General features: G+C 72.1%; 80 protein-coding genes and 3 pseudogenes (1 of these 83 cut by a window edge). 39 read left to right on the top strand and 44 right to left on the bottom strand.

The annotated features are described in order from the left end of the window. The first annotated feature begins 300 nt into the window (after window positions 1–300). From ACZ60Q_RS22635 to ACZ60Q_RS22615, 5 genes and pseudogenes are all read left to right on the top strand, one after another. Window positions 301–1,062, top strand: coding sequence for a DeoR/GlpR family DNA-binding transcription regulator (locus ACZ60Q_RS22635; RefSeq protein ID WP_469637603.1), 762 nt, complete (start codon window positions 301–303; stop codon window positions 1,060–1,062). Next, window positions 1,059–2,006 carry a 1-phosphofructokinase gene (gene pfkB, locus ACZ60Q_RS22630; protein ID WP_469637415.1) on the top strand — a complete coding sequence of 316 codons (948 nt, stop codon included), beginning with the start codon at window positions 1,059–1,061 and terminating at the stop codon, window positions 2,004–2,006. Before ACZ60Q_RS22635 ends, pfkB begins: the two co-directional genes overlap by 4 nt. A gap of 111 nt (window positions 2,007–2,117) precedes the next feature. Further along, window positions 2,118–4,157 (top strand): PTS fructose transporter subunit IIABC, encoded by a 2,040-nt coding sequence (locus ACZ60Q_RS22625; protein ID WP_469637412.1) that lies wholly within the window; start codon window positions 2,118–2,120, stop codon window positions 4,155–4,157. A 68-nt stretch (window positions 4,158–4,225) separates the two neighbouring features. After that, window positions 4,226–4,363: pseudogene (locus ACZ60Q_RS22620) on the top strand (HPr family phosphocarrier protein); the annotation flags it as partial. Window positions 4,364–4,420: 57 nt separating this feature from the next. Then, window positions 4,421–4,849 carry a protein-tyrosine phosphatase family protein gene (locus tag ACZ60Q_RS22615; RefSeq protein WP_469637409.1) on the top strand — a complete coding sequence of 143 codons (429 nt, stop codon included), beginning with the start codon at window positions 4,421–4,423 and terminating at the stop codon, window positions 4,847–4,849. Between the two features lie 230 nt (window positions 4,850–5,079). On the opposite strand, the gene ACZ60Q_RS22610 is transcribed toward ACZ60Q_RS22615, so the two are convergent. Together ACZ60Q_RS22610 and ACZ60Q_RS22605 are read right to left on the bottom strand one after the other, a co-directional pair. Then, the gene (locus ACZ60Q_RS22610) at window positions 5,080–5,370 is read right to left on the bottom strand and encodes a hypothetical protein (RefSeq protein WP_469637407.1); all 291 of its coding nucleotides are present in this window, start codon (window positions 5,368–5,370) and stop codon (window positions 5,080–5,082) included. Window positions 5,371–5,481: 111 nt separating this feature from the next. Next, on the bottom strand, window positions 5,482–5,991 hold the full coding sequence (locus ACZ60Q_RS22605; RefSeq protein ID WP_469637404.1) for a mycothiol transferase: 510 nt from the start codon (window positions 5,989–5,991) through the stop codon (window positions 5,482–5,484). Window positions 5,992–6,073: 82 nt separating this feature from the next. Here ACZ60Q_RS22605 and ACZ60Q_RS22600 point away from each other — a divergent pair, with 82 nt between their 5' ends. Next, window positions 6,074–6,439, top strand: a complete 366-nt coding sequence (locus ACZ60Q_RS22600; protein ID WP_469637401.1) for a DUF1801 domain-containing protein — start codon at window positions 6,074–6,076, stop codon at window positions 6,437–6,439. Between the two features lie 29 nt (window positions 6,440–6,468). Here ACZ60Q_RS22600 and ACZ60Q_RS22595 read toward each other — a convergent pair whose 3' ends face one another. The 7 genes from ACZ60Q_RS22595 to ACZ60Q_RS22565 form a co-directional block, all read right to left on the bottom strand. Further along, window positions 6,469–7,497, bottom strand: a complete 1,029-nt coding sequence (locus tag ACZ60Q_RS22595; protein ID WP_469637398.1) for an alpha/beta fold hydrolase — start codon at window positions 7,495–7,497, stop codon at window positions 6,469–6,471. A gap of 158 nt (window positions 7,498–7,655) precedes the next feature. Beyond that, on the bottom strand, window positions 7,656–7,889 hold the full coding sequence (locus tag ACZ60Q_RS22590; protein WP_469637395.1) for a hypothetical protein: 234 nt from the start codon (window positions 7,887–7,889) through the stop codon (window positions 7,656–7,658). Window positions 7,890–7,895: 6 nt separating this feature from the next. Further along, complete coding sequence (locus tag ACZ60Q_RS22585) at window positions 7,896–8,570, bottom strand: TNT domain-containing protein (protein ID WP_469637392.1); 675 nt, start codon at window positions 8,568–8,570, stop codon at window positions 7,896–7,898. 184 nt (window positions 8,571–8,754) lie between these two features. After that, window positions 8,755–9,270 (bottom strand): lytic polysaccharide monooxygenase auxiliary activity family 9 protein, encoded by a 516-nt coding sequence (locus tag ACZ60Q_RS22580; RefSeq protein WP_469637389.1) that lies wholly within the window; start codon window positions 9,268–9,270, stop codon window positions 8,755–8,757. A gap of 275 nt (window positions 9,271–9,545) precedes the next feature. Then, window positions 9,546–10,250 carry a DUF4230 domain-containing protein gene (locus ACZ60Q_RS22575; RefSeq protein WP_469637386.1) on the bottom strand — a complete coding sequence of 235 codons (705 nt, stop codon included), beginning with the start codon at window positions 10,248–10,250 and terminating at the stop codon, window positions 9,546–9,548. Window positions 10,251–10,383: 133 nt separating this feature from the next. Further along, window positions 10,384–11,484 carry a winged helix DNA-binding domain-containing protein gene (locus tag ACZ60Q_RS22570; RefSeq protein ID WP_469637384.1) on the bottom strand — a complete coding sequence of 367 codons (1,101 nt, stop codon included), beginning with the start codon at window positions 11,482–11,484 and terminating at the stop codon, window positions 10,384–10,386. Between the two features lie 68 nt (window positions 11,485–11,552). Then, the gene (locus tag ACZ60Q_RS22565; protein WP_469637381.1) at window positions 11,553–12,122 is read right to left on the bottom strand and encodes a DinB family protein; all 570 of its coding nucleotides are present in this window, start codon (window positions 12,120–12,122) and stop codon (window positions 11,553–11,555) included. A 100-nt stretch (window positions 12,123–12,222) separates the two neighbouring features. On the opposite strand from ACZ60Q_RS22565, the gene ACZ60Q_RS22560 reads away from it, so the two are divergent. Beyond that, entirely contained in the window at window positions 12,223–13,221 is a 999-nt protein-coding gene (locus tag ACZ60Q_RS22560) for a helix-turn-helix transcriptional regulator (RefSeq protein ID WP_469637378.1), read from the top strand. Here the strand turns inward: ACZ60Q_RS22560 and ACZ60Q_RS22555 are convergent. Both ACZ60Q_RS22555 and ACZ60Q_RS22550 read right to left on the bottom strand, forming a co-directional pair. Next, window positions 13,218–14,006: a DUF4389 domain-containing protein gene (locus tag ACZ60Q_RS22555; protein WP_469637375.1), complete on the bottom strand. Its 789-nt coding sequence runs from the start codon at window positions 14,004–14,006 to the stop codon at window positions 13,218–13,220. The two genes, ACZ60Q_RS22560 and ACZ60Q_RS22555, sit on opposite strands and share 4 nt — an antisense overlap. Window positions 14,007–14,117: 111 nt before the next feature. Then, window positions 14,118–14,867, bottom strand: coding sequence for a VanZ family protein (locus ACZ60Q_RS22550; RefSeq protein ID WP_469637372.1), 750 nt, complete (start codon window positions 14,865–14,867; stop codon window positions 14,118–14,120). Between the two features lie 147 nt (window positions 14,868–15,014). On the opposite strand from ACZ60Q_RS22550, the gene ACZ60Q_RS22545 reads away from it, so the two are divergent. Beyond that, entirely contained in the window at window positions 15,015–15,512 is a 498-nt protein-coding gene (locus ACZ60Q_RS22545) for a tetratricopeptide repeat protein (RefSeq protein ID WP_469637369.1), read from the top strand. Window positions 15,513–15,681: 169 nt separating this feature from the next. Next, window positions 15,682–16,371 carry a YoaK family protein gene (locus tag ACZ60Q_RS22540; RefSeq protein ID WP_469637600.1) on the top strand — a complete coding sequence of 230 codons (690 nt, stop codon included), beginning with the start codon at window positions 15,682–15,684 and terminating at the stop codon, window positions 16,369–16,371. Between the two features lie 236 nt (window positions 16,372–16,607). Here the strand turns inward: ACZ60Q_RS22540 and ACZ60Q_RS22535 are convergent, their stop codons facing one another. Next, window positions 16,608–16,868, bottom strand: coding sequence for a type B 50S ribosomal protein L31 (locus ACZ60Q_RS22535; protein WP_469637366.1), 261 nt, complete (start codon window positions 16,866–16,868; stop codon window positions 16,608–16,610). Window positions 16,869–16,942: 74 nt separating this feature from the next. After that, complete coding sequence (gene rpmG / locus ACZ60Q_RS22530; protein WP_469637363.1) at window positions 16,943–17,107, bottom strand: 50S ribosomal protein L33; 165 nt, start codon at window positions 17,105–17,107, stop codon at window positions 16,943–16,945. Window positions 17,108–17,416: 309 nt separating this feature from the next. Here rpmG and ACZ60Q_RS22525 point away from each other — a divergent pair, with 309 nt between their 5' ends. Further along, a complete protein-coding gene (locus tag ACZ60Q_RS22525) occupies window positions 17,417–18,844 on the top strand; it encodes a PP2C family protein-serine/threonine phosphatase (protein WP_469637360.1) in 1,428 nt (475 codons plus the stop codon). A 51-nt stretch (window positions 18,845–18,895) separates the two neighbouring features. Here the strand turns inward: ACZ60Q_RS22525 and ACZ60Q_RS22520 are convergent, their stop codons facing one another. Further along, window positions 18,896–20,392, bottom strand: coding sequence for a DNA-binding protein NsdB (locus tag ACZ60Q_RS22520; protein ID WP_469637358.1), 1,497 nt, complete (start codon window positions 20,390–20,392; stop codon window positions 18,896–18,898). A 231-nt stretch (window positions 20,393–20,623) separates the two neighbouring features. On the opposite strand from ACZ60Q_RS22520, the gene ACZ60Q_RS22515 reads away from it, so the two are divergent. The 3 genes from ACZ60Q_RS22515 (at window position 20,624) to ACZ60Q_RS22505 (ending at window position 25,380) form a co-directional block, all read left to right on the top strand. Continuing rightward, on the top strand, window positions 20,624–21,754 hold the full coding sequence (locus ACZ60Q_RS22515) for an aminoglycoside phosphotransferase family protein (protein ID WP_469637355.1): 1,131 nt from the start codon (window positions 20,624–20,626) through the stop codon (window positions 21,752–21,754). A 574-nt stretch (window positions 21,755–22,328) separates the two neighbouring features. After that, complete coding sequence (locus ACZ60Q_RS22510; RefSeq protein ID WP_469637352.1) at window positions 22,329–23,003, top strand: transglycosylase SLT domain-containing protein; 675 nt, start codon at window positions 22,329–22,331, stop codon at window positions 23,001–23,003. A 163-nt stretch (window positions 23,004–23,166) separates the two neighbouring features. Then, the gene (locus ACZ60Q_RS22505) at window positions 23,167–25,380 is read left to right on the top strand and encodes a terpene synthase family protein (RefSeq protein WP_469637349.1); all 2,214 of its coding nucleotides are present in this window, start codon (window positions 23,167–23,169) and stop codon (window positions 25,378–25,380) included. 237 nt (window positions 25,381–25,617) lie between these two features. On the opposite strand, the gene ACZ60Q_RS22500 is transcribed toward ACZ60Q_RS22505, so the two are convergent. The 5 genes from ACZ60Q_RS22500 to ACZ60Q_RS22480 all read right to left on the bottom strand — a co-directional run bounded on the left by ACZ60Q_RS22500 (window position 25,618) and on the right by ACZ60Q_RS22480 (window position 30,219). Next, window positions 25,618–26,118, bottom strand: a complete 501-nt coding sequence (locus ACZ60Q_RS22500; RefSeq protein ID WP_469637347.1) for a hypothetical protein — start codon at window positions 26,116–26,118, stop codon at window positions 25,618–25,620. A gap of 76 nt (window positions 26,119–26,194) precedes the next feature. Then, window positions 26,195–27,361: a thiolase domain-containing protein gene (locus ACZ60Q_RS22495; RefSeq protein ID WP_469637344.1), complete on the bottom strand. Its 1,167-nt coding sequence runs from the start codon at window positions 27,359–27,361 to the stop codon at window positions 26,195–26,197. Beyond that, complete coding sequence (locus ACZ60Q_RS22490; RefSeq protein WP_469637341.1) at window positions 27,354–28,406, bottom strand: thiolase domain-containing protein; 1,053 nt, start codon at window positions 28,404–28,406, stop codon at window positions 27,354–27,356. Before ACZ60Q_RS22490 ends, ACZ60Q_RS22495 begins: the two co-directional genes overlap by 8 nt. Next, window positions 28,407–29,363: a Zn-ribbon domain-containing OB-fold protein gene (locus ACZ60Q_RS22485; protein WP_469637338.1), complete on the bottom strand. Its 957-nt coding sequence runs from the start codon at window positions 29,361–29,363 to the stop codon at window positions 28,407–28,409. It lies immediately after the preceding gene. A 55-nt stretch (window positions 29,364–29,418) separates the two neighbouring features. Continuing rightward, the gene (locus tag ACZ60Q_RS22480; protein ID WP_469637335.1) at window positions 29,419–30,219 is read right to left on the bottom strand and encodes a crotonase/enoyl-CoA hydratase family protein; all 801 of its coding nucleotides are present in this window, start codon (window positions 30,217–30,219) and stop codon (window positions 29,419–29,421) included. 167 nt (window positions 30,220–30,386) lie between these two features. Between ACZ60Q_RS22480 and ACZ60Q_RS22475 the strand changes: the two genes are divergently transcribed. Then, the gene (locus ACZ60Q_RS22475; protein WP_469637332.1) at window positions 30,387–32,021 is read left to right on the top strand and encodes an acyl-CoA synthetase; all 1,635 of its coding nucleotides are present in this window, start codon (window positions 30,387–30,389) and stop codon (window positions 32,019–32,021) included. A 458-nt stretch (window positions 32,022–32,479) separates the two neighbouring features. Here ACZ60Q_RS22475 and ACZ60Q_RS22470 read toward each other — a convergent pair whose 3' ends face one another. Then, entirely contained in the window at window positions 32,480–33,475 is a 996-nt protein-coding gene (locus ACZ60Q_RS22470; RefSeq protein WP_469637329.1) for a helix-turn-helix domain-containing protein, read from the bottom strand. Between the two features lie 154 nt (window positions 33,476–33,629). Next, a complete protein-coding gene (locus tag ACZ60Q_RS22465) occupies window positions 33,630–35,153 on the bottom strand; it encodes an alpha/beta fold hydrolase (protein ID WP_469637326.1) in 1,524 nt (507 codons plus the stop codon). Between the two features lie 200 nt (window positions 35,154–35,353). On the opposite strand from ACZ60Q_RS22465, the gene paaK reads away from it, so the two are divergent. From paaK to ACZ60Q_RS22445, 4 genes are all read left to right on the top strand, one after another. Then, window positions 35,354–36,649, top strand: coding sequence for a phenylacetate--CoA ligase PaaK (gene paaK, locus ACZ60Q_RS22460; protein ID WP_469637323.1), 1,296 nt, complete (start codon window positions 35,354–35,356; stop codon window positions 36,647–36,649). A gap of 110 nt (window positions 36,650–36,759) precedes the next feature. Next, complete coding sequence (locus ACZ60Q_RS22455; RefSeq protein WP_469637320.1) at window positions 36,760–37,638, top strand: ABC transporter substrate-binding protein; 879 nt, start codon at window positions 36,760–36,762, stop codon at window positions 37,636–37,638. After that, a complete protein-coding gene (locus ACZ60Q_RS22450; protein WP_469637317.1) occupies window positions 37,635–38,516 on the top strand; it encodes an amino acid ABC transporter permease in 882 nt (293 codons plus the stop codon). The genes ACZ60Q_RS22455 and ACZ60Q_RS22450 overlap by 4 nt, the downstream gene beginning before the upstream one ends. Continuing rightward, a complete protein-coding gene (locus ACZ60Q_RS22445) occupies window positions 38,513–39,286 on the top strand; it encodes an amino acid ABC transporter ATP-binding protein (RefSeq protein WP_469637314.1) in 774 nt (257 codons plus the stop codon). The genes ACZ60Q_RS22450 and ACZ60Q_RS22445 overlap by 4 nt, the downstream gene beginning before the upstream one ends. Window positions 39,287–39,382: 96 nt before the next feature. Here the strand turns inward: ACZ60Q_RS22445 and ACZ60Q_RS22440 are convergent, their stop codons facing one another. Further along, window positions 39,383–40,882, bottom strand: coding sequence for an acyl-CoA synthetase (locus ACZ60Q_RS22440; protein WP_469637311.1), 1,500 nt, complete (start codon window positions 40,880–40,882; stop codon window positions 39,383–39,385). Window positions 40,883–41,036: 154 nt separating this feature from the next. Between ACZ60Q_RS22440 and ACZ60Q_RS22435 the strand changes: the two genes are divergently transcribed. After that, window positions 41,037–43,451 carry an acylase gene (locus ACZ60Q_RS22435; RefSeq protein WP_469637308.1) on the top strand — a complete coding sequence of 805 codons (2,415 nt, stop codon included), beginning with the start codon at window positions 41,037–41,039 and terminating at the stop codon, window positions 43,449–43,451. A gap of 106 nt (window positions 43,452–43,557) precedes the next feature. On the opposite strand, the gene ACZ60Q_RS22430 is transcribed toward ACZ60Q_RS22435, so the two are convergent. Both ACZ60Q_RS22430 and ACZ60Q_RS22425 read right to left on the bottom strand, forming a co-directional pair. Beyond that, the gene (locus ACZ60Q_RS22430) at window positions 43,558–45,108 is read right to left on the bottom strand and encodes an acyl-CoA synthetase (RefSeq protein WP_469637305.1); all 1,551 of its coding nucleotides are present in this window, start codon (window positions 45,106–45,108) and stop codon (window positions 43,558–43,560) included. Then, window positions 45,105–46,214, bottom strand: a complete 1,110-nt coding sequence (locus ACZ60Q_RS22425; RefSeq protein WP_469637302.1) for an NAD(P)H-dependent flavin oxidoreductase — start codon at window positions 46,212–46,214, stop codon at window positions 45,105–45,107. The genes ACZ60Q_RS22430 and ACZ60Q_RS22425 overlap by 4 nt, the downstream gene beginning before the upstream one ends. Before the next feature lie 223 nt (window positions 46,215–46,437). Here ACZ60Q_RS22425 and ACZ60Q_RS22420 point away from each other — a divergent pair, with 223 nt between their 5' ends. Next, on the top strand, window positions 46,438–48,360 hold the full coding sequence (locus tag ACZ60Q_RS22420) for a serine hydrolase domain-containing protein (protein ID WP_469637299.1): 1,923 nt from the start codon (window positions 46,438–46,440) through the stop codon (window positions 48,358–48,360). Between the two features lie 216 nt (window positions 48,361–48,576). Here ACZ60Q_RS22420 and ACZ60Q_RS22415 read toward each other — a convergent pair whose 3' ends face one another. Further along, window positions 48,577–49,662, bottom strand: coding sequence for a LacI family DNA-binding transcriptional regulator (locus ACZ60Q_RS22415; protein WP_469637296.1), 1,086 nt, complete (start codon window positions 49,660–49,662; stop codon window positions 48,577–48,579). A gap of 226 nt (window positions 49,663–49,888) precedes the next feature. Here ACZ60Q_RS22415 and ACZ60Q_RS22410 point away from each other — a divergent pair, with 226 nt between their 5' ends. The 11 genes from ACZ60Q_RS22410 to ACZ60Q_RS22360 all read left to right on the top strand — a co-directional run bounded on the left by ACZ60Q_RS22410 (window position 49,889) and on the right by ACZ60Q_RS22360 (window position 63,965). Then, window positions 49,889–51,154 (top strand): ABC transporter substrate-binding protein, encoded by a 1,266-nt coding sequence (locus ACZ60Q_RS22410; RefSeq protein WP_469637294.1) that lies wholly within the window; start codon window positions 49,889–49,891, stop codon window positions 51,152–51,154. Between the two features lie 135 nt (window positions 51,155–51,289). Next, entirely contained in the window at window positions 51,290–52,132 is an 843-nt protein-coding gene (locus ACZ60Q_RS22405) for a carbohydrate ABC transporter permease (RefSeq protein ID WP_469637291.1), read from the top strand. Between the two features lie 13 nt (window positions 52,133–52,145). After that, the gene (locus ACZ60Q_RS22400; RefSeq protein ID WP_469637288.1) at window positions 52,146–53,048 is read left to right on the top strand and encodes a carbohydrate ABC transporter permease; all 903 of its coding nucleotides are present in this window, start codon (window positions 52,146–52,148) and stop codon (window positions 53,046–53,048) included. A 71-nt stretch (window positions 53,049–53,119) separates the two neighbouring features. After that, entirely contained in the window at window positions 53,120–53,884 is a 765-nt protein-coding gene (locus ACZ60Q_RS22395; protein WP_469637286.1) for an SDR family NAD(P)-dependent oxidoreductase, read from the top strand. Beyond that, window positions 53,872–55,665 (top strand): heparinase II/III domain-containing protein, encoded by a 1,794-nt coding sequence (locus tag ACZ60Q_RS22390; RefSeq protein WP_469637283.1) that lies wholly within the window; start codon window positions 53,872–53,874, stop codon window positions 55,663–55,665. The genes ACZ60Q_RS22395 and ACZ60Q_RS22390 overlap by 13 nt, the downstream gene beginning before the upstream one ends. Window positions 55,666–55,668: 3 nt before the next feature. Continuing rightward, a complete protein-coding gene (locus tag ACZ60Q_RS22385) occupies window positions 55,669–57,654 on the top strand; it encodes a hypothetical protein (RefSeq protein ID WP_469637281.1) in 1,986 nt (661 codons plus the stop codon). Between the two features lie 3 nt (window positions 57,655–57,657). After that, the gene (locus ACZ60Q_RS22380) at window positions 57,658–58,299 is read left to right on the top strand and encodes a hypothetical protein (protein WP_469637278.1); all 642 of its coding nucleotides are present in this window, start codon (window positions 57,658–57,660) and stop codon (window positions 58,297–58,299) included. Then, window positions 58,296–59,378 (top strand): DUF1565 domain-containing protein, encoded by a 1,083-nt coding sequence (locus ACZ60Q_RS22375; RefSeq protein WP_469637275.1) that lies wholly within the window; start codon window positions 58,296–58,298, stop codon window positions 59,376–59,378. Before ACZ60Q_RS22380 ends, ACZ60Q_RS22375 begins: the two co-directional genes overlap by 4 nt. Next, window positions 59,375–60,526 (top strand): SGNH/GDSL hydrolase family protein, encoded by a 1,152-nt coding sequence (locus ACZ60Q_RS22370; RefSeq protein WP_469637273.1) that lies wholly within the window; start codon window positions 59,375–59,377, stop codon window positions 60,524–60,526. Before ACZ60Q_RS22375 ends, ACZ60Q_RS22370 begins: the two co-directional genes overlap by 4 nt. A 42-nt stretch (window positions 60,527–60,568) precedes the next feature. Continuing rightward, entirely contained in the window at window positions 60,569–62,986 is a 2,418-nt protein-coding gene (locus ACZ60Q_RS22365; protein WP_469637270.1) for a polysaccharide lyase 8 family protein, read from the top strand. Between the two features lie 4 nt (window positions 62,987–62,990). Continuing rightward, window positions 62,991–63,965 carry an acetylxylan esterase gene (locus tag ACZ60Q_RS22360; RefSeq protein WP_469637267.1) on the top strand — a complete coding sequence of 325 codons (975 nt, stop codon included), beginning with the start codon at window positions 62,991–62,993 and terminating at the stop codon, window positions 63,963–63,965. 9 nt (window positions 63,966–63,974) lie between these two features. On the opposite strand, the gene ACZ60Q_RS22355 is transcribed toward ACZ60Q_RS22360, so the two are convergent. From ACZ60Q_RS22355 to ACZ60Q_RS22345, 3 genes and pseudogenes are all read right to left on the bottom strand, one after another. Then, complete coding sequence (locus ACZ60Q_RS22355) at window positions 63,975–65,519, bottom strand: phytoene desaturase family protein (protein ID WP_469637264.1); 1,545 nt, start codon at window positions 65,517–65,519, stop codon at window positions 63,975–63,977. A gap of 174 nt (window positions 65,520–65,693) precedes the next feature. After that, entirely contained in the window at window positions 65,694–67,898 is a 2,205-nt protein-coding gene (locus tag ACZ60Q_RS22350) for a serine/threonine-protein kinase (RefSeq protein ID WP_469637261.1), read from the bottom strand. Between the two features lie 30 nt (window positions 67,899–67,928). Next, a pseudogene (locus tag ACZ60Q_RS22345) lies at window positions 67,929–68,248 on the bottom strand (oxygenase MpaB family protein); the annotation flags it as partial. Window positions 68,249–68,696: 448 nt separating this feature from the next. On the opposite strand from ACZ60Q_RS22345, the gene ACZ60Q_RS22340 reads away from it, so the two are divergent. Together ACZ60Q_RS22340 and ACZ60Q_RS22335 are read left to right on the top strand one after the other, a co-directional pair. Then, window positions 68,697–69,971 carry an MFS transporter gene (locus ACZ60Q_RS22340; protein WP_469637258.1) on the top strand — a complete coding sequence of 425 codons (1,275 nt, stop codon included), beginning with the start codon at window positions 68,697–68,699 and terminating at the stop codon, window positions 69,969–69,971. Between the two features lie 152 nt (window positions 69,972–70,123). After that, window positions 70,124–71,557 (top strand): MFS transporter, encoded by a 1,434-nt coding sequence (locus tag ACZ60Q_RS22335; RefSeq protein ID WP_469637255.1) that lies wholly within the window; start codon window positions 70,124–70,126, stop codon window positions 71,555–71,557. Window positions 71,558–71,638: 81 nt separating this feature from the next. On the opposite strand, the gene ACZ60Q_RS22330 is transcribed toward ACZ60Q_RS22335, so the two are convergent. From ACZ60Q_RS22330 to ACZ60Q_RS22315, 4 genes are all read right to left on the bottom strand, one after another. Continuing rightward, on the bottom strand, window positions 71,639–72,394 hold the full coding sequence (locus ACZ60Q_RS22330) for an alpha/beta fold hydrolase (RefSeq protein WP_469637252.1): 756 nt from the start codon (window positions 72,392–72,394) through the stop codon (window positions 71,639–71,641). Between the two features lie 303 nt (window positions 72,395–72,697). Continuing rightward, window positions 72,698–73,876, bottom strand: a complete 1,179-nt coding sequence (locus ACZ60Q_RS22325; protein WP_469637249.1) for an acyl-CoA dehydrogenase family protein — start codon at window positions 73,874–73,876, stop codon at window positions 72,698–72,700. A 145-nt stretch (window positions 73,877–74,021) separates the two neighbouring features. Continuing rightward, window positions 74,022–75,176 (bottom strand): methyltransferase, encoded by a 1,155-nt coding sequence (locus tag ACZ60Q_RS22320; RefSeq protein WP_469637246.1) that lies wholly within the window; start codon window positions 75,174–75,176, stop codon window positions 74,022–74,024. Window positions 75,177–75,305: 129 nt separating this feature from the next. Continuing rightward, window positions 75,306–75,518 carry a hypothetical protein gene (locus ACZ60Q_RS22315; protein WP_469637243.1) on the bottom strand — a complete coding sequence of 71 codons (213 nt, stop codon included), beginning with the start codon at window positions 75,516–75,518 and terminating at the stop codon, window positions 75,306–75,308. 159 nt (window positions 75,519–75,677) lie between these two features. Between ACZ60Q_RS22315 and ACZ60Q_RS22310 the strand changes: the two genes are divergently transcribed. Both ACZ60Q_RS22310 and ACZ60Q_RS22305 read left to right on the top strand, forming a co-directional pair. Continuing rightward, window positions 75,678–76,232 carry a GH25 family lysozyme gene (locus ACZ60Q_RS22310; RefSeq protein WP_469637597.1) on the top strand — a complete coding sequence of 185 codons (555 nt, stop codon included), beginning with the start codon at window positions 75,678–75,680 and terminating at the stop codon, window positions 76,230–76,232. A gap of 238 nt (window positions 76,233–76,470) precedes the next feature. Continuing rightward, a complete protein-coding gene (locus ACZ60Q_RS22305; protein WP_469637241.1) occupies window positions 76,471–77,289 on the top strand; it encodes an endonuclease I family protein in 819 nt (272 codons plus the stop codon). A 25-nt stretch (window positions 77,290–77,314) separates the two neighbouring features. On the opposite strand, the gene glsA is transcribed toward ACZ60Q_RS22305, so the two are convergent. Both glsA and ACZ60Q_RS22295 read right to left on the bottom strand, forming a co-directional pair. Continuing rightward, window positions 77,315–78,664 carry a glutaminase A gene (gene glsA, locus ACZ60Q_RS22300; RefSeq protein ID WP_469637239.1) on the bottom strand — a complete coding sequence of 450 codons (1,350 nt, stop codon included), beginning with the start codon at window positions 78,662–78,664 and terminating at the stop codon, window positions 77,315–77,317. A gap of 13 nt (window positions 78,665–78,677) precedes the next feature. Continuing rightward, window positions 78,678–78,932: a DUF1269 domain-containing protein gene (locus tag ACZ60Q_RS22295; RefSeq protein ID WP_469637236.1), complete on the bottom strand. Its 255-nt coding sequence runs from the start codon at window positions 78,930–78,932 to the stop codon at window positions 78,678–78,680. A gap of 117 nt (window positions 78,933–79,049) precedes the next feature. On the opposite strand from ACZ60Q_RS22295, the gene ACZ60Q_RS22290 reads away from it, so the two are divergent. Continuing rightward, on the top strand, window positions 79,050–80,165 hold the full coding sequence (locus ACZ60Q_RS22290) for a baeRF3 domain-containing protein (RefSeq protein ID WP_469637233.1): 1,116 nt from the start codon (window positions 79,050–79,052) through the stop codon (window positions 80,163–80,165). A 27-nt stretch (window positions 80,166–80,192) separates the two neighbouring features. Here the strand turns inward: ACZ60Q_RS22290 and ACZ60Q_RS22285 are convergent, their stop codons facing one another. The 8 genes and pseudogenes from ACZ60Q_RS22285 to ACZ60Q_RS22250 all read right to left on the bottom strand — a co-directional run bounded on the left by ACZ60Q_RS22285 (window position 80,193) and on the right by ACZ60Q_RS22250 (window position 87,960). Then, complete coding sequence (locus ACZ60Q_RS22285; RefSeq protein WP_469637594.1) at window positions 80,193–81,152, bottom strand: D-2-hydroxyacid dehydrogenase family protein; 960 nt, start codon at window positions 81,150–81,152, stop codon at window positions 80,193–80,195. Window positions 81,153–81,261: 109 nt separating this feature from the next. Further along, a pseudogene (locus ACZ60Q_RS22280) lies at window positions 81,262–81,497 on the bottom strand (phosphoketolase family protein); the annotation flags it as partial. Window positions 81,498–81,507: 10 nt separating this feature from the next. Then, a complete protein-coding gene (locus ACZ60Q_RS22275) occupies window positions 81,508–82,920 on the bottom strand; it encodes an NADP-dependent succinic semialdehyde dehydrogenase (protein WP_469637230.1) in 1,413 nt (470 codons plus the stop codon). A gap of 160 nt (window positions 82,921–83,080) precedes the next feature. Continuing rightward, complete coding sequence (locus ACZ60Q_RS22270) at window positions 83,081–83,539, bottom strand: ATP-binding protein (protein WP_469637228.1); 459 nt, start codon at window positions 83,537–83,539, stop codon at window positions 83,081–83,083. 183 nt (window positions 83,540–83,722) lie between these two features. Further along, the gene (locus tag ACZ60Q_RS22265) at window positions 83,723–85,822 is read right to left on the bottom strand and encodes a xanthine dehydrogenase family protein molybdopterin-binding subunit (protein WP_469637225.1); all 2,100 of its coding nucleotides are present in this window, start codon (window positions 85,820–85,822) and stop codon (window positions 83,723–83,725) included. Window positions 85,823–85,928: 106 nt separating this feature from the next. Next, entirely contained in the window at window positions 85,929–86,930 is a 1,002-nt protein-coding gene (locus ACZ60Q_RS22260; RefSeq protein ID WP_469637222.1) for an FAD binding domain-containing protein, read from the bottom strand. After that, entirely contained in the window at window positions 86,927–87,511 is a 585-nt protein-coding gene (locus ACZ60Q_RS22255) for a 2Fe-2S iron-sulfur cluster-binding protein (protein WP_469637220.1), read from the bottom strand. Before ACZ60Q_RS22255 ends, ACZ60Q_RS22260 begins: the two co-directional genes overlap by 4 nt. Window positions 87,512–87,570: 59 nt before the next feature. Next, a complete protein-coding gene (locus ACZ60Q_RS22250) occupies window positions 87,571–87,960 on the bottom strand; it encodes a hypothetical protein (protein ID WP_469637218.1) in 390 nt (129 codons plus the stop codon). A 226-nt stretch (window positions 87,961–88,186) separates the two neighbouring features. Here ACZ60Q_RS22250 and ACZ60Q_RS22245 point away from each other — a divergent pair, with 226 nt between their 5' ends. From ACZ60Q_RS22245 to ACZ60Q_RS22235, 3 genes are all read left to right on the top strand, one after another. Beyond that, entirely contained in the window at window positions 88,187–88,528 is a 342-nt protein-coding gene (locus tag ACZ60Q_RS22245; protein ID WP_469637215.1) for a DUF6479 family protein, read from the top strand. A gap of 186 nt (window positions 88,529–88,714) precedes the next feature. After that, window positions 88,715–89,524 carry a VOC family protein gene (locus tag ACZ60Q_RS22240; RefSeq protein WP_469637212.1) on the top strand — a complete coding sequence of 270 codons (810 nt, stop codon included), beginning with the start codon at window positions 88,715–88,717 and terminating at the stop codon, window positions 89,522–89,524. A gap of 271 nt (window positions 89,525–89,795) precedes the next feature. Beyond that, window positions 89,796–90,176 carry a VOC family protein gene (locus ACZ60Q_RS22235; RefSeq protein ID WP_469637209.1) on the top strand — a complete coding sequence of 127 codons (381 nt, stop codon included), beginning with the start codon at window positions 89,796–89,798 and terminating at the stop codon, window positions 90,174–90,176. Between the two features lie 78 nt (window positions 90,177–90,254). Here the strand turns inward: ACZ60Q_RS22235 and ACZ60Q_RS22230 are convergent, their stop codons facing one another. Both ACZ60Q_RS22230 and ACZ60Q_RS22225 read right to left on the bottom strand, forming a co-directional pair. Further along, window positions 90,255–90,752 carry a GNAT family N-acetyltransferase gene (locus ACZ60Q_RS22230; RefSeq protein WP_469637206.1) on the bottom strand — a complete coding sequence of 166 codons (498 nt, stop codon included), beginning with the start codon at window positions 90,750–90,752 and terminating at the stop codon, window positions 90,255–90,257. A gap of 254 nt (window positions 90,753–91,006) precedes the next feature. Further along, window positions 91,007–91,595, bottom strand: the 3' portion of a protein-coding gene (locus tag ACZ60Q_RS22225) for a tyrosine-protein phosphatase (protein ID WP_469637204.1). Its footprint extends 209 nt past the window's final position; the window shows 589 of its 798 coding nt (coding positions 210–798); its start codon lies beyond the right edge, outside the window; the stop codon is at window positions 91,007–91,009.

The following is a 91,595-nucleotide window of genomic DNA, read 5'->3' as shown; positions in this document are numbered from 1 at the left end:
GCGCCGCGGCCGCCCCCCCCGGGGGGGGGGGGGGCCCCGGCGCCCCCCCCCCCGCGCCCCCCCCCCCCCCCCCCCCGGCGGGGCCCCCCGGGGGGGGGGGGGCCCCCCCGCCCCGGGCCCCCCCCGCCCCGCTGTGCACGCCCGTCCGGGCGCGAGCCTGCCTTTCCGCCTTTCCGTCCCCCGTCTCTCCGTCCCTCCGTTCATGCCCAGCCTTCGCCCGATTGTGTTTACATTCCCGCATCCCGGACGTAATCTCTGCACCAAACCACAGACTCGGGCATGAAACGGAAACGAAACCATATGTACGCACCGGAGCGTCAGCAGAAGATCCTCCGCCTCGCCCAAGAGAGCGGCCGGGTCGACGTGCTGTCCCTGGCCGAGGAGTTCCAGGTGACGGCCGAGACCGTCCGGCGCGATCTCAAGGCCCTGGACCGGGCGGGGCTGCTGCGCCGGGTGCACGGTGGGGCGATCCCCGTCGGCCGGCTCGGCTTCGAGCCCGACCTCGCCGAACGCGACGCCGTCGCCGCCGACGAGAAGGACCGTATCGCGCGGGCCGCCCTCGCCGAGCTGCCCGCCGACGGCAATGTGATCGTGGACGCCGGGACGACGACCGCGCGGCTCGCCGCCGCCGTACCGGTCGAGGCGACGCTGACCGTGGTGACGCACGCACTGCCGGTGGCCGCCCGTCTCGCCGACCACCCCGGCATCGCGCTGCACCTGGTGGGTGGCCGGGTCCGGCACCGCACCCGCGCGGCGGTCGACGCCTGGGCACTGGGTTCGTACGCCGAGATCAACGCCGACGTGGTCTTCCTCGCCACCAACGGCTTCTCCCCCGACAGCGGCCTGACCACGCCCGACCTCGCCGAGGCCGCGGTGAAGCGGGCCGTGATCAAGGCGGCCCGCCGGGTCGTCCTGCTCGCCGACTCCGGCAAGTTCGGGCAGGAGCACTTCGCCCGCTTCGGCGATCTCACCGATGTGGACCTGCTCATCACCGACACGGGCCTCAGCCCCGACGACGCCCGCTCCATCGAGAGCCGGGGCACGGAAGTAGTACGCGCATGATCCTTACCGTCACCCCCAACCCCAGCCTGGACCGCACCTACGAGCTGCCCGGTCTGACCCGCGGCAGCGTGCTGCGTGCCACGGCGGACCGCGTCGATCCGGGCGGCAAGGGTGTCAATGTCTCCCGCGCGGTCGCGTCGGCTGGACACCGCACCGTCGCCGTCGCCCCGATGGGCGGCCCGGAGGGCGCCCTGCTCACCCGGCTGCTCGGCGACCTGGGCATCGAGGCCGCCGGCGTGCCGATCGCCGGGAACACCCGGATCAACGTCACGCTCGTCGAGCCCGACGGCACCCTCACCAAGGTCAACGCCGCGGGCCCCGAGCTGAGTCCGGCCGAGGCGGAGGACGTCCTGGAAGCGGTACGGGTCCACTCGGCCGCCGCCGACTGGATCGCCTGCTGTGGGAGCCTGCCGCGCGGACTGCCGCCGCGGTGGTACGCGGAACTGGTCGAGCGGAGCCACCGGGCCGGAGTACGGATCGCGCTGGATACCTCCGGAGCGGCGCTGACCAGCGCCCTGGACCGGGGGCCCGACGTGATCAAGCCCAATGCCCAGGAGCTCGCCGAGGCCGTCGGCCGGCCGCTCGCCACGGTGGGCGACGCGCTGAAAGCCGCCGAGGAACTGCGTGAGCGCGGCGCCCGGTCGGTGCTGGCGAGTCTGGGCGGCGACGGGCAGTTGCTGGTCGAGGCGTCGGGCGCGTACTTCGCCACCGCACCGGTGGCTGTCCTGCGCAGCAACGTCGGCGCCGGGGACGCCTCCCTCGCCGGCTTCCTGGCGGCGGGCGGGCAGGGCCCGGAAGCACTCACCTCGGCCGTCGCCCACGGTGCCGCGGCCGTGCAGCTGGCCGGAAGCCTCATGCCCACCCCCGCCCACCTCGATCTGCCGTCGGTCGTGACGACCTCCGACGTGCCGCTGGACCGCGCGCTGACGGAGCCCGCCCCATGACACCCCGACCGCCGCCACCTCCGCACCTCCCGTACGGACCCCACCCGTACAAGCCCGCCGCCCCGTCCCCCCGAGCCGCCGCACGGCGGTCCCCGAGCAAGGAGCACCGCGATGAGTGAACTGATCACCGCGGAACTGGTCGACCTCGATCTGTCCGCCACTACGAAGGACGCCGCCGCGAGGTCGCTCGCCGAGCGGATGGTGGCCGCGCACCGCGTCACCGACATCGACGGCTTCCTCGCCGACGTCGCCGCCCGCGAGGCGCAGATGCCGACCGGCCTCGACGGCGGCATCGGCATACCGCACTGTCGCAGCGAGCATGTGAGTGCCCCGACACTGGCCTTCGGGCGCAGCGGGGCGGGCATCGACTTCGGGGCGGCCGACGGTCCGGCCGACCTGATCTTCCTCATCGCGGCCCCGGCCGGGGCCGACGACGACCACCTCACCATCCTGTCGGGCCTGGCCCGCAGGCTGATGGACCCGGAGTTCACCGCCGCCCTGCGCGCCGGAACGGATCCGCGGACAGTGGCCGCGCTGATCCGGAGCGAGGAGCAGGTGGAGGCGGAGAACCAGGAGCAGGAGCAGGAACAGGCGAGAACGGAGACGGAGGTCGCTGGAGCCACCGAGGCCGCCGTGAGCGCCCCCTTCCGGATCGTCGCCGTCACCTCCTGCCCCACCGGCATCGCCCACACCTACATGGCGGCCGAGTCCCTGGCCGCGGCGGGCCGCGCCGAGGGGGTCGAGGTGACCGTGGAGACCCAGGGTTCGGCCGGCTTCAAGAAGCTGGACCCCGCTGTCGTCGCGGCGGCGGACGCCGTGATCTGGGCCCACGACGTGGAGGTCCGGGAGAAGTCCCGCTTCCAGGGCAAGCCGCTGGTCGACGTCGGAGTGAAGGCGGGCGTCAACCGGCCCGCCGAGCTGATCGCCGAGGCCCGCCGCAAGGCGGAACGCGGGGAGATGGCCGCCGCACCCGAACCCGACGGGACAGCCGGCTCCGGGGCCGGGCACCTGGACGGGAACGGATCCGGTGCGGACCACGCGCACTTCGGCGTCCGGCTCCGCACGTACCTGATGTCCGGCGTGAGTTACATGGTGCCGTTCGTCGCAGCGGGCGGCCTCCTGATCGCCCTGTCGTTCGCCATCGGCGGCTACGAGACAGCGAGCGCGAAATCGGTCGCCGACCACTTCGTCTGGGGCGAGGCGGACAGCTGGGCCGCGCTGCTCAACCAGATCGGCTCGGCGGCCTTCGGGTTCCTGGTCCCGGTGCTGGCCGGGTACATCGCCTACGGGATGGCGGACCGGCCTGCGCTGGTGCCCGGTTTCGTCGGTGGGGCCATCGCGCTCACGGTGAACGCCGGGTTCCTCGGAGGTCTGGTCGCCGGACTGCTGGCCGGTGCGGTGGTGATGGCCATCCAGCGGGTCCCGGTCCACGCGACCCTGCGCGGCATCATGCCGGTCCTGGTCATCCCCCTGGTCGCGTCGGCGGTCGTGGGGGTGTTGATGTTCATCGTGGTCGGCAAGCCCATCGCCTCGCTGCAGGGCGCGCTCACGGACTGGCTGAACGGTCTGTCGGGCTCCAACGCGGTGATCCTCGGCGTCGTCCTCGGGCTGATGATGTGCTTCGACATGGGCGGCCCGCTGAACAAGGTGGCGTACGCCTTCGCGGTAGGCGGTCTCGCCGACCCGACACCGGGCAGCCTCAAGGTGATGGCCGCGGTCATGGCGGCCGGGATGGTGCCGCCACTGGCGATGGCGCTGGCCACCACCGTACGCAAGAAGCTGTTCACGAAGGCTGAGCGTGAGAACGGCCGCGCGGCCTGGGTGCTGGGCGCCTCGTTCATCACGGAGGGCGCGATCCCGTTCGCCGCCGCCGATCCACTGCGGGTGATCCCGTCGGTGATGGCGGGCGGCGCGGTCACCGGCGCCCTGTCGATGGCCTTCGGCGCGACCCTGCGCGCTCCGCACGGCGGCGTCTTCGTCGTCCCGCTCATCGGCGAGCCGTTCCCCTACCTGCTCGCCATCGCCGCCGGGACGCTGGTGGCGACCGCGCTCGTCGTCCTGCTCAAGGGTGCGCACAGGACGGCGCCGGAGGCGGCCGGGGACGCGGGGACCACGGGCCCCGAAAACTCCCGGGTCACCATCGCCGCCTGATCTGCGCACCCACCGCCGCCTCCCGCACATCGTGTGCCGGGGAGTGATCCACGCACCAGCAGACCGTCGCCATAGCCTCCCGCAGCGGGCTCCACGCCCGTCCGGCGTCACTGTTCGACAAGGCCGCCGTCCGCCAGTCGGTCAAGATGACCATCGCCCGTAAGGGCCGCGACCCGGTCGACGCGCGCAGCATGCTCGCTGTGCCGGCCCTGGCCGCTCCGATACGTACTCCCGGCGACTGCCGGGGCGTTAGGTTGGGGCATGTGACCGAGACGTGGAACGCCGCTGACCCGGCCGTCCTGGCCCTCCCCTCCGGACGGCTCGTGCGCGGCCGGGGTCTGCGCAAGCCCTTGCCGGAAGGTCCCGAGCCGGGCTTCGCCGTATACCTCCTCGGGCGCACCCCTCCCCCGGTCGCCTGGGAGTCGCGGTGGCTGCGGTGGCCGGACTTCCGACTCCCGGCGGACCGGGCGGCGGCGCGGGACCTTCTCCAAGAGGTGTGGGACCGGGCCGCCGGGACGCGGGCCGAGGTGGCCTGCGGCGGTGGGATGGGCCGCACCGGGACGGCGCTGGCCTGCCTTGCCGTCCTGGATGGGGTCCCCGCCGACGAGGCGGTGGCGTTCGTGCGTGACGGCTACCACCCGCGGGCGGTGGAGACGCCCTGGCAGCGCCGCTACGTACGGAACTTCGCGTAGCGCCTGGGGCGGCGCGGCCCAGCACCTGGCGGGCACGGCTCATCAAGACGTTCCTGGTGCCGGCTCTGCTCATCAGGACGTTCCTGGTGCAGGCCTTCTCCATCCCCTCCGGTTCCACGCGGAACAGCTGTGTGCCCACACGCCGCACCGCTCCTTGACCCGTGCACCGCCCGTCCTGAGGGAACGGAGACGATGATCCACTTCAGGGGCGCGGCGAGTGGTGAGGGACGTCAGACGGGTCCCGCGCCGACCGGAGGGACGGTCGCGCCCTCACCGGCGCGGACGGCTTCGACCACGCTCTGGTGGAAGGTGCGGCTCTCCTCCTCTGAGGGGCACGGCACGGGGCTGCCGGTGAGGGTGAACCAGTCCGACGACCCGCTGTACTGCACGGCCACCGACGCCTGCCCGTCGGACCAGGTCGTATGCACTGTGAGGTCGCCCCTCAGGATGCCCGCTTCTTCGGTGCGTACTCCGCCGGTTCCCGCGAAGACACCGCTGGTCGTCCAGGATGCCCAGCCCATGACGGTCACCTTTCGGACGATGGCAAGCCTGTCCAGCTGACTACCTCCGAGTATGGCACCGCCGGTATGACTGCGCACAGGTGTGCGCGGGCCCGGTCCTGCCACCGCTCCTCAGGCGCGTTCCAGCATCCCTCGGACGAAGGCGGCCTGACCCGCGTGCTGGAGATCCTCGGCGATGACGCTGATCAGCCGGACCCCGAGCGTCACCGGGGGCGACCAGCCCTCGTCGACGATCCGGTCGAGGGCGTGGCCCTCCAGGCCCGCGACGAAGTCGAGGGTCCGCTCGTGCACGGCGTCGAAGTAGCCGAGAAGGGGGTCGGCGGAGTCCACACGGACGGCGGCGACCTCGTCGGCGCTGTGCCCGTAGCCGGTCGCCGTCTCATCGAACGGCAGCCCGAAGGTGTCAGCCCAGCCTTCGGTGAGCCAGATCTGTCCGGTTCCGGACGCGTCGGCGATGTGGTCGTCCTGGACGCGGGTGAGATGCCAGACGAGCCAGGCGATGGAGTTCGCCCCCGCGCCGACGCGTGCGTTGAGGTCGTCGGGCGTGAGCCCTTCGACCGCCGCGTGGACCGCTTCCCCGACCCGGTCGAACGCTTCGGCCAGCATGCCTGCGGTATTCATCCATCCACCTTCGCCCGGGAGGCCCCGGCTCCCCGGAGCGACACACCGCCGGGTCTGCGGTGTGTCGCCGTACGATCTACTCATGGTGCGAAGCAGCGCGCAGAACGTCGATCAGTACCTCGCCGAGGCCCCGGAGGCCCGCCGGGCGGCGCTCACAGCGCTGCGCGCCCTGTGCCGGGAGGAGCTGACGGGGTTCCGCGAGGTGATGGCATACGGCATGCCCGCCTATGAGAGGAACGGGACGGGCGAGATCGCCTTCGCCGACCAGAAGCAGTACATCTCGCTCTACCTGATGCGCACGGACGTGCGCGACGTGTTCACGGACCGGCTGGCCTCCCACGACATGGGCAAGGGCTGCCTGCGCTTCCGCGACCCGCGGAAGATCGACTTCACGCTGGTCCGCGAACTGCTGCGGGCGACGGCGGCGACTCGCGGCACCCCCTGCTGACGTGGGACTTCGCGGGGTCCGGTCCTCCCTCAGCGTAGGCCGGACAGCCAGGCGGTCAGCAGGCGGTTGACCGCGTCGGGGCGTTCCTGCTGGACCCAGTGGCCGCAGCCTTCGAGGATGTGGGCGGCGGACAGGCCGGGAAGGGTCTTCGGGTAGGCGTCGATGGCGTCGGACATCCAGGTGGTGGAGGCGTCCAGGGCACCGCCGATGAAGATCGAGGGCTGGGTGATGGGTGTTCCGTCCCAGGCGGCGAGGTCCTCCCAGTCCCGGTCGACGTTGCGGTAGCGGTTGAGCGCGCCGGTCAGTCCGGTGCGTTCGAACTCCTCGGCGTAGACGTCGAGGTCCCGTTCGTCGAGCCAGCCGGGGAGCCGGCCGGCGGGGAACCGGTCGGCCATGCGCGCACCCGGGGGTACGAAGAAGAGGCCGGGGTGGTCCGTGGGGGCGGGGGTGTCGCCGGAGAGTCCCGTATAGAAGCCGGCCAGCCAGCCGCGTACGTCCGGTTCGATCTCCGCCTCGGCGCGGCCGGGGGCCTGGAAGTAGCTGACGTAGAACTCCTCCTCACCTCCGATGCTCGCGAAGCCGTCGGTGGGTCGGGGGCCTCCGCGGGGCGTGTACGGGACGCTCAGCAGCGCGACCGCCGTGAAGACGTCCGGCCGGAGCAGGGCGCTGTTCGCGGCGATGGGCGAGCCCCAGTCGTGTCCGACGACCGTGGCGGTCTCCGCGCCGAGGGCGTGGACGACGGCGATGTTGTCGGCGACGTGGGCGAGCATACGGTAGGCATCGGTGGCGGCGGGTGCGGAGGAACGCCCGTAGCCGCGTACGTCGATGGCGACCGCCCGGTGCCCTGCGGCGGCCAGAGCGGGGAGTTGGTGGCGCCAGGAGTACCAGGACTCGGGGAAGCCGTGGACGAGGAGCACGAGGGGGCCCTCGCCCTGTTCGACACAGTGGATCCGGCCGCCGGGAACGTCGACCGTCCGGTGCGTGGCGCCGGGCAGGAGGGCAAAGGGGCGGGCGGCAGGGTCCCCGGACGGCGAGGGTAGGGGGGTGGGCTCGGGCATGGCTCCTCCTCGGGCGCCCCGTTCGGGCGGGGCGGTCGTGACGCTTCGGCGGGTGGCCGGGCCGGGGGCCCTGCCACCCGGTCACGATCATTCAGCCGGTGCGACCGCCCGGACAAGATTATGTGCCGATCCGGCAGAACAACGGAGCGGGAAGGGCTTCAGGCGAGCAGGCTCAGCAGATGCGCGCAGGCGGCGGCCTCATCCGAGTGGCGGGCGACGACTTCGTATGCTCCGCGCTCGAAGGCCCCGGTCTCCCAGCCTCCGTTCCCACCCCGCCGGACGAAGAGGAAGTCCGGCGGGGTGGGAACGGGCTCGTGGACGCCCTCGATCCGGTAGTAGCCGCCGGGGATTCCCGCCTCGATGAGTGCGGCGTGCAAGGTCCGGCGGTCCATGGCGGGTTACACGCCCGAGGGTGTCAGGTAGGCGTTGTCCAGCAGCCACTTCACATTGAGCCGCTGCCCCTGGCCCGGGTCGAGGAACACGGCGTCGAGCTTGATCTGCCGGCCGCCGCCGGGCTGCTCGAACCACGGGGCGATGCCGCCCTGCCAGACCCAGAAGGGCTTGGCGACCTTGTAGACCCGGTAGTCGCAAGGGACGGTCGCGTCACGGGTGTTCAGGTTCTGCGGGGGCAGGGCACGCTCGGCGTAGGCGTCGCCAGCCGGGGCGAGGTAGCCGCCGTACTCCGAGCCGAAGCGGTCCAGGCGCTGGCCGGTGCGGAGCTTCACGGGCTCCTTGTCGATCTCGCCGTTCACCTCGGCGAAGCCGTCGTTGGGCGGGTACTTCCAGCTGCCGGTGTCCGAGGGCCCTTCCCAGTACTTCTTCAGGAAGTCCTTCGGCGTGAGGTCGCCGGTGCGCTGCCAGCCCCTCAGGAGCGGGCCGACCGGGGCGAGCCGCTTGTTCGGCAGCCACTTGGGGCCGAGGCGGGCGTCGCCGCGGAACTCTCCGGTGCAGGGCTCGTGTCGCTCAGCGGCGGGTGCGGGCCGGGCGGGCCCCTGTGCGGCGCTCGCCGCCGGGGCGGAGATCAGTCCGGCGGTGATGCCGAGCGCGGCGAGTACGGTACGCATGCGGTTCATTCAGGGGACCCCTCGAGCACTGAAGATCAATCAGGATATCTGGCGTAGGGTAACCGCTCGACTACCTGAGGCTTCCGCGCTATGCCGTTTTCCGGCCATCGCGAACAGCACCACGCCCCGGCCACGACGATGCGCGACCGGGGCGTGGTGGACGGAGGGGCGCAACGCCCGACCGGTGGGGCGCCTAGCCGACCTTGACGTCGATGCAGGCGTAGAAGGCGTTCGGGGTGTCCGCGATGTTCCAGACGGCGAGCACCTCCTGCCGGCCGGTCTTGTTGCCGAAGTCGACCTGGTGGCTCACGGTCGCGCCGGGCCGCGCGCCGCCGTCGTCGAACTCGGCGATCTTCTCGCCGCCCACGAAGTACTGCCAGGTACTGGTCGAGTGGCGCGCGGTGAGCTTCCACTCGAACTGCTGGGAACGGTTCACCGGAGTGACCGACCAGCCCTTGGAGTCGTCGTCCAGCTCGGCGAAGCCGCCGTTTCCGCCGCTGCAGCTGGCGAGCCCCTTGGGGCCCTCGACGCTCTGCGGTTCGTACGTGATCGCACCACAGCTGACCGTACCGGCCGCGCACTGCGCCTGCCTGCTCGGCGGGTTGGAGATGTAGCCGTGGGCACTGGCGGAGCTCACCGGAAGGCTCAGGGCGAGGACCGGGGCGAGCATGGCGCCGACGGCGAGTGCGGTCTTCCTTTTAGCGTGCATGTCTCTCCTTCACAGGAGGCCGCACCGCGCGGTGGCGGACCGTGGGGGGCCCGGCTTCGGCGGCGAGACCTCGCGAGTGTGGGGCCAAGAGGCGCGAAGGGCTACAAGTCCCTTGCCGGACAAGCCTGATGACAGATGTCCGGAAAGGCCTTGCACTTGGACTAGACCATACCCACCGACGCGTTCACGTCAAGGGCGGTGGGTGCGGTGGGCGGCCCGCCCCCGCGAGCCGCTCGGACGGCCGCGCATCCCGCGCGGCCACCCGTCCGACGCGATCACCCCTGGTCGTCGCCGTAGCGGACCGTGACGCGCTCGAAGCCGACGGAGCCGAGCAGACCCTTCAGCATGTCTGCGGTGTTCTTCTCCGCGCGGGCGGTCAGTTCGCTCTCCTTCGCCGCTTCCGAGATGTGGCGGGCTGCGAGCCTGTTGACCGCCTGTTCACTGCCGGGATTGTCGGAGAAGAGGTCACCCAGCCGGTCGAGCAGACCGCGCTGTTTGGACACCGCGTAGGAGCGGTCGGGATCGAGGGCCGGTCTACCCAGCACCGCGTGCGGCAGTCGGATGTCGGCGGTGGTGCGGTCCTCGTTCACCACGACGCCGCTCCCGGTGACCTTGCCCAGGTCGACGGAGGCGCCGACCGTGCCCGCCCCGACGAACAGGGTGCGGGTGCCGCGCAGGGCGTCGGGGACGAACTTCGCGTCCTTCTCCAGATCGACGACGACCTGGAAGTTGCCCGAGGCGGCCTCGTATGCGCTCATGTCCTGGATCGACTTGAGCACGGCGGGGCCCGACCGGTCGCGGGTCTTCTCGCCGAAGAGGTCGTCGAGTCCCGGCAGCAGGCTGAGCCGGCTACCCGCGAACAGCAGGACAAGCACGGCCGCGACGACGCCGAGGACCTTCTGCCACCCCCGGGAGGGTCGGGCGTCACGCTTTCCGTCGCCGTGCGGCGCGGGCTCTGTGGTTACGTCACTGGACGTCATGTACAGCGTGTGACCCGCATCCGGTGCCTTCAGTCCGGCTCCCCTCACATACTCAACGAACTACCATAGAAAATAGGCCTGTTCCGGTATGACCGGGCAGACGCGAGGGCGCCTGCCCGATGGCCGGGTCCGCTCAGCGCGGCCCGGCGCCCAGCCGCACGCGATCGCTCTCGCCGGCGGTCAGGAACGACGCCAGCTCCCTCCCCTGGTCGGCCACGGCGTCGCGGTCGGCCCGGGAGAAGGCGCGCAAGGGTTCCACCGTGACGGCCTCGTCGGTGACGCGCCAGGTGGCCGCCACTCGGCCGTCGACCAGCACGACACGCTCGCCGGCGACCGAGAGGCCGCGGTGGGCGTCGTCGATGATCCGGCCACGGTCCTGATAACCGAGGATCGCGTTGTCGAACGCCGGCAGGAACCGCACCGGGGCGGGAGTATCCGGGTCCGGGCGCGGCGCGTCGGGCAGGTCGAGCAGCTCCCGTCCCCGTTCGTCGCGGAAGCTGACCAACTCCTCCCGTACGGCGGCCACCGCGCCGGGCAGACCGGCCAGGCCGGACCAGGCGCGCAGGTCGGCCGTCGCGGCGGGTCCGTGGGCGGCCAGATAGCGCCGGACCAGCACCTGGCCGACCGGGTCGGCGCCGTCGGGTGCGGGCGGGTCGACCGGGCGGCCCAGCCAGGAGGAGAGGGCGACATTGCGCACCCCGCCCTTCGCCCGCCACACCCCCCGGGGCGGCGCCTGCGCCATCGGGACGAGAGCGGCGACCACCATCTCGCCCAGGGGGCGGGGCCCCGGGCCGGGCCAGCGCCCGGCGAGCGCCCGCACGATCTCGGCCGCTGTACGCGGTTCACCGTCGGACATCAGCTCCCGGGCATCCGCGGCGAGCGCGTCGAGGTCGACCCCTTTCAGCTCGTCGCGGTAGACCCCGAGCACCCGTTGGCGCAGCATCGCGTCGTGGCGGGCCCGCCAGGCGAGGACGTCGTCGGCGGTGACGAGATGGACCGTGCGTCGCATCAAATGGGTGCGCACCACGCTCCGCCGGGTCAGCAGGTCCGAGAGGACGGCCGGGTCGAAGGCGGTCAGCCGGGACCAGAGCCCGACGAAGGGCTCCTGCGGCTCCTGCGCCTGGAGGCCGCAGAGGCGGGCCACCGCCTCCACGACCGGCAGATCGGCCCGGTCCAGCAGCAGCTGACGCCCCAGCATGGCGCGGTTGAGCGCCCGGTTGTCGAGGACGGTCACCGTGTGGTCTCTCCTTCTCGGTCGCCTGCTGTGGTTCTTCCGCGCGTCCCCGCGCGGTGCGCCGGTGGTCAGGTCGCCTGCCGCCCGTCGAGCGTCTCGCGCAGGATATCCGCGTGCCCGGCGTGCTGGGCGGTCTCGGCGACGACGTGGGTCAGCACCCGCCGTATGCTCCACTCGACGCCGGGTTCACTCCAGGGCGCCTCGGGGAGCGGGTGCACCGCCGAGAGGTCGGGGACCGCGAGGATGATCTTCTCGCTGCGGGCGGCGACCTGCTCGTAGGCGCGGAGGACCCCTGCCGTCGTCTCGCCGGGCAGCATCCGGAACTCCTTCTCCCGCTCGATCGCCCACTTCGGGAACTCAGCGGCGGTGCCCGCCACCAGGTCGTCCCAGGTGACTCCTTCGGGCAGGGCGTACTCCATCTCCGACGACCCCTCGGTCACGAAGTTCAGCCAGCCCTCCTCCATGGCGGTGACGTGCTTGACAAGGCCGCCCGGGCAGAGCGCGCTGATGGTCGGGCGCGCACCGGCCTGCTCGTCGTCGAGACCCTCGACCGAGCGGATCAGGGCGGCCCGCGCGGTGGCGAGGGCGGCGAGCAGGTCGGTGCGCTCGGCGTCGGGGGAGGTGGAGGCCGTGGTCATGGTGATCGGGTTCCTTCCGGTGTTCCTGTCGTGCCGTACGGGTCAACCCTCGCAAGGGAAGAGGACAGGGAGTGTCCTCTTCTCGGGCCATACTGGCGTCATGCCGAAGACTTCAGCGCGACTGCTGGCGCTGCTCTCCCTGCTCCAGGCGCGCCGGGACTGGCCGGGACCGTTGCTGGCCGAACGGCTGGAGGTCAGCCCGCGCACGGTGCGGCGTGATGTCGACCGGCTGCGGGAGCTGGGGTATCCCATCGCGGCGTTCAAGGGGCCCGACGGCGGATACCGGCTGGACGCGGGCACGCGGTTGCCGCCGTTGCTGTTCGACGACGACCAGGCCGTCGCGCTCGCCGTCGCGCTGCGGACCGCCGCCGCGACCGGCGCCGGGATCGGTGAGGCCGCGGCCCGCGCGCTCACCACCGTCCGGCAGGTCATGCCCGCCCGGCTGCGTCACCGCGTCGACGCCCTACGGGTCACCGCCGTCGAACGCACGGGAGGCCTGCCGCGGCCACAGGCCGATCCGCGTGTGCTCGTGGCCTTGAGTGCGGCGGTGCACGACCGTGAGGTGCTGCGCTTCGACCACTCCCCCGCGTACGCGCCGGCCACCGCCGACGCCCCGCCCGCGGTGCGGCGGGTGGAGCCGCACCGCGTGGTCACCTGGGGTGGGCGCTGGTATCTCGTCGCCTGGGACCTGGACCGCGAGGACTGGCGGACCTTCCGCGCGGACCGGATCACCCCGCGCACGCCCACGGGTCCCCGGTTCACATCGCGCGAGGTGCCCGGAGGCGATGTGGCCGCCTTCGTCGCCGCCCGGTTCCAGGGCTCCGGCGCCCCGGGCGGGTGGGCCTGCCGCGGCGAGGTGATCCTCGACGCGCCGGCCTCCGCGGTGGCCGGTCACGTCCGCGACGGGATCGTCGAGGAGTACGGCCCGGACCGCTGCCGCGTGGTCATGGGCGCCTGGTCGTGGCCGGGCCTCGCCGCCGAACTCGGCAGGTTCGACGTGGACATCGAGGTCGTCGGGCCCGACGGGCTCAGGGACGCCTTCGCCCACCTGGCCCGCCGCTACGCCGACGCGGCGGGGGCGGGGCCGGGCGGGACCTAACGTCCGACGAGACGGGTGTCGGAGGTGTCTTCGGTCGTCGAGGCGGTCACGGACGAGGTGATGTGCCCCGCCAGACCCAGCACCAGGAACAGCACCACGAGCCATTTCGCGGCGCTGCTCAGGACCAGCGGACGGGTGGCGGAGCGCGAGCGCTCCGGGGCCATCGCGAGGTCGTCGTCGCCGAACAGGCCCTTGGGGTAGGCGGGGGTGAGCATCATGACGTACGCGGAGAACCGCATGCGGTAGCGCAGGGTGGCCGCCGTCGCCTCGAACAGCGGCCGGGGCATACGGCCGAGACACAGCGTGATCAGCCACCAGACGAAGGCCAGCACCCACCACCCGTACACGGCGAGGCTCTGCACGATCGCCGCCGGGATCATCAGGAGGACACGGAACAGCACCGCGAGCCGGTTGAGTGGGGTGGGTCGCACCTCGATCCGCACCGGATAGTCGGCCGGCGGCGTCAGGGCGAACGGCGGGTAGCGGTCGATGAGCAGCATGCCGTCGGCCGAGACGCGCATGTCGTAGCCGAGGACGCCGGTCAGGAAGCGGAAGACGGGGTCGGGCAGCCGCCCCAGTACCAGGGCCGCGAACCAGCCCACGATGACGGTGAAGAACGCCGCGATGTGCAGGGCGAACAGCACGATGAAGTGCGGGACGAGCAGCAGGAGTCGCAGGAACACGGTGAGCCGCCGCTGGCGTGCCGGTTCGACGATGTCCAGGACGGGCCGGAACTCGTCCGCGTCCGTCTCTTTGCGGCCCGGGCTCCACTGGCCTTCGGCCATGTCGCTCCTCCTCGGCAGGGGATCCGTACGGCATCGGCGCGCAGGACGTGTCCCCACCGTGGGCCCGCCCAGGACCGCCCGCAATCGGCCCGGGGCGAACGGGTGCCCGGCTCAGCGCCCGCGGAGCCGGTCGAGCAGGGAGCGGACGGCGCCGGGCCCGGTGGTGCTCCGGCCGCCGGTCGCGGGGCTGTCGGACTTCCCGGTCCGCGAGCCACGCTTCTTCGCCGGGGCCGTGGCCACCGGTTTCGGCCGGGCCCGTTGTCCGGCCTTGTTGCGGGTGGCCTTCGTGGCAGCGGTCTCCGTACGGCCCGCCTTCGTGGCAGCGGTCCTCGTGCGGCTCGCCTTGGTGCGCGCGGCGGGGCCCGGTGCGCGCTCCGGCTGGGTCTCGGGCTTCTCCGCCGACGGGCCGGGGGAGCCCGGGTCGTCGGTGTAGGTGTAGTAGCGGTGGCTGATCCGGCGGCCCAGCACGAAGTACCCGAGCAGCGCGCCCGCCGTGTTGAGGATGACGTCGTCGATGTCGAAGGCGCGCCCCTCCACGAGGGCTCCCTGGATCAGTTCGACGACGGCCATGGCGAGGGCGGTCAGCAGCGCCGTCCGGATCATGCGCAGGCGGCGTGGCACGAAGAACGGCAGCAGGAGCCCGAACGGCACGCCGAGCAGCAGGTTTCCGCCCGCCTGTTTGCACGCGGCCAGGAAGGTGTAGTCCTCGGCGTACTGGCGCAGCGAGCGCCCGGGGCGGAGATTCGAGGTGACGAGGTCCTCGGAGGCCGGTGAGGGCGTGAGCGTCACCTTGGCCAGCAGGACGGAGAACGCCACCAGCCCCAGCAGCACCACCGTCAGGACCGTTCCGCGCACCAGCACACGTGCCCATGTCCCCTGGCGTGCAGGGGGATTCGCCTCTGCTGTCATGGCCGACGGGTGCCCCCACCCGGCCGGAACACACGCCTGGACGGCCCCGTGGAGCGAAATCTCACCCGGCCGTCCGCGCCCGCCTGCGACGATATGCGCATGAGCACACGTATGAGGGAACTGCTGGACGAGGCCGACCGGTTGCGTACGGAAGGCCGGCCCGAGGAGGCGCGCGAACGGCTCCTCGCCCTGACCGCCGAGTACCCCGACGGCGCGGAGGTGGCCTACCGGACAGCGTGGATCCATGACGTGCTGGGCCTGGAGTCGGAGGCGGTGCCGTACTACGAGCGCGCTCTGGCCAATCCGCTACTGGCTTCGGAGGACCGGCGCGGGGCGCTCCTGGGGCTGGGCAGCACGTACCGGATCCTCGGCCGGTACGGGCAGGCGGTGGAGACGCTGCGCCGGGGCGTCGAGGAGTTCGGGGACGACGGCGCTCTCCGGGCGTTCCTGGCGATGGCCCTGTACAACACCGACGAGCACCACGAGGCGATGCGGCTGTTGCTGGAGCTGACTGCCACGACCAGCCAGGACCCGTACGTCCAGCGCTACCGGCGGGCGGTCGAACACTACGCGAAGGACCTCGACGAGACCATGTGACCCGTGCGGGGCGGGGACGGTCGTCCACGGCGCGCCGCGTCGCGGGAGACGCGCCGGTCCGGAAGCCGCGGGTGCCGAGAATGCTCGGGTGCCCACTGCTCCCCCGCCGTCCCCGCCCTCCTCCTCCTCCTCCTCCTCCTCCTCCTCCGGTGTGCCCCGGGCCGGTGATGTGCCGCGCCGCAGCGAGGGGGCGCTGCTCCTCCTGTCCGCGGCCTCCGGTGCGGCGGACGCGTTCGTCTTCCTGTGCGTGGGGCAGGTATTCGCCGGGGTGATGACGGGGAACCTGGTGCTGCTCGGGGCTTCGGCCGCCGGTGCGGGCGAGGACGGCGTGGCGCTGAAGGTGGCCGTCGCTCTGGGGGCGTACGTGTGCGGGGTGGCGGCGGGCGCGCTGTTGACCGGGCGGCGGGGGCCCCGGGTCCGGGTGCTGCTGGGGGCGGAGGTCGTTCTGCTGGGGGCGGCGGCAGCGCTGTGGGGGATGGAGCTGGTCACGTCGTACGGTGACCGGCTCGGGGTGCTGGCGCTGGTGGCGGTCGCGATGGGCGTCCAGGGGCGCGTACGGGTGACGCCGACGAACTATTTCACCGGGACGCTGACCTCGCTCGCGGGTCGTGTGGCGTCGCGGGAGCTGCGCGGCGGGGACGGCTGGGTGCTGGGGCGGCTGGCCGCGGTGGTGGCCGGGGCCGCGCTCGCGGCGCTGGCCGAGCGGTGGTGGAGTCCGGGAGCCGCGTTGGGCGCGGTGGTGATGGCCTCGGGCGCCCTGGTACGGGAGACGGTCCCGCGCCGGGGCGGGCGGCCTCGGGCGCGGCCGGGCAAGGGGAAGCCCCGGCCGGATCGGGGGAATCCGGCCGGGGCGGCTTGAGTGCGGGCGTGAAGGGCGGTCGCCTCTGGGCGGAGGGCTCCACGGGGCTTCGGCGGTGCGATCTTCCCCACGGGCTACAGGCACGGGCTACAGATGAGGCCCGGGGACGCTGTCCCCCTCACTCCCACTTATAGATGAACGATAAACCATCCTGGGCCGTTCCCGGGAATCCGCCCCCGCGGATGTGATCCACGGCACGGAATTCCGGGCATTCTCCCTGGCCAGGGCTGGTTGGGTCAGCTCCCGGACGTCTCGCCGGCGCCGTAGCGGCGCCGGAACTGTTCGACACGGCCCGCCGTGTCGAGCACCTGGCTGCCACCGGTGTAGAACGGGTGGCTCGCCGAAGAGGTCTCCACGTCGATGACGGGGTAGGTGTTGCCGTCCTCCCACGCCACGCGCTCGCGGGAGTCGGCGGTCGAGCGGATCAGGAAGGCGACCTCGGCCGCGCGGTCGCGGAAGACCACGGGGCGGGACACGGGGTGGATACGGGACTTCATCGATGCGTTCCTTCCTCACCGCGACCGCACCTGCGGACAGCGGTGACGTATGGGGGACAGGCCCTTCCGGACGGTCAGCGGACCTCGCGGAACAGGGCGTGCCGGCCGGCGGCGGAGTCGAACTTGCGGAGCTCCAACCGGTCGGGGTTGTTGCGGCGGCTCTTACGTGTCACATAGCTCCGGCCCGTTCCCACGGTGGACCGGAGGGTGACGACCGGCCTGGTCTCACTGCGCGCCATGGGCGCCTCCCGAATCTCTGCCGACCCCACCCCCCAATCAGGAATGGGATTCGTTTTCGTTCTGGTGAGAGAACGTGAGCCGCCCGCCCGGCATTCCCGTCCCGTCGCACGCCCCGAACCCCTTGACCAACTCGCCCTAAAGGCATGTCTGTTCGGGTAGCTCTCACTCCGGAGAGCCGCTGGCATATGCCAGAAGCAAGAACGCGTCGAGTGTTGCCAAAACTCTTACGGCCCGCCGCGGCCTGTGCGACAGTCGGTAACGATCCACCCTTCAGAACCGGCTAGGCCGCGCCTGTATCGGAGTACGAGATGCCGTCCCCCCACTTCGCGGACCGCCCCGCACCACAGCTTCCCGCGCATGACGCCGTCGACGCCCTGATCCACCGGACGCGTCGGCTGCGCGGGGACGTGGACGCCGTGCGGCAGGACGCCGTCGTGTTCGACGAGGACGACCCCCAGTTGCGCTGGCAGCGCGCCCTGTGCGAGCTTGCCGTGCAGCACCTGGACAACCTCGACGAGCACCTGGGCCAGCTCCGGGCGGGGCTGCCGGACCGGTTCACCGACGACACCCCCCGGACTGCCGGGACCCTGGATGACCCGAAGGCCGGTTCCCTGCTGAACCGGGTGGGCAGCGCCGAGTGGAACCTCCTCACCGACGAGTCCTGCTGGTCCGAGGAGCTGTACGAGATCTTCGGCAGGCCGCCCGGGTCCACGCCCCTGTCTCTCGACGACCTCCCGTCCGTGCTGCTGCCCGAGGACCAACCGGTGCTGACCGCCATGGTGACGGGCTGCCTCGTCGACGGCCGGCCGATGGACGGCGAGTTCCGCATCGTGCGACCCGACGGCCGCACGCGCACCCTGCACATGACGGGCGAACCGGTCCTGGACGCCGAGGGCTGCACCGCCTCCATGTGGGCGGTCCTGCGGGACGTCAGCGAGCTGCGGCGCAGCGAGCAGGCCGTGAGCAGAAACCGCCCGTCGGTGCGGCACGAGGAGCACATCGAGCGCGCCGAGCACCGCATGGCCGTGGAGCTTCAGGAGGCCGTCCTTCCCCCGTGGCGCGGAGCGCCGCGGCTCCCGCCCCAGGGCCCCGGCGCCCTGGACATCGCCGCGCACTACCTCCCTTCCGGATCGAGCGGCCGCATCGGCGGCGACTGGTACGACGCCATGGAGCTGCCGGACGGGCGCACCCTGCTCACCGTCGGCGACCTCACCGGGCACGGCATCCCCGCCACCTCGGCGATGGCGATGATGCTGGGCGCGCTGCGCGGCATGGCCGTCGCCGGCATCGAGCCGGGCGTGCTGATGGGGCACCTCAACCAGGTGCTCGAAACGTCGATACAGCCCGCGCTGGGCAGCGCACTGTGCTGCCGCTTCGACCCCGACACCTCCACTCTGTCCTGGGCACAGGCCGGACACCCCGCACCGCTGCTCTTCCGTAACGGTTCGGGGCGGCTCCTGCCCCCACCGGACGGGATACTGCTCGGGGCCGCGTCCAACACCGTCTTCGAGCAGGACGAGGTGCGGCTGCACCCCGGTGACGTGCTCGTTCTGCACACGGACGGCCTGACTCGGCGCGGCGACCGGGGTGCGGGCCCAGACGCGCTGCTCGCCCTCGCCCCCCGATTCGCAGACGCCCGTACGGCACAGGAGTGCGTACGGAGCGTCGTCGAGGAGTTCGGCGGGACCGAGCGCCCGGACGACGCGTGCGTGCTGGTCGCCCGCATCGGGGCATGAGGAAGCGCGGACGTATCAGGGCGTGAGCGAGCGCGAAGTGGCGCGGTCGGGTCAGACCCGCGTGCCCTTGGCGGCCTTCTTCTGGCTCGGCGGCATCGAGAGCTCGATCTCCTCGCGCAGATCCTGGATCCCCGCGTATCCGGCGAACTGCCCGGTGAGCCGGTACATTTCGCGGAGCCGGTCCCAGGTTCGGTGCGAGGAGGTCTCCCCCATCGACACCAGCGCGAGCCGGGCGTACCGGTCGGCCTGCTCGGGGTCGTTGGCGATGAAGCAGGCCGAGGCCAGCGAGATGTAGTCGAAGATCCTGGACCGCTGTCGCCCGTCGACCCGCAGCTCCAGCGCCTGCTTGGCATGGCGCTGGGCGATGATCGCGGCCCCCTGGTCGTGCTCGGCCAGGGTACGGAAGGCCAGTGCCTGCATCCCGTGCATATCGGCCTCGTCGAACATCTGCATCCAACTGGGCGGCGGCACATCGCTCTTGTCCGATACGAAGAGCTCCTCTGCTTCGCCGAGGGTGCGCCGCATGGCCTGCCCGTGGCCCATCGACGCCTGTGCCCAGGCCTCGATGGTGCGCAGCATCGCCTGCGTACGGGGCAGGGTCTCGTCGCCGGAGCCGGACTTGGCGAGCTTCATCAGGTCCAGTGCGTCGTCGGGTCGGCCCAGGTGCACCATCTGGCGTGCCGCCCGGGAGAGCGCCTCTCCGGCGCGCGGCCGGTCGCCGCCCTCGCGGGCCGCGTGGGCGGCGATGACGAAATACTTCTGGGCGGTGGGTTCGAGGCCGACGTCGTGGGACATCCAGCCCGCCAGGACGGCGAGGTTGGCGGCGACGCCCCACAGGCGGCGCTGGAGATGGTCGGGGTGGCGGTAGGCGAGCATGCCGCCCACCTCGTTGAGCTGGCCCACGACCGCCTTGCGCTGGAGTCCGCCGCCCCGGGACGCGTCCCAGGCACGGAACACCTCGACCGAATGTTCCAGGGCCTCGATCTCCTCGGAGCCGACCGGTGCGGCCTCGTACCGGTCGAGACCGGCGGGATCGGCGTGCAGGGGATCGTGGGTACGTGGAGCGTCGGCCGCCGGGGCGGGGTCGCTGTGCAGCCAGTCGTACATGGGGCCGGCGATGGTTGAGCCGGCGGCGAGCGCGGCGCCCGCACCCACCACCAAGCCGCGTCGGTTGAGCATGAGGTCCATTCCCGTGAATTCGGTGAGGACCGCTGCCGTCCGTTCGGGCGCCCACGGCAGTTGATCGGGATCGTGTTCCGTCCCGGAGTCACGCCGCTTCCCCACACGCCCGCGTCGGCCGAACCCGAGGTCCTCGATGGTCACGACACGGCCGAGCCGCTCGGTGAACAGAGCCGCCAGCACTTCGGGCACGGGATCACGGGGGGACTCCCCCATGTCGATCCAGCGCCTGACACGCGAGGTGTCGGTGGCCAGTTGCGGGTGGCCCATGGCCGCCGCCTGCCGGTTCACCGCTCTCGCCAGTTCGCCCTTGGACCAGCCGGCCAGGCCGAACAGGTCGGAAAGACGGGTGTTGGGTTCTCCGGTCACTTCAAGCCCCCAGGTTCTCGGCTGACTTGACACTAACCCCCTGTCAGATGCGCTGTGACTATTCGCCAGGGTTCGCCAGGGTCCGCCAGATGGTCTGCCACCCACGCTCCGGTGTCAGGTAGGAAGGCGCCACCCCGCCCGGCAGCCCTAGGTACTCCCCAGGGTGCCGAACGGCCGTCGGCCGGGTTGGCGCACGTACCTTGTCGGCGCACGAAGGGATCTGTCTCGCCCATGTACACAGCATCGTCCTCCGTGTCCGCCCCGCCCCGCCCGCTCCGCCCGATGGGCGCGGGCGGCGGGCCCTATCTCGCTCCACACGCCGGCGCGCAGGGTCCGGTCCGGGCCCGACGGGCGCCCGGACCGGGCGCCGGGCCACTCAGTGGAAGGATCGACCTGTCCGGGCCCCAGGGTGCGCAGGTGCGGATGGCCATCGCCTCCGTGCAGCGCATCTGCCCCGAGTTCAACCCGGTCCAGGTACTGCGCCGCAGCGGCCGTTCGGTCCTGATCGTCGGAACGACCGGGCGGGCCACCGCCGTCGCGAAGTGCTTACTGGACCACTCGTCGGCGTGGACCGAACGGTTCCGGCACGAAATAGCGGCATACCGCGCGTTCGTCCGGCACCGCCCCCCGGTTCGGGTGCCCCGGCTGATCGCGGCGGATCCGGAGAACTGCACGCTGGTGATCGAGCGCATGCCCGGCCGGGTCGCCGCCCTCACCCGGCACCCGGCGGAGGCTCCGCCACGGGCCGACATCCGGGCCGCGCTGGGCGCTGTCGCCCGGGTGAACGCCTGGCGTCCGCCGCCCGGACTGTTCGAGGCACCGCTCGACTACGCGTCGCGGATCGCGCGCTATCACGAGCTCGGTCTGTTCACCGACCGTGATCTCGGCGACCTGCAGAAGCTGCTGCACGGTCTGGCCCACGCGGGCGGCAAGCAGGGCATGGGGCAGTTCTGCCACGGGGACGCCCTGCTCTCCAACATCCTCTTGTCGCCGACCGGGCCGGTGCTCGTCGACTGGGAGCACGCGGGCTGGTATCTCCCGGGGTACGACCTGGCGACGCTGTGGGCGGTACTGGGCGATGCCCCGGCGGCGCGACGCCAGATCAGTCAGCTGGCCCAGGCCAGGGGCCCGGCCGCTCGGGACGCGTTCCTGGTCAACCTGATGCTGGTGCTGACCCGCGAGATCCGCACCTACGAGACGGCGGTCCAGCGCACCATGCGCGAGGCGCCCGCGGCGGGGGCGGGGGCCGACCGGCCCGGCGCGCTCTCCTCGGGCGAGGAGCAGCGGCTGCTGCTGCGGCGGCTGCACGACGACTGCGCCATGGCGCGGAGGGCCGTGCGGGCCGCGGTCGGCACCCGCTGAGAGCGGACGACGGAGCGGGGATACGGCGGCCCGCCTGTCGAGCACCACAGTGAGCAGACCGCTGTGAGAGAGAAGCGCGCTGCGGGACCGGTGCCGACACACCGGTCCCGCAGCGCGCTGTTGTGCGTTCCGGGGCCTGTCCGCCGCTTTCCGGCAGAGCTGACGCCGACGCCCCCCGGACCCGAAGTCGTCCGATGCCCGTACGGCGGCCAAGAGAGCCCCTTCCGAGCCGCATCTCCCCGTAACCGGGCGTTGACCCTGTGCTGCCCCGGGGTCCCCGATGAGTGAGGCCCGCCACGAGACCCACGTCACCTACGGCCTCCGGTAGTAGGTGCGAACCCTCCCGCACGGCGCAACGAACCACCTATATGACTCATAAATTGGCATCTCACGATGAAGAGTAGTAAAGGCGGTCATTGCTTCCTATGTCGGTGCCCGCTAACCATGGATCTCGGCAAGCACCGAGTACGAGCCAGCGTCGATCGCCCACCGGCGACCGCGGCCCGGACACCCCGGTTCCTGCCGACGCGGCGCGAAGGCCGCGAAGCCCGTCCCCCATAGGAAGAGCTCACGCATGCCCCGCATCTCCACCCTGCGCATCACCCGCTCGCACAAGATCGCCACCGCCGTGCTCGTCGCGGCCGGTTCCGTCAGCGCCATAGCCGCCACCGGCGCCTCGGGCGAAGCACAGACCACGGCGACCCGGTCCTCCATCTCCGTGGAGCCGGTCGCCGCCGCAGGCATCCCCACGGCGAAGGACGCGGCGGCCGAGAAGGCCGCTCAGGAGACCGCCGCCAAGGAAGCCGCCGCGAAGAAGGACGCAGCCGCCGGCAAGGCGACCGCGAAGAAGGACGCCGCAGAGGACCGCTCCGAGAAGCAGGCCGCCAACCGCTCCACCGAGCGCAAGGCCATCACGCCCAAGAAGTTCACGAACAACCTCGACGGCTGGATCCGCGAGTCGCTCCACATCATGGACAAGAAGAACATCCCCGGCTCCTACGAGGGGCTGCACCGCAACATCATGCGCGAGTCCAGCGGCAACCCGAACGCCGTCAACGACTGGGACATCAACGCGCGGAACGGCATCCCTTCCAAGGGGCTCCTCCAGGTGATCCAGCCCACCTTCGACGCGTACCACGTCAAGGGCACCCCGAAGAAGCTCACCGACCCGGTCGCCAACATCACCGCCGCCGCCAACTACGCCGCGGACCGGTACGGCTCGATCGACAACGTCGACTCCGCCTACTGAGCGACCGACTTCCGAACGACCGCCTTCCGAGCAGGCACCAACGCCGCGATCATGTGACTAATCGCCGTCGTGCTTGCTCCGTATGGCTGAAGGGTAGTGCTGCGCGGACATCACCGGTCCGCGTGTTTCCCCGCGCGGAGGCTTCTGGAAAGGCCTGACGCACATGGCACAGCCCTTCTCACTGCCGGACTTCTATGTTCCGTATCCAGCGCGGCTCAACCCCCATGTGGAGGCGGCACGCACGCACACCCGGGCGTGGGCCCGCTCCATAGGGATGCTGGAAGGATCCGGTATCTGGGAGGAGAGGGACCTGGAGGCGCACGACTACGCCCTCCTGTGCGCCTACACCCACCCCGACTGCTCGGCCGAGGCTCTCTCGCTGGTCACCGACTGGTACGTGTGGGTCTTCTTCTTCGACGACCACTTCCTGGAACTGTTCAAGCGCAGGCCCGACCGGGAGGGCGGCAAGCGGTATCTGGACCGCCTGCCCGCTTTCATGCCGATGGAGCGGGGCGCTCCGATGCCGGAGCCCTCGAGCCCGGTCGAGGCGGGGCTCGCCGATCTGTGGACGCGCACGGTTCCCTCGATGTCGGACGCCTGGCGGGCCCGGTTCGCCGAGGCGACGGAGAACCTCCTCAACGAGTCCCTGTGGGAGCTCGCCAACATCCACGAGGGCCGCATCGCGAACCCCGTCGAGTACATCGAGATGCGCCGCAAAGTGGGCGGCGCGCCCTGGTCCGCGGGTCTGGTGGAGTACGCGGCCAACGCCGAGGTGCCCGCTTCGGTCGCCGACGCCCGTCCGCTGCGCGTGCTGCGGGACGCGTTCTCCGACGGGGTGCACCTGCGCAACGACCTCTTCTCCTACCAGCGTGAGGTGGAGGACGAGGGGGAGAACAGCAACGGCGTGCTGGTACTGGAGAAGTTCCTCGGCTGCTCCACGCAGGAGGCCGCCGAGGCGGTCAACGACCTGCTGACCTCGCGGCTCCAGCAGTTCGAGAACACCGCACTTACCGAACTCGGCCCGCTCTGTGCCGAGAAGGGCCTGGACCCGGCAGGGACCGCCGCCGTGCTGGCGTACGTCAAGGGGCTCCAGGACTGGCAGTCCGGCGGCCACGAGTGGCACCTGCGCTCCAGCCGCTATATGAACGGCGGGGGCGCGGGCAAGGCCGTGGCCGGCTTCGGCATGTCCGCCGCCTCCATCAGGTTCACACTCCGCTCCGAGACCGCGCGGGCCCGCAGCCGGAGCCATGTGCCGTACCAGCACGTGGGCCCCTCGCTGCTGCCGGACTTCGACCTGCCGTTCGGGACGACGCTGAGCCCGCATCTGGAGGGGGCCCGGGTCCGGATCGTCGACTGGGCGCGGCGGATGGGCATCCTGGAGGCCCAGCCGGGCGTGCCGGGTTCGCACATCTGGGACGAGCGGCGGATCATCGCGATCGACCTGCCGCTGTGCGCCGCGGGCCTGGATCCGGACGCCACCCCGGACGAACTGGACCTGTCCTCGGAGTGGCTGGCCTGGGGCACGTACGGTGACGACTGGTTCCCGGTCGTGCACGGGCGGGCCCGGGACCTGGCGGGGGCGCGGCGGGCCAACGAGCGGCTGTCGCTGTTCATGCCGCTGGACGGCGGGGGGACGCCGGAGCCGGTGAACGCCCTGGAGCGGAGCCTGGACGACCTGTGGCGCAGGACGGCCGCTCCGATGGACCTGAGCGGGCGGCACACCTTCCGGACGGCGATCGAGTCGATGACCGAGAGCTGGCTGTGGGAGCTGGCGAACCAGGCGCAGAACCGTATCCCCGATCCGGTGGACTACGTGGAGATGCGGCGGGCGACGTTCGGTTCGGAACTGACGATGAGCCTGTGCCGGCTCGGACACGGCAGGACGGTTCCGGAGGAGGTCTACCGCAGTGGTCCGATGCGTTCCCTGGAGAACGCGGCGGCGGATTACGCGTGCCTGATGAACGACCTCTTCTCGTACCAGAAGGAGATCGAGTACGAGGGTGAGGTGCACAACGGCGTCCTGGTCGTGCAGAACTTCTTCGGCGTGGACTATCCGACGGGCGTGGGCATCGTGCACGACCTGATGAACTCGCGGCTGCGGCAGTTCCTGCATGCCGCCGAGGTCGAGCTCCCGATGCTGTACGACGACTTCGGTCTGGACGCCGAGGCACGGGAAACCCTGGCGGGCTATGTGGGGGAGCTCAAGCACTGGATCGCGGGGATCCTGATCTGGCACCGGGGCTGCCGCCGCTACCGCGAGGAGGACCTGCGGCGCGGTCACGGCACCCCGTGGCACATCAGCGGTCCCACGGGGCTCGGCACATCGGCGGCGCGGGTGACCCGGATGATGGCCCGGCCCGCGGGCAACACGGTGTAGCGCTGTGCGGCCGGTCGGAGCCCTTGGGTGCGTGGGTCCAGCGGGCACGCGCCATCCGCCATGCCGGGCATCGCGCCGACCACCGCCGCGCCGCAACGTGAACAGTCGTTTCGTTCTCTGCCCTGGCCCCTCCGCCCGGGCTGCCGCCGACCCAGACGCGGTGAACGGCCGGGTACCCTCCCCGGACAACGGAAAAGGCCGCCCGGACGAATCCGGGCGGCCTTGCGCAGGGACGTTTCAGCCCTGCTGGAACAGCTCTGCGGGCAGGGGCTTGAGCAGGGTGTAGAGGTCGTCGGTGATCGGCCGGTCCCAGCTCGCGATGGTCACGAGGACACCGTCGCTGCGATCGAACTGGACGCAGGCGATACGGCTCTCGGAGAGCTTGACGCGGCGGACGATCAGCAGGTTGTCGCCCTGCATGACGGGGACGTCCTCGGAGCTGACCACCTCGATCGGCTCGTCGTTCTCCAGGGCGAGGAGCAGTTGGGCCACCTCGAAGGGGACCTCGCCCTCCTCCGTCTCGCGGGCGGGCGAGCCTTCCGGGAGATTCCCGATGATCATCGCAGGGCCCCGGCCGCCGTACAGGTCGTAACGGAGGAAGACGCCCTGACAGCTGCCGTCGGGGGCGGGGAGCAGACCGGCGCCGAGGTTGCCGGGCCAGTCCCCGGGGTCCATGGCCAGGACGTCGAAGTCCGGGCCCGCGGGTGTTGCGGCGCTACGGCGGCGGAGGAAGGACATGCTGCCATGTTACGTGTCCCGGCCCACGTTGCGGAGCCGGGCCCGGGCCCCGCGGGACCGGGCCCACCGCGCTCCCTCAGCCGGGCGGGGGCGCCGCTCCGACGAGCCACATGGCGAAGAACTGCGCCCCGCCGCCGTAGGCGTGGCCGAGCGCCCGGGCGGCCCCGTCGATCTGGTGCTCCCCGGCCCTCCCCCGCACCTGGAGGGCCGCCTCGGCGAAGCGGATCATGCCGGACGCGCCGATGGGGTTGGTGGAGAGCACACCGCCCGAGGGGTTGACCGGAAGGTCGCCGTCGAGTTCGGTGACACCCGCCTCGGTGAGCTTCCAGCCCTCGCCCTCGTCGGCGAAGCCGAGGTTCTCCAGCCACATCGGCTCGTACCAGGAGAACGGCACGTACATCTCGACGGCGTCGATCTCCCGGCGCGGGTCGGTGATCCGGGCCTGCCGGTAGACGTCGGCGGCGCAGTCCTTGCCTGCCTGCGGGGAGACGAAGTCCTTGCCCGCGAAGAGGGTCGGCTCGCTCCGCATCGCCCCGCCGTGCACCCAGGCGGGCGGGTGGGGCGAGCGGGCCGCGCCGTCCCGGTCGGCGAGGATCATCGCGCAGGCCCCGTCGGAGGAGGGGCAGGTCTCGGAGTAGCGGATGGGGTCCCAGAGCATGGGGGCGGCCCGGACCTTCTCCAGGGTGATGTCGTGGTCGTGGAGGTGTGCGTAGGGGTTCTTCAGCGCGTTGCGGCGGTCCTTGTACGCGACGAGCGATCCGACCTCGTCGGGCGCTCCGGTACGCCGCATATAGGCCCGCACGTGCGGGGCGAAGAAGCCTCCCGCGCCGGCCAGCAGCGGCTGCTGGAAGGGGACGGGCAGGGAGAGGCCCCACATGGCGTTGGACTCGGACTGCTTCTCGAAGGCGAGGGCGAGAACGGTGCGGTGCACGCGGGCGGCGACGAGGTTGGCGGCGACCAGCGCGGTGGAGCCGCCGACCGAGCCCGCCGTGTGGACGCGGAGCATGGGTTTGCCGACGGCGCCGAGCGCGTCGGCGAGGTAGAGCTCCGGCATCATGACGCCCTCGAAGAAGTCGGGCGCCTTGCCGATCACGACGGCGTCGATGTCGCTCCAGGTCAGCCCGGCGTCCTCCAGTGCCCGGACGGCGGCCTCGCGGACCAGTCCGGCGATGGACACGTCGTGCCGGGCGGCGACGTGTTTGGTCTGGCCGATGCCGACGACGGCGACGGGCTCCTCAGACATGGGCACTCTCTCCTTCCAGGACGGCGACCAGGTTCTGTTGCAGGCAGGGGCCGGAGGTGGCGTGCGCGAGGGCCCGGTCGGACTCGCCCCGGTGGATGCGGGCAGCGGCCTCGCCGAGCCGGATCAGCCCGGCGGCCATCACGGGGTTCGCGGCGAGCGCGCCGCCGGAGGGGTTGACGCGAACCTCGTCGCCGAGGCCGAGCGCCTTGCGCAGGACGACCTCCTGCGAGGTGAACGGGGCGTGCAACTCGGCTGTGTCGACGGGTCGTTCGAAGGCTCCGGCGTGCTGGGCGGCGAGCCGCGCGGAAGGGCTGTCGGTCAGGTCGCGGACGCCGAGGCCGTGCGCCTCGATGCGGTGGTCGATGCCCCGGATCCAGGCGGGCCGCGCGCACAGGGTGCGGGCGGTGTCCCCGGCGGCGAGGACCACGGCGGCGGCGCCGTCGCCGATGGGCGGGCAGTCGCCGGTGCGCAGCGGCCGCACGAGGTAGTCGCCGGCGGGGACGTCGCCGGTGAGCTGGGCGTGCGGGTTGTCGGCGGCGGCGGTGCGGTTGCGGGCGGCGACCGCGGCGAGGGCGGTTTCGTCGGTGGTGCCCGCGTCGATGAGGGCCTGCGCCTGGAGGGCGGCGAGCGCGACGGAGTCCGGCCAGAGCGGGGCGAGGTAGTAGGGGTCGAGCTGGCGGGTGAGGACGTCGCGGACCCGGCCGGGCGAGGACTTGCCGTAGGAGTAGACGAGTGCGGTGTCCGCCTCGCCGGTCTGGATCTTCACCCAGGCCTCGTACAGCGCCCAGGCCCCGTCCATCTCGACATGGGACTCGGAGATGGGCGGGTGGGCGCCGACGCCGTCGAGCGCCATGGTGAAGGAGAAGGCCCGCCCCGCGAGGTAGTCGGCGGAGCCGGAGCAGGTGAACCCGATCTCGTTCGCCTTGAGGCCGGTCGCGTCGAGCACCTCGTGGAGGACGGGCATCAGCAGCTCGACCTCGGAGAGTTCGTCGGTGCGCCGCCGGTGTGCGGTCTGGGCGAAGGCGACGATGGCCACGTCCCGCATCTACACCAGCTCCTTGTAGGTGTCGTAGTCGGCGTCGGGCTCCCCGGTGGGCCGGTAGTGGTCCGGGTGGCGGGACCCCTCACCAGCACCGGCCCAGACGGGCTCGACGCGCAGCCCCATGCGCACCTGGTCGTACGGGATTCCCGCGATACGTCCGTGCAGGGCGAGGTCGGCGCCGTCGAGGGCTATGTGGGCGTATACGTAAGGGACTTCGATGTCGAGGTTCTTCGCCTTGATGTTGACGATGCAGAACGTGGTGACCGTGCCGCGCGGGCCGACCTCGACCTGTTCGACGGTGGCGATCCCGCAGGTGGGACAGGCTCCGCGCGGCGGGACATAGACCTTGCGGCAGGCGGGGCAGCGTTCGCCGACGGTGCGGCGGCCTTCGAGGGCGGTGAGGTAGGCGCTCTGGGCGCGGCCCGGCGTGTGGAGGTAGTCGAGGCGGGCCGGAGTGACGATACCGGTGACGGGTTCGGCGAACTCTCCGGTGTGCGGCGTGGGTTCGGGGCTGCCGGGCTCGCCGTCGTACGGTTCGAAGCAGGCGATGTCGGTGATGGCTCCGGTGCGCGTCGCGGCCCAGCGGATGCGGACGCGCATCCCGGTGCGCACGGTGTCCGGGCCGGGTGCGTCCAGAACGTGCAGGAGCCCGGTGCCGGCCCCGTCGAGGCGGACGAGCACCCAGGCGAAGGGGGTGCCGAGCGGCTGGTCGCGGCGTGGGGCCGGGTTCCAGGCCCAGGTGGTGACGGTGCCGGTGGGGGCGACCTCGACGAGGTCGCGGATCTCGTTCGCGGTGACGGGGTCGTACTCCACGGGCGGCACGAGCACCGTGCCGTCCTCCGTGCGGACGCCGAGGACGGTGCGTTCGCGCAGTCCGGTGAGGAAGGCGCTCTGGACCGGCCCGAGCGAGCGGGTGAAGGGGAATTCGACCACCAGCGGGGCGCTGAGGACGTCGGACATGGCTACTGCCTCCTTGCTGAGAGGGCCGAGGGCGGGGAGCCGAGTGCTCAAGCGTTCAGGCGCGCCGGTAGACGGGCGTCCGCTTCTCGGCGAACGCACGCGCGCCTTCCTTGGCGTCCTCGGTGGCGAACACGGGCCAGCCGCGCTTGAGTTCGGCGGCCAGCGCCTCGGTCTCGGTCAGCTCCGCGCCTTCGTAGACCGAGGCCTTGACGGCCTCGACGGCGAGCGGCCCGCAGGCGTTGACCCGCTCGGCGACGGCGAGGGCCTCCTCCAGCGCCGTTCCGTCGGGCACGACCCTGCCGATGAGCCCGATGGCGGCGGCCTCTTCGGCGGTGTACGCCCGGCCGGTGAGGAGCATTTCGAGGGCGTGGGTGCGGGGGATCTGGCGGGGCAGCCGGACCGTGGAGCCGCCGATCGGGAAGAGGCCCCGGCGGACCTCGAAGAGCCCGAAGGTGGCTCCCGCTCCGGCGATGCGGATGTCGGTGCCCTGGAGGATCTCGGTGCCGCCCGCGACACAGGGGCCCTCCACGGCGGCGATCACCGGTTTCCGCGGGCGGTGGTGGCGCAGCATCGCCTTCCAGTGGAGGTCCGGGTCGGCCGCCATCCGCTCCCGGTACGCCTCCCCCTCCATTCCGCCGCCCGCCAGGGCCTTGAGGTCCATTCCTGCGCAGAACGCGCCGCCCGCACCCGTCAGGACGACGGAGCGGACCGTGTCGTCCGCGTCGGCCGCGAGCCAGCCGTCGTACAGGCCGACCAGCATCGGCAGCGAGAGCGCGTTCTTGGCCTGTGGTCTGTTCAAGGTGAGCACCAGCGTGGCACCTTCGCGCCGCACGGTGAGGTGTTCCGTACCGCCCATGACCGACTCCTGTTCTCCAGACCTGGAACAGGTTGCAGGAGGAGAGGACGCAGTTCAATAGATTTCTGACAGCTCGTCAGATTGTTTCGACGCCACCCCTTCCCAGTTGTGCCGCCCGGCGCTCTAATGACGGCCCAGTCGCCAGTCACCCGGGGTCAGGAGGAACGGTGGAGTACAACCTTGCCGACCTGTTCGAATCGGTCGTCGACGCGGTGCCCGACCGCGAGGCACTCCTGTACGTCGACCATCCCGGCACGGGCGCGGAACGGCGGCTCACGTACGCGGAGCTGGACGCCGCCGCCAACCGGATCGCCCACCACCTGATCGACGCGGGGATCCGGCCGGGCGAGCACCTGGGGCTGCACCTCTACAACGGGGTCGAATACCTCCAGACGGTACTGGGCGCCCTCAAGGCGCGGATCGTGCCGGTGAACGTCAACTACCGTTACGTCGAGGAGGAGTTGGTCTACCTCTATCGGGATGCCGACCTGGCGGCGCTGGTCTTCGACGCCGAGTTCGACGAACGGGTCGCGGCGGCCGCCCCGCAGGCCCCGGGCCTGCGCCATCTGGTCCGAGTGGGGCCGGCCCCCGCCGTTCCCTCCGCCGTTCCCCCGGCCGTGCCGGTCGTTCCGTTCATCGAGGCGGAGGCGTCGGGCGAGGCCGGGCGCGGCTTCGCACCCCGCTCCGCCGACGACCAGTTCATCATCTACACCGGCGGCACGACCGGGATGCCGAAGGGCGTGATGTGGCGCCAGGAGGACCTGTTCTTCTCGGGCCTCGGCGGCGGTGCCCCGACCGGCGAGCCGGTGAAGGCGCCGCAGGAGCTGGCGGAGCGGGTAGCCGCGGGCGGCGACGGGATCACCTTCTTCCCCACCCCGCCGCTGATGCACGGGACCTCCACGCTGACCGCGTTCATCGGCTTCAACTTCGGCCAACGCGTGGTCATACACCGCAGGTTCGTGCCCTCCGAGGTGCTGCGGACGATCGAGAAGGAGAAGGTCACCAGCGTCTCGCTGGTCGGCGACGCGATGCTGCGCCCGCTGATCGACTGCCTCAAGGGGCCGTTGCGCGGGACGGACTGCTCGTCGCTGTTCTCCGTCTCCAGCTCCGGGGCGATCATGTCGGACTCGGTGCGGGCGGAGTTCCAGGAGCTGGTGCCGACCGTGATGCTGCTGAACAACTTCGGCTCTTCGGAGTCCGGTTTCAACGGCACGGCCACCGCCGACTCAGGGCCGGAGAAGGGCTTCCGGGTGCGGGTCAACGCCCGTACGGCCGTGGTCGACCCGGTGAGTCACGAGCCGGTGGCCCCCGGTGAGCCGGGCCGCATCGCCCAGCGCGGCCATGTCCCGCTCGGCTACTACAACGACCCGGCCAAGACCGCCGACACCTTCTTCCGCAGGGGCGAGGAGCGGTGGGTGCTGCTGGGCGACATGGCGACGGTGGACGCGGACGGCATCGTCACCGTGCTCGGCCGGGGCTCGCAGTGCATCAACACCGGAGGCGAGAAGGTGTATCCGGAGGAGGTCGAGCAGGCACTCAAGTCCCATCCGGACGTGTACGACGCGCTCGTCGCGGGCGTGCCCGACGAGCGCTGGGGCAACCGGGTCGCCGCCGTGGTCCAACTGCGGCAGGAGGCGCAGGCGTTGACCCTCAAGGAGATACAGGCGCACTGCCGGACCCGGCTCGCCGGCTACAAGATCCCCCGCGCACTGGTGCTCGCCGACCGGATCCAGCGCTCGCCCAGCGGCAAGGCGGACTACCGGTGGGCCAAAGCGGTGGCGGCAGGGGCCGACCGGGGCTGAGGGCCGCTGCGGGATCGCTCGGGACCGGAAGCGGGCAGCACGGAGAGTGGGCAGCACGAGGAGGGGGCCGGGCGGGGAGTAAGCAGCACGGGGAGGGGGCCGGGCGCTGACCGTCAACACCCGGTCGCCGATCGTCAAGGACAGAGCGGGTGGTGATCCGCAGACTGGTGAGCGTCGGGCGCCCGGTGCCACGGGGGTGCGCCGAGCGCCCGACCCCACACTGTCCGAGGCCGCCGGAGTGTTCGCACCGGATACCGCTCCGGTGTCCCGCATCCCAACCCTGGCCCGCACGGTCCGGAACGACGAAGCTGGGGATGGCGATTTTTTTCACCGTTGAGCGGATACTCGCCGACCGTTCCCGCGCCGGGATCGGCACCGGTCCGTCCTCCATTCGGCCAACCGGGCCGAGCAGGACGTTCCTTACCCTGTCGGCGGGTTGCTTCCGGCCCTTCGTACGGTCAGCGCACCGGGTCTGTGCGCTCCCGGAGCCTGGCTTCACGGTAGTCACTGGGCGACATGCCCTGGGCGGCTCCGAACACCCGGCTGAAGTGGGCGGGCGCGCCGAAGCCGCAACGCGCGGCGATCGTGTGCACCGGAGTGCCGACGAGGCGGGGGTCGGCCAGGTCCCGGCGGGCCCGTTCGAGGCGGCGGCTCCGGATGAGGGCGGCCACCGTGGTGCCCTCCCGGTGGAACAGCCGGTGCAGCTGCCGGGTGGAGATGTGGTGCGCGGCGGCGACGGCCCCCGGGGTGAGCCGGGGGTCGTGGAGGTTGCTGCCGATGAAGGAGCGGATGGCCAGGACGAGGTTGCGGGTGCGGGCCTCCGGCGACAGGGCCGCCTCCGGGCTGATTCCACCGGCGAGCAGTCCGGCCGTCAGATCGAGCAGGACCCGTTGCAGCCGGACCGCGTCGGCGGGACTGTAGACGTCCGCCTGGTCCACCAGATGGGTGACGAACTGGGTGAGCAGCGCGCCGAAGCCGTGGCGGCCGGAGAGACACCGGCCCAACACGTCGCCCAGGGGCGTGTTCGCGGGAAGGGGCAGCAGCGACCGGGGCATGTCCACGCCCACCCCGACGATCGGCCCGTCGTCGGTCCTGACGTCACTGGTTCTGTACGTGTCGAGGAAGTAGAGGTCGTGCGCTTTGACGACGCTGCGCACCCCTCCCTGTTCGACGTACATGGCCCCACTGCCGGGCAGCACCAGCGTCATGTGCAGCAGTCCCGGGTCGGACTGTCGGATCAGCCGGGGCGTACGCCGGTAGCGGGACGCGTGCAGGCGGGCGGGCCACAGGATGGTGTCGTCGATGCGCAGGAGCCGCTGGTCGGCCCAGAAGTCGTCGGCGTGGGGACTGGTGATCTCCATGGGCGCGACGGCGCTGTTCATGCAGTGCTGCCAGCCGGCGAACCGGTCGCTCCGCCGAAGGCCATCGGTCCGGAATTCCGCTTCGGTCAGCACACGCCGCCCCTCTTTCGCTCCGCGCGGCACCGTCCCGTACCGCCGCACCCTTCAGCATCGTTCATCGGCAGCCGCTCAACAACAACCGTAGCCACAGGACTTGGCCGGATGCGACCGGTCAGGCAACCGGTCAGGCAACCGGTCAGGCAACCGGTCAGGCGAGTCCGAACGACCGGATCGCCGCGAGAAACTCCTCCGGACGTTCCGTGTGGATCAGGTGCCCGGCGTCGATGGTGACCAGCTCGGCGTCCGGGATCGCGCGGACCAGCTGCGCGAGCTGCCCCTGGTCGACATGGCTCGTGGGGCCGCCGCCGATGACGAGGGTGGGCGCGGTGATCTCCGGGTACCGCCTCCGGACGGCCGGGTCGGGGTCGTTGAGCTGGATGTCGAGGTCGGGGACGACGGGCCAGTCGAAGTCGAGCGTGCCCTCCGGGCGGACGGAGGGCGGACGGGGCGGGTCGAGCGGGTGGAGGGGCGGAGCGTCCTCGATGATCAGCCGCCCGATCAGGCCCGGCTCCCGCTGGGCCAGGAGGTAGGCGGCCACCCCGCCCATGGAGTGCCCGACGACGGTCGCGCCGGCCAGGTTGCGCGCCTCCAGGAAGGCGTGCAGGTCGTCGCGGAACGTCTCGAAGGAGTAGCGGCCGGGCCAGTCGCTCAGTCCGTGGCCCCGGAAGTCGGGGGCGTACACCCGGTGGTCCGCGGCCAGGTCCTCCGCGATCCGGGTCCAGGTCTCGCTGGAGCCTGCCCGCCCGTGCAGGAGAACGACGGGCGGGGACGTCTCCTCACCCCGCACCCGGTACGCCAGCCGGACCCCGCCCGCCTGCACCGTACGGACGTCCGGGTCGAGGAAGGCCTCAACCGCACGGGCGAAGGCTCCCGGGTCGTCCAGCCACGGGAAGTGTCCAGCGCCCCGCTGGACGACGAACTCGGCGCGCGGGAAGAGCGCGGCGAGCTCCGTGGCCCGGTCCGGGCTCGGGTGACCGTCGTACTCCCCGGCGAGGACGAGAACCGGCACGGCCAGTGCGCGCAGGGCGGCGACCGTGGCTGCGGGGTCGAAGGCCCCTTCCCCGGCGTAGTGGCCGCGTGCCTCCGCGTTGGTCTGTCCGGCGGAGGCCTCGGCGTGGGCGCGGGCCGTCCCGTCCCAGCGGCCGTAGGTGAGGGGCCGGACGGCGGGCCACAGCTCGGCGAACGGTCCGCCGGCGAGCAGCGCCTCCTGGGCGGCCCTCGCCTCGGCGTACCAGGGCTCGTCGCGCCGCAACTCGGCGGCCTCGCGAAGGTCCTGGTCGCTGATCTCGATGCCCACGGCCCGGGTACTGGGCGTGAGGAGGGTCAGGGTGCGCAACCGTTCCGGGTGGCGGGCCGCGTACAGCAGGGCCAGGTCGGCCCCGGCGGAATGCGCCGCGACGTCGATCCGGTCGAGGCCCAGGTGTTCGCGCAGTGCCTCCACGTCGTCGACGAGGCGGTCGCAGCGGTACGTCGAGAGGTCCTCGGGCACACCGGAATCGCCGGTGCCGCGGAGGTCCAGCAGAACAAGCTGCCGCCGGGCGGCGAGCCCTCCGAGGTCCCCGAGATACTCGCTCGCCCGCATCGGCCCGCCGGGCAGGCAGATCAGCGGCTCCCCCTCCCCCACCAGGTGATAGGCGAGCGGGGTCGTGTCGTGCGCGGAGAAGATCGGCATGCTCCCCATCAAAACAGGAAGCCGTGAGCGGGCGCACCGGACTTCGCCGCGGGCTGATCCGCCGCGAACTCCGCGTACCTCTTGCCAGCACCCCCGGCCGCCTGAATTACTGCTCCCAAGAAGATCGACCGAATGATCGGTCGCCCCTTTGCGGCCTGTTTCGTCCTTGTTGGTCGCCTGTTTCGGAGGGAAGGGTCCTGATGACGGCCATGCTGGACGCGGCGGAACGGCTCGGCCGCGGCGAACTGGAGGCCCTGCAACTGGAGCGGCTCCGGTCCACGCTGCGCCACGCGTACGACAACGTCCCCTTCTACCGGAACGCCTTCGACAACGCGGGACTGCGGCCCGACGACTGCCGGGTGCTCGCCGATCTGGCCCGGTTCCCGTTCACGGTGAAGGCGGATCTGCGGGACCACTACCCGTTCGGGATGTTCGCCGTGCCGGAGCACGAGGTGCGCAGGATCCATGCCTCCAGCGGCACGACCGGACGTCCGACGGTCGTCGGGTACACCGAACGGGACCTGGACACCTGGGCGGACGTGGTGGCGCGTTCGATCCGGGCGGCGGGCGGGCGGCCCGGCCACAAGGTTCATGTGGCTTACGGATACGGGCTGTTCACCGGTGGGCTCGGGGCGCACTACGGGGCGGAGCGGCTCGGCTGCACGGTGATCCCGGCGTCCGGTGGCATGACCGCGCGCCAGGTCCGGTTGATCCAGGACTTCCGGCCCGAGATCATCATGATCACGCCGTCGTACATGCTGACGCTGCTGGACGAGTTCGAGCGGCAGGGCGTCGATCCGCGTTCGACGTCCCTGAAGGTCGGGATCTTCGGCGCGGAGCCGTGGACCGAGGGGATGCGCCGGGAGATCGAGGACCGGTTCGCCATCGACGCGGTCGACATATACGGGCTCTCCGAGGTGATGGGCCCGGGGGTCGCGCAGGAGTGCGTGGAGACGAAGGACGGGCTGCACATCTGGGAGGACCACTTCTATCCGGAGGTCGTGGACCCGTTCACCGGTGAGCTGTTGCCGGACGGCGAGGAGGGGGAGCTGGTCTTCACCTCGCTGACCAAGGAGGCGATGCCGGTGATCCGCTACCGCACCCGGGACCTGACGCGGCTGCTGCCGGGGACGGCGCGGACGTTTCGCCGGATGGAGAAGGTCACCGGTCGCAGCGATGACATGGTGATCCTGCGCGGGGTGAACCTCTTCCCCACCCAGATCGAGGAGATCGTGCTGCGTACGCCTGCCGTCGCCCCGCACTTCCAGCTGCGGCTGACCCGGCAGGGGCGGCTCGACACGCTCACCGTCCGGGCGGAGGCGCGGGCGGATGCCACGGCGGCCGACCGGGAGCAGGCCGCCCTGGCCATCGCGGCGGCGGTGAAGGACGGCGTCGGGGTGTCGGTGGGGGTCCAGATCGTGGATCCGGAGTCGCTGGAACGCTCGGTGGGCAAGATTCGGCGGATCGTGGATCTACGGGAGTCCGGCACGGGCTGAAAGAGCGCCGATGACCGGCGTGTTCACACCACCGCACCACCTGTTCCCCCTATGCGGACAGCTGCCGGGAGGTCTCGACAGGGAGGGCCGGGCCCTGCGAGTCTCCCGCTATGCATCTCGCCAACCGTTCCCTGGTCACCGCCCTCTGCTCCGCCGTCGCCCTCTGCGTCGCCCTCACGGGCTGTGCCCCGCAAGCGGAGGAGGAGGCACCGGGCCGGGCCGCCGGTGCGACGGCGTCGTGCGCTCCCGGCAAGCTCGCCACCCAGGTGTCCGGCAAGCTGACCGTCGGCACCGACAAGCCCGCGTACGCCCCCTGGTTCTTTGACGACGAGCCGTCCAACGGGAAGGGCTTCGAGTCGGCGGTGGCCTACGCCGTGGCGAAGGAGCTCGGCTACGGGAGCGAGGCGGTGGTGTGGCAGCACACACCGTTCAACAGCGCGTTCGCGCCCGGCGCGAAGAAGTTCGACTTCGACATCAGCCAGGTCTCCATCAGCGAGGAGCGGAAGAAGGCCGTCGCCTTCTCCTCCGGCTACTACGACGTGCGCCAGGCCGTCGTCGCGCTGAAGTCGTCCAAGGCCGCGAAGGCGACGCGGGTGGCCGATCTCAAGGACGTGAAGCTCGGCGCGCAGGTGGGCACCACCAGCCTCGACTTCATCACCGACCTGGTGAAGCCGGGCGAGAGGCCCGCTGTCTACCAGCGCAACGACTTCGCCAAATCGGCGCTGAGGACCGGTCAGGTGGACGCCATCGTCGTGGACCTGCCGACCGCCTTCTACATCACCGGTGCCGAGGTGCCGGAGGCCGAGGTGGTGGGCCAGTTCGCCACGCCCGCCGGTGACTCCGAGCAGTTCGGTCTCGTCCTGGACCGGGAGAGCGCGCTCACCTCCTGTGTCAGCGGTGCGGTGGACGCCCTGCGGAAGGACGGCACACTCGCCGCCCTGGAGAAGAAGTGGCTCTCCGAGGCCGTCGACGCGCCGGTGCTCAAGTGACCCTGTACAAGGCGCCGGCCGTCCACGAGGACGCCTACGTCCCCTCCGAGCGCCGGATCGCCCGCGAGCGTTACCGGCGGGCCCGCACCCGGCGGGCCACCGCGATCGCCGCGACCAGCACGCTGGTGGCGGGCGCGGTGTTGTTCCTGCTGATCACGGGCTCGCCGGGCTGGACCCGTACCAAGGAGACGTTCTTCAGCGCTCATTACGCGCGCCTCGCTCTCCCGCAGGTCATGGAGGGCCTGTGGCTCAACCTCCGGCTGCTGGCTGTGTGCGGTGCGGCCGTGCTGGTGTTCGGCCTGCTGCTGGCGGTGGCGCGCACCCTGCGCGGGCCGGTGTTCTTCCCGGTGCGGGCTCTGGCCACCGCGTACACGGACTTCTTCCGGGGGCTGCCGCTCATCATCTGCCTGCTGATGGTGGTGTTCGGGGTGCCCGCCCTGCGGCTGGAGGGGGTGACAGCCGATCCGGTGCTGCTGGGCGGGGGTGCGCTGGTGCTGACGTACTCGGCGTACGTCGCGGAGGTCTTCCGGGCCGGCATCGAGTCCGTGCATCCCTCGCAGCGGGCGGCGGCGCGTTCACTGGGGCTGAGCAGCGGGCAGGCGCTGCGTTTCGTCGTGCTGCCGCAGGCGGTGCGGCGGGTGGTGCCGCCGCTGCTGAACGACCTGGTGTCGCTCCAGAAGGACACCGGGCTGGTCTCGATCGCCGGGGCGGTGGACGCCGTGTACGCGGCGCAGATCATCGCGAGCAAGGACTTCAACTACACCCCGTATGTCGTCGCGGGTCTGGTCTTCGTGGCGCTGACCATCCCGATGACCCGGCTCACCGACTGGGTGACCGCCCGGATGGACCGGCGGCGGGCCCAGGGAGGGATCGTATGAGCGTGACACCGGCCCCAGAGCCGGCTGCTCCGGTACTGCGGATGGAGGCGGTCCGTAAGTCGTTCGGGGCGTCGCCGGTGCTGCGGGACGTCGACCTGGAGGTCGCCCCGCACACCGTGACCGCCCTGATCGGCGCGTCGGGGTCCGGGAAGTCGACCCTGCTGCGCTGCGCCAACCTCCTGGAGGAGATCGACGACGGGGCGATCTGGCTGGAGGGCGAGGAGATCACCGATCCGCGGGCCGACACGGACGCGGTGCGCCGCCGGATCGGCGTGGTGTTCCAGGCGTGCAATCTCTTCCCCCATCTGACCGTCCTGCAGAACATCACCCTGGCCCCGCGCCGCGTCCACGGGCTCTCCCGGCCCCGGGCCGATGCGGAGGCCCGCGAGCTGCTGGAGCGGCTGGGGCTCGGGGCGAAGGCGGACGAGTACCCGGACCGGCTCAGCGGTGGCCAGCAGCAGCGGGCCGCGATCGTCCGGGCGTTGGCGGTACGCCCCCGGCTGCTGCTCCTGGACGAGATCACGGCCGCACTGGACCCGGAGCTGGTGGGCGAGGTGCTGGGTCTCGTGCGGGAGGTGAAGGAGGACGGCATGACGATGGTCATCGCCACCCATGAGATGGCGTTCGCGCGTGAGGTCGCCGACCAGGTGTGCTTCCTGGACGCCGGGGTGGTGCTGGAGCGTGGCACGCCCGAGGAGGTGTTCGGCGCGCCGCGCCAGGAGCGCACCCGGCGGTTCCTGCGGCGGATCGTGGAGGCGGGGCGGCTGTAGCGGCCGGTTCCAGGACTACTGCCGGTTCCAGGACTACTGCCGGTCCCGGGAAGCGGCCGGTCCCGGGAAGCGGCCGGTCCCGGGAAGCGGCCGGTCTCAGCCCAGCTCGTCCCGCAATCGCCGCTTGAGGATCTTCCCGCTGGCGTTGCGCGGGAGCGCCTCCACGAACACGACGCGCTTGGGCGCCTTGAAGGCGGGGAGCTTCTCACGGGCGTGGGCGATGAGCTCGCCCTCGTCCGCCTCGCCGCGCAGGACGACGACGGCGGTGACGGCCTCGATCCAGCGGTCGTCGGGGAGCCCGATGACGGCGGTCTCGGCGACGGCGGGGTGGGTGTGGAGCGCGTCCTCGACCTGGCGGGAGGCGACCAGGACGCCACCCGAGTTGATGACGTCCTTGACCCGGTCGACGACAGTGAGGAAGCCCTCGGCGTCGCGGACCGCGAGGTCGCCGGAGTGGAACCAGCCGTCGCGGAAAGCGTCAGCCGTCTCCTCGGGCTTGTCCCAGTAGCCGGAGCACAGTTGGGGCGAGCGGTAGACGACCTCGCCGGCGGTGCCGTTGGGGACCTCCTCGCCCTTCTCGTCGACGATCCGGGCCTCCACGAAGAGGACCGGCCGGCCGCAGGACTCCATCCGGCCCTCGTGCTCGTCGGGGCCCAGCACGGTGGCCAGGGGGCCGATCTCGCTCTGGCCGAAGCAGTTGAAGAAGGACAGGTGCGGGAGGCGTCTTCGCAGTCGCTCCAGGACGGGCACGGGCATGATCGAGGCCCCGTAGAACGCCTTGCGCAGACCGGCGAGGTCGCGCGTGGCGAAATCCGGGTGGTTGGCGAGGCCGATCCAGACGGTGGGCGGGGCGAACAGGCTGTCGGCCGCCCCCGCTTCCACGAGGTCGAAGATCGTGGCGGCGTCCGGGGCGTCCAGGATGGTGTTCTCCGCGCCGACCGCCAGATAGGGCAGCAGGAACACATGCATCTGGGCCGAGTGGTAGAGCGGCAGGGAGTGCACGGGCCGGTCGGTCGCGGCGAGGCCGAGCGCGGTGATCGCGCTGACGTACGCGTGGACCAGGGCCCCGTGCGTCATCATCGCGCCCTTGGGCAGGGCGGTGGTCCCGGAGGTGTACAGCAGCTGCACCAGGTCGTCGGAGGCGGGCGGGCGCTGCGGGGTGAACGACCGTTCCGTCTCCAGGGCATCGAGCAGCGAACCGGGCGCGTCGCGCAGCGCGCGCACCGGGAGCCCGGCGGGGAGCCGCCCGGCGAGGTCCGGGTCGGTCAGCACGAGGGAGGAGCCGGACTGGTCGAGGAGGTAGGCCAGGTCGTCGCCGGTGAGGTTCTGGTTGACCGGCACATGGACGAACCCGGCCCGCGCGCAGGCGAGGAAGCCGATCAGATAGGCGTCGGAGTTGTGCGCGTAGGCGGCGACCCGGTCGCCGGGGGCGAGCCCGTGCTCCTCGGTGAGGACGGCGGCGGCCGTGGAGACGGCGGCGTCCAGGGAACGGTAGGTCCAGGCCCGGCCCGCGTACCGCACGGCGGTCCGCCCGGGGGTGCGCCGGGCGCTGCGGGTGAGGACGCCGTCGACCGTGCTGCCGCGTACATCTGTCATGGCGTGATCCTGTGCGTCCGGGCCCCCGGGGGTCAAGAGGCTGGATACCGACCAGACGGTTGACAGCTCCCCGGGCTCCCTGGCTGAGTGTCGCGTGGCTGTCCGGACGGTCCGGTCAGGCCGCCGTGCCACCCGCACCGCTGGGAGGAACACCTTGACCTTACGTAATCGTCTGAGACTGCTCGGGGTCGCCGGTCTCGCCCTGTTCACCGTGTCGGCGTCGCTGCCGCCGGCCGCCGCGTCCGGTGCCCAGGAGACGCGGCACCCGTCCGGGGGCGGTCTTTCCGCCGTCATCCGGTACACGGAGTACGGCATTCCGCACATCGTGGCGAAGGACTACGCGCGGTTGGGTTTCGGCACCGGTTGGGCGCAGGCCGCCGACCAGGTGTGCACGCTGGCGGACGGCTTCCTCACGGTGCGCGGGGAGCGGTCGCGGTACTTCGGCCCGGACGCCGCCACGGACCACTCCCTCTCCTCGGCGGCGACGAACCTCTCCAGCGACCTGTACTTCCGGGGCGTCCGGGACAGCGGCACGGTGGAGAAGCTGCTCAAGGCTCCCGCGCCCGCCGGTCCGAGCCACGACGTCAAGGAGACGATGCGCGGGTTCGCCGCCGGGTACAACGCGTGGATGGCGCAGAACCGGATCACCGACCCGGCCTGCCGGGGCGCGTCCTGGGTGCGCCCGGTGACGGCGCTGGACGTGGCGGCCCGCGGCTACGCGCTGGCGGTGCTCGGCGGCCAGGGGCGTGGGATCGACGGCATCACGGGCGCGCGGCCGCCGACCGCCGCTCCCCCGGCGGCCGGGGTCACGCCCGAGGAGGCGGCGACGGCGGCGGAGCGGCTGCTGTCGACGCAGAACGCGGACATGGGTTCCAACGCGGTGGCCTTCGACGGCTCCACCACGGTGAACGGGCGCGGGCTGCTGCTCGGCAACCCGCACTACCCGTGGCAGGGCGGACGCCGCTTCTGGCAGGCGCAGCAGACGATCCCCGGCGAGCTGAACGTGTCGGGCGCGTCCCTGCTGGGCTCGACGACGATCTCGATCGGGCACAACGCCGATGTGGCGTGGAGCCATACGGTCGCCACGGGCGTCACGCTGAACCTGCATCAGCTCACCCTCGATCCGGCCGACCCGACCGCCTATCTGGTGGACGGGAAGCGGGAGCGGATGACGAAACGGACGGTGAGCGTCCCCGTGAAGGACGCGGCCGACGTGACCCGCACCCAGTGGTGGACCCGCTACGGGCCGGTGGTCACCTCGATGGGCGCGGCGCTGCCGCTGCCGTGGACGGCGAGCACGGCGTACGCCCTGAACGACCCCAACGCGACGAACCTGCGGATGGCGGACACCGGTCTGGGCTTCAGCAAGGCCCGCTCCACAGCTGACGTCGAGCGTTCGCTGCACCGGTCCCAGGGCATGCCGTGGGTGAACACGATCGCGGCGGACCGGGCGGGGCACTCGTTCTTCGCCCAGTCGCAGGTGTTGCCGAGGATCACGGACGAGCTGGCCGGGCGCTGCTCGACCCCGCTGGGCCGGGCCACCTACCCCGCCTCCGGTCTCGCGGTGCTGGACGGTTCGAGGTCGGACTGCGCGCTGGGCAGCGACCCGGACGCGGTGCGGCCGGGGATCTTCGGCCCGGGCCGGATGCCGGTGCTGAAGGACCAGCCGTACGTGGAGAACTCCAACGACAGCGCCTGGCTGACCAACGCGGAGCAGCCGCTGACCGGGTACGAGCGGGTCTTCGGCACGATCGCCACGCCCCGGTCGATGCGGACGCGTGGCGCGGTCGAGGACGTCGCGGCGATGGCGGACCGGGGCCGGCTCCGGGTCACCGACCTTCAGCGGCAGCAGTTCGCCAACCGTGCCCCTGCCGGGGATCTGGCCGCCTCCGAGACGGCGGAATGGTGTGCGGCGCTGCCCGGCGGCACGACCGTGGGCACGGACGGCATACCGGTCGACGTGTCGGCGGCCTGCCAGGTGCTGCGGCGCTGGGACCGGAGCATGGACAGCGACAGCCGGGGCGCGCTGCTCTTCGACCGCTTCTGGCGGAAGGCGTCGTCGGTGCCCGCCGCCGAGCTGTGGAAGACGCCGTTCGACCCGGCCGACCCGGTGCACACCCCGCACGGCCTCAACACCGCCGCGCCCGGCGTGGGCAGGGCCCTGGCGGACGCCGTGGCGGAGCTGCGGGCGGCGGGCATCGCGCTGGACGCGCCGCTGGGCGAGCACCAGTTCGTCGTGCGCAACGGCAAGCGGCTCCCGATCGGCGGCGGGACGGAGTCGCTGGGTATCTGGAACAAGACCGAGCCGCGGTGGAACGCGGCGGGAGGCGGCTATACGGAGGTGTCGTCGGGCTCCAGCTATATCCAGGCGGTCGGCTGGGACGACAGCCGCTGTCCGGTGGCCCGGACGCTGCTGACGTACTCCCAGTCGGAGAACCCGAAGTCACCGCAGTACAGCGACCAGACCCGGCTGTACGCGGGTGAGCGCTGGGTGACGTCCCGGTTCTGCGAGAAGGACATCGCGCGGTCGCCGGATCTGCGGGTGGTGCGGGTGCACGAGCGGCGGTAGGCGGGGCGGTGGGACGGGTCCCGGGAGGGCGGTGGGGCCAGGTCCGGGAGGAACGTAGGCCGGGTCCGGGAGGGGTGGGGCCTGTCCCTCCCGGACCCGGTCGCCGCTACAGCGGGCGCTCGAAGCCCTCCCAGTACGGTTCACGCAGCCGCCGTTTGTAGAGCTTGCCGTTGGGGTCGCGGGGCATGGCGGTGATGAAGTCGAGGCTCCGGGGCCGTTTGTACCCGGCGAGCCGCTCCTCGCAGTGGGCGAGGAGCGCGGCGGCGAGCGCTTCCGACGGCTCGTGGCCCTCGGCCGGTTCGACGACGGCCTTGACCTCCTCGCCCCGGTCGGCGTGGGGGATGCCGAAGGCGGCGGCGTCCGCGACGGCGGGGTGGGTGAGCAGGGCCGACTCGATCTCCGCGGGGTAGATGTTGACGCCGCCCGCGATGATCATGTCGATCTTGCGGTCGCGCAGGAAGAGATAGCCGTCCTCGTCGAGCACGCCGAGGTCGCCGACGGTGAAGAAGTCGCCGATGCGGTTCGCGCGGGTCTTGGTCTCGTCCTTGTGGTAGCTGAAGCCGCCGGTGCTCATCTTCATGTAGACGGTGCCCAGTTCGCCCGGCGCGAGACGGTTGCCGTCGTCGTCGAAGACGGCCAGTTCGCTGATCGGCCAGGCCTTGCCGACGGTGCCGGGCCTCTTCAGCCAGTCCTCGGCGGTGGCGAACGCCCCGCCACCCTCGCTGGCCGCGTAGTACTCCTCGACGCAGCTCCCCCACCAGTCGATCATGGCGCGTTTGACGTGGTCGGGGCAGGGCGCCGCCCCGTGGATGGCGTGCCGCATGGAGGAGACGTCGTAACGGGCCCTCACCTCGTCGGGGAGCGCCAGCAGGCGGTGGAACTGCGTCGGGACCATGTGGGTGTGCGTGCAGCGGTGGGAGTCGATGGAGCGGAGCATCTCCTGCGGGGTCCAGCCGTCCATCAGGACCAGCGGGTGGCCGATGTGGAGTGCCGCGCCCGCGAACTGGAGCACGGCGGTGTGGTAGAGCGGCGAGCAGACCAGGTGGACGTTGTCGTCGAACGGCCGGATGCCGAAGATGCCGAGGAACCCGCCGAGATGGGTCTCCTCGGGACGTTTGCCGGGCAGCGGACGCCTGATGCCGCGGGGGCGGCCGGTGGTGCCCGAGGTGTAGTTCATGACCCAGCCGAGGGTGCGGTCCTCGGGCGGGGTGGCGGGGTGGCCTTCGAGGAGTTCGGCGTAGGGGCGGCAGCCGGGGACCGCGCCGACGCCGTAGCGGTGGGTCGCGGGCAGTTCCGCCTCGTCGGCGGCGGCCGTCGCGGTGGCCGCGAAGCGTTCGTGGGCGATCAGGACACGGGCGCCCGAGTCGGCGACGATCCAGGCGATCTCCGAGCCGACGAGGTGGTGGTTGACCGGGACGAGGTAGAAGCCGGCCTGTGAGGCGGCGAGATGGGCGGTGAGGAGTTCGACGCCGTTGGGCAGCACGACGGCGAACGCGTCGCCCTCGCGCAGTCCGGCCGTGCGCAGCCCGTGGACCATGCGGTTGACGTCGGCGTGGAGCCGGCCCGCGCTCCACTCCTCGCCGTCGGGGGCGATCAGGACGATGCGGTCGGGGTCGGCGGCGGCCTGGGCCCAGAAGCCGTTTGGAGGCTGGTTCACGTGGCGCTCCTTCCGGCAATGCGGTTCATGCGGGTGACGGCCCGTTCGAAGCCGCGTGTCAGATCGTCGACGACGGCCCGGACGCTGCGTTCGCTGGTCATCCGGCCGACGATCTGCCCGACGGGCGTGCCGAGCAGCTCCCCGACCTCGTACTTCTGGATCCGGGAGACGGCCTCGGCGACCAGCAGCCCCTGGAGCGGCATGGGCAGGGTGCCGGGTCCTGCCGCGTCGTCCCAGGCGTCGGTCCACGCGGTACGGAGCTGACGCGCGGGTTTCCCCGTGAGGGCTCGGGAGCGGACGGTGTCGCCGGAGCCCGCGGCCAGGAGCTTGGCGGTCAGGGCCGGGGAGTGCAGGTCTGCCTCCTCGGTGGTGAGCCAGAGGGAGCCGAGCCAGACGCCCTGCGCGCCGAGGGCGATCCCGGCGGCGGCCTGTTCGCCGCTGCCGATGCCTCCGGCGGCGAGCACGGGAAGCGGGGAGACGGCCTCGACGACTTCGGGGACCAGGACCATGGAGCCGATCTCCCCGGTGTGGCCGCCCGCCTCGTACCCCTGGGCGACCACGACGTCGATGCCCGCCTCGGCGTGCCGCCGGGCGTGCCGGGCGCTCCCGGCCAGGGCGGCGACGAGGACCCCGTGGTCGTGGGCCCGTTCGATGACGTCGGCGGGCGGGGAGCCGAGGGCGTTGGCGAGGAGCTTGACCGGGTAGTCGAAGGCCACGTCGAGCTGGCTCCGGGCGACCTCCTCCATCCAGCCGGTGATGCGCCAGCCGGACGCCTCTCCTTCGGCGAGTTCGGGCACGCCGTAGCGGGCGAGGACATCCCGCACGAAGCCCCGGTGTTCCTCGGGGATCATCGCCTCGACATCGGCCTCGGTGACGCCCTCGACCTTCTTGGCGGGCATGACCACGTCGAGGCCGTAGGGCTTGCCGTCGGCGAGTTCGTGCAGGCGGTCCAGGTCGCGCGCGAGGTCCTGGGGCGCGGTGTAGCGCACCGCTCCGAGCACGCCGAGGCCCCCGGCTCTGGTGATGGCCGCGGCGACCTCGGGGAACGGCGTGAAGCCGAAGATGGCGTGCTCGATGCCCAGTTGCCGGCTCAGTTCCGTCTCCATGGGCGGCAGGATGCCGCAGCGGGGCGGCCGAGGGAAGAGGTTTCCTGATGCAGCGTCAGATTCTTTGCGGGCCGGGACGCACCGAGGAGCGCGATGGTGACAGTAACCTCGCTCGGGCAGGAACTTTCACTGCTCGGCGAGATTTCGGAAGTTACTTTCGCGCGGGCTCCGGCACGCGGGCACCGCCCGGTGACCGGACGTCGGGCGCGGGAAGGAGTCGCGGATGACCGGGAACATGTGGGGGAACGGACGGGCGGCGGACGGCCGGGGCGCGCGCGGAGGCCCGGAGCGGGCCGGGGGCCACGGCTCCCACGTCGGCGGGAGCGGCATCGCCCGGCGCCGGCTGGGCGGCGGGATACTGGCGCTGGGCGGCGCACTCGCGCTGACGCCGATCCCGCTCGCGGACGCGGCGGCCCGGAGCCGGCCGGGCACCAGGGTGACGGACGGAGCGGCGGACACGGGAGCGGACATGGGACCAGGGGCACACCGGCCCACCCTGCGGCGCGGGAGCGCGGCACGCGCCGGACTGCTCCAGGAGCCGCTGGACCAGCTCGTCCGGGATGCCGAGGCCTATCTCGCGGACTCCCCCGCGCACCCCTGGTACGCGGGCGCGGTCCTGCTCGCCGGGCGGGGCGGGACGGTGGCGCTGCACCGGCCGATCGGCCACGCGGTGCGCTATGCCGCCTATGACGAGAAGACCGACACCGGGGTGGAGTTCCCGGCGGGCCAGCAGATCGCGATGGCCGAGGACACCGTCTTCGACCTGGCCTCGATCTCCAAGCTGTTCACCTCGCTCCTGGCGGTCCGGCGGATCGAGCGCGGCGAGCTGGAGCTGGAGGCGACGGTCGCCTCGTACCTCCCGGACTTCGCGGGCGGCGGCAAACAGGGCATCACGGTCCGTCAACTGCTGACGCACACCTCGGGTCTCCGCTCGTGGATCCCGCTGTACGAGGAACCGACCCGGGAGGGCAAGCTCCGGATGCTCATGGAGGAGGTCCCGGCGAGCACTCCGGGCAGCGGCTACCGCTACTCCGACCTCAACCTGATCTCGCTGCAGCTGATCCTGGAGAAGATCACCGGCCGCCCGCTGGACGCCCTGCTCCGCGACGAGATCACCGCCCCGCTCGGGATGCGCCGCACCCGCTACAACCCGCCCGCCTCCTGGAAGCCCAAGATCGCGGCGACCGAGGACGCCCGGCCGCCCTGGTCCGGTCTCGATCGCGGTCTGGTCTGGGGCGAGGTGCACGACGAGAACGCCTTCGCCCTGGACGGGGTGGCGGGCCACGCCGGGGTGTTCTCCTGCGCCTGGGACCTCGCGATCCTCGCGCGGACGCTCCTCAACGGCGGGGTCTACGGCCGCTCCCGCATCCTGTCCGAGGAGTCGGTCGACCTTCTGTTCACCGACTTCAACACCGCGTTCCCGGGCGACGAGCACGGCCTCGGTTTCGAGCTCTACCAGCACTGGTACATGGGGGCGATGGCGACCCCGCGCAGTGCGGGGCACACCGGATTCACCGGGACCAGCCTGGTGCTCGACCCGTCGACCGACACCTTCCTCATCGTGCTGGGCAACTCCGTCCACCCGGTGCGGAGCTGGCGCTCGGGCAGCGCACCCCGGGTGGCGGCCGCCAACCAGCTGGCGCGGGCCGTTCCGGTCCGGTCCGAACAGGGACACACCGCCTGGTTCTCCGGGATGGCGAGCACGTCCACCGCCACCCTCACCCTGCCCGCCCTGCGCCTGGACTCCGCACGGGCCCGACTGGAGTGCGCGCTGTGGTGGGACACCGAACCGGCCGCCGACGGCCTCTTCCTGGAAGCGTCCACGGGGCAGGACTGGCAGCCGGTGCCGTTCGCCACGCTCGCGCGGGGCCCCGGCCACCGGCCGGATACGCGACCGCACCCGGAGGGCTCGGTGACCGGCTGGTCGGGGCGCGTCTGGCACCGGCTGGAGGCGGACCTGACGGCCTGGCGCGGCCGGGACGTCCGCCTGCGGTGGCGCTACACCACCGACCGGCTGTACGTGGGACGCGGCGCGTACGTGGACGGGCTGCGGGTCCACGACGGGCTCCGCACGGCCTTCGACGCGGAACGGCCCGGGGACGCCCGCCGGGTCGAGGCGACGGGCTGGGTCTCGTCGGCGGACTGAGCCCGAGGGCGGCGCCCCTCGCACCGACCGGAGCGGCCGCACCGGTCGGCCACTTGGAGCGGCCGGTCACCAACGTGCAGGCGGCCGGCGTGGCAGAGGCGCGGGCGACCGGGCCGGAGGGAGGCGCGGGCGACCGGGCCGGAGGAGGCGTGCGGCGACCGGGCCGAGGAAGTGTCGGCGGCGCCTGCGCACCGCCGAAGAGGCCGCGTCCTCACGTCACCGCGCGTCCACCTGCGCGGGCGCGGGCAAGGATGCGGACGCGGGCACCGGCGCGGTCGACTCCCGGACCACCAGTCTCGGCCGGATCAGCAGGGAGCGGCCGGCCGAGGGCGCCGACTCGATCCGGGCACGCAGTTGCTGGAAGGTCTCCGCCGCCATCTCCGGCAGCGGCTGGCGGACCGTGGTGAGCGGCGGCTCGAAGAGATCGGCGAGCAGGATGTCATCGAAGCCGACCACCGACACATCGCGCCCGGCGGTGCGTCCGGCGTCCTTGGCGCCCCGGCAGATCCCGATCGCGCACATGTCGTTGATGGCGACGAACGCGGTGGGTGGGCGGGGCCCGGAGAGCAGCTCGCGGGCGGCGTTGCGGCCCAGTTCGGCCGCGTCCTTGTCGCCGAACTCGCTGGTGTCCGCCCCGGGCCAGACCGTGGCGTCGGCCGGGTCGAGCCCGGCCTCCTCCAGCGCCGCGCGAAAGCCTCGCAGCCGCTCGCGGCGGTTGACGCTGTTGACCGAGCCGGAGACGAAGGCGAGTCTTCGGTGGCCGAGTTCGAGCAGATGGCGGGTGGCCAGCTCCGCACCCATGGCGTTGTCCACGCTGATGCTCGCCAGTGACGGCGGGTCGCCCGCCTGGGCCGTGCGGTCGAAGGCGACCATCTTGAGACCCCGGCTGAGCAGCGGCTCGACATGTTCGAGCGAGGGCAGCGAGGAGCAGAGCACCACGCCGCTGACCCCGTCCGCCAACAGCTCCTCGCCGTACTTGAGCTCCCGGGCGGGATCGCGCTCGCTGTTGCAGAGCAGCACGTGGTACCCCTCGGCGAGCGCGATGGCCTCCAGCTCCCGTGCGAGCGACCCCCAGAACGGGTTCGCCACGGAGGGCACGATCAGACCGATCACCTTGATCCGGCCCGTGCGCAGCATCCGCGCCGCACGGTTGGGCCGATAGCTGAGACGCTCGATGGTCTGCTCGACACGGGCCAGGGTGGCCGCCTGCATACGGTCGGTGCGCCCGTTGAGGACGTTGGAGACCGTACTCGCGGAAACGCCCGCAGCCGCCGCGACCTGATGGATCGTTACCCCGCTCATGCCACCTCCGGTTCGGAACTTACTGACCACCTTAGTGTATCGATTTACTGAAGCCTCTCTACCGATACACCCGTTAACTTGGTCGAAAAATTCTTGTGCATCAGCTGTTGACGTCGCTCCAGCGGCATTCCTAGTCTCAGTGCATCGATTTACCAGCACATCCCATCCATGGCTGGGACATCCCCACTGGATCGATCCACAAACTCCACCTCAAGAGGGGTGCCTCATGGAACTCAACAGACGGTCACTGCTCGCCGCCATCGGTGCGGGCACCGCCGCCGCGCTCACGGGCTGCGGCACCGGCACCTCCGCGGCCGGCTCCGCCGACGGTCCCGCCGAGGGCGAGATCACCCTCCTCACCCCGATCTACGAGGGCGCGAAGGGCAAGACACTCCTGGAGGGCGACATCCTCGGCGGGTTCCGGAAGAAGTATCCGGACGTCAAGGTGAACGTGGACTACACCACGTACGAGCAGCTCAACGAGAAGATCACCACCGGGCTCGCGGGCGGACTGCTGCCCGACGTGCTGATGATGGGGGTCGGCTGGATCCCGCCGTTCGCCGCCAAGGGAGCGATCGCGGAACTGCCGGAGAAGCTGGCGAAGACCCACGACTACGAGAAGCGGGTGCTGGAGCCTTCGCGCCACGAAGGCAAGCTGTATGCCCTGCCCGTCGTGCTCGACACCCGCATCGTGGTCTACCGCAAGGACCACTTCACCGAGGCCGGCATCCGCAAGACGCCCGCCAACTGGTCCGAACTGCGCGCCGTAGCGAAGCAGTTGACAAGGAAGGGGCGGATCGGGTTCGACCCCTTCTCCATCAATCTACGCCAGTGCTGGGAGACCTTCCTCTTCGCCAACGGCGGCCGGCTGTTCAGCGAGGACGGCAGGAGGCCGCTGTTCACCGATGCCCGCGGGGTCCAGGCCCTCCAGTTCTTCAAGGACCTGGCGGCCGACGGTTCGGTGGACTACACGCGCAAGACCGACATCGGAGCGCCGTCGAACGTGCAGACCGGCCGGGGCTCGATGATGATGACGACCAGCGCGCTGTGGGTCCAGGTCAAGGAACAGAACCCGGAGCTGATCGAACAGGACAGGCTCGGCTCGTTCGTCCTGGCCAACCGCAGGCCCGCGATGCTCCAGGGCGGCACGCTCGTCAGCCAGTCGGCGAGCTCCAGGCACCCGGCCGCGGCCCGTGCGCTCGTGGAGTACCTGGCCACCCCCGAAGCGATCCTCGGCGCGGCCCAGCAGCGCGGTTCGGTGCCCGGACTACGGGATCTCAGCGACACCGCGTACGTCAAGGAGAACCAGTTCGTCGACCTCTCCCTGAAGAACCTCCAGCACGCGGTGTCCGAGGGCGGCACCGCCGCCTGGATGGAGATCCGCGAGAAGATCGTGCCGACGCTGGAGCCCGCGATCGTGGGCGGCCAGTCGGCGAAGGACGCCATCGCGGAGCTCGGCCGGCTCGCCGAGGCCGCCATCGGCCGGATGTGAGGACCCGTCACTGTGGGAGCGACATCCGTACTGAAGGCGCGGCCCGTACGGCCGCCCGCATCTCCTGAATCGGCGCCGACCCGGCGCACCCGCCGGACCCCCACGGGTCCCGGACGCCGACGGCGCCGGGCCGGCATGCTCATGGTGGCGCCCGCGCTGCTGCACGCCTCGTTGTGGATCGGCCTGCCGGTGCTGGCCGCGGTGGCCCTGGCGTTCACGAAGTACGACGTACTGACCGCCCCGCAGTTCGTGGGTCTTGACAACTTCCGGGACATGCTGGACGACGCGGTCTTCCGCAAGTCCATCGTCAACACCGCCGTCTACACCTTCTTCACCGTACCGTTCGGCATGCTGCTGGGCCTGCTGCTCGCCATGGCCCTGCACACGGGCCTGAAGGCACGTGGCATCTTCCGCACCGCGGTCTTCCTTCCGCAGGTCACGGCCACGGTCGCCATCGCCCTGGTCTGGCTGTGGATCTACAACCCGGGCAACGGCCTGCTCAACGCGCTGCTGTCGTTCATCGGCATCGACGGCCCGGCCTGGCTCTCCTCGACCACGTGGGCGATGCCCTCGGTGATCCTGGTCGGCATCTGGCAGGGCATCGGAATGAAGATGCTCATCTATCTCGCCGCGCTCCAGTCGCTCCCCAGGGAGCTGTACGAGGCGGCGTCGGTGGACGGCGCCTCCAAGGTCCGGCAGTTCCTCTCCATCACGCTGCCGCTGCTGAAGCCCGCCACGTTCTTCGTGCTCATCACGTCGATGATCAGCGCGTTCCAGTCCTTCGACCAGATCTACATCCTCACCGACGGCGGCCCCGCCAACAGCACGACGATGATGACCTACGAGATCTACAAGTCCGCCTTCCGGGAGTTCCGCGTCGGATACGCCTGCGCCCAGTCCCTGGTGCTGTTCGTGCTGCTGATGGGCTTCACCCTGGTCAACCGGCGGATCATGGGAGGCACCCGTGGCCACAGTTGAGACACGGAGTCCGGTGGACACGATCACCGCGAAGCCGCGGGGGCGCGGCGGCCGGCGCCCGGTGTCCCCGGGCCGGATCGCGCTGTACATCACGCTGTCGGTGATCTCCCTGCTGATGGTGGTGCCGTTCGTCTGGATGGTGATCACCTCACTGAAGTCGCCGGTGGAGATCGCCTCCCAGGACGCCGGACTCCTGCCCAGCAGCTGGCAGTTCGGCAACTACGTGGACGCGTTCCGGGCGGCCCCGTTCGCCACGTACGCCCGCAACAGCTTCGTCATCGCGATCAGTCACACCGTGCTGAACGTCCTGGTCGCCTCCATGGCCGGGTACGCGCTGGCGCGGATCAGGTTCCGCGGCAGCGAGGTGATCTTCTACCTGTTCATCGCGGCGCTGATGATCCCGACGTACACGAAGGTGCTGCCGGAGTTCCTGATCGTCCGCTTCATGCCGCTGGCCGGCGGGAACGACATCCTCGGCCAGGGCGGGAGCGGCTGGCTCGACACCTGGTGGGCCTTGATCATCCCCGGTGCGGTGACACCGTTCGCGGTCTTCCTCTTCCGCCAGTTCTACCTCGATCTGCCGGTGGAGCTGGAGGAGGCGGCCCGCCTGGACGGCCTCGGCGAGTTCCGCATCTACGCCCGGATCATGACGCCGCAGGTCAAGCCGGCGCTCACCACCGTGGCGCTGCTGACCTTCGAGTCGTCCTGGAACAACTTCCTGTGGCCGCTGCTGGTGACCCGGACGGACAGTCTGCGGGTCATCCAGGTCGGGCTGTCCGTCTTCAAGACGGAGAACGGCACCCAGTGGCACTACCTGATGGCCGGCACCACGCTCGCCACCCTTCCCATGGTCCTTCTCTTCCTCATCGGCCAGCGCTACTTCGTGCAGGGCTTCGCCACCGCCGGTCTCAAGTGACCGGCCCCCGGCCCCTGTGGCCGGGCACCGAATCCGGCCCTCCGCGGCCGGAAACCGAAAGGGCATCACCCATGTCTGCTGACCTTCAGGGCTCCCGTGCGCTGGTGACGGGCGCGGGGCACGGCATCGGCCGCGCCATCGCGCTCGCACTGGCCGAGGCCGGAGCCGACGTCGCCGTGCATTACCACTCCTCCGCCGATCGGGCGGCCGACACGGTCTCGGCGATCGAGGCGCTGGGCCGGCGCTCCCAGGCGTTCGCCGCCGACGTGACCGTGAGCGCGGACGTGGACCGGCTGGTCGAGGAGGCGGCCGGATTCCTCGGCGGACTCGACATCCTGGTCTGCAACGCCGGTCACCTCGTCGGCCGCTCGACCATCGCCGAGATGAGCGACGAACACTTCGACCGGGTGATCTCCACCAACCTGTCCTCGACGTTCCGCACGGTGCGGGCGGCGCTGCCGCATCTGACGCGGTCCCCGGCCGGACGCGTCATCACCATGTCCTCGCTCGCCGCCCACAACGGCGGCGGCCCGGGCTCGGTCGCGTACGCCGCCGCGAAGGCGGGAATCCGCGGCTTCACCAAGGGCCTGGCCAAGGAGCTGGCCGGGACCGGCATCACCGTCAACGCGGTCGCGCCGGGCTTCATCAAGGGCACCGCCTTCCACGACACCTTCACCGCGCCCGCCGCGCAGGAGGCCATGGAAGCGGGCATCCCGGTCGGCCGGGCGGGCACCCCCGGGGACGTGGCGTCCGCCGTGGTCCATCTGGCCTCGCCCTCCTCGGGCTTCCTGACGGCGACCACCATGGACATCGACGGTGGAGTATGGCCGCGTTGAGGCGGATCGCGCGGCAGCGCGGCGGCTGGTGGCACGCCTACGTCTGTCCGGCGCACGGGGTGGAGCTGGAGCACGGCGACCTCCTGACCGGAGTGTTCCCCGAGGGCGGTGCGCGGTGTGCGCACGGCTGCCGGGTGGACAGCGAAGCGGTGCGCGGCGCGTGGCTGGTCCTCTCGCACCAGGCCTGGGCCCGTCATCTGCGGGTGCTGGCGCACCGGGGTGAGCGGGCCCAGGCGGTGGAGCGGCTGGGCGAGTACGCGGGCCTGTACGCCGAGCTGGCCGCCGACCGGCACGGGGAGGCCCAGGCCTGGATGCTGCGCGGCCGTCTCTTCCACCAGGCGCTGACGGACGCCATCTGGGCGGTGAGCGTCGGGCACGCGGTGCTCACGCTCGCGGAGAAGGAGGCCGGAGACCTGGCGGTGGTGCTGCCGCTGCTGGAGGCGCTGGAGGAAGCCGCGCTGGAGGCCCGGGACGCGCTGACCGGTCAGGGGCAGCTGGCCTCCAACTACACGGCGTGGCTGAATGCGGCCGGTGTCGCGACGAGCCGGGCGGCGGCGGCCGTCCGCGAACGGACCTGGAAGGGCGCCGGGACGTGGCTGGAGGGCGAGCACGGTCTGTACGCGCATCTGCGGGTGGCCGTCGCGGACGACGGCTGGGAGTGGGAGGGCAGTACCTACTACCACGGCTTCGTGCTGCGGGCCGCGCTGCTGGCGCTGCGCTCCACCGACCCGTCCGAACTGCCGGACGACGTGGCGGGCGTGCTGGCGGGGATGACGGATGTGCTGGCCGCCGTCGCGACGCCGGGCGGTGTGCTGCCGGCCCTGCACGACGGCCCCTACCGGCGCGACGCCCTCGGGCTGGAGTGGCTGGAACTGATCGCGCTGGCCCGGCAGTCGGTGCCGTCGGACGCGCTGGAGGCGGTGGCGGACCGGGTCCGTGCGGAGCTCGGCGACGCGGACGACGCCCTGGACCGTGAGCTGGGCGGCTGGTTCACCGGACCCCCGCTCCCCCGGCGGGCCGCTGCCGCCCAGGTCACCGTGTTCCCCTCGACCGGGTACGCGGTGCTGCGTGCGGCGGGCATCCACGCCCTGGTGGACTTCGGCCCGCACGGCGGATCGCACGGCCACCGGGACAAGCTCTCGCTGTATCTGTACGGCCACACCACCGCGTGGCAGCCGGACCCTGGCCAGGTGCCGTACGCCCACCCGGACTTCCGTGACCTGTACACCTCGACGGCGGCCCACCCCGCGTTCCGGGTGGACGGCGCCGAGCAGGCCGAGTGCGCCGGTGCGCTGACGGCGGCGGACGCCGTCTCGGTGACCGCCGAGGCGACGCGGGCGTACGAGGGCGTACGGGCGGTCCGCCGGGTGGCTGTCGGCCCGTGCTACCTGGTGGACCTGCTGACGGTGGAGGCCGCGGGCCGGGAGAACCCCCGGGTCACCGCCCAACTGCGGCCCGGCACTGCGCTGGACGTGCGGGTGCGGGCGGCGGGCCCGGTGCGCACCACCTGGTACGGGGACGAGACGCTGCACGGCTGGCACACGCAGAGTGCCGGGGTACCGGTGCGCCCCCTCACGCTGCCGGGTCCCGGTCCGGCGGACGACCCGCAGCGCACCCGGACCCGGGTCGACTTCACCGCCGATGCCTCCCACGTCGTCTTCGCCTCGGTCTACCAGGCGGCGTCGGCCGGCCCCGCGGTGAGCGAGGTGCGGCTGGACGGTACGGAGCTGACCGTGGAGCTGGCGGACGGTTCGACGGCCCGCTTCCGGACGGAGGGCTGAACCGTGCTGCTCTCGGCGACCCCGCCGCCCGGTCCGCGCCCCGCGCAGGAGACCCGGGTGCGTCAGGAGGCGGCCCGGCACCGCGGGCTGACCCCACCCCGCACCCATCCGCCTGCCAGCATCACCTGGCTGGGCCCGGCCGCGTCCAACCCGGCCCTGGCCTACCGTATCGGCGGCGACCCGGCCGATCTCGCGGAGAGCGTGCGCTGGATCGAGGCGGCGTCACGGCTGCCGCACTGGGGCCGGGCCCATATGCCCGACCACGACCTGGACGCCGGCTGGCTGCTGCACCACCTGGCGCTCGCCCTGCGCTGGATCGGGGACGACCTGCCGGACGACGTGGCGGCGCTGCTCCGGTACAAGCTGCTCATCCAGGGGCGTCGCCTGTACGACTTCGCGGTGGCGAGCGAGGGCCGCTGGTGGTCGTCCTCGTACTGGCAGAACCACAACTGGATCTGTTACGCGGGTCTGGCGACGGCCGGCTACGTGCTGGGCAAGGAGGAGTGGACCGAACGGGCGAAGTCGAACCTCGCCACGGTGCTGGAGGTGATGCCCGAGGACGGTTCGCACGCGGAGGGAGTCGTCTACTGGCGTTACGGAGTCCCGTTCCTGGCGATCCACCTGGACCTGCTGGCGGAGGCCGAGGGCGTCGACTGGTGGGACCGGGGAGGCTTCATGGCGAACACCTTCGGCTACCGGCTGCACCAGAGCGCGCCCGGTTTCGCGTTCACGATCGACCACGGCGACTGCCACGACCGGCGCAGCGGCCACAGCGCCGGGCTCTACTACCGGCTGGCGGCACAGTACGGCATCGCCGAGGCGCAGTGGCTGGGCCACCTGGCCTCGGGCGAGCTGCTGCGGGCGGAGGCGGAGCACAGCGGGGTGCGGCCGGGCATCCTGCCGGAGGCGTACCTCGAATACCTCTGGTACGACCCGGCGGTCGTGGCGGCCCGGCCCACCGCGACCCGGGCGTTCTTCCCGGACCTGGGGCTCCTCGCGGCCCGCACCGGCTGGGACGACAACGCCACCGCGGTGTCGTTCAAGGCGAGTCCGGGCGGCGGCCACCGTGCCTGGGAGACGAGTGCGAAGCACCGGGCGGAGCTGGGCCACCAGACGCTGAACCAGGGTCACCACCACCCCGACTCGGGCTCCTTCGTCCTCCTGTCGGGGGCCGCCCACCTGGCCGTGGACGACGGCTACAGCAACCGCAAGCGGGCGGAACACCACAATCTGCTGCTGGTCGACGGGCAGGGGTACGCGGACGAGGACCGCTACCACGTCTACGAGGGGATTCCCTTCGAGCGGCAGGCCCGGCAGCGGGACGTGCTGCTGGGCGACGAGGAGGGCTGGGCGCACGCCACGGCGGAGATCGCCGCGATGTACGACCCGGCCCTCGGGGTCCGCCGGCTGGACCGGACGCTGGTGTTCACTCCGGCGGGGCGCCTGGTGCTCCTGGACCTGGCGGAGTCGAAGGAGCCACGGGAGTGGACGTTCCTGCTCCGGACGGACCGGCCGACGGAGGAACACGGCGACGGCAGCCGGCTGATCAGGTCCGGCGAGGCCACCGCCCGGGTACGGCGGCTGGCCCCGGACGGGGTGTCGGTGCGCACCGGGGCCCTGGAGGTGGAGGCCCATCCGACGTCCAGCACCCCGGAACTGCGGCTCACGCGCACCCTGCACACGCTGGACGTGACCGCTCCGGCCTCCCGCGCGGGTCTGTTCCTCACCGCGATCACACCGGACGCCGCGTGCCCGGTCGCCGGGGCGGAGCTGGCCGAGGGCCACGGTGTGCGGTTCGCGGACGGCGAGGAGAGCGTGTTCCTCTCCCCCGTCGCCCGCCGTATCCGGGGTGTGGGGCTCGCGGCGGACGCCGCCGCCGTCCTGCTCACGGCCGCCGGGCCCTGTTACGTGGTGGCGGCGACCCGGCTGGAGCTGGCGGGCCGGGTACTCCTGGACGTGACGGAGCCGTACACAGGGAAGGTCGGGTAGATCATGGGGACACCTCTCAGCGGGGCGGTGGCGTCGCCGCCCGTTCCCGAAGCCACCCCGTCCGGCTGGCCGGCGCTGCTGCGCCGACTGGAGTTCGTCGCCTACCCGGCCGCCGCCGGAGCCGCGTTCACGCTGCTGGCGCTGGGCATGGTGACCTGGCTGCCGGCGCTCGCCGCGATGGGCCGCGCGCTTGCGCGGTGGCGGGTGGACGGGGACAGCCGCTGCTTCACCAACACGCTGGCCGCCTTCGGCGGGTACTGGCGCGCGCTGTGGCTCCACGGTCTGCTGTCCACGGCCGTGGCGGCTGTCCTGGCCGTCAACACCGTGTCTCTGCTGGGCCGTTCGGAGGCCTGGACGTTCCCGTTGCTGGCCGCGCAGGTGGGCATCGCGGCGGCGTTCGTGATCCATCATGTGGCCCTCGCGGCCGAGGCGGGCCGGGGTCCGGACGGCGATGTCCGGTCCTGGTCGGCCGGTGCGCTGTCGCTCGGCTTCGGGTCACCGGCCCGGGGCACGGCCCTGCTCGGCGCGGTGATCTCCGCCGTCCTGCTCTCCCTCGTCGTACCGCTGGGGCCGCTGCTGCTCGGCCCGAGCGTTCCGGTCCTGCTCGCCCTGTCCTTCGCCGATCCAAGGAGGCACACTTCATGACCCGTCTTCCACGCACCGCCCTGGCGGCCGCGCTCGTCTTCGGCCTCGCCCCGCTCGTCGCGACCACCCCCTCGGCCGCCGCCACCCCGGCGGCGAGCGCGTACTACGTGTCGCCGTCCGGGAGCGACACAGCCGCCGGTACGTCGGCGGGCGCCCCGCTGGCCACGATCCAGAAGGCGGTGGATCTGGCTCCGTCGGGCGCGGTGGTGAGCCTGGCCCCGGGCACCTACCGGCAGGACGTGGTGACCGCACGGGCCGGGGTCACCATCACCGGCCCCTCGGACGCCGTGGTGAAGGGCGCGGGCGACGCCCGGATCATCCAGGTCCGGCATGACAGCACGACGCTCAGCGGCTTCACCGTCGACGGGCTGCACGGGTCGGCGTCCGACGTCTCGGGCTACCGCCTCAAACTCATCTATGTCATGAGCACGACCCCGGGAAACGGGGTAGGCGGGCTGCGCGTCACCGGTATGACCCTCAAGAACGCGGCCGACGAGTGCCTGCGGCTGCGCTATCTCGTCACGGGGGCCGAGGTGGACGACAACACCATCACCGGCTGCGGGGTCGCCGACTTCGTGTTCGACGGGGGCGGGAAGAACGGCGAGGGGATCTACCTCGGCACGGCCCCCGAGCAACAGGGATCCAACGGGGCCCCGGACGCGGCGGCCGACGTCAGCCGGAACAACCGCATCCACCACAACACCATCGTCACGCGGGGCAACGAGTGCGTGGACGTGAAGGAGAACGCGACGAACAACTACGTCGAGCACAACGACTGCAGCGGCCAGCGCGACCCCAGCTCCGGCGGGCTCGACGCCCGGGGCAGCGGCAACATCTTCCGGTACAACACCGTCCACGACAACGTGGGCGCGGGCGTCCGGCTCGGCGGGGACACCGCGACGGACGGGACCGCGACCTCCGTCTACGGCAACACCATCACCGGCAACGCGGGCGGCGGCATCAAGTTCATGCGCACCCCGCAGGGTCAGGTCTGCTCCAACACCATGAGCGGCAACACCGGCGGCGACGCCGTGGGCACCTACGGCGGCTCCTACGACCCGACCGGCGTGTGCCCGTGACCGGCCGGGGGCCCGCGAGACGCGGAGTCCTGTACGCGGCTGCGGCGGCCGGAGCCGCCGCGGTCGCCGCCACGGCGACGGACGCGCGGGCGACGGACGCCGCCGGCCCCGCACGCTCACGCTGGACGACGTCCTGGGCCACCGCCCAGACCGCGCCGACCGCCACCGATCCGGTGGCGTACGCCGGGCTCACCGACGGCGACTGCACGGCCGTGCTGCGGCTGTCGGCCGGCGGAGCGGTCCGGCTTCGGTACGCGAACACCTTCGGGCCCGCACCCGTACTGGTCGGCCCGGTGACCGCGGACGGCCGGCCGGTGACCTTCGCCGGGCGGAACCAGGAGTGGCTGGCGGCGGGCGCGAGTCTGACCACCGACCCCGTCGCGGGGCTGCGGGTCGCGGACGGGGCGCGGCTGGAGGTACGGACGCGGATCCCCGGTCCGACCGGTCCGCTCTCCTTCCACCGCAACACCCATGCCTGGCACACCGTCGACGGGATGCGCACCCGGTCGGTCCTGCTGCTGAGCGGGGTGGAGACCACCGGAGCGCGCGGCCCGGTGCTCGCGGTGCTCGGCGACTCCATCGCGGAGGGCGTCGGCACACCCGACGACGCCGATCTGCGCTGGCCCGACCAGCTGGCGCGGCGGCTGCCCGGTTCGGCCGTCGCCAACCTCGGGATCAGCGGCAACCGGCTGCTCCTGGACGACCTGCGCTTCGGGCCCGGCGGCCAGGCCCGCTTCGACCGGGACGTACTCGGGCTGCCGGGGCTGCGGACGGTCCTCGTCCACCTGGGCGTCAACGACCTCCAGCAGCCGCCCGGCCAGAGCGGTCCGGACCGGGTGCTGGCCGGCTACCGGCAGGTGGCGCTGCGCGCCCGGGGCGCCGGGCTGCGGGTCGTGGGCGCCACCATCACCCCGTTCGAGGGGTGGACCCGCTGGTCGCCCGAGCTGGACGCGGTCCGCGGGCACATCAACCGGGCTGTGCGCACCGGGCGGATCTTCGACGGGGTGGCCGACTTCGACGCCGCACTGCGCGACCCGGACCGCCCCTCCCGGATGCTCCCCGCGCACGACAGCGGCGACGGTCTGCATCCGGGCCCATCCGGTCACGCGGCGCTCGCCGCCGCTGTCGACCGCCGGCACCTTCTGTGAGCCGACACCTTCCGTGAGCCGACACCTTCCGTGAGAGGCGACATGACGAACCGAGGCACCACCCGGCGTACCGTCCTGACCGGTGCGGCCGCCCTGGGCGCGGCGGCGACGCTGCCCCTGACCCTCACCGGTCCCGCCCACGCCGCTTCCGACACGGCACGGACCGGGGCCGAGGACGCCGCGGCACTGCGCACCCGTTGGCACACGCTGCTGACCGGCGGCCCGGGCCTCGACCGGGACGACGAGCGGATCGCCGCGGCGACCGCCCGCGTGGGGCGGGCCGGGGCCACCGCCGCCACCGGGCTCGACCCGTCCCGTACGGACGGGCTGTTCCCCGATCTGACCAGCACGACGCTCTCCAACCACGTCACGACCGCGTTCAAGCGGCTGGCGACGGCGGCCACCGCCTGGGCGGTCCCCGGCACCCCGCAGCACGCGGACGCGGCGCTGCTGGCGAAGCTGCTGAGCGGCGTCGACTGGATGCTCACCCACCGCTACGGCCCTGGTCACAGCCGGTTCGACAACGACTGGGACTGGGAGATAGGCGCGGCGCTCGCGCTCAACGACACGGCGGTGCTGCTCCACGACGAGCTGGGCGCGGAGCGCCTGGAGCGGGTCACGGCCGCCGTGTTCCACTACACGCCGGACCCCAACCTGTGGCGGGCGAACCGGCAGATCGCGACCGGTGCCAACCGGGTGTGGGTCTCCACCGTGGTCGCCGTCAACGCGGTGCTGCGCGGCGACGGCGACGCGCTGGCCCGGGTCCGGGACGCTCTGTCCGACGTCGAGGGTTCGGGCGCCAACAGCGTCCTGGCCTTCAACGACACCGGCGGCGCGGCGTCCGGCACGGGCGAGGGCTTCTCGTCCGACGGCTCGTTCCTCCAGCACGACAAGCACCCGTACAACGGCGGTTACGGCAAGGAACTGCTGGGGAACCTGTCGCGGCTGCTCAATCTGCTGGCCGGTACGGCGTGGACGGTGACCGATCCCGATCTCGACAACGTGCGGGGCTGGGTGGACGACGGCTTCGACCCGCTGATGTTCCGGGGCGATGTGATGGCGTCGGTGTGCGGTCGGGAGATCGCCCGGCCGAGCAAGCAGGGGCACGCGTCGGCGCAGACGGTCATCGAGGGGGTGCTGCGGCTGATCCCGTGCTTCCCGGGTGAGCCCGCCGACCGGTTCACGGCGCTGGTGAAGCAGTGGATCGCCGAGGACGGCTACCGGGACTTCCTCGCCGTGACCGACCTCGCGTCCCTGGTCGCCGCGCAGCGTGCGATCGCCTCCGCCGTCCCCGCCCGGGGGCCGCTGGTCGCCCACAAGCAGCACCCTCTGATGGACAAGGCGGCCCACCACCGCCCAGCGTTCGGGCTGGGTATCTCCGCGTACTCGACCCGGATCTACAACTACGAGTCGATCCAGAACGAGAACCTGCGCGGCTGGCACCTCTCGGACGGGATGGTGCTGCTGTATACCGACGACCTCGGCCACTACAGCGAGGACTACTGGCCCACCGTCGACCCGGCCAGGCTGCCCGGCACCACCGTCATCGCCGGGCGTCCGGCCGACGCGGCCGGGCAGCGCACCACCAGCACCGCCGACTGGGCGGGCGGCACCGCGCTCCCGGGCACGACTCTGGGCGCCTACGGGATGGAGCTGCGGGCCTTCGGCAGCACGTTGCACGGGCTCAAGAGCTGGTTCTGCCTGGACGACGTCATCGCCTGTGTCGGTTCGGGCATCACCGCCGGGGCGGGGACCGCCGAGACCGTGGTGGAGAACCGCAAACTGCGCGACCCGCGCGCCGCTCTCCTGGTGAACGGCGCCCCCGCACCGGAGGATCCCGGCTGGTCCGCCGAGCTGGCGGACGTCCGGTGGCTGCACCTGGCCGGAACCGGCGGATACGTCTTTCCCCGGCCCGCCACCGTGCACGCCCTGCGCGAGGATCGCACCGCGACCTGGCGGGAGATCAACCTCAAGTACGGCACCGACACCCCGGTCACCCGCCCGTACCTGACGTTCTGGCACGACCATGGCCCGGCTCCCACCGGGGCCGACTACTTCTACCTCCAGCTCCCCGCCGCCTCGGCCGGGCGTACCGGGCTGCTGTCGGCCGCGCCGCCCGTGGAGCTGATCTCCGATTCGACCGCCGTGCACGCGGTGCGGCGCGGCGCGGACGGGCTCCTCGCGGCCAACTTCTGGCGGGCGGGCTCGGCACGGGAGCTGAGCTGCGACGGTCCGGCGTCCGTCCTGGTGCGCCCGCAGGGGCGGAACGTGGGCGTCGCCCTGTCCGATCCCACCCAGCTGCGGTCCGCCGTGGTGGTCGAGCTGGCCGGGCGCGGGCTGACACTCGCCTCGGGCGGCCCCCGGGTGAGCGCGGTGCTCACCCCGGGCTCCATCCGGATCACCGCCGACACGTCGGGGCTGCGCGGCGCGACCCTCGACCTCACCCTGAAGAGGAGCTAGAGCCTTGCTGTTCGACATGGATCTGGAGCGGCTGCGGGAGTACCGCCCCGAGCCGCAGGAGCCGGCCGGCTTCGACGCCTTCTGGGAGAAGACCCTCGCGGAGTCGGCCCGGCACGATGTCGACGCCCGGTTCGTGCCGTACGAGACGGGTCTGGCTGCCGTCGACGTACTCGATGTGACGTTCAGGGGCTGGGCGGGGCAGTCGGTGAAGGCGTGGCTGATGCTGCCGAAGCAGCGCTCCGGGCCGCTGCCCGCCGTGGTGCAGTACATCGGGTACAACGGCGGCCGGGGCATCCCGTACGCGTGGCTGACCTGGAGCGCGCTCGGCTACGCGCACCTGGTGATGGACAACCGGGGGCAGGGCGGCGGCGGCAAGAACACCGCCGACACCCCGGACATCGGGCCCGAGGGGCACGGCTCCTCCTCGCCGGGCTTCCTCACCCGGGGCATCGAGGACCCGCACCGGCACTACTACCGGCGGCTCATCACGGACGCGGTCCGGGCCGTCGACGCGGCGAAGGCCCACGACGCGGTGGACGCCGGCCGCGTCGCCGTCCTCGGCGGCAGCCAGGGCGGCGGACTCGCGCTGGCCGTCGCCGGACTGCGGGACGACGTGTCGGCGGCCGTCGCCGACGTGCCGTTCCTCTGTCACTTCCGGCGCGCCTCGCAGATCACGGACGCCGGACCGTACGCGGAGATAGCCCGCTGGCTGTCGGGGCACCGCTTCCGGATCGAGGAGGCGATGGAGACCCTGTCCTACTTCGACGGGGTCAGCTTCGCCGCGCGCGCCAGTGCGCCGGCGTGGTTCTCGGTGGGGCTGATGGACCGGATCTGCCCGTCCTCCACGGTGTTCGCCGCCTACCACCGCTACGCGGGGCCGGCCGAGATCGAGGTGTTCCCGTACAACGGTCACGAGGGCGGCGCGGAGTACGACCTGCCACGCAAGCTGGGCGCGCTGCGGGGGGTGTTCGGGGTCTGAGGGACCGCGTCACCGGCCCAGCGCGGCCATCGCCGCGTTGTGGCCGGGGACCCCGCTGACTCCGCCGCCGCGCACCGCGCCCGCCCCGCAGAGCAGCACATTGGCGTGCGCGGTCTCCACGCCCCAGCGCCCGGTGCCCTCGTCCGCGTACGGGAAGGAGAGGTCGCGGTGGAAGATGTGGCCGCCGGGCAGCCGCAGGTCCCTCTCGAGGTCGAGCGGGGTCTTGGCCTCGATGCAGGGATCGCCCCGCTCGTCGAGGGCCAGGCAGTCGGTGACCGGCTCCTGAAGATGCGCGTCCAGTTCGGCCAGGGTCGCCTTCAACAGGGCCGCACGGGCGGCGTCGTTGTCGGCGGCGAACAGCCGGGCCGGGGCGTGCAGGCCGAAGAGGGTCAGGGTCTGGTAGCCGCGCGCGGCGAGGTCGGGGCCGAGGATCGAGGGGTCGGTCAGCGAGTGGCAGTAGATCTCGCAGGGCGGGGCGGCGGGAAGCCGCCCGCCCGCCGCGTCCCGGTAGGCGTCGGCGAGCTGCCCGTACCCCTCGGCGATGTGGAAGGTACCGGCGAAGGCCTGCCGGGGGTCGACGGACCGGTCGCGGAGCCCGGGCAGCCGGGTGAGAAGCATGTTCACCTTGAGCTGGGCGCCCTCGGCGGGCGGGGGCGGGGTGTCGCCGAGCAGGGCGGCGAGGGTCTGCGGTGAGGCGTTGACGAGCACGCGGCGGCCGGCGACGACGCGTTCGCCGTCCGGGGTGCGGACGGTGACCTCGGCGCGGGTGCCGTCGGTCTCGATCCGGGTCGCCTCGTGCCGTACGCGGATCTCGGCGCCCGCCGCACGGGCGGCCCCGACCAACGCGTCGGTGAGCGCGCCCATGCCGCCGACGGGGACGTCCCAGTCGCCGGTGCCGCCGCCGATCACGTGGTAGAGGAAGCACCGGTTCTGGAGCAGCGAGGGGTCGTGGGCGTCGGCGAAGGTGCCGATCAGGGCGTCGGTGAGGACGACCCCGCGCACCAGGTCGTCGGTGAAGTTCTCCTCGACGGCCACCCCGAGCGGCTCCTCGAACAGCATCCGCCAGGCGTCGGCGTCGTCGATCCGCTCGCGCAGCGCGTCCCGGCTCGGCAGTGGCTCGGTGAGCGTCGGGAAGACCCGTGTCGCGAGCCGCCGCGTCATGGCGTAGAACCGCTGCCAGGCCACGTACTCGCGCTCGCCGCCGGTGAGCGCGGCGAAGGACTCCCGGGTCCCGTCGCCCGCGACGAGCAGCCCGGTGGGGCGTCCGTCGCGCACGGCAGGGGTGTAGGAGGAGACGGTCCGCTGGCGAACGGCGAAGTCGAGGCCCAGGTCGCGGACGATCTTGTCGGGCAGCAGGGACACCAGGTACGAGTAGCGCGAGAGCCGGGCGTCGACCCCGGCGAAGGGGCGGGTCGAGATCGCCGCTCCCCCGGTGGCGCCGAGTCGCTCCAGGACGAGGACCGACTGCCCGGCACCGGCCAGGTAGGCGGCGGCGACCAGGCCGTTGTGGCCGCCGCCGACGATCACGGCGTCGTAGCGTTCGCGGTCGGGCACGCCGGGAGCGGAGTCTCCCCGGGTGGCGGGCTGATCTGCGGGGGTCCGAGGTGCGGGAGTCCGGGGTGCGGGCATGCACCTTCGTAACACGCCGTCTTCCGTCCCGGCCAGGGGTGGCGTACTCCTGGCCCTGAGGTTGGCGGGAGGGGAACGGAAGTCGGACGGGCGGGCGGATCAGGTGCGGTCCGGCGCCTGATCCGACCGTCCGAGCCGCTCCAGGCAGTGCGCCTCGTCCTCGCGAGCCGCCAGCGTCTGGGGGTGGCCGGGGCCCAGCACCCGGCCGCGCGCCTCGGCGACCTCCCGGTACGCCACCAGGGCCTCGCTCCACCGGCCGAGCCAGCCGAGCCCCGCGGCGACCTCCCGGAGGCTGACCACGGTGTCCGGGTGATCGGGTCCGAGGGCGCTTTCCCGGAGCGCGCGGACCTCGCGTGCCTCCGCGAGCGCCTCCTCCCAGCGGCCCGTCCGCCCCAGGTTGACCCCTAGACCGTGGCGGGCGCGCAGCGTCTCGGGGTCGGCGACGCCCGCGGTCCGGGTGCGGTCGGCGACCAGGGACCGGTACAGATCCAGGGCCTCCGCGTCGCGGCCGAGCCGGCCGAGGCTGATGCCGGCCTCGTAGCGGGCGGCGAAGGTGTCGGGATGATCGGCCCCGAGGGTGCTCGCGCGGGCCCGGGCGACGTCCTGGAAGGTTTCCAGCGCCTGCGCCCAGCGGCCCAGCCTGCCCAGGGTGTACGCCACTTCGTAACGGGTCGTGAGGGTGTCGGGGTGCGTCGGGCCGAGCAGCCGGGCGCGTGCGTCGGCGACCTCCCTGGCCAACTGCCAGGACTCCTCGGGCCGACCCAGCCTGCTGAGGTTGAACGCCAGGTTGTGGCGGCAGCGCAGGGTGTCGGGGTGATCCGGGCCCATGACGCGTTCGCGGACGGCGAGGACCGCCTCGTACACCTGATGGGCCTCGGCGTGCCGGCCGAGCCGGCCCAGCGCGTGTGCGGTCGCCTGGCGGGCGGCGAGCGTCTGCGGGTGGTCGGCGCCCAGGGCGAGTTCGCGGCCCTCGGCGACCCGGGTGAACTCGCCCAGCCCTTCCTCGGCCCGGCCCGTACGGCTGAGGGTGAGGCCGAGTTCGTATCGGCTGGCGAGAGTGTCGGGGTGGTCGGGGCCGAGGACGCGGCCACGCTGGGCGGCGACCTCCCGGTGCACCTCCCCCGCCTCCTCCCAGCGGCCCAGGCGGCCGAGGTCGATGCCCGCACTGTGCCGGTCGTCGAGCGTGGCGAGGAGGCCCGGGACGGGGGTCCCGGCAGGCCCGGAGACGACGGAGCCCGGGTACGGGGCGGTGGCGGAGGTGGAGGCGGTGGTCCACTGGCCCGTCAGCCCGGCGGCCGGGTCCGGCCGCTGGGCGCCGGGGCCCGGCGCGCCGGTCGCCCGGTGTCCGGCGGTCATGGACCGGGTCCAGTCGGGCAGGGCCCGCGCGCGGGGGGCCGGCGGCCGCTCGGGCCCGGACAGGGCGAGGGCTCCCGGCCCCAGCGCGGTCTGTTCCCCGGTCCGGCCGAGGACGATGCGGCGGCGCAGGTCGCCCGCGTCGACGGGCCGCTCCTCGGGGGTTTTGGCGAGCAGGTCGAGGATGACACGGTCGAGGAAGCCGGGCAGGTCGGCACGGTGGGTGCGCAGCGGTTCCGGCGGGGTGTCGCGGTGTCCGACGAGCACGGCCCAGGCGTCATCCTGGTCGAACGGCGGTACGCCGGTGGCGATTTCGTACAGGACGCAGCCCAGCGAGTAGAGGTCGCTTCGGTGGTCGACCTCCTTGCCGCTGATCTGCTCGGGCGACATGTAGTGCGGGGTGCCCATGGCGAGGCCGGTGGTGGTGAGGCGGGAGGTCATGCCGATGTCGTGGCCGAGGCGCGCTATGCCGAAGTCGCAGATCTTCACCGTGCCGTCGGTCAGCCGCATGATGTTGGCGGGCTTGAGGTCGCGGTGGACGATGCCCTGGCGGTGGGTGTAGCCGAGGGCGTCGGCGACCTGTTCCGCGATGTCGACGACGTGCTCGACGGGCAGCGGGTGCTGCTGGTTCTCGTCCAGGAGCTGGCTCAGGTTGTGCCCGTCGAGGAGCTCCATGACGAGGTAGAGCACCCCCTCGTGCTCGCCGAAGTCGTGCACGACGGTGACGCCCCGGTGCTGAAGGGAGGCGGCCACCCGGGCCTCGCGCCGGAAGCGTTCGCGCAGGATGCGGGTGAACGCCTGGTCGTGCTGGGGCCCCATGGGTTTGAGGCATTTGACGGCGACCTGACGGCCCAGCGACTCGTCGCGGGCGCGCCACACCTCTCCCATGCCGCCGCGCCCGATCAGCTCGAGCAGTCGGTAACGGCTCTGGATCAGCCTGATGTCCGCCATCTGCCGCTTCCCGCCCCCGTTGTTCCGCTGCTAGCGCTGCGCCCTCCCCGGCCCGTCCAGTATGGCGGCCGGTCCGCGGAGTTTGTACGCGGAGGGGCGGCTGCCGGACCCCAGCTGTGCCATCGCCCCGGGAATGTGGCCGGGCGGCAGCCCCGGCGCAGCCGGTCCGGGATCGCGCACAGGACGGCGCCGGTCACGCGCGACCGCCGGTCGACCGTAGCCGGGGGCGGGGCGGGCCTGCCGTACAGCTCGTGGGCGTACGGGGGCAGGGACTGATCGACGAGCGCCACCATCCGCCGCCGCACCAGGGCGCGCGCCGGAACGAGCCGGGGGCGCACGGGCGGGCCGCGGAACGAAAGGGGACGGCTGGGCACATTCCAAGGGGCGTCTTTCCTCCGCGAGTACCTCCGGCTCGGCGGTGCGCGGGGGCGGTGCCGGTACGTGTACGGACCAGGACCGGACCGGGAGCGACGACATGCCGTGGTGGAGTGTTTCCGGCAGGGCGGGTCGGACGGCGACCGGGGCCGGTTCACGGTGACCAGGCAGCTCATGAACCGTGTGACGCCTCATGCGGCACACCCCTGGAATACCCCTAGGGGGTATCTAGTTATGGCGGGTGTCCCCAGGACGGAAAAGACCCGAAGGCACATCACACAGGTGGAGTCACGATGAACCTGCTTGCCGGCCTCACTCCGGAGAGCTGCGCCGATGCGTAGAGACATCCCCGCCCCCCTCCGCGGGGCGCGGCCTCCGGCGCGGGGCCGCGGCCCGCCGCATGGACCCGGAAGGAACACCGCCATGCGCCTGTTCGCCAACCGCGACTACCGCCGCCTGTTCAGCGCCCAGATCATCGCCCTCTTCGGCACCGGACTGGCCACCGTGGCCCTTGGACTGCTCGCCTACGACCTCGCCGGCCCGAGCGCCGGCGCGGTCCTCGGCACCGCCCTGACCATCAAGATGGTCATGTACGTGGTCATAGCCCCGGTCGCCGCCGCGTACGTCGACCGCTTCCCCAGAAGAACCCTCCTGGCCCTCCTCGACGCGGTGCGCGCCGTGGTGGTCCTGGCCCTGCCGTTCGTCACGGAGATCTGGCACATCTACCTCCTGGTCGGCCTGCTCCAAGCGGCGTCCGCGGCGTTCACCCCGACGTTCCAGGCCGTCATCCCCGACATCGTCACCGAGGAGTCCGACTACGTACGCGCCCTGTCCGCCTCGCAGGTCGCCTCCACGATGGAGAGCCTCCTCAGCCCCGTACTGGCAGCGGTCGCCCTGGCGTTCCTGAGCTTCGACCGGCTGTTCCTTGGCACCTCCGCCGGATTCCTCCTCTCCGCCGTGCTCGTACTGTCGACACGCATCCCCGAAGCCCGCCCCAGCTCCCGCACCCGGGCGTGGGACAGGGCGACGGCGGGATTCAGGACCTTCCTCGGGAAACCACGGCTGCGCGGCATCATGGCGCTCAATCTCGCGGTCGCGGCGGCGGGCTCGATCGTCGTCGTCAACACCGTCAACTACGTCCGTGACGAGCTCGGGGGCTCGCAGTCGGCCGTCGCATGGATGCTCGCCGCCTCCGGCAGCGGGACCCTTCTGGCCGCCCTCGCACTGCCCAGGGCACTCGACCGGGTCGCCGCCCGGACGGTCATGATGACCGGCGCCGGAGTCCTCGCCGGTGGCACGGCCGCCGCGGTGACTCTCGTCGCGGCCGGCCTGACCACCTGGACCGGCACGGCGATCGTCTGGGCCCTGATCGGCATCGGCATGGCACTGGTCATCACCCCGACCGGCAAGGTCCTGCGCGCCTCGGTCGAACCGAACGCGATCCCCGGGGTCTTCGCGGCCCAGTTCTCCCTCTCGCACCTCGCCTGGCTGATCACCTACCCCATCGCCGGATGGCTCGGCACGAACGCCGGCTTCGCCGCCGCCTGGTCCGCCCTCGCGGCGCTCGCCGCGGCAGGCGCGACCGGCGCCCTCCTCCTTTGGCCACGCCACGACGGGCGAGGAGCCGCGCCCGGGACCGTCGCGCCCGTCCCGGGCGGGCTCCCGGCAGACCGGTCCAGCCTGTCCAGAGCCGCGTAGGACGCACTGCCGCCCGACGTCGCACGGGCCCGGTAGCGGTGCCCAGCGATCCCGACAGATGCATCCGATCGGCCCCGACGATCATTCGATACCCCTAGGGGGTATATTGCTCACTCGAAGCGAGATACCCCCCTCCCGTATAGGAGACAGCTATGTCAACTCCCTCCGCCCCTCCCAGTCCACACCGCTGGACGGCACTCGTCCTCATAGCCCTGGCCCAGTTCACGGTCATCATGGACACGTCCATCATTGGCGTGGCCCTCCCCAAGATGCAGAGGGACCTGGGCTTCTCCCCCGAGGGCCTGTCCTGGGTGTTCAACGCCTACGTCGTCGCCTTCGGCGGGCTCCTCCTGCTCGGCGGGCGGCTCTCCGACCTGTTCGGCGCCAAGCGGATCTTCGTCGCCGGCTGGACCGTGATGGCCGCGGGATCCCTGGTCGCCGGCCTCGCGTCCGAGGTCTGGGTCGAACTGACCGGGCGCGCCCTGCAAGGCGTCGGCGCCGCGCTGATCGCCCCGGCCGCCCTGACGCTGCTGATGATGCTCTTCGGCTCCCGCCCCAAGGAACTGACCAAGGCGCTGGCCCTGTACGGCGCCGCGGCCCCGGCGGGCGGCACCGCCGGCGTCTTCCTCGGCGGTGTGATCACCGAGTACGCCAGCTGGCCCTGGGTGTTCTACATCAACATCCCGATCGCCCTGATCGTGCTGGCCGCCACCCCGGCGGTCATGCCCTCCTCCCCCGTCCGCCGCGGATCCGTCGATTTCGCCGGAGCGGCCACCGTCACCGTGGGACTGGCCACCGCCGTCTACGCCATCGTCCGCGCCCCGGAGACCGGCTGGGGCTCGGCCGAGACCTGGCTCGTCCTGCTGGCCGGCGTGGCACTGATCTCCGCGTTCGTCGCCATCCAGTCCAAGCGCCGCGAGCCGCTGATGCGGCTGGGCATCTGGCGGGCCCCCAACCTCGCCGGAGCGAACATCGCGCAGCTGCTGATGGCCGCCGCGTGGATCCCCATGTGGTTCTTCCTCAACCTCTACCTCCAGCAGGTCCTGGGGCTGGGCGCGTTCGCCTCGGGCGCGGCCCTGTTGCCCATGACGGTCGCCATCATGATCATGATGATCGTCCTGGCACCCCGTCTGATGGCCCGCTTCGGAAGCAAGCCGCTGATCGTCACCGGCCTGCTGGCCCTCGCCGCCGGCATGCTGTGGCTGTCCTTCGCCCGGGCCGACGGCACCTTCTGGGTCGACGTCCTGCCCGCCTCCCTGCTGGCCGCGGCCGGCATGTCGCTGGCGTTCATCCCCTCCCTCGGCACCGCACTGTCCAGCGCCCGCCCCGAAGAAGGCGGCCTGGCCTCCGGCATCGTCAACACCAGCTACCAGGTCGGCTCCGCCCTCGGACTGGCCGCGATGACGGCCGTGTCCGCGGCGTACGGCGCCCGCGAAATCGGCGACCCCGGCGCGCTCACCAACGGGTTCTCCGCCGCCTTCATCGGCGCGGCGGCCCTCGCCGCCGTCGGCGCGGTCGCGTCACTGCTCACCCTGCGCACCGCCCCCGCGCAGAACTCCGCCCCCAGCGAGGAGCAGCCCGTCTAGGCGGGCGCTGCCCGAACCCGCGGGGGCCGCGCCCGGCCGGGCGCGGCCCCCGCGGGGCGGTCGGGTTCGCGCGGGTCGGGCTCAGGCGCGCAGGAACGTCTCGACGCTGGTCGCCAGGGCCAGGGGAGTCTCGTACATGGGGTAGTGGCCGCTGTTGGCGATCTCCTCCAGTTCGGCGTTCGGATAGTGGCTGAGCCACGTGGCGCGCATGGCGTCGGCGGTCAGGGCGAGATCGTGCTCTCCGACGATGACCTTGACCGGGACGGGGTTGCCGGTGATCCGTTCCGTGAGGTCGGCGGTGACCCAGTCCTTCACATAGCCGCCGAACGCCTCGCGGGTCGACCACTCCAGCGAGCGGTCGACCATCAGGTCGAGCCATACCCGGGGAGCGCGTTGTCCGGTGACCAGGTCCACGATGGACCGTCGCTTGTCGCGGTCCTGCGCGGCACCGTAGAACAGTGCCTCTCCGTCGCGGTCCAGAGGATAGACACCGGCGGGAACGGGGGCCAGGCCGACCAGCTTGCGTACCCTTCCCGGAGCCTGGGCCAGTACCTGTTGGGCGGCCTTGCCGCCCATGGAGTGGCCGACGAGGGAGAAGCTCTCCCAGCCGAGTTCGCCGGCCAGGGCGAGTGCGTCGTCGGCGATCTCTGCGAGCGTGTAGGCCCCGCCGACGGCCTTACGATCGCCGTAGCCCCGGTAGTCGAGGAAGGCGTAGCCGAAGGTGTCGCCGTCCAGGTAGTCCAGGAAGGGGCCCCAGCCGGAACTGGTCCCGAACCAGTCGTGGAGCACCAGCACTTTGTGGTCGCCGGAACCGATCAGACGGTGCGGCATACTCATAACGCGTTCCTCCCGGGTCGTGGACGATCGGGCGCGCGGGGCGACGCGCGCTCCCGATCTTTTCCCCCGGCCAGGATCGCGAACCGGTTCGACAGGGAACTCCACCGACTGTGCGCCGGAGTCCGGCCCGGCCTCCGTGCGCTCGCCGGCGGCCGGTTCCCGGGGGCGTTCACTCAGTGGCCGGCGGCCGGTTCTCCGGTGAGCCTGTCGTGACTGCGCGCGCTCGGGCCGTCGGGGCCGGTGATCTCGACGGTCCTGCCGCGCCGGGATGCACCACTCTCCGGCCCAAGGGCCGGCCGCCCCTCACCTGCGCACGCGCGGCATGCCCAGCCCGATCCACGAGATGATCTCCCGCTGGATCTCGTTGTTGCCGCCACCGAAGGTGAAGATCACGGCCGACCGGTAGCCGCGTTCCAGTTCGCCGTGGAGCACCGCGCCGGCCGAGCCCTCCTTCAGCGCGCCCGCGGAGCCGACGATCTCCATCAGCCAGGCGTAGGCGTCCCGGCGGGCCTCAGAGCCGTAGACCTTGACCGCCGAGGCGTCCTGGGGGGTGAGCGTGCCGTCCTGGAGGGCCGCGACCATCTGCCAGTTGAGCAGCTTCATCGCGTCGAGGCGGGTGTGGGTGCGGGCGAGCAGGGCGCGGACCCACCCGAGGTCGATGACCCGGCGGCCGTCGGCGAGCTCGGTGTCGGCGGTCCAGCGCTGGACGTTGTGCAGGGCACGGACAGCCATCGTGCCGTGGGCCGCGAGGGTGACGCGTTCGTGGTTGAGCTGGTTGGTGATGAGCCGCCAGCCCTTGTTCTCCTCGCCGACGCGGCGGGACACCGGGACTCGGATGTTCTCGTAGTAGCTCGCGGTCGTGTCGTGCGAGGCGAGGGTGTTGATCAGGGTGCAGGAGTAGCCCGGATCGCTCGTGGGGACGAGGAGCATGGTGATGCCCTTGTGGGGCGGGGCGTCGGGGTCGGTACGCACGGCGAGCCAGACCCAGTCGGCGGTGTCGCCGTTGGTGGTCCAGATCTTCTGTCCGTCGACGACGTACTCGTCTCCGTCGCGGACGGCGCGCGTCTTGAGAGCGGCGAGGTCGGTGCCGGCGTCCGGTTCGCTGTAGCCGATCGCGAAGTCGATCTCCCCGGCCAGGATTCCGGGCAGGAAGCGGGTCTTCTGCTCGTCGGTACCGAACCGCATGATGGTTGGGCCTACGGTGTTCAGGGCCATCAGCGGCAGTGGTACGCCTGCCTGGGCGGCCTCGTCGAAGAAGATGAACTGCTCCATCGGGGTCAGCCCCCGGCCGCCGTACTCCTTCGGCCAGCCGACCCCCAGCCATCCGTCGGCGCCGAGCCTGCGGACCGTGTCCCGGTAGAAGCGCTTCTGGGCGGCGGGCTCCGCGTAGCGGGCGTAGGCGTTGTCGGGCACCAGGGCCGCGAAGTAGGTACGCAGTTCGGTACGCAACCGCTGCTGCTCAGGCGTGTATTCGAGGTGCACGGCCCCTCCAGAGTCTCGCTTCGGCGTCGTCCGTGTGCGGCGGCGCACACAGTAGAACGTGTTGCAAGAATCTGGAAGGGCCGGCGGGCGTCCGTCCGTCGCGCGGACCGGCGGACAGCCGTGAGCGCGGTGCGCCGCTTCGCGGTCAGCGCTTGACGGCGCGCAGGACCACGAACTTCGGATCGCCCGCGACCGTGGTGCAGTTCCCGAAGATCCGGCGCAGGTGGGTGTGGTACGAGAGGTGCCGGTTTCCCACGACCCACAGCTCGCCGCCCTGGCGCAGGGCCGTGCGGGCCCCGGCGAACATCGTGCGGGCCGTCGCGTCGGTGGTCGCCGTGTGGGAGTGGAAGGGCGGGTTGTTCAGCACCAGGTCCACGCTGCCGGGGGCGAGGCCGTCGAGGCCGTCGCCGACCAGGAAGTCGGCCTTCGCGCCGTCCGGGGCGCCGGCCCGGAAGGTCTCCTCGGCGGAGGCGACCGCCCCGTAGGACTCGTCGACGAAGGTGACGTGCGCGTCGGGGTTGGCGATCGCGGCGGAGAGACCGAGAACGCCGTTGCCGCAGCCCAGGTCGACGACCCGGACGGCCCCGCCCCGGGTGGGCAGATGCTTCAGGAAGAAGCGGGTGCCCACATCGAGGCGCTCAGCGCAGAAGATCCCCGCGTGGTTGACGGCTGTCAGGCCCGCGACCGGGCCCACGTCGGCGGGCAGCTCGTAGCGGTGCGGCCACGGGCTCGGCGTACGCGGCAGCGCGGGGTCCGGGGTGCAGAAGATGAGCCGGGCCTTGCGCACCGCGAGGGAGGTGCGGGTCGGGCCGATGATCCGCTCGAAGAGCTTGAGTGTGGAGGTGTGGATCTCCTTGACCATGCCGGTGCCGATGATCACGGTGCCGGCGTGGACGGCGGGGGCGATCCGGTGGAGCTGGTCCTCCAGGAACGCCAGGGACTTGGGGACCCGGACGATCAGAACGTCGATCCGGTCCGGCGGAGTGTCGCGGGAGGAGAGCAGCCGTACCGCGTCCTGGTCGAGACCGTTCCGGGCGAGGTTGGCGAGGGTGGCACGCCGGGCCAGGTAGGAGTCGCTGATCTGGACGGGCCGGTGCGCGGCCAGGGCGGTGGCGAGCGCTCCCCACCGGTCCCCGACGACGGCGACCGTCCCCGAGAGGTCGACCGGCCCCGTCTCGGGGTCCGTCAGCTGCCGGAGCAGGTATTCGTCGGCGGCGTCCCACGCCCGGAAGGGGTCGCGCGGGTGCTCGGGGAAGCGGGCGAGCTCGAAAGCGCCCTGCGAGGTCGTCAAACGGTTCATATGTCACTCAGGCTATCCGAGGGACCGCGGGGTGCGCCCCACACGCTCCCCGGCCCCCTGGCCGCCTCCACCCCGGCGTGCGCTCCGCGTACCCGCCCACCGGGTGCTGCCGTGGGCCGGGTGGGCGAGTCAGGGCAGTTGTTTGTCGATGGCCGCCCGCCCCTCGGCGGCCAGCTTGCGCCGTGCCCATTCCAGGGTTTCCGGCGTCAGGTCCCGCCCGGAGGCGAGCACCAGATCCTCCGGGCTCGGCCGGTCGCTCGCTCCCGTGTGCAGGAGCCGGTCGGGTGTGATGCCCTCCGGCCCGGACACGGGCGCGGATACGGATTCGGGCTCTTCGCTCATGCCGCCTCCTCGTTCTTGCGGCAATTCTCGCCCCCTGCGGACCCGGCCGCATCCGAGGAACACACGCCCGTTACCCGGGAGGGTGAATCAGCCCTTGGGAGGCCTGAGGAGTGGGCAGGAGAGGGAGGTCGTTGCTCCACACTCTTCGAGGCGGTGCCCATGCTCCACGGCGTCGACGTCAGCGCCTATCAGCCCTCCTACGACGCGGACGGTCTCGACTTCGTCTTCGTCAAGTCCACCGAAGGCCGCACCTATGTCAATCCGCGTCTGGACGCACAGGTGAAACGGGCCCGGGACGCCGGGTGCGTCGTCGGTTTCTACCACTTCCTCTGGCCGGGGGACGTGGCGGACCAGGTGGACTACTTCCTGAGCAAGACCCCCGAGAAGGCGGGCGATCTCCTCGCGGTCGACTGGGAGCAGACCGGTGGAGGGACGCGGGCGAGCAACGCGGACAAGGACCGGTTCATCCGCGCGGTGAAGCGGGAGCGGCCCGACCACCGGGTTCTGCTCTACTGCAACCGCACCTTCTGGCTCGACCACGACACCACCGACTACGCGGGCGACGGGCTGTGGATCGCCGATTACGGCACCGCGGGCAAGCCGCGCATCAAGGCGGACTGGCGCATCCACCAGTACACCGATGAGCCGCTCGACCGGAACGTGGCCGCCTTCGCCTCGGTCAAGGCCCTGCGCGACTGGGCGGCCGGCCAGTAAGGACGGGCCCCCACCCCGTACGCCCCCGGAGGCCCTGGATCTCCGGGGGCGTACGGCGTCCCCGACGGCTTCCGGCAGACCGACCCTTGACCTGCACATGATAGGTACACAGTGTTCACGCGTGGGCCACGGTGCGTGTGGAAGGCTCCCGCCTGACCACCTACCGCACGGCCGCCGCGCGAGCTCCCCCACCCAGGGCCCTCGTCGCGACGCCCGCGTTCCGGAGAGGACACCCCCCATGTCCCGTCGTCACTCGTTCTACGCGCGTCCGCTGCTCGCCGCCGCGGCAGCCGTCACCGTGCTCGCCGGCACCGCCGCCGCGGCCCCGTCGGACGCCTCGCCGGACCGTTACACCGCCACTGCGGCCGCCCTCGACGACACCTACTACCAGAACGCGCTCGGCAAGACCGGCGCCGAGCTGAAGTCCGCCCTGCATACGATCATCAGCGACCAGACCAAGCTCTCCTACGGCCAGGTGTGGGACGCGCTCAAGGCCACCGACGAGGATCCCGCCAACTCCTCCAACGTCGTCCTGCTGTACACCGGGCGCTCCCAGTCCAAGAACGACAACGGCGGCAACTCGGGACAGTGGAACCGGGAGCACGTCTGGGCCAAGTCGCACGGTGGCTTCGGCACGGCGACGGGTCCGGGCACCGACGTCCACCATCTGCGGCCCACCGACGTCCGGGTCAACTCCACACGTGGGAACAAGGACTTCGACAACGGGGGGAGCGAACTGGGCGACGCGCCGGGCAACTTCACCGACGGCGACTCCTTCGAGCCGCGCGACGAGGTCAAGGGCGACGTCGCCCGCATGATCCTCTACATGGCGGTGCGCTACGAGGGCAACGACTCCTTCGCCGACCTCGAACCCAACGACCAGGTGAACAACGGGTCCGCGCCGAAGATGGGCAAGCTGTCCGTCCTGAAGCAGTGGAGCCAGGAAGACCCGCCGGACACCTTCGAGAAGCGCCGCAACGACGTCATATTCGACCGGTTCCAGCACAACCGGAACCCGTTCATAGACCACCCCGAGTGGGTCCGCTCCATCTGGTAGTCCCGGCCCACCCGGCAGTACCGGTTCACTCCTCCCCGGCCAGGACCCTCGCGCAGCCCTCGACGGCACCTTCACGGGTGGCGTAGCGCGGCAGGTCCTGGCCGGTCCGTTCCCGCACAAGGTCGGGCGGGCCCAGCAGGTCGTTCGGATCGACGACCGCCGCGCGCCGCCCGTCGCCGGCGAGCCGGGCCAGCCCCGCGTGCAGCAGGGACAGGCCCAGGGAGTCGACGGACGTGACGTCGTGCAGGTCGAGTACGACCGAGCCCCCGTCCGGCCCGGACTCGTCCAGGGCGTACAGCACGCGCTCCGCGGCCATGTAGTCGATGGACCCCTGGGCCACGACGACGCCGACCTGTTCGTGGAGGACCCGTTCGTGCTCGGCCGAGGGCGCCGACGGCAGGTCGTCCGCGGTCGTGACGAGGGTGACGGTGGAGCCGGGGAGCGCGGGGTTGAGCATGAGGTGGAGCCCGTAGCGTTCCGACATCGCCTCCAGCGCAGCGTGGCCACGAACCGATCCGCCGGTGGCGTCCAGCGGCGGGCTGTACATCGCCACCCCGAAGCGGGCGGGGCCCACCGCGATGAGACCGCCGGACACTCCGCTCTTGGCGGGGAGGCCGACGCGCAGCAGCCATTCGCCGGAGCCGTCGTACATGCCGCAGGTCGCCATGACGGCGAGGACCCGGGCGGCGACCTCGGCCGAGACGACCTTCTCGCGGGTGACCGGGTTCACGCCGCCGTAGGCGAGCGTCGCGGCCATCGTGGCGAGGTCGACGGCGGTGACCCGGATCGCGCACTGGCGGAAGTAGCGGTCGACCGCCAGGACCGGGTCGACGGACATGGTGCCGGTGGAGCGGATCAGGTACGCCAGCGCCCGGTTGCGGTCCCCGGTCACCGCCTCGGACCTGAACACCTCTTCGTCGACGTCCAGTTCACGCCCGGCGAAACAGCCGAGGCAGTGCAGGATCCGGTCGAAGGCGGGTTCGTCCGGGGTGTCGGGGATCAGGGCGGTGGTGACGATCGCACCGGCGTTGACCATAGCGTTGGCGGGCCTGCCCGTGCCGGGTTCGAGGCTGATGGCGTTGAACGCCTCGCCGCTCGGCTCGGCGCCGACCCACCGGCTCACCTCGTCGAGGCCGAGCAGGGAGAGCGCGAGGGCGTAGACGAACGGTTTGGAGACCGACTGGAGGGTGAAAGGAACCCCGGCCTCGCCCGCGCTGTAGCGGTGTCCGTCCATACTCACCAGTGCCAGCCCGAAGGCGTCCGGGTCGGCGAGGGCCAGTTGGGGGATGTAGTCGGCCGGTCTCCCCTCCCGTACGTCGATGAACCGGGCGCGCAGATTCCGGAGGGAGTCGGTCACCGCGTCGGCGGCGCTCATGGGCCGCGCCCCCTCAGCCGCGCTCGGCTCGGGCGGGCGGCACGTCCTCGGCGTCGATGCCGACGTCCGCGCACTTCCCGCCGAGCGCCCCGGCGCCGACGGGGTTCAGCGGCTGCTTCGTGCGCGGCTCGGCCCGGTGGGCGAGCCGGCTGACCACCGCCGCGTCGAGGATCTTGATCAGCCCTTCCTTCCGAAAGGATTCCAACGCCTCCTCGACACCCTCCGCGCCTTCGGCCGTCCGGAACTTCCACACGGTGAGCGTGGACATCGCAACCTCCCGCACTCCCAGAGCAACAACTCGCTCATATTAGATTCAAAAGGTATGAATTGACTCGTCGAAGCATCCGCTTCATACGGGAGCGGGTTCCAGCCCCGGGAGAGAACGATGGATACGGACGCCCTGACCGCCGACCTGTTGCGGGAGCTGCGGGCGACCCGGCCCTATCCGGCCCTGTCCCTGACCATGCCGACTCACCGCAAGGCCCCGGACAACGCCCAGGACCCGGTCCGCCTGCGGAACCTGGTGGCCGGGGCCGGGCACCGCCTCGACGCCGATCCACAGGTCAGCCGCGAGGTCAGGGCCGCCCTCATGGACCAGTTGGAGCGGGCGGCGGCCGAGGTGGACCCGCGTGGGGCGATGGACTCCCTGGTGCTCCTCGCCACCACCGACGAGTACTGGATCTGGCAGCTTCCGCGCACCGCACCCGAGCGGGTCGTCCTCAGCGACACCTACCTCACCCGCAACCTCGTCGCCGCCAAGGCCCAGACCCGGCCCTTGCGGGCACTGACGGTCGCCGCCGACCACGCGACACTGTGGATCGGCACGGGCGACGGCATCCGCCCTGAGGAAGTGGGCGGCTTCCCGCTGACCGCGCCGAAGGAACCGCCGAACCCGCAGCGTGAGGAGCGGATCGGGGACACTCCGAGCACCTTCACCGACGAGGAGACGCGGAACTTCTTCCGCGCTGTCGACGAGAAGCTGCGCGCGGTGCTCGCCGACGACCCGCGCCCGCTGTATCTGATGGGCCTCGCCCCCGCCCTCGCCCTGCTGGACGAGGTCGGCGAGAGCTCCGGGTCCGCCGTCGGCCGGGTCACCAAGGGCGCACCGGCCGACCTGTCGCCCGCCGAGGTCCTCAAAGAGCTGCGGCCCGCCCTCGGTGAGGGCGCTCGCCGGGCGGCCGCGGAGGTGGAGAACCGGCTCGACAACGCCCGCAGCGCCCACTCCTTCGCCGGGGGGCTCGACGAGGTGTGGACCGCCGTCCGTGAGGGCCGGGCGGGCTTGGTCGCGGTGGAGGAACACTTCCAGGCGACCGTTCAGGTGACCGACGAGCACCTGGAGCCGGCGCCCGAGGGGAGCACGCAGAGCGCGGACGGCACGATCCGCGAGGACATCGTCGACGAACTGGTCGAAGCGGCGCTCGACAGCGGTGCCGATGTGGTCTTCGTCGAGGACGGTTCGCTGGCGGACCACGGCCGGATCGCGTCGGCGCTGCGCTACTGACCGAAGCCACTGATGGGTCCTGCGCCGTCAGCCCAGGCGCCGGACCGGCTGCCCGTCGAGGAAGGCCCTGATGTTCTCCACGGTCTGGCCGTAGTAGGTCTCGTAGTTGGCGCGCGACACATAGCCCAGGTGCGGGGTGGCCAGCAGGCGCGGGGCCGTGCGGAGCGGGTGACCGGCCGGGAGCGGCTCGATGTCGAACACATCGGTCGCGGCCCCGGCGATGACTCCGGTGTCCAGGGCGGCGAGCAGGGCGTCCGTGTCGACGATGGCCGCCCTGGAGGTGTTGATCAGATACGCGGTCGGGCGCATCAGGGCGAGTTCTGCCGCGCCGATCAGGCCCCGGGTCCGGTCGCCGAGCGCCAGGTGGACGGAGACGAAGTCGCTGGAGGCCAGCAGGTCTTCCTTGGACGCGGCGAGCCTCGCCCCGACCTCGTCGGTACGTTCCTTCGTCAGGTTCTGACTCCACGCCAGGACATCCATGCCGAAGGCCGTTGCGACCCGCGCCACCCGGCCGCCGATCTTCCCGAGTCCCAGCAACCCGAGTGTCCGCCCGTGCAGATCGGCGCCGAGGGTGGACTGCCAGGGGCCGTCGGCCCGCAGGGCCACCGCCTCGGGGACGATCCCGCGCGCCAGGCCGAGGAGCAGGGCCCAGGTCAGTTCGACGGGCGGGGTGGAGGAGCTGGCGGTGCCGCAGACGACGACGCCGTGCCGCTTCGCGGCGTCGAGGTCGATGACGGAGTTGCGCATGCCGGAGGCGACGAGCAGGCGCAGCCGGGGCAGCCGGGCGAACAGCTCCGCCGGGAAGGGCACCCGCTCGCGCAGGGTGACCACGATGTCGAAGTCGGCGAGGGCCGCGGCCGCTTCGTCCTCGGTGGCGAGGTGCTCGGCGAAGGTCACGACCTCGACGTCGGCGGTCACGGGCGACCAGTCGACGACGGTGGTGGCGACGGACTGGAAGTCCTCGATCACGGCACAGCGCAGCTTCATGGCGGCCTCTCCGGTGGGTCTCGGGTCGCCGCCCATGATCGCTCATCGCCCCGGCGACGAGAACCGGGCCCGGTGAGGGCCCGGTGCCCGACGCCGCCGGCCGCCCCACGACCTCCGGCCGGCCCATGCCGTGCTCGCGGATCCGGGCGTGGTGCCAGGTGCGGACGTCCGCCACTTCTGACGTACGGCGACGGCGCGGACGCCGGGACCGGGTTCCCGGTCGACGACGTCCATGACCAGCAGCCGGCAGCGGTCGAGGTCGTTGTGGACGACCATGCCGAACGGCGTGGTCGTGGTGCCGTTCCGTTCGTAGCGGCGCACATGGAGGTTGGCGTGGCCGGGGCGGGGCCTGTTGTCAGGACGGCTCGGGGCCGTACCAGAGCGTGGTGGCGTTGCAGAACTCGCGGATGCCGTGTCCGGCCAGCTCACGGCCGTAACCGGACCGCTTGATCCCGCCGAAGGGCAGGGCGGGGTGCGAGGCGGTCATCCCGTTGAAGAAGACGCCTCCGGCCTCCAGGTCGCGGGCGCAGCGCTCCTGCTCGCCCGGATCGCGGGTCCAGACGTTGGAGCTGAGGCCGAAGGGGGTGTCGTTGGCCAGCTGGATCGCCTCGTCGAGGCCGACGACCCGGTAGAGGGTGGCGACCGGGCCGAAGGTCTCCTCACGGTGGACGCGCATGGCGGTGGTGATGCCGGCGAGCACGGTGGGCTCGTAGAACCAGCCGTTCTCCAGGCCACCGCCGAGCTTGTCGGGACGGCGTCCGCCGCACAGCGCCTCGGCGCCCCGTTCGACGGCGTCGTCCACGAGTTCCTCCAGGTCGGTGCGGCCCTGTTCGGTGGAGAGCGGTCCGATGTCGGTGGCCTCCGCCAGCGGGTCGCCGACGGTCAGGGCGCGCATGCCCGCGGTGAAGTGCTCGGCGAACGCGTCGTACACGTCGGCGTGCACGATGAAGCGCTTGGCGGCGATGCAGGACTGGCCGTTGTTCTGGACGCGGGCGGTGACGGCGGTGGCGGCGGCCTTCTCCACGTCCGCCGAGGGCAGCACGAGGTAGGGGTCGCTGCCGCCGAGTTCCAGCACGGTCCTCTTGACCTCGTCGCCCGCGGTGGCGGCGACGGCGCGCCCGGCCGGTTCGCTGCCGGTGAGGGTGGCTGCGACGACGCGCGGGTCGCGCAGGACCGCCTCGACGGCGCCCGAGCCGATGAGCAGCGTACGGAAGCAGCCGGCGGGGAAGCCCGCACGGTGGAAGAGGTCCTCCAGGTAGAGGGCGGTCTGCGGGACGTTCGAGGCGTGCTTGAGAAGTCCGACGTTGCCGGCCATCAGCGCGGGGGCGGCGAAGCGCACCACCTGCCAGAGCGGGAAGTTCCACGGCATCACGGCGAGGACCACGCCGAGCGGACGGTAGCGGACCAGCGCACGGGTGGCGCCGGAGTCCTTCACGTCGCCGGGGTCCGGGTGTTCGTCGGCGAGCAGCCCCTCGGCGCGGGCGGCGTACCAGCGCATCGCCTTCGCGCACTTGGCCGCCTCCGCGCGGGCCGCCGTGACGGGCTTGCCCATCTCGACGGTCATCGTGCGGGCGATGGTGTCGCGGTCCTCGTCGAGGAGATCGGCGGCCCGGTTCAGCCAGGCGGCCCGCTGCTCGAAGGGCGTGGTGCGGTACTGGCGGAAGGTCTCGGCGGCGGCTGCGATCCTGCGTTCGGTCTCCTCCTCGCCGAGGGCGTCGAAGGACCTGATCAGTTCGCCGTTCGCGGGGTTGACCGTCGCGATGGGCATGGCGGTGGCCTCCTTGCATCGGTACTCCGACCGTGCCGCGCCGCACCGGTCCGCGCAACGCGGCCCTCCCCTCCTCCGCACGCACCCGGCCGGCGCGGATCACGCGTGCCAGGGGGCACGTTCCACGTCGGCCGGTTGCGCGGACGGCCTTCTCGGTCACCTACAGGAGCGCCGCGAGGGGAACGTCACAGGCGGTTCGGACGCCGGGCAGCGGGGCGTACGGGAGCAGGCCCGCGGGCTGCGGCGCCTGGGCGTAGCGGGTGAACCAGACCACTTTGCCGTCCGTGGTCCGGCAGGTGCCCCAGCTGTCGCTCAGGGCCATGACCCGGCTCAGCCCGCCGCCGGCCGGCAGCAACCGGGGCATCCGGGCGCTGTTGTCCGCGACGGACACGGTCACGTGCCGCCCGGTCCAGCGGAGTTCGAGGACGCAGGCGTTGCCGTCGCCGACATGCCGGTGGACGTTGGTCAGGAGCTCGTCCAGGGCCCGGCACACCGGCCGGACGTGCAGATCGAGACTCCAGTGACGAAGGTGAGCGGCGACGATCCGCCGCACCTGGGGAACGCGCTCTGCCGACACCTGCGGTTCGACCGCGTAGTACCGGTCGAGTGGAACGGTCATCGTCGAGGCTCCTCACCACGAGGCCCACGTGTTTCACCCCGTCGTACTTCACCCCGTCGTACGAACAACCCCCGAACACGAAGCGTGAGCGCTGATCACTACTGGGTCACTCATCAGGGTGCGCCGCGTAGGCCGGACGCGCAACACATGGGTCGTCCGTGCCGGCGGGGAGGCGGTGTCCGGTCAGAGCAGGTAGGGCAGCAAGGTGTCCGGGGTGAGGGGCAGTTCGCGCAGCCGGGCGCCGGTGGCGTGGCGGACCGCGTTACCGATGGCGGCGGCCGTGCCGACGATCCCGATCTCGCCGACGCCCTTGCTGCCCATCGGGTTGAGGTGGCGGTCGTCCTCCTCGATCCAGTGCGCCTGGATGTCGGCCGTGTCGGCGCAGACGGGCACATGGTAGGAGGCGAGGTCCTTGGCCGTGAAGTCACCGAAGACCGGGTCGATGCCGCAACCCTCGGTGAGGGCCATGCCGATGCCCATCACCATGCCGCCGGTGAACTGGGAGCGCGCGGTGCGCGCGTTGAGGATCCGCCCGGCGGCGTACACACCGAGCAGCCGGCGTACGCGCACCTCGCCCGTGACGGCGTCGACGGCCGTTTCGGCGAAGTGCGCGCCGAAGGCGTGCCGGGCGTACGGGGACTCCTCGCCGGTCTCCTGTTCGGTGTCGACGGTGGTGGTGATCCCGTCGTCGGGCAGCGGGCCGGAGTGGTCCGCGAGACGGGCGGCGAGGCTGGTGGCCGCCTTGTGCACGGCCCAGCCCCAGGAGGCGGTGCCGGAGGAGCCGCCGGCCAGCGGGGCGGCGGGCAGGTCGGTGCTGCCGATGTCGACGCCTACGGCCTCCGGGGCGACACCGAACGCGTCGGCGGCGATCTGGGCCAGGACGGTACGGGCCCCGGTGCCGATGTCGGTGGCGTTGACGGCGATGCGCAGGGCGCCGTCCCGCGCGGCGTGGGCCCTCGCGGTGGACCGGGAGACGAGGACGGGGTACGTGGCCGAGGCCACGCCCGTACCCATGAGCCAGCGGCCCTCCTGGCGGGCGGCGGGCCGGGGGTCGCGGTCGTGCCAGCCGAACCGGGCGGCACCGTCGCGCAGGCAGGCTGCGAGGCCCCGGCTGCTGAAGGGGCGGCCGCTGTCCGGTTCGGTCTCCGGTTCATTGCGCAGCCGCAGCTCCACGGGGTCCAGGCCGAGCGCGGAGGCCAGCTCGTCCATGGCGGACTCCAGGGCGTACATCCCCGACGCCTCTCCCGGGGCGCGCATCCAGGAGGGGCTGGGGACGTCGAGGGCTGTCACCCGGTGCGCGGTCCGGCTGTGCGGCGAGGCGTACATGACGCGGGCGGGCACGGCGGCCTGCTCGACGAACTCCTTCACGGTGGAGGTCTGGGTGACGACCTCGTGGCTGACGGCGGTGAGCACCCCGTCCAGGTCCGCGCCGAGCCGGACCCGCTGGATCGTGGGGGCCCGGTGGCCGACGACCTCCGCCAACTGGGGCCGGGGGAACACCAGCTTCACCGGACGCCCCGTGTGCCGGGCGGCCATCGCCGCCAGGATCGCCTGGGGGCGGGTGGTGCCCTTCGAGCCGAAGCCGCCGCCCACGTGCTCGGAGACCACGGTGATCCGGTCCGCCTCCAGGCCGAGCGCCTGGGCCAGGCTCTCGCGGACCTTGGTGGAGCCCTGGCTGGAGTCGTGGACGGTGAGGTGTCCGTCGGCCCACACGGCGGTGGCGGCGTGCGGTTCCATGGGGTGGTTGTGCAGCGCGACCGTCCGGTAGGTCGCGTCGATCTGGACGCGCGCCCCGGCCAGGGCACGTTCCACGTCGCCGCGCACCCGGACGGCGGGCTGCCCGCCGTTGGCCTCCTCGGGCGTGTAGAGGCCGGGGTGGTCGTCGGTGAGGGTCACATCGTGCTCGTCGCGTGCGTACTCGACGTGGAGTTCCCCGGCTCCTGTCCGGGCGGCCTCCAGGGACTTTGCGATCACGACCGCGATCGGCCAGCCGTGGTGCGGGACCCGGTCGTCCTGGAGCACGGCGAGGATCGGGTCGTCGGGCTCGTGGAGTTCGGGCGCGTTGTCGTGGGTGAGGACGGTGTGGACGCCGGGTACGGCGAGGGCGTCGACGGCCCGTACGGCGGTGACGCGCCCCGCCGCGACGGTGGCCGGGACGGTCCAGGCGTACAGACAGCCGTCGGGCACGTGGTCGGCCGCGTAGCGGGCGCTACCGGTGACCTTGTCCCGGGCCTCTCTGCGGACGACGGGCGCACCGGGGAACTTCGGGGCTCGGGTGGTCATGGCGGCGGATCCTCGGGGGTCGGTGGTGCGGGAGGGCGGACGCGGACAGGCGTCAGGCGAACAGGCGCGGGCCGGGCAGTACGCCGGCCCTTGCCGTTCAGCGGGGTCAGCCGGTCCGCGCGGGCTGCCGGGCGGTGAGTTCGCCGAGCACGTCCAGGGCGAGCCGACGGGCAAGGTCCACCTTGAACGCGTTGTCGCGCAGCGGCCGCGCCTCGGCCAGTTCGGCGATCAGGGCGTGCTGGAACACGGCGGGCGTGGCCGGAGCGCCGCGCAGCTCGGCCTCGGCCCTGCGGGCCCGCCACGGCCGGTGGGCGACACCGCCGAACGCTAGCGTGGCGTGCTCCACCCGGCCGGCGGCCACCCGGAGAGTAGCGGCGACGGAGACGAGCGCGAAGGCGAAACTGGCGCGGTCGCGGGCCTTTCGGTAGCGGGAGGCCGCCCCGGGCGCCGGCGGCGGGAGCACCACCTCGGTGATCAGCTCGCCGGGCCTGATCACCGTGTCCTGGTCGGGGTTCTGCCCCGGCAGGCGGTGGAACTCGAGGAGGGGGACGGCCCGTTCGCCCTCGGGCCCCAGGAGCGTCACGGTCGCGTCGAGCGCGGCGAGCGCCACCGCCATGTCGGACGGATGGGTGGCCACGCACTCCGGCGAGTGCCCCAGGATCGCCAGGTCGCGGTGGGTCCCTTCGCGTGCGGGGCAGCCGGAGCCGGGGAGCCGCTTGTTGCAGGGCTTGGAGATGTCCTGGAAGTAGCGGCACCGGGTGCGCTGGAGCAGGTTGCCGCCGGTGGTGGCGGAGTTGCGGAGCTGGCCGGAGGCCCCGGCCAGCAGCGCCTGGGACAGCACGGGGTAGCTCTCCGTCACCTCGGGGTGGGCGGCGAGGTCGCTGTTGCGCACGGTGGCGCCGACACTCAGGCCGCCGTCGGCCGTCCGGGTCACCCGGTCCAGCGGCAGCCCGGCGACGTCGATCAGGACCCGGGGCGCCTCGACGCCGAGTTTCATCAGGTCCACCAGATTGGTGCCGCCGCCCAGGAATCGGGCGCCGGGACCGGCCGCGCAGAGCCGGACGGCCTCGTCGGTGGAGGAGGGGCGCACATAACCGAACGGCTTCACTCGATCACGTCCTCAATGGCTTCGACGATCCGGGGGTAGGCCCCGCACCGGCACAGGTTGCCGCTCATCCGCTCCCGGATCTCGTCGGCGTCGAGTGCGGCCGGTCGGACGACGGGGCCCTCCGGTCCGGTGGCGACGACGTCCGGTCGGGTGGCGTGCGAGGGGTGGCCGTCGGCGGCCTCACGGAGCATGCCCACGGCCGAGCAGATCTGGCCCGGGGTACAGAAGCCGCATTGGAGGGCGTCCCGCTCGACGAACGCCCGCTGCACCGGGTGCAGGTTCTCGCCGTCGGCGAGCCCTTCCACGGTGATGATCGTGGCACCGTCCTGGGCGACGGCGAGCAGCAGGCAGCTGTTGACCCGCCGCCCGTCGACGAGGACCGTGCAGGCCCCGCACTGGCCGTGATCGCAGCCCTTCTTGGCCCCGGTGAGGCCGAAGCTCTCCCGCAGCGTCTCCAGGACCGTGGTGCGGTGGTCGACCGTCAGCGTCGTCGGTTCACCGTTGACGTGCAGGGTCACGGAGGAGTGTTCGTCGAGCACCGGTTCCGGTGCGAGGCCGGCTTCCGGAGCGAGGGAATCCATACGCGCCTTTCGCTTCGCCACGGGGCGGGGTCACCCCGGTCGTTCTCTCGTTCGGGCCGTCAGCGGCTCTCCAGCCGCAGCCTGACCTCTTCTTCCTGGTCCCCGGCGGCCGTGCCGACGACGCTCACCGTGAAGGCACCGGTGAGGTGGGCACGCAGCCGGTCGACGGCCCAGTAGCCGCCCTGGGCTTCCACCGTGACCGGTGCGGTGAGGCGGGCGGGGGTGGCGGCCACCCTCGGTTCGGACACGTCGACGGTGGTGACCCAGACGGTCGGGCGAGGGCCCGCGGACGACGTGGGCGTCTCGCCCATCGGGTGGTCGGATGCGAAGGCGGTGGCGAGCACGTCGAACACGGTCCGCGCGTCCTGGGTGTCGCAGCGGCTGAGCGAGACCACCACCTCCCGGCCCGCCGGGTGATCCTCGCCGCTCTGCTCGGGGGTGCTGTTCACCGTGGTTCCTTCCGCTGGGGTGCCGGCCTTCGGGACCACTCCAGGCTGACCCCGCATCCGGCCGACGGCGACACGGGAAGCGCCCGAAAGAGAACTGGAGCTCCCCGGGAGCGGTCAGGAGGGCGGTCCTCGACCACCGCCAAACGTGTTTCCTATGAGATACCCATAAAACATGAATTGGTGTGAATAGCTGACTGATGCCCTTCTCTCGGGGTATGCGCACTCCATGGATGTTCTGAATGCAGTCAATGCGGTCGAGATGTCCGCCGAGGTCCCGCACGCGGCGAGTGCGGGGGCCCTCGGGGTCGTCCTGCCCATCGTGGCGCTGGCCGTCGTCGCCGTACTGATCGGCGGCTTCATCCTCAGCAAGCGCAAGCACGACGCCGAGCCGCCGCCGCCCCAGCCCCATGAGCAGCCTCAGAAGCCGGAAGGGCGCACCCACGTCGAGCAGCACGACCCCCACGCCTCCGACCAGTTCCCCGCGGACGGCCATGCCCTGTCCCCGTACGAGCTGAAGGACCACGGCAACGGTCCGCTGCCGCCCGACGAGGAGCGGCCGCGCGGCTGACGGCCCGCCCCGCGGGGCGGGCCGTCAGCCGGGTCGGCTCTCCGCGCTCAGACCGTTCTGGTGGCCGCTCGTGCGTGCCGGGCTGCGACCAGGGCCCGCGTTGCGGGACCGGGCGGGCCGGTCGAGGCTGGTTGCTGGACCGCGGCGGCCGGGCAGGGCGCCGCTCCCCGACGAAGGCAGTGGACCATGACCGGAAGCGATCCCCGTACGGCCTCGGCAGCACCGCTGACGGGACCGGCCGCGCCGTGCTGGGTCACTCTCATGACCCGGAGCCTGGAGACCGCCGAACGGTTCTACGCGCAGGTCCTGGGCTGGTCGTTCCGCCCCGGGCGGCTGGGCGCGGACTACACGGTGGCCTATCGCGGCGAGGTGCCGGTCGCCGGCGTGTTCGCCGTCTCCTCGGCGTACCAGGTCGCGGTGGCCTGGACGCCGTACTTCGCGGTGGAGGACGCGGACGTGGCCGCCGCCCGGGTCCGCGAACGCAGCGGGACCGTGGCGGTGGGGCCGTTGACGCTCGGCAAGGGTCGCGGGGTGCTGGCGTCGGACCGGGACGGGGCGTCCTTCGGTCTCTGGGAGCGCACCGAAGCCTCCGCCTCGCCGCCGGCCCCGGCCGACCACGCGCACGCCTGGCTGCGGCTGCGGACCCGTAGCGCCTTCGACGCGGCGATCTTCTACGGCGAGGTGCTCGACTGGGCGAGCGGGCGGCCGGGGGCTTGCGATGTCGCGTACGAGGGCGACGAGGTCATCGTGCGGTGCGAGGGGCATCCGCTGGCCCGGATCAGCTCCGGGGCCGTGGAGGCGGCCGTCGACCCGGTGGTGCGCCCGCACTGGCAGGTCCAGTTCCCGGTGGCGGACCTCGCAGCGACGGTGTCCGCGGCCGGGCGGCACGGCGGCGCCCTCGTCGAGGAGCGCACCGGCTTCGGTGGCACCGAGGTCACCCTGCGGGATCCGGACGGCGCACTGTTCGCGGTGACCGATGTGCGCGGCCCGGCCTGACACGCTTCGGTTGGCGTCCACGCTTCGGTCGGCATCGCTCCCCCGGTCGGACGACTCGTCCCGGTCCCCGTCCTCTCCCTAATCGTCGGTCTCCCGCCGACCGGAGCGCCCCGGGCCAGGGCCCCCTGCACAGGTCCCCACGGTCACGGGCGTAACCCCGTGGACCGATGTGCGCGGCCCGCCTATGATCACGGCAGGGCATCGCGCGTCGGTCACCGGCCGGGTGAGGCGTGGAGGTAGCCCGTGAGATGCCCGTTGGAGGCATTCCACCGTGTCAGTCGAGTTGAACCACACCATCGTCCATTGCCGGGACAACCGCGAGTCCGCCGCATTCCTGGCGGATCTGCTGGGCCTGACGGTCGGAGAGGAGTGGGGTCCGTTCCTTCCGGTCGTCCTCGCGAACAGCATCACGCTGGATTTCGCGACGATTCCCGCCGCTTCGATCACCCCGCAGCACTACGCCTTCCTCATTTCGGAGGCGGAGTTCGACACCGCGTTCGGGAAGATCCAGGCTCTGGGGATCGACTATTTCGCCGATCCCCATCAGAAGATTCCCGGCGAGATCAGCCACAACGACGGCGGACGGGGCGTGTACTTCCCCGATCCGAGCGGTCATGGCATGGAGCTGATCACCCGCCCGTACGGCGGCTGATCATCTCCTGAAGCGCCCCGTCCCGGAGCCCGGCCGCGCACTGCGGCCGGGCTCCGGTCGTCTCCGGCAGGGCGCGCCTCAGCCGATGCGGAGCAGGAGTTCGGGCCGGTCCCACATCACCGCCGGCGGGTCGGCCCGCACCGTGCCGACGGGTTCGGCGCCGATGCTCCGGTAGAAGCCCTCGGCCGGCGGGTGGGAAACGATCCGGACGCCCGTGAGCCCGGCGCTCCGGGCCTCCCCGCGCAGATGGTCGGCGAGCAGTCGGCCGATGCCGAGCCCCTGGGCCGAGTCGGCGACGAACATCAGGTCCAGTTCCGGCGGATCGAGGAGCAGCGCGTAGAAGCCGAGGATCCGGCCCGTACCGCCGTCCTCGGCGACGAAGACCCGGTGCGCCTCGATGTAGTCCGGCCCGACCCGGTAGCCCTCGACCATCGGCGCGTACGGGCCCTCGTAGGCGCCCGATGTACGGACCAGCCGGGTCAGCCGGCCTGCCTCGCCCGCCGCGGCCCGGCGGACCGTCACCTCGGCACGCTGTGCGCCGCGCCCGCGCCGCCGCCCTGCCCTGCCCGATCCCATACGGCGAGTATGCGGCACCGTGGTGGCGGCTTCAGGCCGGGCGGCGTCCCTCTCGCCGGACGCGGACGGTCCCGTCCACGTCGAAGGGGATCAGCCGCGACGGCGGGCCCTCGGGAGGCATGCGGATCGCCCGCTCGATCTTCTCGTTCACCTCATTGCAGGATGCGCCGCACCTCGGCCTCGGTGCGGGCCGCGGACACCGCTCGGGGACCTCTTCCGCCTCCTGTTACGGTCGCTTCCGTCGCCCTGGCGGTTCAGCCGCGGATCACCAGGCCGTCGCGCAGCCGCTCCAGTGCGGCGTCGGGGACGCGCAGCCCGTTGCGCACGTAGCCGTCGAGTCCGCCCCAGCGCTCGTCCATGGCGTCGAGCGCCACGTCCAGGTAGCGGGGGCGGACCTCGATGACCGCCGCGGCGACGGCGGGGTCTCCGCCACCGTCCAGGAACTTCGCCACGTACGGCGCGAAGGCGGCCCGAACAGCGGGATTGACCGCGAGGAAATCCGACCGCACCGTCGAGCGAGCCGCCCCCAGGAGCATCAGCAGGACGGCTGCCGCCCAGCCGGTACGGTCCTTGCCCGCCGTGCAGTGGAAGAGCACCGGCCGCGCTCCGGGGTCGGCAGCGGTCTCCAGGAAGGCCCGGTAGGCGGCTGCGGCGCCCGGCGAGAGGACCATCTTCCGGTAGGTCTCGGCGAACAGTTCCTCGGCCCGGCCGCCCCCCAGCGTCCGTTCCGCCGCCAGCGGGTCGGCGAGCAGGGACCGCAGCCGGGCGGGCGCCACACCCGGGTGGTCGCCCAGCACATCGGCGACGAAGAGCCTGGCCCGGTCGGGCAGCCGGTCCGGGGCC

The organism is Streptomyces sp. NPDC104313 (assembly GCF_055583985.1).
This window is presented reverse-complemented; position numbering and strand designations above follow the sequence as displayed.

Coding starts and splice junctions, on each gene's coding strand:
- ACZ60Q_RS22635 (WP_469637603.1), top strand. CDS start 301: ATGTACGCACCGGAGCGTCAGCAGAAGATCCTCCGCCTCGCCCAAGAG.
- pfkB (WP_469637415.1), top strand. CDS start 1,059: ATGATCCTTACCGTCACCCCCAACCCCAGCCTGGACCGCACCTACGAG.
- ACZ60Q_RS22625 (WP_469637412.1), top strand. CDS start 2,118: ATGAGTGAACTGATCACCGCGGAACTGGTCGACCTCGATCTGTCCGCC.
- ACZ60Q_RS22610 (WP_469637407.1), bottom strand. CDS start 5,370: ATGGGCTGGGCATCCTGGACGACCAGCGGTGTCTTCGCGGGAACCGGC.
- ACZ60Q_RS22605 (WP_469637404.1), bottom strand. CDS start 5,991: ATGAATACCGCAGGCATGCTGGCCGAAGCGTTCGACCGGGTCGGGGAA.
- ACZ60Q_RS22600 (WP_469637401.1), top strand. CDS start 6,074: ATGGTGCGAAGCAGCGCGCAGAACGTCGATCAGTACCTCGCCGAGGCC.
- ACZ60Q_RS22595 (WP_469637398.1), bottom strand. CDS start 7,497: ATGCCCGAGCCCACCCCCCTACCCTCGCCGTCCGGGGACCCTGCCGCC.
- ACZ60Q_RS22590 (WP_469637395.1), bottom strand. CDS start 7,889: ATGGACCGCCGGACCTTGCACGCCGCACTCATCGAGGCGGGAATCCCC.
- ACZ60Q_RS22585 (WP_469637392.1), bottom strand. CDS start 8,570: ATGAACCGCATGCGTACCGTACTCGCCGCGCTCGGCATCACCGCCGGA.
- ACZ60Q_RS22580 (WP_469637389.1), bottom strand. CDS start 9,270: ATGCACGCTAAAAGGAAGACCGCACTCGCCGTCGGCGCCATGCTCGCC.
- ACZ60Q_RS22575 (WP_469637386.1), bottom strand. CDS start 10,250: ATGACGTCCAGTGACGTAACCACAGAGCCCGCGCCGCACGGCGACGGA.
- ACZ60Q_RS22565 (WP_469637381.1), bottom strand. CDS start 12,122: ATGACCACGGCCTCCACCTCCCCCGACGCCGAGCGCACCGACCTGCTC.
- ACZ60Q_RS22560 (WP_469637378.1), top strand. CDS start 12,223: ATGCCGAAGACTTCAGCGCGACTGCTGGCGCTGCTCTCCCTGCTCCAG.
- ACZ60Q_RS22555 (WP_469637375.1), bottom strand. CDS start 14,006: ATGGCCGAAGGCCAGTGGAGCCCGGGCCGCAAAGAGACGGACGCGGAC.
- ACZ60Q_RS22545 (WP_469637369.1), top strand. CDS start 15,015: ATGAGCACACGTATGAGGGAACTGCTGGACGAGGCCGACCGGTTGCGT.
- ACZ60Q_RS22535 (WP_469637366.1), bottom strand. CDS start 16,868: ATGAAGTCCCGTATCCACCCCGTGTCCCGCCCCGTGGTCTTCCGCGAC.
- rpmG (WP_469637363.1), bottom strand. CDS start 17,107: ATGGCGCGCAGTGAGACCAGGCCGGTCGTCACCCTCCGGTCCACCGTG.
- ACZ60Q_RS22525 (WP_469637360.1), top strand. CDS start 17,417: ATGCCGTCCCCCCACTTCGCGGACCGCCCCGCACCACAGCTTCCCGCG.
- ACZ60Q_RS22515 (WP_469637355.1), top strand. CDS start 20,624: ATGTACACAGCATCGTCCTCCGTGTCCGCCCCGCCCCGCCCGCTCCGC.
- ACZ60Q_RS22510 (WP_469637352.1), top strand. CDS start 22,329: ATGCCCCGCATCTCCACCCTGCGCATCACCCGCTCGCACAAGATCGCC.
- ACZ60Q_RS22505 (WP_469637349.1), top strand. CDS start 23,167: ATGGCACAGCCCTTCTCACTGCCGGACTTCTATGTTCCGTATCCAGCG.
- ACZ60Q_RS22500 (WP_469637347.1), bottom strand. CDS start 26,118: ATGTCCTTCCTCCGCCGCCGTAGCGCCGCAACACCCGCGGGCCCGGAC.
- ACZ60Q_RS22495 (WP_469637344.1), bottom strand. CDS start 27,361: ATGTCTGAGGAGCCCGTCGCCGTCGTCGGCATCGGCCAGACCAAACAC.
- ACZ60Q_RS22490 (WP_469637341.1), bottom strand. CDS start 28,406: ATGCGGGACGTGGCCATCGTCGCCTTCGCCCAGACCGCACACCGGCGG.
- ACZ60Q_RS22485 (WP_469637338.1), bottom strand. CDS start 29,363: ATGTCCGACGTCCTCAGCGCCCCGCTGGTGGTCGAATTCCCCTTCACC.
- ACZ60Q_RS22480 (WP_469637335.1), bottom strand. CDS start 30,219: ATGGGCGGTACGGAACACCTCACCGTGCGGCGCGAAGGTGCCACGCTG.
- ACZ60Q_RS22465 (WP_469637326.1), bottom strand. CDS start 35,153: ATGCCGATCTTCTCCGCGCACGACACGACCCCGCTCGCCTATCACCTG.
- paaK (WP_469637323.1), top strand. CDS start 35,354: ATGACGGCCATGCTGGACGCGGCGGAACGGCTCGGCCGCGGCGAACTG.
- ACZ60Q_RS22455 (WP_469637320.1), top strand. CDS start 36,760: ATGCATCTCGCCAACCGTTCCCTGGTCACCGCCCTCTGCTCCGCCGTC.
- ACZ60Q_RS22445 (WP_469637314.1), top strand. CDS start 38,513: ATGAGCGTGACACCGGCCCCAGAGCCGGCTGCTCCGGTACTGCGGATG.
- ACZ60Q_RS22440 (WP_469637311.1), bottom strand. CDS start 40,882: ATGACAGATGTACGCGGCAGCACGGTCGACGGCGTCCTCACCCGCAGC.
- ACZ60Q_RS22425 (WP_469637302.1), bottom strand. CDS start 46,214: ATGGAGACGGAACTGAGCCGGCAACTGGGCATCGAGCACGCCATCTTC.
- ACZ60Q_RS22420 (WP_469637299.1), top strand. CDS start 46,438: ATGACCGGGAACATGTGGGGGAACGGACGGGCGGCGGACGGCCGGGGC.
- ACZ60Q_RS22415 (WP_469637296.1), bottom strand. CDS start 49,662: ATGAGCGGGGTAACGATCCATCAGGTCGCGGCGGCTGCGGGCGTTTCC.
- ACZ60Q_RS22410 (WP_469637294.1), top strand. CDS start 49,889: ATGGAACTCAACAGACGGTCACTGCTCGCCGCCATCGGTGCGGGCACC.
- ACZ60Q_RS22405 (WP_469637291.1), top strand. CDS start 51,290: ATGCTCATGGTGGCGCCCGCGCTGCTGCACGCCTCGTTGTGGATCGGC.
- ACZ60Q_RS22395 (WP_469637286.1), top strand. CDS start 53,120: ATGTCTGCTGACCTTCAGGGCTCCCGTGCGCTGGTGACGGGCGCGGGG.
- ACZ60Q_RS22390 (WP_469637283.1), top strand. CDS start 53,872: ATGGCCGCGTTGAGGCGGATCGCGCGGCAGCGCGGCGGCTGGTGGCAC.
- ACZ60Q_RS22380 (WP_469637278.1), top strand. CDS start 57,658: ATGGGGACACCTCTCAGCGGGGCGGTGGCGTCGCCGCCCGTTCCCGAA.
- ACZ60Q_RS22375 (WP_469637275.1), top strand. CDS start 58,296: ATGACCCGTCTTCCACGCACCGCCCTGGCGGCCGCGCTCGTCTTCGGC.
- ACZ60Q_RS22365 (WP_469637270.1), top strand. CDS start 60,569: ATGACGAACCGAGGCACCACCCGGCGTACCGTCCTGACCGGTGCGGCC.
- ACZ60Q_RS22350 (WP_469637261.1), bottom strand. CDS start 67,898: ATGGCGGACATCAGGCTGATCCAGAGCCGTTACCGACTGCTCGAGCTG.
- ACZ60Q_RS22340 (WP_469637258.1), top strand. CDS start 68,697: ATGCGCCTGTTCGCCAACCGCGACTACCGCCGCCTGTTCAGCGCCCAG.
- ACZ60Q_RS22335 (WP_469637255.1), top strand. CDS start 70,124: ATGTCAACTCCCTCCGCCCCTCCCAGTCCACACCGCTGGACGGCACTC.
- ACZ60Q_RS22330 (WP_469637252.1), bottom strand. CDS start 72,394: ATGAGTATGCCGCACCGTCTGATCGGTTCCGGCGACCACAAAGTGCTG.
- ACZ60Q_RS22320 (WP_469637246.1), bottom strand. CDS start 75,176: ATGAACCGTTTGACGACCTCGCAGGGCGCTTTCGAGCTCGCCCGCTTC.
- ACZ60Q_RS22315 (WP_469637243.1), bottom strand. CDS start 75,518: ATGAGCGAAGAGCCCGAATCCGTATCCGCGCCCGTGTCCGGGCCGGAG.
- ACZ60Q_RS22310 (WP_469637597.1), top strand. CDS start 75,678: ATGCTCCACGGCGTCGACGTCAGCGCCTATCAGCCCTCCTACGACGCG.
- ACZ60Q_RS22305 (WP_469637241.1), top strand. CDS start 76,471: ATGTCCCGTCGTCACTCGTTCTACGCGCGTCCGCTGCTCGCCGCCGCG.
- glsA (WP_469637239.1), bottom strand. CDS start 78,664: ATGAGCGCCGCCGACGCGGTGACCGACTCCCTCCGGAATCTGCGCGCC.
- ACZ60Q_RS22295 (WP_469637236.1), bottom strand. CDS start 78,932: ATGTCCACGCTCACCGTGTGGAAGTTCCGGACGGCCGAAGGCGCGGAG.
- ACZ60Q_RS22290 (WP_469637233.1), top strand. CDS start 79,050: ATGGATACGGACGCCCTGACCGCCGACCTGTTGCGGGAGCTGCGGGCG.
- ACZ60Q_RS22285 (WP_469637594.1), bottom strand. CDS start 81,152: ATGAAGCTGCGCTGTGCCGTGATCGAGGACTTCCAGTCCGTCGCCACC.
- ACZ60Q_RS22275 (WP_469637230.1), bottom strand. CDS start 82,920: ATGCCCATCGCGACGGTCAACCCCGCGAACGGCGAACTGATCAGGTCC.
- ACZ60Q_RS22270 (WP_469637228.1), bottom strand. CDS start 83,539: ATGACCGTTCCACTCGACCGGTACTACGCGGTCGAACCGCAGGTGTCG.
- ACZ60Q_RS22265 (WP_469637225.1), bottom strand. CDS start 85,822: ATGACCACCCGAGCCCCGAAGTTCCCCGGTGCGCCCGTCGTCCGCAGA.
- ACZ60Q_RS22255 (WP_469637220.1), bottom strand. CDS start 87,511: ATGGATTCCCTCGCTCCGGAAGCCGGCCTCGCACCGGAACCGGTGCTC.
- ACZ60Q_RS22245 (WP_469637215.1), top strand. CDS start 88,187: ATGGATGTTCTGAATGCAGTCAATGCGGTCGAGATGTCCGCCGAGGTC.
- ACZ60Q_RS22240 (WP_469637212.1), top strand. CDS start 88,715: ATGACCGGAAGCGATCCCCGTACGGCCTCGGCAGCACCGCTGACGGGA.
- ACZ60Q_RS22230 (WP_469637206.1), bottom strand. CDS start 90,752: ATGGGATCGGGCAGGGCAGGGCGGCGGCGCGGGCGCGGCGCACAGCGT.